This window comes from Aureicoccus marinus (assembly GCF_002954325.1).
Lineage (GTDB): Bacteria > Bacteroidota > Bacteroidia > Flavobacteriales > Flavobacteriaceae > Aureicoccus > Aureicoccus marinus.
Map to the genome: position 1 here is coordinate 2,884,977 of NZ_MQVX01000001.1, position 115,343 is coordinate 3,000,319.

The following is a 115,343-nucleotide window of genomic DNA, read 5'->3' on the forward strand; positions in this document are numbered from 1 at the left end:
CAGGTGATTGTAGGTCATATTGGTGTTTATGGCCTTATTGTAATCACGAGTCATATTCCCGTTGGAATCATAGGTGTAATCTGTGGTTTGATTGATGTTGTCTTTAAACCCAAAGTTGATGTTGCTGTTGTCTTGCACTTTGAGTAATTGATTACCGATACCACTACTGGAATAGGTGTAGTCCAGATTATCCATGGTTCCAAAGCTAGTAGCAGCGGAATTGGTCCATCCTTTTCTTTCCAGTTTGGTGATGTTTCCGTTTTTATCGTACTCGACCTTTTTAAGGCTGTAACGATCCCACCAGCCACCACCAGCAAACTGTGCTTTGGTTATGCGGTTTAAGTGATCGTAGTGGTAGAAATAATAGAATTTGGAGCTATTGGTATTCTTTGTAGACCACATGACCTGCGAGATGTTTCCGTTATAGAGGGGAGTAGCATTGGTCGAGTGAGTATCTCTGTCGTAGTAAAGGCGCATGGCAAATAGATCACCGCCTTTATTATCGGGGTTATTGATATCGGTAAGCCACCCTCTTACATTGTAGGTGTAGTCGATGTCTTGCACTCTATTTTGGTTTGTTTTTCCTCCAATGGACTTTTGAGTAAGCTGACCAATACCGTCATAGGTGTTTTCGGCAATAACTTCTGTAGCCCCACCATTGATCTGGTTGGTCGCCTGGCTTAGCGCTCCCACCTGGTTATAGGTAAATTTATCTACACTGGTAATGGTAGATTGACCTGTTTTACTATGCGTACTGGTGGTTTCTTCCACAAGACCTGCAAAATCAAATTTGGGTTTAACCTTATCGGTATAGTTAAGGAAAACTTGAACAATTCCTGCTTTAAAGTGAAAAGCGAGCTTTGGTCTCCAGGACTGATTGCTGGGGCAATCTTCCTTTGGTCCCTCTCCTGAAAATACGTCAAAAGCCCAATCCCGCTTTCACGGTCTTGTTTTTTCGTTTCTATCCGCTCCCTAAAGCAAGCTTTGGTTTCCAGGACTGATTGCTGGCGCAATCTTCCTTTGGTGCCACTCCTGAAAATACGTCAAAAGCCCAATCCCGCTTTCGCGGTCTTGTTTTTTTCGTTCAAACCTGCTCATCGAAGCAAGCTTCAATCGCAGATTTAAACGAAAAAGCCCATTCAAGGGAATGAGCTTTTTCGTGCTTTAAGTGGTACCTCCAGGAATCGAACCAGGGACACACGGATTTTCAGTCCGTTGCTCTACCAACTGAGCTAAGGTACCTAACCACGCTGTCAGGCAGCGTACCTTTTTCAAGGCGGGTGCAAATATAATTTTTATTACAGGATTATAAAACAAAAAAGGAAAAAAGGGGAAGAAATGCGCGAAGTCCAGTATTTTTAAGGAACGCTAGCCGCACATTAGGAGTGAATTTAGTTGTCGATATAGGGAATACCCGCGTGAAGCTCGGGGTTTTTGAGAAGGATCGACTGGTTTTTGACCAGGTGGTGGATCACGATCTCTTGGCTACCGCAGTCAAGGCTCTTTTTGAGCGCTATCCGCAAATTGAGCACGGCTTTTTGGCCCGGGTGGGTCAGTGCAACGAGCGGCACGAAAAGCTGCTCAGTCTTTTCTGCTCCTTCAAACTGCTCAATACCGAAACCCGACTCCCCTTTGTAAACGATTACGATACGCCCGAAACCTTGGGAGTCGATCGTATTGCTCTGGTCGCAGGTGCACACCACCATTACCCGCACCAAAATACCCTGGTCATTGATGCCGGAACCGCGATTACCTATGATTTGATCACCGACAGAGGCCATTATTTAGGAGGAACAATCGCCCCGGGATTGCAGATGAGGTACCGCGCCTTGAACGAGTTTACTGCTTCCTTGCCACTCCTAGATCCCCAGCCCTACAAAGGTCTCTTGGGACAGAACACCGAAGACAGTATTCACAGCGGGGTTTCTTACGCTGCTGTCTGTGAGATGGATGGTATGATCAATGCCTACAAAGAGCGCTTCCCACATTTAACAGTTATTTTAACAGGCGGAGACGCTCATTTTTTTGGTAAACGACTAAAAAATTCCATATTTGCCCATTCTAAAATTCTCTTGGAGGGCTTGAATTTCCTACTGGAATACAATAAATAGTCAATGTTGAAAAGGTTTTTGTCGGCACTCTTCTGTGTGCTCTCGTTTGCCCTTTATGCGCAAAATGGAAGTATATCGCCTTATTCCTCTTTCGGGATAGGGGAAGTCAGAGGACAAGCTACTGTAGAAAACCAGTCCATGGGTGGGCTGGCGATGTTTACCGACAGTATCCACGTCAACTTTCAAAATCCCGCTGCTTATGGGAACCTTCGAGTGACCAACTACGCTATCGGGATTTCTAGTCGAAACTTTACTTTAAAAGCTAATGGAGCAGACAACCAACGAGTTGCTGTTACTTCCCTGGATTACTTATCAGTAGGCTTCCCGGTCAGCCGCAAGGTGGCCGTTGGTTTTGGTTTACAACCCCTTTCTTCTGTGGGGTATAACCTGCAGCAAGAGACGGTGAACATGGACAACGACACCGTAGTCAACGCTTTTGACGGCGCAGGAGGTATTAGCCGGGTCTTTCTTTCTGCCGGATATCAGCCCATTCCTAATTTAAATGTTGGAGCTTCGGTGCGCTACAATTTTGGGGAAATCACCAACGACCGTATTCAGAGTGTACAGGACGTTCAATTTGGAACCTTGGATGAGCGAACGTCCAATGTGAATGGCTTCGACTTCAACTACGCGGTTACCTATACTCCCATGATTTTGAAGAACCGTTACCGACTTCACTCTTATATGGGGGTCGATACACAGGTCAACCTGAATTCAGAAAATACACAACGTATCGGTTCGTTCTCTCTAGTAAACGGTTCAGAAATCGAGGTCATTGATGTGGATTTAGCCGCTCAGGGACTCGCGAGAACAACCGTTACCCTTCCAACCACCTTGAGTGTGGGTCTTGGACTTGGGGTAGATAAGCAGTGGTTTGGAGGTCTGGAGATCCGTTCTCAGGACTACAGTGATTTCCAAAATACCTTTTTGCGAGTAGAGAATGTGGAGTATGGTCAGGCCAGTACGGTCATCTTGGGAGGTTACTATATTCCAGACTACAATGCCCTATCGGGGATTTACAACCGTATTGTTTACCGTGCAGGAGTTCGTTTCGATAAAACAGGACTTTCGGTAAACGGAGAAGAAATTAATAATTTTAGCATCTCCTTGGGTATGGGTATCCCTATGGGAGGTTCAATTACCGACCGATTTTCCAATTTAAACCTCGGGATAGAATTCGGAAATCGCGGTACAACGGCAGCTCAATTAGTGAAAGAAAACTATTTTGGCATCAAAATTGGGTTATCCTTAAATGATCGCTGGTTTATTAAGCGAGTGATCAATTAAACATTGAAAATATTGTACATTAACCACTTAATTGCACAATCATGAAGCGGAAAATTTACTCATCGATTATTTTGGGCCTTTTGGCGATCGGAATGGTCTCTGCACAGGCGCAAAACCAGGAGTGTATGACCAACCTCTCCATTTATTTTGAACATTACAAAGTAAAGAACTACGACGCGGCTTATGAACCATGGAAAATGGTTTACGAAACCTGCCCAAGCATCAATAAGGCTAACTTTACAGCCGGACGCAAAATTCTAACCCACAAAATCAAGAACAGCAGTGGTGCTGAAAAAACCAGTTATGTCCAAGACTACGTCAAGTTATTGGACGATGGCACTAAGTTTTTTCCTAAGAGTAACCCTCATGCTAAAAATATTGTAGACAAGGTTCTTATGCTTAGAGATAATGGTATGATCTCTGAGGATGAAATCTACAATCAATTGGACGCCGCCTTTAAGGCAGATCGCAAGAACTTTAAAAATCCAAGGGGACTCTATCTTTACTTTTCAACACTCGTCGATTTAAACATGGCGGGGAAGAAAGACCTGCAGGAGGTCTTTGATGTTTACGATGCTGTTCAGGGGAAAATCGAAGAAGAGAACCAAAAAATGATTGGATTGGTTCAAAAACTTCTTCCAAAAGAAGAGGCCAAGACCCTTTCTGCCAAAGAAAAGCGTCAGCTAAAGGCAGCCCGAGTAAACTCGGAATCCTATGGTAAGATTGCCGACAGTATCGATGCTAAATTGGGTCAGTTGGCGGACTGTGACAACTTGATACCTCTGTACCAAAAGAACTTTGATGCCAAGAAAGGCGACATCAAATGGGTGAAGTCTGCGGTTAGTCGCTTGTACACCAAAGAGTGCACAGACGATCCTATGTTCGAGAAGCTCTTCACCGAGCAGTTGAAGTTGGATCCTTCTGCGGATGCTTACTTCTACAGTGGAGTATTGAAAGATAAGAGCGGAAACACCAACGGTGCGATTGCCGATTACAACAAGGCCATAGAGTTGGAGGCAGATCCCAAGAGAAAGGCCGAGATCCTTTACAAGATTGCGACCAAGATGAACCGTTTGGGTCGTAAAGGACAGGCTAGAAGTTATGCCAGAAAGGCTTTACAAGCTGACCCGTCTATGGGGAAAGCTCACTTGATTATTGCTGCTCAGTACGCCAAGAGCGCCAATCAGTGTGGTAAGACGACTTTCGAGAAAAGAGCGATCTACTGGAAGGCTGCGGAAGAAGCCAGAAAGGCTGCCCGTGTAAATCCTGCATTGAAATCTCGTGTGGCGAGAACTGTAGCTAACTATATGGCAAAGGCTCCGACGAAGACCATGATCTTCAATGAAGGAATGGCCGGTAAGTCAGTAACCTTTGACTGTTGGGTCGGTGGAAGCGTTAAGGTGCCTAACCTGTAGAATTGAAGACAAAACATACATACATAAAGGACATTGCCATGGTTTTTGCCATGGCTTTGTCTTTTTGGTCCTGTGAAGACCAGTACGAGCGGGTGGGGGAAGAAGCGGGTACCTTTGTTTTTCCGCAGAGTGTTTCCGAAGGTTTTACCCTGACCTATACCGAGGCGGGTAAAGAGATGACCAACCAGGACACGACCCTGACCCGAGCCGTGGTTAAACTCTCTGCAGCTCGAAACGAGAACTACGAGAACATGCGTTTTCGCTACCAGGTTTTTCCGGAAGGGATGCGTCTGGAGTTCTATGATGATGAGGGGCAGATGAACATCATCGAGGCGGATTTTGCCATGGTGTATACCGATACCAACCTAATCGAACTCAAAGGCAATGTGGTGTTGACCAGTCACGACGGTAAGAAGTTGGAGGCGCCTCAAATGTATTACGACCGAGCGAACAACTGGATCTTTACAGAATCTTCTTTTCGCTACACCAATCCGGAAGACGGAACCATTATGATGGGGAAGGGTATGGATTTTGATCGTAATTTTACGAAAGTGCAGGCCCAGCGAACCGATGGGGTAATTGTCATTAAAGAGGAAGAATCATGATCAATATCTTACGTTATACCGAATACATCTACTTGGTGGTAGCCTTCTTTTCACTCTACCGATTGATCGGTATTTGGGGAACCGAAAGCGACGAGATCTACTTGTTCTTGTTCTTTTTTGTAGTCTCTTTGGGGATGTTCTTTTTCCGCCGGAACTTCCGTCGGAAATTCGAAAAACGAAACAAGGAAAAATAGGCCCTAAGCGGTGGATATCTACTTTTTGGTCATTGGCATTTCTCTGCTGTTCTCGGCCTTCTTTTCGGGAATGGAGATCGCCTTTGTTTCGGCCAATCGCATCCATATTGAGTTAGAGAAAAAGCAGGATGGTGTACTGGCCTATATCCTGACGCGGATCACCGAAAAACCGTCCAAATTTATTGCCACCATGCTTATTGGGAACAACCTCTCCCTGGTGGTCTATTCCTATTTTATGGGGAAGGTACTCATGAAGTGGTTCCCGACTCCTATAGGGGAGGCAACAGCCTGGTACAGTTTTTTCTTTGAGGACTTTGGGCTGTTTACTCATACGGTGATTTCGACCCTGATCATCTTTATTACTGCTGAGTTTTTACCTAAAGTTTTCTTCCAGATTTATTCCAATACCTTGCTGAAGTTGATGGCGATACCCGCTATATTTTTTACATCCTCTTCTCAGGCTTTTCCTGGTTGGTGATGCAGGTATCGGATTTTATCCTGAAAACCTTTTTCAAGACCGCCGGTGACGAGGTGCAGCTTTCTTTCAGTAAGATGGAGTTAGGGGATTATATCTCGGAGCAGGTGGAAGGCATGGAGACTGATGAAGAAATCGACAGCGAAATCCAAATCTTTCAGAATGCCCTGGAATTTGCCGAGGTCAAGGCCCGGGAGGTGATGGTACCTCGAACTGAGATTTGTGCCATAGAAATGCACGAAAGCCCTTCGGAACTCCGAAAACTCTTTACCGAAACGGGCTATTCCAAGATTTTTATATTCAAACAGAACATAGACGAAATCATCGGCTATACCCACTCTTTCGAGCTTTTCCGCAAGCCGAATTCCATCAAGAGTATTCTGCGTTCGGTGGAGTATGTGCCCGAAACCATGCTGATACAAGACATCCTCAACGTGCTGACCCGCAAACGCAAAAGCGTTGCGGTGGTGATCGATGAGTACGGTGGAACCTCCGGAATACTTACCGTGGAAGACATCATTGAAGAACTCTTTGGCGAGATAGAGGACGAGCACGATTCGACTGATTTGCAGGAGGATCAGCTCGGAGATGGCCGCTACTGCTTCTCTGCCCGTTTGGAAGTGGATTACCTCAATGAGCAGTACAAACTCGCTTTGCCGGAAGGGGAAGAGTACGAAACCCTGGGTGGGCTCATCGTACATCTGACCGAAGAAATCCCCGAGCAACAAACCCGTGTCGAAACCGAGGATTATCACTTTATCATCCGGGAAGTATCCAACAACAAAATTGATCTCGTCGAAGTCCAGAAGATCCAAGAGAATTAGTGACTTTCAGGCGCTTTTTTTCCTTTCCAAATTGAAAAAAAAGAGGTATTTTCGCCCCCTAAAATTTGTAGAAAAACCAGACTGCTATGGCAATCTTAGAGAATATTCGCAAGCGTACAACCATTCTTATCCTGATTATTGGGTTGGCGTTATTTGCTTTTGTAATTCAAGGAATCATCTCCAGTGACGGGACATTTGGCGGAGGAGCCAAGGTAGGCTCCGCTATTGCTGAAGTCAACGGAGAAGCCTTGAGTATCGATGATTTTCGAGTAACCCTGGACCGCAGAAAGCAGCAGTTCGGACGCGGAATGTCGCAAACCCAATTGGTTAAAACCGTGTACGATCAAGAAGTACGCGCCGAAATTCTAAGACAGCAATTCGACGATTTGGGATTGAATATTGGAAGTGACCAGATCGTGGATTACGTTCGCAAAAACAACTGGCAGTATCAGGTGCGTGAGTTTGGAGATGCCGACGGAAACTTTAACGAAGATTTGTTCCGCAGCACGATCCAGGAATGGAAAGAGACCAATCCCGTTCGTTACCAAGCGTGGTTGGATGATGAGGCCAACATCGCACAACAAGCCAAAGAGCAGTTGTTCTTCAATATGGTGAAGGCCGGTATCGGATCAACTTTATCAGAAGGAGAATTTGACTATGGTTTCAGCAACGATAAGATCAACATGGAGTTTGTGCGCATCCCTTACACTTCAGTGGCCGATTCTACTATTCCGGTTTCTAAGCAAGCCATCCAAGATTATATCAACAAGCACGAGGATGATTTCCAACAAGAGAATGCCCGTGATATTCGTTTCGTTTTCTTCCAGGAAAAACCTTCTGTAGAAGACGAGAATGCTGCGCAGAAAAGAGTGGAAGACCTCAAAGCAGACTTCACCACTACGGAAGACATGTTCGCCTTCTTGGAGTTTGATTCAGACACCAACTACGATTCAATTTACAAGCCACAAGGGCAATTGCCTTCTGCTTCTTTAGACAGCCTTTTGGCTTTGGAAGTTGGAGAAGTTTACGGCCCTTACCGCGATGCACAGAGCTTTAAAATAACTCGTATGATGGGCAAGAAGCCGAACGGGAATGTTCGCGCCAGCCACATCTTGTTCGCTTACGAAGGAGCTACCCGTGCTAATCCTGAAATCAAAAGAACAAAGGAAGAGGCGAAAGCGGAAGCCGATAAGATTTTGGTAGAGGCTCTTAAAGAAGGAGCTGACTTTGCCGCCTTGGCAAGAGAGAATTCAGATGGACCCTCTGCACCACGAGGAGGAAATCTTGGATTCTTCCAGGATAATGGAACTATGGTCGAGGAGTTCAGTGATTTCTGTTTCTCCAATGAAGTAGGTGCTATTGATTTGGTAGAGACTGAATTTGGTTTCCACATTATCAAGGTAGAAGAAAAGCAGGATCTTTTCCAGGTTGCTCACTTGACCGCCAATATTGAGCCGAGTGAAGAAACCACCAACGCTTTGTACCAAGAGGCTTCTTCTTTCCAGAAAGCAGTAATGGAAGCGGATGCCAATGAATTTGACGACATCACCAAAGAGAAGAATTACATCCTACGCCCGGTAAACAAGGTGAAGGAGTTGGACGAAAACCTGCCGGGATTGGGTGAGCAGCGCGCGATTGTTCAGTGGGCTTTTAACGAAGAGCGAGCGGTAGGTGATATTGATCGTTTTTCGACCTCTGAAGGCTATGCGGTTGTTCAGGTGACTAAGCGATACAATAAAGGCTTGATGAGTCCTGAAGACGCCTCAGCGACGGTATTGCCCATCTTGAGAAAAGACATCAAAGCTGATCAAATCATGGCGGCCAACAAAGGCAAGTCTATGGAGCAAATCATTCAGGAAAGCGGAGCGAGTAAAAATACCGTTTCTGCTATTACGATGAAGGCACCGACCCTAGCTGGTGCTGGATCAGAACCTGCGGTTGTCGGGACTGCTTTTGCTTTGGAAGTAGGACAGACTTCTGGCCTGATCAAAGGAGAAACTGGGGTGTTTTTGGTTAAAGTATTGTCCAAAGAAGACGCAGTGAAGTTGCCAAATTTCAGCACTTTCGCGAATACTTTGACAACAACAACTCGTTCAAAAGCGAACACTACGGCCTACGAAGCGCTTAAAAAAGGAGCAGAAATTGACGATTTCCGGGGGGATTTCTATTAAATGCACTTTTAGTCTGACTGTTCTGTCTTAGACAGAAGGACTGGTTAAAGAGAAGGATACAGCAATTGTTCCGTAGTGAGCAGGGTGTTGTATCCTTTTTCTTTGAAATAAAGGGAAGCTTTTGCAGGATCCTGTGCTGTGGCAAGAATAAAATCTCCTCCCCAGGCTCCCAGACTTTTTATCACCCCTTGGGTGTAATCCGAGAAGTGACTGTCTTGCACCGGTGGCATCCCAAGAATTGCTCCGAGTAGTTCTTCGTGTTTCGATAAGAGCTGTTCAAAAGAAGAGAGTTCGGTGGCCTGACTACAAGCCAAACTCAGGGCGCTGATTTGCTCCAAAAAATCCTCGAGTTCCTGCTTAGAAAAGTTGGCCGTGCGTTTGCGATACTGCTCAATAGCCGAGCGGCTGTCTTGTTTGACTTCCCGGTAGACCCAAAGCAGTTGCTGACTAAACGTCCATGGCAAATCCACGTCTTCCTGCTTAGGCCCATTTTCCAGTCCATACAGCAAGGCCTTCTCCGCCCCTGCGCAGGCAAGATCGTAGCCGCTACCGCTTTTTCCAAAGCTCTTGTACATCAGTTCATAAGGATCGACTCCTGCCCATTGGGCCAGAAGGTGCAAAAGGGTAGAGGAACTACCCAGTCCCCATTGGCGTGGAAATTCCAGAAGGGCTTCTATTTGTAGCGGTTGCTTTTCTTCCAGAAATACAGGATTGAGCTCTCTGGCCGCCCCTAAGAGCTGCTCTAGGCGTTCACCGACTACGATGTCGTTGGATTCGAGAAGATGCCCCTCTAGGTCGAATTGAGCCTCAAACCAAGGCGAAGCTTCTCCTTTGACCTGGCTCTTCCAAACAATATGATCTGAAGTCCCGCTTTGAAGGTGCAGGGATTGCCCTTGTATGGTGGGGATGGCCAGCGCTAGGGCACCGTCCAGTACGGCGTATTCCCCGGTGATCAACAGTTTGCCTCTACCGTAATAGCGCTTTTCTTGCATCCTTATTTATTGCGGTGTTCGGTCAATGCTTTTTCGACCGCGGCATTGCTCACGGTATGGTCTTTAAAGTAATCCACCAGGGCTTCTTTTTCATCTGAACTTGCACCGAGTTGATTCAAGATATTCAAGAGGTGCATTTTCATGTGCCCTTTTTGAATTCCAGTAGTAGTCAAAGAACGCAAAGCAGCGAAGTTCTGTGCGAGTCCCGCTACGGCCGTGATGCCCATAAGTTCCTGTGCGTTGGGTTTTCCTAAGACATCCAGGGCGAGCTTAACCATAGGATGAAGACGCGTTAAGCCTCCCACTGTTCCCAAAGCCAAAGGCAGGTCCATCCAGAACCGGAAACAGAGTTCTCCGTCGATCTCTTTGATTTCGGCCTCGGAAAGGCTGCGGTACTGTCCGTCGCGCGCAGCATAGGCGTGAACCCCGGCTTCGATAGCTCTAAAGTCATTTCCGGTAGCGAGTACGACCGCATCGATACCGTTCATAATCCCCTTGTTGTGGGTGACAGCCCGGTAAGGCTCTTCTTTGGCTATTTCAACCGCCTGCACGAACTTTCTTGCAAAACCTTCTCCGTCCATACCTGCTTCAGCCATTTGAGACACTGGGCAACTCACTTCAGCTCGAACCAGGCAATCCGGCACGTAGTTGCTTAAAATACTCATGACCACTTCGACCGGGTAGGCCTGCATTGAAGGGTGTTCTGCGGCCAGTATTTCGAGGCTTTTGGCCATTTGTTCTAAACAGGTGTTGATGAAGTTTGCCCCCATCGCATCCTTGGTTTCGAAGGCGGCGTGCAACTGGTAGTAGTGCTCAATACTTGCGGTCTTGTCTCGCAGCTGCAAGTCCAAGATGCCCCCTCCTCGGGAGCGCATTTTTTCGGTGAGTTCATCAGTATCAGCCAAAATCTGGGACTTGACCTCTTCAAAAAACTGCTGAACAACACCCTCTGGTGCAGCACACACAAAGTGAACCTGTCCTACTTTTTCTGTCTTGAGGACGGTCGCCTTAAAACCACCTCTTTCGCCCCAGTACTTGGCCGCTTTACTGGCAGCCGCAACCACAGAACTCTCTTCAATGGCCATGGGCACCGCATAAAGCTGCCCATTGATCTCAAAGTTGGGCGCGATGGCGAAGGGCAAGAAGTAATTCGAGAGGGTGTTCTCGATAAATTCTTCGTGCAACTGCTGGGTGGCGGGGTCTGGATGCCAATAGGATTGGAGTAGCTCAATGGTCCCTTGTGGGTCCTCGGTATACTCTTGACTGAGCCAGGCCATTTTTTCGGCCTTACTGAGTTTGGAAAAACCGCTGATTGGTTTTTTCATGTGCTTGGAATAAGAAGTGCAAAGATAAAGATTCACAAGGGGAAGACCCTTTGGCCTTGTTTTTGTACCTCCCAAAAACGAAAGTTTACTATTCCCTAAATAATTAGTAAACTTGATGTCAGACTATAACTCAAAAAACCGTATGAAAACTAACTTTTTCGGGTTGGTAATCGCTTTGGTGTTTAGCCTTAGCCTTACTGCCCAGCAAAAGGCCATTACCCTCGAAGAAATATGGGGTGGCGCCTTTAGGACCGAAGGCATCAATTCACTTCGTTCCATGAACAACGGGCGTCAATACACTGTCCTCAATTTCGAAAACGGCCAAAGCCAAATCGACAAGTACGAGTACAAGGGCTTGGCCAAAGTGGGAACCATCCTCAGTTCTTCTCAAGAGGGCGTTCCACGTTTCAGCAGCTACACCTTTAGCGCAAACGAAAGTCAAATCCTTCTGGGATCCGAATTTGAACGTATTTTCCGCTGGTCTACCATAGGACGTTACTTTGTGTACGATGTCGAAAGCAAGAAGACCATCTCTGTCGCCGACGACAAAATCATGGCCCCGGCGCTTTCTCCTGACGGAAAGCATGTGGCTTACGTGAAAGACAACAACATCTATGTTTTTGAGATCGCTTCTCAGAGCACCCGTCAATTGACTACCGACGGTCAAAAAGGAAGCATTATCAACGGGGTAACCGATTGGGTGTACGAAGAGGAGTTCGGATTTGTGCGGGCTTACCAATGGAACAGCGACGGCACCCGCATCGCCTTTATTCGCTTTGACGAAAGTGAAGTGCCTCAGTTCTCTATGGACGTGTACGGGACCAACCTGTATCCATATCAATACGAATTCAAGTACCCCAAAGCGGGAGAAACCAATGCAACTGTTAGCTTGCACCTGCTTGAAGTGGCCTCCGGCGATACCAAGGAAGTGGATTTAGGAGATGCCTATTACATCCCCCGCATCAAGTGGAGAAACCACGCAGACAAGCTGAGTGTGCAAACCCTCAACCGCCACCAGAATCACCTGAAGCTCCACAATGTGGATGCGACGACAGCGACAGCGTCTGTTTTACTGGAAGAAAAAGACGAGGCCTATGTCGATATCACCGACGACCTGACCTTCCTGGAAGACGATAGCTTTATCTGGACCAGTGAGCGCGACGGTTGGAACCACATCTACCACTACGACGTCAATGGAAAGTTGAAGAATCAAGTGACCAAAGGGCCTTGGGAAGTGACCTCTTACTACGGTTACGACGCTTACAACAAGCGTATTTTCTATCAATCAACCGAGATGGGATCCATCAACCGCGATGTGTACAGTATCCGCAGCAATGGAAAGCGTAAAAACCGCTTGACCACCAAGACCGGAACCAATTCAGCGCAGTTCAGCAAGAAGTTCCTCTACTTTGTCAATACCTTCTCGAGTGCCGATACTCCTTACGAGTTCAGCCTGCATTTGGCCCGCGACGGGATGTTTATGCAGAAAATGAAAGACAACAAGGCGCTGATGACCAAGTTGGAAGGCTACGAAATCAGCCCGAAAGAGTACTCGACGATTTCGGTCAACGGGAACGACTTGAACATGTATATGATCAAGCCGAAAGACTTTGATCCCAACAAAAAGTACCCTCTTTTTATGTTCCAATACAGTGGGCCTGGCTCTCAGCAAGTAGCCAACCGCTGGTTAGGAGCCAATGACTACTGGCACCAAATGCTGGCTTCCGAAGGCTATATTATTGCCTGTGTGGACGGACGAGGTACAGGTCTAAAGGGCCGTGATTTCAAGAAGGTGACCTATATGAACCTGGTGAAGTACGAAACAGAAGACCAAATTGCAGCCGCAAAGGAATTGAGCAAGTTGCCTTATATCGACGAGAACCGCACCGGAATTTGGGGCTGGAGTTACGGAGGGCATATGTCCACCAACTGCCTCCTCAAAGGAAACGATACCTTCGAAATGGCTATCGCCGTTGCTCCGGTAACCAGCTGGAGGTTTTACGACACCATCTATACCGAGCGCTTTATGCGTACTCCACAGGAGAATCCTGATGGCTACGACAACGAATCGCCTTTCAACTATCCTGAGCTCCTCAAAGGGAAGTACCTTTTGGTCCACGGCTCCGGAGACGATAACGTACACGTGCAGAATTCCATGAGAATGATCGAAGCCCTGGTGCAAGCCAACAAGAGCTTTGACTGGGCGATTTACCCAGACCGAAACCACGGAATCTATGGCGGAAACACCCGTCTGCACCTCTATACCAAGATGACACAATTCGTAAAAGACAACCTGTAAAGCCATATTATGAGTGAAGTACAAACTCCCCAAGCGGCACCTTCTAACAAAGGGCCAAAAGATATTTTAGGGCATCCACAAGGGTTATTTTACCTCTTCTTTGCTGAGCTCTGGGAACGATTCAGTTTCTATGGGATGCGGGCGCTTCTTACCCTGTACATGGTGCAGGTTATTTTTGAGGCTTTAACCGAGCGTGATTTTGCTACGGCCGCAGTCTACGCGTCCTACGGTTCATTGGTTTACGCTTCGACTGTCATCGGCGGACGTATTTCGGATAAGATTCTTGGAATGCGCCGTTCCATCTTTCTGGGAGGTATCTTGATGGCCATAGGTCATTTTGTTTTGGCCATTGAAAATGACATCGCTTTCTTTTTAGCGCTCTCCTTTATCATTGCAGGGAATGGGTTTTTTAAACCCAATATTTCCACTTTCGTAGGAACCTTATACGAAGATGGAGACACCCGAAAAGACTCTGGTTTTACCATTTTCTATATGGGAATCAATATTGGGGGCTGGGTTGCTCCCCTCTTGTGTGGATGGTTAGCCGCGGAATATGGCTGGCATTATGGTTTCGGCTTGGCTGGTATAGGGATGTTAGCCGGACTGCTTTTCTTTTGGAGCGGAATTCGCAAAGGTGTCTTTGGTGACCGAGGTCTACCACCGAGTGAGGAAGTCATCAACAAGAAGGTTCTCGGGATAAAGCAATCCGTTCTCATACCCATTTTAGCATTCGCTTCTGCGCCAGGAATCGCCTTTCTTTTATCTTCTTATAAATCTATAGGAACGGAGGGCAGCTTCTTCGAGGAAATGAATTTGGTCAATGTGATCTTCTATGCCTTGGGTGTTTTTATCCTTCTCTATTTGGCTTTCATTCTCTTTAAGGCTTCGGTAGATGAGCGTAAAAAATTGTTTGTTGCTATTTTGATTACGGTATTCATGACCATTTTCTGGGGCTTCCATGAATTGTCCGGAAGTGTGATTACCCTATTTGCAGCCCGAAATGTAGAATTGAGTTTAATGACGGCGGCTCAGACAAATTCGCTGAATTCGATGTTCATTATCATCCTCGCGATTCCGATCTCCTTGATGTGGACATCTCTGGCCAAGAAAAAGCGCAATCCACGTACACCTTATAAGTTCGGTATGGGATTACTCTTTGCTGGTATTAGTTTTTATGTACTGGCCATTAGTGGAACAAGTGCCAACGAAGATGGGTTAGTACCCTTTGCCTATTTACTGTTGATGTATTTCTTGCTTTCTGTCGGGGAACTGTTTATGTCGCCTGTTGGATTGTCCAAGATCACGGACCTTTCGCCAAAACGTATTGTAGCCTTTATGATGGGGGTATGGTTCCTCTCTTCAGCTTTCGCCTTCCAAGTTGTAGGTTTTATTGGGAAACAGTTGGCCATCGAAAGTACAGATGCAGATGTGGGTGGATTTGATACCCTAACGGTTTATACAGACGGCTTTATGCTGATCGCTCAATACTCCATTGGTGCAGGTTTGATCGTCCTAATCGCTTCGCCACTAATTAAACGCTTAATGGGCAACGTTCACTAGGAATGTGTCCTTAATTCATTCAAAGGGAGCTTTCAGCACGAAGGCTCCCTTTTTTGTGTCGAGTAAAAGCCAATACCCCGCTTCTTACAGCTAGCTTCCCATAATGGCAGTAAATAGCTAGCATTGCTTCCATCGGCCACCACCAGATCCGGTCTGAAGTGGTCGAGAGCCTCATCGAGGTGAATTTTAGGAGAATCCTGCAGCCATAGAATAACCCGATCGACTTCCTCATGCACAGGGGGATCGGTCAGCCGGACCAAAGCCGTTGTGCAGCCTTCCTCAGAATGAAAGAGTAACCCTCCTGCAGGGAAGACCGCCGGGGGCAACTCATGAAGTCCTTTTTGGTTGATCAGGTCGCGGTATACCCAAGACCAATTCACAGCCTTTTGGTCCTCTGAAGGGATTGGGTAGATGCGCAGACCCAAGCCTTCTTTCGCAACCAAGGCGCTGTGTCTCCATTGGTGGGGGATGTAGTAGTAGTCTTCTGAACTTTCTTGGTACACCAAGTAGAAATGGGTCAGTTGAAGGCAAATCACGAGCCCCAGAGAAGACTGTAGAAACAGCGCACGACCTCTTTCCAAAAAGAAGCCCAGGCAAAGAAGGGCCCCATAGCACAGTAATACTTCTTCTAGTCGAAAAGGGATTCCTTCCTTAAACCAGGCCCAGTCCGCAAGCCAACCCAGCAGCTGTTGAATGCCCTGTAAAGTAGAGTCCCCGAGCTGAGCCATGCCCGAGGTAGGCCATAACTCGACTAAGGGCCATTGCAACCAAAGAATAGCCAGAACAGGTCCTAGAAGCGGCAATACAAGAGCGTTGGAAAGGAGAAAACTGAACGAAAATTGATGGAACCTAAAAAGACAAAGGGGCAATACGCCCAGTTGAGCAGCCAGAGAGGTGCGCAAAAACTCAATCACTTGATGGGCTGGTCTTTCGAGAAAGATCTGGTTGGCCCACAGAATAAAGAAGACGGCTCCATAACTCATCAAAAAACCCAACTGCAGTAAGGAAGCAGGATCCACCAACAAAGTCAAGAAGGCAGCAGAGGCTAGTGCTTGAAGGGCGGGGGTGTGTTGTTGACGACTCTGAGCGATTTCGAGTATGCCAAATAGCACCACGGCTCTGACCACCGAGGGCGAAAGCCCGGTGATCAAGGCGTAGCTGAGCAGAAGTATGAAATACAGAACCCGTAAGCCTCCCCGTCGATGGCGCAACAAGGGGATCAAACGCATCCCTCTCTGAACAAAGAGTAGGAGCAGGCCCACATGAAGGCCAGAAACAGCCAACAGATGCATCAACCCGGTCCGTTTAAAGTTTGCCTTGAGCTCTTGATCTAAATCTGTTTTGTCGCCCAGTATGAGGGCCATAAACAGTTGTTGAGAACCCGGGTTCCATTCGGCCAGGGCGAGCCTTGCACGCGTATGCCGCTTTAACTGCTCCACCTTTCTCCTAAGTATAAGGACAAGGGAATACTCCTTGCCCAAAAGCTCAATGGAATCCGTTCTAAGTTGAGCCTTGAATCCCTGCAAATGCAGGTAATGACCGTAGTCAAACTGTCCCGGATTTTGAGGTTGGGATAAGGCTTGGAGTTTGCCCCTCACCCAAAGTTGATCACCGGGTAAGTAAGATGTGACTTGGCGAGGGATGAGGAGGAGGTAGTCAGCTGCCCTGTAGCGTTGGTAGTAGGGACTCGGTTTGAGGACCTCAGAAATGGTCAGTTGGCCCTGTCTATACTCCGAAAGTACCGCTGTCCGAGGGTGGTAAGGACCTTGACATTCCGCCCGAAATAGGCCGAGGCTGATCAGGGTAGAGACCAGTAGGAGCTCCCGGAGCACTCTTTTGTCTCCCGGACAAAACAGCGAGAGTAGACCACTCAGTAAAAGAGCAGCAAGCAGGATCCCGTTTGGGATTTCACAATAATAGGCCACCAGGAGCCCTGCGATGTAGTAACACGTACACCGCCCCAGAGCTGAATAAAGCACTACCTATAAAAATCGGGAGGCCTGAACAAAGGCGCGACTCCAGTATTTTTCGGTAAGGGAAGAAACCATAACGCCTCGAGAAGAAGAGGCGTGAATAAACCGGATATCATCGACACTGACCTTGACGACAAGGCCCACATGGTTGATCCGTCGACCTCTGGAGGACGTTTTGAAGAAAAGCAGATCACCTTTGCGTACCTGCCCCAACCCAATACGACGCCCCTCCTGCGCCATTTCATGGGAGATTCTGGGGAAGGAAATTCCGTGTGTTTTCAAACTGACGTAGATCAGACCGGAACAGTCCATACCTGAGCCGGTCGTTCCGCCAAAGAGATAGGGAGTCCCTTGGTATTCCTGGGCGGTTTCAATGATGAGATCCGCTTTGGAAGCGGGTACTCTTACTTCTTTGTGATCCGATTTTTGGGGAAGTTTAACCTCGGCTTCTTCTACCTCGGCCTTTTCTTGTTTGGCGCGGGAAGATACCGTTCGCTTAGAGCTGCAACTTTGCATACTCAGAGTCACGACCAAAAGAGAACTAATAAAGGCGATTTTGGGGTGTTTCATAGGCACGGTTTTAATCGAGAGCGACTAGTTTCTTTCTAACAAAAGCCGGGCCACTTTCTCACTTGCTCCAGGCCCTCCCAGCTTCTGGGCCAATTGCTCATAGTCTTTGAGCATCTTTTCGCGTTGTGGTCCTTCCAAAATTAAGGAGAGTTCCTGCACCAAATGAGCAGTGGTCAAATCATTTTGGATAAGTTCCTTGACTACAGGCCGATCCATGATCAGGTTGACCAAAGAAATATAGTCCAGCGTAATAATGCGCTTCGCAATTTGGTAGGAGATCCAGTTGCCTTTATAACAGACCACCTGGGGCACCTTAAACAGGGCGGTCTCCAGGGTGGCTGTACCGCTGGTGACCAAGGCGGCATACGCATGGGTAAGCAGGGCATAGGTCTGCTTGTCGACCAGGCGAATGCTGTGGTTCATCAAATAAGGATCGTACACTTCCCGATCCAAGCCCGGCGCTTTGGCGATAACAAATTCATAGCCCTGAACGGAAGAAACTACAGAGAGCATGATTTCTAGCATGGACCGCACCTCTTGCTTTCGACTCCCCGGTAACAAAGCAATGATGGGCTTGCCTGCAGGCAAGGCATTCTGGGTACGGAATTCATCCTCCGAAGGCAATTGGGCCCCGGCGATTTCGTCCAAAAGCGGATGCCCGACAAAGTCGACCGGAAATTGATGTTTGTCCTCGTAAAAAGATTTTTCGAAAGGCAAGATCACAAACATGCGATCAATGCTGGCCTTGATTTTTTCGATGCGGCCTTCTCTCGAAGCCCAGATTTGGGGAGAGATGTAGTAGTTGGTTTTGTAACCCGCCTCTTTGGCCCATTTAGCAATCCGAAGGTTAAAACCGGAGAAGTCAATAAAGATGATTTGATCCGGAGCAAACTCGGCAATGTCTTCTTTGCAGTAACTGATGTTGCGAAAGATCTTGCGGATGTTTAACAGCACTTCCAAAAAGCCCATAAAGGCCATTTTCTTGTAGTGCATGGCCAAGGAGCCTCCGGCCGCCTCCATGCGATCACCACCCCAGCAGCGGATTTCGGCATCCGGGCGTTGAGTAAGCAGGGCCTTGATCAGGTTGGATCCGTGCAGATCTCCTGAGGCTTCTCCCGCAATGATATAGATTTTCACGGCTCGAGGAATTTAAAGACCAGAATAATCATGGCCGTTAAGATGGTTGCCATCATGACACCACGGGCTCTGTAGTCTCTTTTGATGCGCAAAAAGCCAAAGAAGGCCACCAAATTTAGGATGGCGCCCAAGGCCAATAAGGTCCCGGTATGCCCTTCCTCGTAAGCGGCTTCAAAGGTGGCCTGAATCCCCATAGTGGAGAAGAGAACGATATAGGCGAGGTTCCTATGGTGTTGGCGATCACGCCTACGGCAAATCCAATTGCTATTTCTTTCTTAATCATTGAGTTTCCATCGGTTCAGTTGAGACATAGCGTGGTGTGCGGTCATGTCGAATTGGGTAGGTACCACGCTGACATAGCCCTGTTCCAGTGCGTGTACATCGGTATCGGTACCTGTATCCAGTAATTCAAATTCACCAGAAAGCCAGTAGTACTGTTTTCCGGTGGGGCTGGTGCGTTTGTCAAACTGTTCTCTCCAATTGGCTCGGGCCTGACGGCACACGCGAATGCCCTTTAGGGGTTTTTCGGTCTTGGGAATATTGACGTTGAGCACAGTTCCTTCAGGAATCCCGTTTTCCAAGGCTTGGCGAACGATGCGCTTGATCCAGGGTTCACAGGGATTGAAATCAGCCTTCCAGGAATAGTCGCAGAGCGAAAATCCAATGGCTGGAATCCCTTCGATACCCGCTTCAATGGCCGCACTCATGGTGCCGGAATAAATCACGTTGATCGAGTGATTAGCCCCGTGGTTGATCCCGCTCACACAGAGGTCCGGGCGGCGGTCTAGGATCTCTTGAAGGCCTAATTTCACGCAATCCGCCGGTGTGCCGCTGCAGCTGTATTCCAGAGGCGCTCCATCGGCTTTATCAATGATGACCTGTTTAGAATACAGGGTGCTATCGATAGTAATGGCGTGCCCCATTCCGGATTGGGGGCTGTCGGGAGCGACCACAACCACATCGCCTATTTCTTTCATATACCGAATCAGGTGCCGAAGACCGGGTGCGGTAATTCCATCGTCGTTCGTTACAAGAATCAGGGGTCTCTTCAAACTCACAAGCGTTTTTGTATACTTTCTACCTCAAAAATACGTTTTCCCTAAGAATGCAAAGGACAGGGGTTTAACAATTAATTACCAGGCAGAGCCCCATTTCTGGCATGATTATTTCCTATCTTAGTTAATCGATTAACGTGATACCTATGAAGAAGAATTTTGTGCTGGCAACTCTGGCCCTGCTTGTTGCGGTCGCCTCCTGCAGTTTTACGAACAACAATTTTGAAAATAACGACAAGGACAAACTCTTAATTGACTTGATCACCTATGTTCTGGAACGAGGACACTACGAGCCAAAATCCATCAACGATAAATTCTCTGCTGGAGTCTACGATGGCTTCATCGATATACTCGACCCGACCAAACGCTATTTCCTGGCCAGTGATCTTCGCGAGTTTGAGAAGTACAAATACCAGATCGACGACGAGATCAAGAACACCGATATCACCTTTTTTAATTTGGTGCACGAACGTTTAGAAACCCGGATGAATGAGGTGAAAGAACTCTATCCGGAACTCCTTTCGGAGCCTTTTAATTACGGATTAAAAGAAGAAATCAACATCGACTACCGCAGTCTTGAATTTGCCCGCAACAAAAAGGAGTTGCGCGAGCGTTGGAGACAACAGTTGAAGTTTAACTCTATTGGAGATTACAACGACAAATTGACCAATTTCGAAAACGAGTCCGACGATGCCCTTAGTAAGGCCAAAGAGGCAGAACTCGAAAGCGCTGCTCGTAAGGACGTTTTGGAGCGCCTAAACGAGTATTTTGATGTGGTCGATGACTTGGAGCGCAAGGACTGGTTTGTTCAATACATCAACACCATTGTGGAAGAGTTCGATCCGCATACTTTTTACTTCGCCCCGGAAGACAAGGAGCGTTTTGATATGAGCATGTCGGGTAAATTCGAAGGGATTGGTGCTCGCTTACAGAAAAAGCCGAACGGGGCTAAAATCGTTGAAATCATTTCAGGAGGTCCGGTCTGGAGAGACAAGTCCCTTGAAGTGGGTGACGAAATCACGAAAGTAGGTCAGGAAGGCGAAGAGCCGATCAATATTGTCGGAATGCCTCTAGACGACGCCATCAAATTGATCAAGGGTCCAAAGGGAACAGTTGTTTATTTGACGGTTCGCAAAGTAGACGGAACGACAGAAGAGATTAATATTACCCGTGATGTCGTGGAACTGGAAGAGTCGTATGCCAAGTCTGCGACCATCGATAAAGAGGGCCGTACTTTTGGTCTGATTGATCTCCCCAAGTTCTATGTAGACTTCAACGATTACAACAAGCGCAATGCCGCTTCTGATGTGGCCAAAGAAATTGAGCGACTAAAAGAAGAAGGGATGGAAGGTCTTGTGATTGATCTGCGTGATAACGGAGGGGGATCCCTGAAGACCGTAGTCGATATTGCGGGTCTCTTTATTGAGGACGGACCGATTGTACAGGTCCGCTCTTCAGGACAACGAAAAGAAATTCACGAAGACAAGGACGAAAGAATTCAGTGGGATGGACCTTTGGTGATCCTGGTGAACGAATTGTCTGCCTCTGCTTCTGAGATTTTGGCGGCTGCCATGCAGGATTACAAGCGCGCGATTGTGATCGGAAGTAAGCAAACCTTCGGAAAGGGAACCGTTCAAAATGTAATTCCGTTGACCAATTTGGTCAGCTCCAACCAACACGGCGACTTGGGAGCGCTGAAGATCACTACGCAGAAATTCTACCGTATCAATGGGGGGTCTACCCAGTTGGAAGGGGTCAAGAGTGATATCGTGGTTCCGGATCGTTACTCCTACATTGATTTGGGAGAACGTGATCAGGAAAACCCATTGGCTTGGGACCGAATTTCGCCAGCTGATTACGAAGAGTGGAGAGGGTACGAAGACTTTTCTACTGTTGTCAAGAACAGCCAGGAGCGCATGAGCAAGAACTCACAGATCAAACTGATCGAAGAGAATGCGCGCTGGGTTAAAGAACAACAGAACGAGAACGTAGTTTCTCTGAATATCAAGGAATACCGTCAGGAACTCGAAGCAGATAAGAAGAGAGCGAACTACTTCAAGAAGTTGCAGGAATACGATTCCCGTCTGAGTTTCTCGTCTTTGAAAGACGAAGAAAGCTTATTTACACAAGATCCAATTCTGCGTGAAAAAAGAGACCGCTGGCACCGTGAGTTGGCCAGAGATGTCTATGTAGAAGAAGCCATTAACGTATTGGAAGACCTCAAAATGAGTGCGATCCGAGCCAATCCGAACAGAAAGTTAGCTTCTTCCGTAAAAGGCTAGACCCTTTGAATCGACAACGAATTTATTACGCATTAAGTCTGGCGGCCATTTTGGCCGCCTTTTGGCTTTTTGACCTTTGGTGGGCCAAGGCAGAACAAGAGAGCAAACGGCCTCAATTCGAAATGGTTTCGGGTGGCGAATTGCGTCCCAGATCCACCGAAGGTATAGAAATTACCCACGAGTACTACGCCTTTTCATACCGTACTGAATACGAGCAAGCCGAATGGGTTGCCTACTGGCTCAAACCCGAACATTTGACCCAAGATGACCGAAAACGACCCTATTTCGAAGTCGACCCTTCCGTCCCAGGTGAATCTGCTCATTGGCGTAACTACAAGGGTAGTGGGTACGACAGAGGACACCTCTGCCCGGCCGGAGATCGGCGATTTAGTGAGGAGGCTTACAATGAAACCTTTCTTACCAGTAACGTCAGCCCTCAGGACCGGGAGTTCAATGCGGGGATTTGGAACCGTCTGGAACAGCAAGTACGCTCCTGGTGCAAGCGCTATGGAGACTTGTATATTGTAACGGGTGGAATCCTGGAGGAAGGCCTGGAAGAAATTGGCTCGGAAGGGGTTGAGGTACCGGACTATTTTTACAAAATCGTTTACCGTCCAGGAGATGATGAAGCCCTTATTGCTTACCTAATCCCCAACCAAGAACAAAAAAGCGATCTAAGCCGGTTTGAAGTCTCCGTGGATGAGATTGAAAGACGATCCGGTTTGGACTTTTTTACCCTACTGGATAAGGGCAAACAAGAGGAGTTGGAAGCGCCTACCCGATTAGGGGAGTGGAGGTATCACAACTTCAATTAAATACCGTCGCGCAATCGGTTGGCGTCCAGCTTGAGCATAATGAAGATGAGCAGGCTGAAGAAAAGTTGACTCGATCCCCCATAACTGAAGAAAGGAAGTGGGATTCCGATGGTGGGCAAAAGTCCCAAAACCATCCCGATATTGACGCCGTAGTGGATCAGTAAAATAGAGACGACCCCATAACCGTACATCCGATTAAATTCCCGCCTCTGCCTCTCCGCAATAAAGACGAGCCGCAACAGGAGTAAAGAAAAGAGCATGATGACTCCAGCTGTTCCTATAAAACCCCACTCTTCTCCTACAGAACTGAAGATGTAGTCGGTGTGCTGTTCGGGAACGAACTTTCCTTTGGTTCGGGTACCTTCCATAAAGCCCTTTCCGTTAAAGCCGCCGGATTCGATTGCTTTTTCGGCTTGGTAGGTATTGTACCCAATTGACTTTCGGATTTTTTCTAGTTTGGAGGGGTCTTTTTCGAGTCGTAACCACAGATCAAAACGATCACGGTGCCGCTGTTCAAAGACCTCTGTGTAGATAAAATCGACGGATAGCGAGATAGTCATCGCCACGACGATAAAACCCAGTAAAGGTCCCGTAGGAATCACCAGGGTAGGTTTTTTGAGCAGAAAGAAAAGAGAAATGAAGATTCCCAAGCCAATGGCTACCCAAATGGTTCCAAACATCAGGGTGGTTACGAAGAGAATAACTAAAATAAGAGCAAAGAAAAGGTAGTACAAGGGCAGCCCTTCCCGGAACAAAACGAAAAAGAGGGATAGGTAGACCAGGGCACTTCCCGGATCAGGCTGTGGCAAGACCAAAAGGGCCGGCAACAGGATAATGAGCGTGGCGTAGAGCTGGTATTTACGAACCCGTATATCGGTCTGTATATCACTGAGGTATTTGGCCAAAGCCAGGGCGGTGGCCATCTTGGCGAACTCCGAGGGTTGCAGGTTAAAAAAGCCAAGACCGTACCAGGAAGTGGCTCCCGAAATTTCTTTACCAAACACAAAGAGCCCAGCCAGCAAGACAATAGCGATGAGGTAGATGATGCTGGAAAAGCGTTCAAAAAAGCTGCTTTCGATGATTAAGACCGGAAAGACCACCAGGAGCGAAATAATGATAAAAACCAGCTGTTTCCCGTAATACGTTTGGTAGTCAAAGACGCTGGTAAAGTCCTCGGTTACCGTGGTGCTGTAGATGTTGATCCAGCCAAAAAGCATGAGGGAACACATCAACAGAATAGTCAGCCAATCAATGCGGCGCAGTAGGGTACTACCACTCATATTCGTTAATCTCAAATGGTTGACACAGGTATGGCTTGGCGTATTCGTGCTCCAAGGTCTTCTCGAGCATACGCTTCTCCATATCGGTACGGGTAATCTCACCTTTCAGGTACTTTTCGATCATCAGAGAAGCGATGTGTCCGGCATAACGCCCTCCGTAGTATCCGTGTTCAATGAAGACCGCGATCGCAATTTTGGGGTCTTCCACGGGTGCGAAGGCCACAAACAATGAGTGGTCCGTCAACTGGAAGCGGATCCCATCGATCAGGGTAAAGTTCTCTACCGTTCCTGTTTTTCCTGCGATGGTAACCCCAGGAATCTTCAGGTGCCGAGCCGTTCCGTACTCGTATACGTTGGTCATACTCTCGATAACCGTCTCAAAATGCTTGGCGTCGATGGTGGTCCTTTTTGGCTCTGTAAAGCGAGTGTCGATTCGACTACTTCCTGCAATTCGCTTAATCACGTGCGGGGTGTAGTAGTGCCCCCTGTTGGCAATGGCAGCGGTCATATTGGCCAACTGTATGGGTGTAGCTGCAACTTCTCCCTGCCCAATGGCATTGGAGATGATATAACTCGAAGCCCAGCGCCCTTCTCCATAAGCCCGGTCGTAGTATTCGGTATCTGGAATACGCCCGGGTCTTCCGGTCGGTAAATCGGTTCCCAGGTATTCGCCCAGACCAAAGCTCTTCATGTGCTCGGTCCAACGGGCATGCCCTTCGGCTGTCGTTTCGAATTTATTGTAAAAATTGCGGAAGGTTCCGGCAAAATAGGCATTACAGGAATTGAAAATACCCTTGTTCAGGTCGCGAACCCCTCCACCGCAGTGGCAACCGCGAAGTGTATTCCCTACATAAAATCCGTTAACACACTTGAACTTGGTTTCTTTGGTAATCACCCCTTCTTGTAAGGCGACCATGGCGTTCAGAGTTTTGAAAGGAGATCCCGGAGAGGTTCAGCCAAAATAGACCGGTCCCAAGTGGGCTTGGCAATGCTGTCGTAATAGAGTTCGGTGTAGTTTTTGGAACGCTCCCGACCGACCAAAAGAGCCGGGTTGTAGGTGGGGCCTGAAATCATGGAGAGAATTTCACCACTCGAAGGTTCAATGGCCACAATTCCCCCGTGTTTCCCATTCATCAGGCGCTCTCCGTATTCTTGGAGGGCCTTGTCGATGGTGATGTGGATTTCTTTCCCCATTTTGGAACTGATATCCTTGCTTCCGCCTTTGTAGGGACCAATATCCCGGTTGAAGTTGTCTTTTTGGATGTAGCTGATTCCTTTTTCGCCCCGTAAAATTTCTTCGTATTGTTTTTCAATCCCGGTACGGCCTCGAACGTCTCCGGAAATATAGTAGTCGCTGCTGGTGATGTCCCGGTTGTTGACCTCACTGATATAGCCTAAGACATTGGCTGCTGCCGGGGTGTTGTAGTAGCGTAAGGACTTCTTCTGGATGTAAAAGCCAGAGTAATGCCTCATCTTTTCCTGTAGTCGGGCATAATCCTCTTTGGATAATTGAGAAACCAGAGGGGAAGGCAAACGTGGAGAATAGATTTTGGCTTTACGTAGTTTTTCTTCGTATTCCTCCGGAGTGATTTGCAGTAGCTCGCAAAACTCTTCCAGATCGAATTCTTCCACCTCATTCGGAACCACCATTACATCGTAACTAGCTTGATTCCCTACCAGAAGTTGACCGTTACGGTCGTAGATGTACCCGCGCTCCGGATAGTTGAACACCCTTTTGATCGAAGGATCTTCCGCCAAAACATTGTCACTATCCCGAAAAAGTTGCAGATAGGACAGGCGCCCGATAAAGGTCAGGGCGACGACCACAATGAGGGAGGACATTAAGAGACGAACCATGAATCGATTAGAGGTTTAATTCAATTTGTAAACAGGCCTTGATACTACAACGCCATTTTGGGTCAATTATTCGGAATTTCTGGTTTAACTCGGTTTGGCAAAAAGTGAGCTGATCAACAGACAAAGGAATAAACTTATTCCACTGGTAAACAGCACCTTCTTCAAAATTATAACGAAATGGGAGAAACTTAAAATTTCGAGACTGAAGAAGATCAAATGGTGAATCACCACCAGTAATATAATGAAGGTGATTCTCTGTAATCGCGTGGTATTGGTGTAGCTAAATCCTTGAAATTCGTAGTTGTTTCCGTAGCAAAAACGCAGAAGTAAGGGCCGAATATAGGCCAGGGTCATACAGGAGATGGCGTGGATGGCCATCGTATCCGAAAAAATATCGATCACAAAGCCCAAGGCGAAGCTCGTTAAGATGAAGACGGAACGGTTCTGGCGCATGGGGTACCAGTACAAGAAAAGTACGTAGATCATGGGGTTGATGTACCCCAACAGATTCACATTATTCAAAATCCAGACCTGGGCCAAGACCAAGAGCATAAAGCGGGTGATATTTATGCTGATCATGCTATTCAACATCTTCGGTCTGGGCTTGGAGGTTGAGGATTTCTTCTCTTTGGTTGTTGCGGATCACGTAGACATTCCGGACGTTGGACATGTCGTTGAAGAGCTGCACTTCAATTTCGTAAAAACTGGTTTCTTTGGGGAGCTTATAATCTACTACCACTCCAATCGGAATATTCGGCGGAAAGATGCTTGACATTCCACCCGTCATAATGGTATCCGATTTTTTGATTGGCACCAGTTTGGGGATGTCGTACAACTGCACTCGGGTAAAATCTTCACCATCCCACCGCAAGGAACCAAATTGATCAGTGCCTTTGATGATGGCATTGATGCTGGAGCGGTCGTTCAGGACGCTCTGAACCGTTGCGAAATTTTGGCTGGTGTTTTCGATGATCCCCAGTACGCCTAAGGGAGTGATGACCGCCATGTCTTCCTCAATCCCATGAGCTGCACCCCGGTTGATGGTCAGGTAATTGCGGTACGAGGTGATGCTGTTCTTGTTGACTCGGGCCGAAATATACTCGTACACCCGCAAGTCTTCAGCCAGTTGGAGGCTGTCTACCTCTTCCAGGGTACCGAGGAGTTCCCGAAGACGGCGGTTTTCTTCCTGCAGTTTTTCGTTTTCGCCTTTCAAGTCAAAGTAGGCGCCAATCCCTCCTGAAATGGAATAGAACTGACCACTGACCCAATTGGCCGAATTGAAGTACTTGGATTGGTGGTAGGAGTGCGATTGCACCGTGAGCATCATCCCGATAAAGAGCAAAAGAAGGTACAGAAACGTATTTCTTCTACTGAGTATAAAGTTGATGATGCGTTGCATACCGAGGTCTACTTAAAAAGCCATTTCCCTAAATAAAGTGTTGATCCTATTTGATCAATACGTTCTTGTAGCGGGATAAATTCTTTAGGGCAATTCCTGTACCTCGCACAACCGCTCTAAGCGGATCTTCTGCGATATAGACAGGAAGATCGGTTTTTTGTGAAAGACGTCTGTCAAGACCTCTTAGCATGGATCCTCCTCCGGCCAGGTAGATACCGGTATTGTAAATATCGGCAGCCAGCTCCGGGGGCGTTTGAGAAAGGGTTTCCATGACCGCATCCTCGATGCGTACTATACTTTTATCCAGGGCTTTTGCAATCTCGCGGTAGGTAATCATCACCTGCTTCGGTTTACCCGTTAGCAAATCCCGACCCTGAATGGATTTGTCCTCTGGTGGACTGTGTAAATCGTCAATGGCAGAACCAATTTCGATTTTGATGTTTTCTGCAGTGCTCTCCCCTATGTAGAGGTTGTGCTGGGTTCGCATGTAGTAAATGATGTCGTTGGTGAAGACATCCCCTGCAATTTTCACCGACTTGTCACAGACAATACCTCCCAGGGCAATGACGGCAATCTCAGTAGTACCCCCGCCGATATCGACAATCATATTTCCTTTGGGCTGCATAATGTCTAGGCCGATACCAATCGCAGCCGCCATCGGCTCGTGGATCAGGTAGACTTCTTTTCCGTTCACACGTTCGGCTGATTCTCGAACAGCACGCATTTCCACTTCGGTAATTCCAGAAGGAATACAGATCACCATGCGCAGAGCAGGTGGGAACCACATTTTTTTCAGAGCAGGGATTCCCTTGATGAACATATTGATCATCTTCTCTGAAGCGTCGAAGTCAGCGATCACTCCGTCTTTTAGCGGTCGAATGGTTTTGATGTTTTCGTGGGTTTTCCCCTGCATCATGTTTGCCTCCCGACCGACGGCAATAATTTTTCCTGAGATTCTATCTCGTGCCACAATTGAGGGGCTGTCAACGACGACCTTATCCGAATGAATTATAAGGGTGTTGGCAGTACCGAGGTCAATGGCGATTTCCTCAGTCATAAAATCAAAAAACCCATATGTCTTTTTCGCTAGTGTTCTGTGGTGAAAAGATAGGACAGTTTGTCCGAATATAGGGGCAAAAGTAGTAAAATTAATGCTTAAAATGACGTAGTCCTGTCATTACCATGGCCATACGATTTTCATTACAAAAATCGATACTCAATTGGTCGTTGCGCGAACCTCCTGGTTGAATAACCGACTCAATTCCAGCGTTGTGTGCGATTTCAACACAGTCCGGGAAGGGGAAAAAGGCATCACTCGCCATGACCGCTCCCTGTAGGTCAAACTTAAAATGACCTGCTTTATGGATAGCTTGTTGTAGGGCGTCTACCCGTGAAGTTTGTCCTGTTCCGCTGGCCAAAAGTTGCTTGTTTTTAGCCAAAACAATGGTGTTGCTTTTGGTGTGTTTGCAAATCTTCGAAGCAAACAACAAGTCTTCCATTTCTTCTGCTGTTGCTGCTCTTTCTGTAGCCACTTCCAGATCGCTGGCCATATCGGTACGGTTGTCTCGATCTTGAACCAGGTAGCCGTTCAAACAGCTGCGAACCTGAGTTGTTGGAAGAGCGGTTGGTTTTTGTTTGAGCAGAATGCGGTTCTTTTTTCCTTTGAGGATCTCGAGAGCATCGCTGTCAAAATCAGGGGCGATAACCACTTCGCAGAACAGTTGGTGAATTTCTTCGGCTGTTGCGGCATCAATCGTTTTGTTGCTGATCAAAATACCTCCGAAGGCAGAAACCGGATCGCCTGCAAGAGCATCCACATAGGCTTGCTTGAGGTTATCTCTGGTCGCCAATCCACAGGCATTGTTGTGCTTTAAAATGGCAAAGGTGGGTGCATCGTTCTGAAATTCCTGCATCAGACATACGGCCGCGTCCACATCCAAAAGGTTGTTGTACGAAAGGGCCTTTCCGTGCAATTGATCAAAAAGGGCTTCAAAGTCTCCCGCAAAGACCCCTTGTTGATGCGGGTTCTCTCCATAGCGAAGCGGCATAACCTGCTCGACGCTGAGCTTGAGGCTTTCCATACCGGTGCTGCTTTCATCTAATCCCTGGAAGTAAGCGTGGATCGCAGTGTCGTAATGAGAAGATACGGCAAAGGCTTTGCGTGCAAAAGAAGCGCGCTGTGCTTCAGTAGTCCCGCCTTCTTGTCCCTGAATGAGTTCCAGAAGTTCCGGGTATTCGTTACGGGAAGCAATACAAACCACATCGCGGTAATTTTTCGCTGCTGCTCGAATCAATGAGATTCCCCCGATATCGATCTTCTCGATAATATCTTGGGCGCTGGCCCCGCTCGCTACAGTTTGCTCAAAAGGGTAGAGGTCTACCACGACCAAATCGATTTGAGGAATGGCGTACTCTTCCAATTCTGCCACATCGCTTGCTTCGTTCTGTCTGTTCAGAATTCCACCAAAGACCTTGGGGTGAAGGGTTTTTACCCGCCCCCCCAAAATGGAAGGGTAGCTTGTCAATTCTTCAACGGGCACTACATCTAATTCCAGATCCCGAATAAAACGTTCGGTTCCCCCTGTGCTGTAAAGGGTTACGCCTTGTGCGGCCAATTCTTTAACTAAGGGATCTAGCCCTTCTTTGTGAAAAACAGAAATGAGAGCCGATTGGATCTTCTTGGATGTGCTCATGTCAGAAAAACGTATGATTGGTAAAAATGCAAAAGTAGGGCATTTGCCCTCTGAGCCCCAGTTAGTTTATCAACAATAGGGGCTGAGTTGTTAAGGTGTTTTGTGTTTAAAACAAGCGGGCCAATTCGCTATTGATGAATTCCAAAAAGTCTTCGTCTTCCGGACTAAATGGATCGAGTACATGGGAATCGATATCGATTTGACCGATGTTCTCTCCTTCGACAAAAAGAGGAACCACTATCTCTGATTTGACGTCAATGCTGCAGGCGATGTAGTTGTCTTGGCCTTGTACATCGGGTACCACAAAATTTTCGTTGCTTTCGGCTACCTGTCCGCAAATTCCTTTCCCGAATGGGATCAAGGTGTGTTCAGTGGGCTCGCCAGCGAATACGCGTAATTTGAGTTCTGGCTTGTCGCCATTTTTAAAGTAAAAGCCCACCCAGCTGTAGTAGGAAATACGGCTTTGTAACAGGTCACAAATGCCTTGCATAGCGGCATCCGGGTTGGAGGTGTTGCTCTCGAGAAGTTGGAGGACTTCTTTTTTGAGTTCGGTAAAAACGGGGGATTTTTCAGTCGATGTCATGGATCAAAAAATGAGGAGGCAAAGTTAAGAAATCCCACTCTTTTGTTAAGGTTCTAGGTCCAAAACACAAATGAATTATCTTTGTAGTATGGCAATTGGCAAATCCATGCTGGCAGTTTGTTATTCCCTGCTGGTGCTTCTCTCGGGTATTTCCTGGCATGTGGAAGAGCACCACTGTATGGGTCGTGTGATGGATCGCGCTATTTTGGGTGATGCGGAATCCTGCGGAATGGAGGAGGCCAAAGCCCTTTGGGACCAAACACTCCCAGAAGGTTGTGATAAGCTGAGCAGCGATTTTCACTGTTGCGATGACATTGCCTACGGAGTGGAAAAGCAAGATGAAATCCACGACCAGGCAGTTTCCTTTGTCGCTATGCTATCCACAAGCGGCTATGCATTGCCGAGCTCGCCACTTGTTTATTCACCCCTTTCGGATTATCCGAATTCTTACCGACCACCACCACTCCTGGCTGGTCGAGATCGACTGACCTGGATTCAGGTGTACTTGATTTGATGTAGAGGTGTTTTCCGGTTTTCCGGACCGCAACCTTATGGCCCTCTCCGGGCTAAATTCAAATCAATTTTTAGCAAATGAAAAAACATGTTTTAGCAGCCCTTTTTCTCTTGGTAGGATGGAGTTGTTTACAGGCGCAAGGCCCGCCCATAACGGCCGACAAACCCATCATGCTTGGAGGTAATAGTTTTACGACCAAGACCTTGATGGAATTCCGAAATACTCAGCGTGGGGATTTCGCCTACATCCCTTTGATGTTGCATTACTTACCGAGTTCCAACAGCCTGTTAGCCGTGCACATTCCTCTTATTGATTACCGTATCGATGGGGGGACTTCCGGTACAGAGCTATCCGACATCAAAATCCTGGGAAAGTATCAGTTTTACCGCAAGGACGCTACTGGGAAGACTTTTCGAATGGTCCTCAAGACGATTCAGCAGTTGCCCACGGGACCTTCCTTGGATATGATGGATATTGCCACGGGCGAATACCAGAGTTATTTTGGTTGGATTGCGGGGTACGAGACCTTGCAATACGGTATCTCCAGTGAGATTGGCTACAACTGGATGCCCAATGGCAACCTGAGTGCCTTTCAACAGAAATTGGGATTTGGTTTACCGCTCTTGAAACCCCAATACCCCAACAAACAGCTGAACCTCTATTTTGAGTATGCCAATGTATGGGTGTTTGAACGCAGCTGGTACCAGCTGCTCTATGCGCAGGGCATACAGTACGCGCGGAAGAACATCACTTTTGACCTGGCCGTACAGGTTCCCTTAGTGAATGATGTGGCCGAAGGCCGAAAACTTAATCAGAGCGTCTTTTTAGGGGCTCGCTACACTTTTTAATACGATTACTATGAAACGTTTTATACAAACCAGTTTACTATTGTTGTTCTGTACCACCTTGTGGCCCAGAGCAGCCGAGATGTTTTTGAAGTTCAGGTCGACGGATTGGGTTGCCCCTTCTGTGCCTATGGCCTGGAGAAGAAGTTTAAGGAGTTTAAAGGAATCAAGAAAATCACCATTGATATTGAGACCGGAGATTTTCGTTTTGAGTATCCTGCAGACCAGGCGTTGACAGCGGAGCAAGTTGTTAAGCAAGTGGAGAAGGCCGGTTATACCCCGAAAACCTGGACGATCACCCGTGCCGATGGGCAAGTAGAAACTTCCGAGGCAATGCTTGCAAGTGCTTCTTCCAAAGGCTCTGAAAAAGGAGAACTCACTGTACGAGGAGTTTGTGGTATGTGCAAGGCCCGTATCGAGAAGGCCACCTTATCGATTACAGGAGTGAGTGAGGCCAATTGGGATGTCGAAAGCAACCAATTGACTTTTGGCTATGACCCTTCCAAGGCTTCTTCCGATGCCGTCCGTGATGCTATTTTGGCTGCTGGACATGATGTAGAAAACAAAAAAGCAACGGATGAAGCCTATGACGCTTTGCCTCCTTGTTGCTTGTACAGAACCAAAAGCAAGCACTAATGAAGAAGTTCAGCAGTATACTCCTACTCGGTTTGGTCGCTTTGATTTCTTCTTGTGGAACAGAAGAAAAGGAGTGGTCCTATCAGGAAACAGTTCATCTCGGAGAGGTCAGGCCTATCGGTCTGGCCTTGACCGATGAGGGCTTTTGGATTTCGGACGGCGATAACAACCGATTGGTTCAAACCGACCGAAACGGAAAGGTGGCTCGGTATATCGACTCTTTAGAGCGCCCTATGCACTTGGATGTTGCGGAGGGTGTTGTGTATGTTCCGCAGTACGGCAATGACCGTATTGGTGTTTTTGCTGCCGATATTCTCCAGCAAACCCAGGGGCCCGGTAATTTGGATGCACCGGCAGGTGTTTCCGTTGCAGGAAATACTATGGCCGTTGCGGATTTTTACAACAATCAGGTGCATTATAAGAACGAGCAAGGCCAGTGGAGTACTTTCGGAAAGAAAGGCAGCGAGCCCGGGGAGTTCTTGTACCCAACAGATGTACAGATTACCGAAGAGGGTATCTGGGTTGCCGATGCCTACAACCACCGCGCCCAGTTGATCGATTTTGAGGGCCAATCGTTGGCCGTTATCGGAGAAGAACAAGACCTCAATGCAGCGACGGGCATCTGGGTGACCGAGACCGAAGTCTTCCTGACCGATTTTGAGAATGATCGTGTTTGGATATTTAACAAGCAGGGAGAAGTGCTTCAGCTGCTCGATGACGAGGTCGAAAAACCAACCGATATGATCAGTGAAGGGGAGTCTCTTTGGGTAGCGAACTTTAGAAAAGGAGAGCTCCTCAAATACGCCTTGACACCGGTTCAAAAAAAGTAGATGATGAAACAGGAGGCACGAATTCAAGGAATGACCTGTTCGGGCTGCGTCGCTTCGGTAAAGCAGACCTTGGAAGCTCATCCGTCGATTCGCCAGGCCGAAATTGAACTGACATCCGGCAAGGTAAGCCTCGAGGTCGAAGAAACCGTTTCGTCAGACAGCTTACAAGCACTGTTTCCGGAAAAGTACACTGTAGTTGACCTGGATCGAGCAGTTTCGGAAGTAAAGGAAAAACCGGTCCAAAGCAAATGGAGGCAATTGCGCCCGCTTTGGTTGGTGTTCTCCGGAATCCTGATCACGAGTTTGCTCCTGAATTCCGGAAGCTGGCAAAGAGGATCCATCATGTTGGATTCCATGGGCCTCTTTTACCTCGTATTTGGCTTCTTCAAACTCTTGGACTACAAGAACTTTCCCGCGAGTTTTCGGATGTACGATCCTTTGGCCAAAGCGGTTCCCGCTTATGCTTGGGCGTACCCCTTTATTGAGCTCGTTCTGGCGGCGCTCTTTTTGAGTCGTTTTGCCGTGCCACTGGCGCTGGGGTTGACCTTGGTTATTCTTGGAATCACCACCTATGGGGTGCTGAAGGTATTGCGAAGTAACACCACCATCCAATGTGCCTGTCTGGGAACGGCGCTCAAGCTGCCGATGACCGAAGCGACCCTCATTGAAAATCTTCTGATGATCGCCATGGCCCTTTGGATGCTCCCGGCCTATGGGTATTTGCTGTAAGCAGAAATAAAAAAACCGGCCCTTTTGAGGCCGGTTTTTTATTGTATCGAGGACAGATTACATCATGCCTGGCATTCCGCCACCTCCCATTGGAGGACCAGCAGGAGCATCTTCTTTGATGTCTGTCAAGGCGCATTCTGTTGTCAGGATCATTCCAGATACAGAAGCAGCGTTTTCTAGTGCTACACGCGTCACTTTCGTCGGGTCAATTATTCCCGCCTTCATCATTTCGGTGTATTTGTCAGACTTGGCATCGTAACCAAAATCGCCTTTGCCATCTTTTACTTTGGCAACCACTACAGAACCTTCACCACCAGCATTGGCAACGATTGTTCGCAATGGAGCTTCGATAGCGCGTTCAACGATTTGAATTCCGGTCGCCTCATCATCGTTTCCGGCTTTTACTTTGCTCAAGACGGATTGACTGCGGACAAGGGCAACCCCTCCACCAGCAACAATGCCTTCTTCTACAGCCGCACGAGTGGCGTGAAGGGCATCATCAACACGGTCTTTCTTCTCTTTCATTTCAACCTCAGAAGCAGCTCCGACGTAAAGAACAGCAACACCTCCAGCCAATTTGGCCAAACGCTCTTGCAACTTCTCTTTATCGTAATCTGAAGTGGTTGTTTCGATCTGCGCTTTGATTTGGTTTACGCGGGCTTTGATGTTTTTAGCCGCACCAGAACCGTTGACTACTGTTGTGTTGTCTTTGTCGATGGTTACTTTTTCGCAAGTACCCAACATGTCAACCGTAGCGGTCTCCAAAGAGAATCCACGCTCTTCAGAAATAACCGTAGCGTTGGTCAAGATGGCGATGTCTTCCAACATGGCCTTGCGACGATCTCCAAATCCAGGGGCTTTTACCGCAGCGATTTTAAGGGATCCGCGAAGTTTGTTTACAACCAAAGTAGCCAAGGCTTCTCCGTCAACATCTTCTGCGATGATCAGTAGAGGCTTCCCGGATTGAGCCACAGGCTCCAGTACAGGAAGAAGATCCTTCATGGCCGAGATCTTTTTGTCGAACAACAAGATGTACGGGTTGTCCAGATCAGCGATCATTTTTTCGGAATTGGTTACGAAGTAAGGAGAAAGGTATCCGCGATCGAATTGCATTCCTTCTACGACATCAACGTAGGTATCGGTTCCTTTTGCTTCTTCTACGGTGATGACTCCTTCTTTCCCAACTTTTTCAAAAGCCTCAGAGATCAATTCTCCGATGGTCTCGTCGTTGTTGGCAGAGATGGCGGCAACCTGCTTGATTTTTTCAGAAGAGTCTCCGACTTTCTTGGATTGAGATCCTAGGTTTTTGACGATGGCTTCAACGGCCTTGTCAATTCCGCGCTTTAGGTCCATTGGGTTGGCGCCAGCGGCGACATTTTTCAAACCTTCTTTAACGATGGCTTGGGCGAGTACGGTTGCCGTAGTGGTACCGTCACCAGCTAAATCGTTGGTTTTGGAAGCCACTTCCTTCACCATTTGCGCTCCCATATTTTCTAGGGCGTCCTCCAGCTCGATTTCTTTAGCGACACTAACACCGTCTTTAGTGACTTGAGGTGCGCCAAAAGATTTGCTGATAATCACGTTACGACCTTTTGGTCCTAGGGTAACTTTTACGGCATTGGCCAGAGCATCAACTCCTCTTTTCAGGCCGTCTCTAGCGTCTACATCAAATTGAATGTCTTTTGCCATGGGTATTGTATTTATTTTTCCTTTTCGGGTTAATGATTAATTCAGGGTGTCTGCAGTGACTTAGACGATGGCCAAGATGTCGCTTTCGCGCATCATCAGGTAATCGTTCCCTTCCAATTTCAATTCTGTACCAGAGTACTTTCCGTAGAGTACCGTATCACCGACGGAAACTGTCATGCTTTCGTCTTTGGTTCCGGGTCCTACAGCAACCACTTTCCCTTTTTGGGGTTTTTCTTTTGCCGTGTCAGGAATGATAATCCCAGAAGCCGTTTTTGTTTCAGCGGCCATGGGTTCAACCAGGACGCGGTCTGCAAGAGGTTTGATTTTCAGTTTAGCCATGCTAACTAGTATTTAGAATGAATTGTATGATATGTTGCCTTTGCAAGGCATAAAGTGTGCCATCGCCCCAAACTGACAGTTTGGAATAAAAATGCCAGCTTGTCACAAGCTGGCATATCTTTTCTGTTCGTTCAGACCTAGTTTTCTGGTTCTTCTTCAGTCGGGTCACCAGGTAGGGGAGGCAATTCATCCGTTGCTTCTCCAGGTCCTACTTCCTGAACTCCTCCTTCAGATTGCTCTGAGTTTGGAAGCACCTTGGAACTCACGTTGCCAAACTGCGTTTTCAGTGTGATATTTGATAACAAAATGAGCGTGATCAAAAAGGCAGCCAAAATCCAAGTACTGCGGTCCAGAAAATCTCCTGTCTTCTTGACACCACCAACGACTTGGTTGCCTCCTCCACCGAATGAAGAGGAAAGTCCTCCACCTTTTGGATTTTGTACCATGATCACCAACATCAACAACAGGCAGATGACGATGATTAAGAGGATAAATATTTGAAACGTGCTCATTGTTTATTTTTTTTCTCCTTGATAAGAGACTTCAGCTCTTGAATTTGGGCTGCAAAGAAACTACTTTTTTCCGGATATTTCAAACGCAATACCTCGTAGCCTTTTAGGGCCTTCTTGTACTTCTTTTGCTCCCGATAGAGTTGGGCCAGGGTCTCAGTCATAATTTCTGACCGATTGACTTGTACGGACTCTTCGATATCCACCGTGATTTCTTCGCTCACCACCGGAATGATCTTCGGATTGCTCTCGAGAAAACGGTCGAGTATTTCGAACTTACGGCCTCTTTCCGAATCGCTTCTTGGATGGGGTGCAGGAGGGGTATCGTCTTTCTTGGACTTGGTTTTGTGGAGCCAGTCCGAAAAGGATCTCTTTTCCGCTGGCGGGCCTGCCGGTTCTTTTTCTTCCTCATCCAGCTCAAAATCAGTCTGGAACATGGGGTTTCGGTTCAGGTCGGAATCTTCATTGGCCAAAGAGAGTGTCGCATCTGCGATCAAATCCATTTCGGTTTCCTCCTCCGTAATAGGCTCTAAATCTGCCAAAGGTTCACTGTCGCCACTCAGGGTAAAGGAAGGTTGGTCCTCCTCGGTCAGGGCCTGGTCGTACCAGGGCGAAGCATCTCCGGAATCTTGGGTTGGTTCTGCCTCCGCTTCGGCTTCCGGAGTTTGATCTCCAACGGGTTCTTCTGGGCTTTCAAGCGCGGCAAGAGGTTCGGGTTTCTCTTTGAGAGCGCTTTCTTCCGTAGGGGTCGAAAGGGAAGTCTCCATGACTTCATCCTCTTCAGAGAGAGGCTCAGTTTCGTCCACTTCCTCTAGAGATTCAGAAAGGGCCAGCTCTTCCAGCATTTCATCGCTTACCTCTTCGGTGAATTCTTCCAAAAGAGCTTCCTCTTCAATACCCAGGTTTTCTGGCTCAGCCTCCTCGCTCATCTCGCTTGATGGCTCTTCTCGAGCTTCTTCCAGTTCTTCCTCTTCGGATTCTTCTATTTCGGCTTCCTCTGAAACCAAAGTATGGTCATCTAAAAGACCAAGACTGCGCATTTCGGCCTCGGTGAGCGGAGTCCACTCTTCTTCGCTTTCTTGGGTTGTTGTTTCTTCTACTTCTTCGGAGGCTTCTACTTCGTTCAGTTCCTCCTCCACTTCTTCGGAAACCTCTTCGGTGCGAGAATCTTCTTCCGAGGTCGCTTCTAACTCTTCGTCCAGTGTGAAACTTTCTTCTGTGGTCTCTTCGGCGATTTCTTCTTCTGTATCAGGGGCCGGAGAAGCGTAAGCATCCCAATCCGGTTCTTCGACCAGATCTTCAGAAGTGGCTACAGTTTTTTCTTCTTCCTCCGCAGGGGCAAACTCCAAATCTGCCGATTCCATGGCAACCAGGCCTTCGGAATCTTCCTTGCGATTTTTACGGTGAGCCGGATGTCCAGCAGCCAAATGATTGGGGCTAAAATCCTCTGCCGTTATGAATTCAAAAAGAACTTCCCGGTCACTGGTATGGGCCGCGGTACGCTTGAGGACCCGATCGTAGGCCACCTCATCAAAGGGCTTAAGGGCTTTCAGGTGAAGGGCCCAGGCAGTCTGAAAATACGGGTGCTGACCAAGTAGGGCTTCCAGCTGATTCAATTGGTCAATGCTGTACTCTTCCGGGGGGCTTTTTAGCAAAGCCAAAAATGCGTCTTTCTCCATAATCAGCGGGTTTACCAATCGGCCAGAGAGGCCTGAAAAATATCGTTGGTCAAGCGTTCAAAAATCTCGGTATGGGCTTCTGATTTGACGCTTTCTAGCAAATCATTAGCCGAAAAATCGTAGAAGAAAGAGAAGCGTCTTTCAAAGTCGCTGTCTTCCTTTTTGTTGTTGTAAAAGCGAACCATGACCGTCATACTCAAGCGGTTTTGGGCCGCGCTCTGATTGGCGGTTGCGTCATCGGTGCCACGCGGTATTCGGTGATTTCGCCTTCGTACACCAGATCGGCATTGGAGTTGGTCAAATCCAGACTTGTCTGGTCGCGGATACGGTCTTGCAAGGCTAGGGTGAAGTCCCGGTCAAGCCCGGGTTCAATGGTTGAACCGGGGCTCTGGTCGGCAAAATTCTGGAAGAAATTCACCTGAAAAGTCTTGGCGTCGCCCACACTGGCTCCGGACAAGCTGTACCCCACGGATTTTAATCCACAGGAACTCGCGAGCACGAAAATCACAAGCAGGCTGAGGTAGGAGGAATATCTCGAAGGCATCACAAATCGTATTGTTTAATTTTTCGGTAGAGTGTTCTTTCGGAGATCCCCAATTCTTCGGCAGCTGCTTTGCGTTTTCCGCGATTGCGCTCCAAAGATTTCTTGATGAGCTCGACCTCCTTCTCCTGTAAAGATAGGGTTTCTTCTTCTTCGATTTCTTCGGCGTAGTGGAAGCGATCTTTGGGCTGCTCTCTCTCTATGTAAGCTGGTGTTGTTTCTGTGGCTGGTGGCTGAGGCAGGTGCAGGATCTCGGCCTCATTCGATTCCTGGTAAACCTCGGTCTGGGGATGCTCGCCATAGATCTTTTGAATCAGGCCTTCGTTCTCGGCTTTGACCTGATCGGTATTGCCACTTTGCATCAGTTCCAGGGTCAATTTTTTCAGGTCGTTCAGATCGGCCTTCATCTCGAATAAGAACTTGAAGAGGATCTCGCGCTCGTTCGAAAAATCCCCACTGTTGCTTCCTTTGGGCTCCACTAGGGCGGGCAGGCGGGTGCTGTCGGCAGGACTGAGATAGCCCGAAAGCGTGGCCGCGTCCACCTCTCTTTTTTCTTCCAAAACAGAAACCTGTTCGGCGACATTTCTCAGCTGACGGATATTCCCGGGCCAGCGGTATTTTTCGAGTACGCTGACGGCTCCAGCATCCAGACGAATGGTGGGCATCTTGTACTTTTTGCCGAAATCCGAGGCGAATTTACGGAAGAGCAAATGAATGTCTTCGGAGCGATCGCGCAAGGGTGGAATTGTAATCTCCACAGTGCTCAGGCGGTAGTAGAGGTCTTCTCTGAACTTCCCGTTCTTGATTCCCTCATACATATTCAGGTTAGTGGCCGCCACTATACGGACATTTGTTTTTTGTACCTGGGAAGAACCGACTTTAAGGAATTCTCCATTCTCCAACACGCGGAGCAAACGCACTTGAGTCGTCAGGGGCAGTTCGCCTACTTCATCCAAGAAGATGGTTCCTCCATCAGCCACTTCAAAGTAACCCCGTCGGGTTTGGGTGGCCCCGGTAAAGGCCCCTTTTTCGTGACCGAAAAGTTCACTGTCGATGGTCCCTTCCGGAATAGCTCCACAGTTGACAGCGATGTACTTGGCGTGTTTACGGTGCGAAAGGGAGTGGATAATTTTGGGAATGGATTCCTTACCGACCCCGCTTTCTCCAGTGACCAGAACAGAAATATCGGTTGGAGCGACCTGAATGGCCTTCTCCAATGCCCGGTTGAGCTTCACATCGTTACCGATGAGCTCAAACCGCTGTTTTATGCCCTGTACACTTTCCATAGTCGTTTCTTAATCGTTCATATCGCTGCGGCCTTCAGCAGTTCCTATTAAAGTAGCCGAGGTGCAGTCTTCAATTTTAACCCACACAAATTCACCGACCTTGTAATCTTCTTTGGGGAAGACCACCACCGTATTTTGGGAGTTGCGACCCATCCAGTGATCCTCGGATTTTCGAGAGGTTCCTTCGATCAGAACTTCTTCGGTTTTACCGACGTGCTGCTGGGTACGGAGGAGCCCGTGAGCTCTTTGTATATCAATGATTTCGGTCAGGCGTCTCTTCTTGACTTCTTCCGGAATGTCGTCTTCCAATTTCCGAGCCGCCAGCGTTCCAGGTCTTTCGGAATAGGCGAACATAAAGCCGAAGTCGTACTTGACGTACTCCATTAAAGAAAGGGTGTCCTGGTGGTCTTCCTCGGTTTCGCCAGGGAAGCCGGCAATCATGTCTTGACTAATACCGCAATCCGGAATCAGTTCGCGAATATTGTCAATGAGTTCAAAGTATTCTTCCCGGGTATGCAGGCGGTTCATCGCCTTTAAAATCCGGTTGCTTCCACTCTGTATAGGCAGGTGGATGTAGTTGCAAATATTGTTGTGCTTGGCCATACTTCGAATCACATCCAAGGTCATGTCTTGGGGATTCGAAGTCGAAAAGCGAAAGCGCATTTTGGGTTGAGCGGTGGCCACCATATCCAGCAGTTGGGCGAAATCCACGGCAGTCGCTTTCTGCATATCGCTCGCCTTGTCAAAGTCCTTTTTCAGACCGCCACCGTACCACAGGTAACTGTCGACATTTTGCCCGAGCAGGGTTACTTCTTTAAAGCCCTGATCAGCCAGCTGGGCAATCTCTTCCAGTATGGATTGAGGGTCTCGGCTGCGTTCCCGGCCCCGCGTAAAGGGCACTACACAGAAGGTGCACATATTGTCGCAGCCTCGGGTGATCGAAACAAAGGCCGTTACGCCATTGGAATTTAACCGCACAGGTGCGACGTCTCCATAGGTTTCTTCTTTAGAAAGAATGACGTTGACCGCCTCACGTCCCGCATCCACCTCTTCAATGAGATTGGGTAAGTCTTTATAGGCATCCGGACCAACGACCAGATCCACAATCTGTTCTTCTTCGAGGAATTTCGCTTTGAGGCGTTCGGCCATACAGCCCAAGACTCCCACCTTCATTCCGGGGTTTTGCTTTTTAACCGCCTGGAATTTCTCGAGGCGCTTGCGAACAGTCAGTTCGGCCTTTTCTCGGATGGAACAGGTGTTGACCAAAACCAAATCGGCCGATTCCAGCTGATCGGTGGTGCGAAATCCTTCCTTGGCTAGAATGGAAGCGACGATCTCACTGTCCGAAAAATTCATCTGGCAGCCGTAGCTTTCTATGTAGAGTTGCCGGGTACCGCCTTCGCCTGTAGAAGGGGCCAGGGCCTCCCCCTGACGGGAATCGTCCAACTGTTTGTGTTCTGTTAAGCGTGCTTTACTCATCGTTGCATTGCTAGGAGGGCAAAGATAATGCGAATTCCAGATTTCATGTCATTTTGGCAGAATCTTTCCGAGGGATTCCACGCAACTTTGTTTAAGCTTTTTCGTCTAGTCGATGTATTTAAACCAAAAAAAATGAACAGCTATGAAAATTTTTAAACCCTTGATGGCGGTCCTGGTGATTGCACTGCTTTCTTCCTGCGAGAAGAAAACCGAGTTTGCGGAATACTTGGTTGCCCGTCCTTTGATTATGACCAAGGCCGACTTTATTACTAGTGTCGACATCTTGCCGCCTCAACCCATCGAAGAGTCCGGGAAGATCTACACCTATCAAGACATGATCTTTATCAATGATAAATACGAAGGGATTCATGTGATTGACAACAGTAATCCGGCTTCCCCTCAAAAAATCGCCTACATCTCTTTGGCCGGTACGGTGGATATCTCGATCAAAGACGATGTTTTGTACGCTGACAGTATCCGGGACCTGGTATTATTTGATATTTCGGATATCAGCAACATCCAGGAGATCTCGCGAATGGAAAATGTCTTGCAGGACAATGTCATCTGGCCCTTTGATGCCGATATCATCGAATGGGTAGAATACGATTACGAAAATGAACTCATCGTGGGTTGGGAAACCACCACCGAAATTCGCAGAGTCGAGCAGACCAGAAACTTTGGAGGCCTGGATGATATAGCCATTGCGGAAAATGCCGATTCCGGTGGTACAGGGCAAGGAGGATCTCTTGCTCGATTTAAGATTGTTGGGGATCACCTGTATGCGGTTGATCAAACCAGCATCAACCTCTTCGATATTTCGGATGTGAGCAATCCTGTTGAAGGCCAGGATGTCTTTGTGAGTTTTGATATCGAAACCATCTTTAACCGTGGCGACCACCTTTTCTTGGGAGGACAACGCGGGATGTACATTTATGATATTACGGATCCGGCCTTTCCAGCCTATGTTTCCGAATTCCAGCACGGAACCGCTTGCGATCCAGTCGTCGTGGATGGCGACTATGCCTATGTGACGCTACGAGGTGGGAATACCTGTGGAGCAGTCGAAAGCGGACTCTATATTGTCGATATCAGTACCATCGAGAATCCTACCCTGGCCGTGCAGTATCCCATGGATGAACCCCATGGCTTGGGGATCAAAGACGAAAAGTTGTTTATCTGTGATGGAGCATCCGGATTGAAAGTCTTTGATAAAACAGACATCATGGGTTTAACAACCCTGGACGTTTTTAGCGACATTGTCACCTTTGATGTTATCCCGCAGGAGGATCGTCTCTTGCTTGTTGGAGATGACGTGCTAACCCAATTTACCTATACCGAATCGGGCTTGAATTTGTTGAGTAGTTTTGCACTCGATTAAGAAGAGAAAGCAGCGTTTCGACAATATAAAAGAAAGGTATCCCGTTGTTGAACGGGATATTTTTTTGTTTCTCTAAGTGGGTGAGTCCTCGGACTCACGGCACAAATCGTATGAAAAAATTGCTCTACTTTTGTCGAGCGAAAACCTCTGTGCATGGCAAAGAATCTTGTAATTGTTGAGTCACCGGCTAAGGCCAAAACCATCGAACGCTTCCTCGGAAAGGACTTCCGGTAGAGTCCAGTTTTGGTCATATTGCGGATCTGCCCTCCAAGGAATTGGGGGTAGACGTCGACAATGATTTCAAGCCCAAATACATCGTCGATAAAGACAAGCAATCCCTGGTGAAGAAGTTGCGGGATCTGGCGGCCAAGGCCGAATTGATCTGGCTCGCAAGTGATGAGGACCGGGAGGGAGAAGCGATTTCTTGGCACTTGGCGGAAGAGCTCAAGCTCGACAAATCCAAGACCAAGCGCATCGTCTTTAACTCGATTACCAAGCGCGCCATTGAGCAGGCGATTGCCAATCCACGCGAGATCAATTACAATTTGGTCAATGCCCAGCAGGCCCGACGCGTATTGGACCGACTCGTGGGTTACCAATTGTCTCCTGTCCTTTGGAAAAAAATTAAACCGGGTCTTTCGGCTGGGCGTGTACAGTCGGTGGCTGTCCGTTTGATTGTCGAAAGAGAACGCGAGATTGAAGGCTTTGAGCCCGAAGCATCCTACCGTGTCAAGGCCCAGTTCGTCAGCGATAAAGGCGCTCCCTTTGAAGCCAAGCTGCCCAAAGCTTTTGCCACAGAAGCAGAAGCGCGGGAATTCCTGGAAAAGAATAAGCTGGCCCAATTTGAGGTGGCCAAGCTCGATAAAAAACCGGCCAAGAAATCTCCGGCCGCACCCTTTACCACCTCGACCTTACAGCAAGAGGCGGCCCGTAAACTGTATTTCTCGGTTTCAAGAACCATGCAGGTTGCCCAACGTCTTTACGAAGCCGGTTTGATTACCTATATGCGTACCGATAGTGTGAATCTTTCTCCTGAGGCCCTGCAAGCAGCGCAACAGGCCATCGAAAGCCAATATGGAGCAAACTACAGTCAGCCGCGTAACTATAAAGGTAAAAGCAAGGGGGCTCAAGAGGCGCACGAAGCCATTCGTCCGACCGACATGAGCAGGACAACCCCATCCTTGGAACGGGATCAGGCTCGTCTTTACGATCTGATCTACAAAAGAACCTTGGCCTCTCAGATGAGTGATGCCCAACTGGAACGCACCAATGTGCGTATCTCCGGAAGCACCTTTGAAGAGCAGTACAGTGCCAACGGAGAAGTTATCAAATTCGATGGGTTCTTGAAAGTGTACTTGGAGGGCCAAGACGAAGGAGAAGGAGCCGAAGAGCAGGAAGGCATGTTGCCCGCCCTGGCGGTCGGTGAATCCCTGACCCAGAAATACGCTTCAGCAACCGAGCGATTTACACGCCCGGCTTACCGCTATACAGAAGCTTCCTTGGTAAAAAAGTTGGAAGAGTTGGGTATTGGACGTCCGTCTACTTATGCACCGACGATTTCGACCATTCAATCCCGCGGCTACGTCGTCAAGGGCACCATTGAAGGAAAAGAAAGAAAATACACCCAGCTTGTGCTGGAAGGAGGACAGCTCAAATCCGAAGAATTAACCGAGATGGTTGGATCGGACAAGGGTAAATTGGTTCCTACCGATATAGGAATGGTGGTGAACGACTTCTTGGTCAATCACTTCAGTTCCATTTTGGATTACCACTTTACGGCCAGAGTAGAGGAGGAGTTCGATGACATTGCCACCGGTGAAGAGGATTGGCAAAAGGTCATGCGCGAATTCTACAAGGACTTTAGTCCTGTAGTAAAAGACGTAGAAGAAAATGCGGAACGCGCCAGTGGAGAACGTCTGTTAGGGACGGATCCCAAATCGGGTCGCCAGGTCTCTGCTCGTTTGGGTCGATTTGGACCCATGGTGCAGATTGGTACGGTAGACGAGGAAGAGAAGCCCCAATTCGCCAGTTTGTTGCCGGAACAATCCATCAGCAGCATCACCTTTGAAGAGGCGATGGCCCTATTCGAACTTCCACGTAAACTGGGCGTCTTTGAAGGCGAAGAGGTGGAGGCCAATGTAGGCCGTTACGGACCCTATGTACGTTGGGGTAAAAAATTCATTTCGCTGGACAAAGGCGAAAGCGCTTTTGATGTCGACTTTGGCAGAGCCCAGGAATTGATCGAAGCCAAGAAAAAAGCCGATGCGCCAATTGCTCACTACGATGGGCATGAGGTGACCAAAGGTGTCGGTCGTTTTGGTCCGTTCATCAAATGGAACGGTCTCTTTGTCAACGTCAACAAGAAATACGACTTCGACAACCTTAGTCAGGCCGATATTGAGGAGCTGATTGAGGCCAAAAAGAAAAAAGAGGCTGAAAAGCTAGTTCAGGAATGGTCCGAAGAAGGAATCCGAATCGAAAAAGCCCGCTGGGGTCGCCACAATATTATTAAAGGGAAAACTAAAATCGAGTTGTCGAAGGATGTCGACGCAGCTTCCCTATCTTTGGATGAAGTTAAAGCCCTTATCGAAGAGAAAGCACCCAAGAAAAAGAAGTCTTCGGCCAAGGGAAAAACCAAAACCAAGGCTAAAAAATAGTATGGCGTACGATTTTCTGGTACCGGTTAGTGAAAAGGTACTGGCATTTACAGAACTCCTTCCCCCCCAATCTCTTGGGAAAAACATTTTCAAACACACCGAGCAAAAAGGCATGCCGGTTTTTGCCAACGCCACCGTGGCTATTCTCGGGGTATTGGAACACCGCACCCCTTACGATCGCAGAACCGAGAAACTTGATTTGGATACCCAGCGTCTGCAGTTGTACCGACTGATGATGGGGAACTGGAACACCACCATCATCGATATCGGGGATGTGCATGAGGGAGAACGCATTGAAGACACCTACTTCGTCGTTCGCGAAATCGTGGCCGGCCTCTTGGAAGAGCGCATCATTCCTCTGGTGCTCGGAGCAACACAAGACATCACCTTCCCGACCTATCGGGGATTCGATAATATTCGGGATCTGATCAGCATCGTTCAAATCGACAGTCGTTTTGATTTTGGCGAAGAAGATGAACTGATTGGAACCCAGTCCTATATGAGTAAGATCATTACGGACAAACCCAACAACCTGTACCATTTGACCAATATCGGTTACCAGAGCTACTTCAATGCTCAGGAAGAAATCGATTTGATGGAGCGTCTCTTTTTTGAGACCTACCGACTGGGAGATATCGCAAAGGATATCCGATTGGCCGAACCCTTGCTGCGCAATGCAGACTTGATCAGTCTGGACATGCATGCTGTGCGGGCACAGGAGGTTGGGAAAGATCAAGACTTCTCACCTAATGGCTTTACCGGTCGCGAGATTTGTGCGCTAGCGCGCTACGCTGGAATCAGTGACAAGGTATTCCTCTTTGGTATCTATGAAATGGAGAACACCTCCCTTTGTCAGCAATTGGTGGCGCAGATGATCTGGTACTTCTTAGAAGGGCTGAGTCTGCGTATCGAAGAAGAGCCGACCGAGGAAAATGAGGACTTTGTCAAGTTCACGGTGCCTACTGAAACCGAGGATTTGATTTTCTACAAGAGTCACCTGACCAGTCGCTGGTGGTTGGAGGCTCCTGCTTTGGTCCCCATGGATACTAAAAAACCTTCTGTCACGTTATTACCCTGCACCGAAGAAGACTACTTGGCCGCATGTAACCAAGATATTCCGGAGCGGTGGTACAAGGCCTATAAAAAGGGCTTTAACTAAACAAATAAAAATTTCATGGATTCGCCCTTGTGGCGCACAATAATTTACTCGAAAGCAAGTTTAGAGTATATGTTTGTGTGCACTATGTGTAAATCCTAAATGAAAAATTTAACCTAAAGTATGAAAAAGCTATTTCTACCTACACTAGCACTTGGCTTCCTGCTCGCAAGCTGCGGGGGCAGTTCAGGGTCTAAAGGAGAATTGGTGGGTGTAAAAGGGAAAAAGTGGTACCCAGAAAAACCCTACGGAATGGAATTGATTCCGCGTGGGTCTTTTGTCATGGGTAAAGCCGAAGAGGATCAGGCCAAAGTCCTGAATGCTCCAACCCGAACAGTAACCGTTCGTTCCTTCTACATGGACGACACGGAAATCACCAACAGTGAGTACCGCCAATTCGTGGAATGGGTTAAGGATTCAGTTGTACGTTTTGAACTGGCCAAGCTCTCCGACCAATTGGGACTTACGCCTGCCGACGGCGGGATTGGTGAGTACGCCTTCGCCAGTGCAGATACCACAAAAATTTCAGTCTACGAGCGCTATATGCTCGACAACTATTCCGGTCTGGGACCAACAGGATACGAGGGACGTGCTTTGAACAAGGACGTGGACTTGATCTGGGATACCAGTGACTATCCGGATGAATACTATGTTGAGGTGATGGACTCTCTTTACCTAAGTGAAGAGGAGACTTACAACGGTCAGCGTACCATCGACGTAGAAAAGTTGAAGTACAAGTACACCTGGATGGATATCGAGTCTGCTGCTCGCTCAAAGCAAAGCCGCAGAAAAGACTACATCCGCCAAGAGGAACTGAAGATTTATCCGGATACGACGGTTTGGATCCGCGACTTCCAGTACTCCTACAATGAGCCCATGCACAACGATTACTTCTGGCACGATGCCTACAGTGAGTACCCTGTTGTTGGGGTGAACTGGAGACAGGCACAAGCGTTCTGCCACTGGAGAACAAAATTCAAGAACGACGATCAAAAAAGCCGCGGTAAGCAGTTTGTCAACCAATTCCGTTTGCCAACGGAGGCGGAGTGGGAATACGCTGCCCGAGGTGGGATCGAAGGAGGTACATACCCTTGGGGTGGACCTTATGTAATCAGTGATACCGGTTGCTTTATGGCCAACTTTAAGCCACAGCGCGGGGATTACGCGGCCGACAACGCTTTGTATACCGTTGAAGCGAAGTCTTACGAGCCGAACGATTACAACCTGTATAATATGGCTGGTAACGTAGCCGAGTGGACCAACTCAAGCTACGATCCTGGAGCGTATGAATACGTATCGACCATGAACCCGAACGCTGGTTCTTCACAGAACAGAAGAAAAGTGATTCGCGGTGGATCGTGGAAGGACGTTGCTTACTTCCTACAAGTGAGTACTCGTGACTACGAATACCAGGACTCAGCTCGTAGCTACGTCGGGTTCAGAACGGTACAGGATTACATGGGCGAGGAGGACTCAACTCAGTAATTCTTGGCTATTTAGAACACTATCTTATCTTTAACCAAATACTTATACATAATAACTTAAATCATTTTTGAATCATGGCACAGTCTAAATCAACAAAAAAGCTATTTAACATGGCCTACGGTCTTGGAGCTTCAGTCGTTATTATTGGAGCACTTTTCAAGATCCTTCACTGGGAGATCCCAGGTGTAATTAACGGCAGTCAACTTTTGGCTCTCGGTCTTATTACAGAGGCCTCATCTTTGCAATTAGTGCATTCGAACCAGTCGATGAAGATCTTGATTGGTCCCTAGTCTACCCAGAATTGAAGGGTGATGGAAAAGGAGGAAAAAACGAAGCTGCTTTAGCTCGTGAATCTGAAAGCCTACTTTCCGGGAAACTGGACGAACTTCTTAAGGAAGCCCAAATCGATGCCAATTTGATGAACAGTTTAGGAGAGAGTATCCGCAGTTTCGAAGGAGCTGCTAAGAACATTTCTCCAACCACAGACGCCATTCAGTCTACCAAGAAATACTCTGAAGAATTGTCTCACGCTGCCGCGCAGATGGAGTCTTTGAACAGCTTGTACAAAGTACAGCTCGAAAGTGCTTCTCGTCAGGCTTCTATCAACGAAGAAGTGGTACAAAACGCAGGGGCGTTGAAAGACCAAATGGAGTCTTTGGCTTCTAACCTTTCTTCATTGAATGGTGTTTACGGTGGTATGCTAACCGCAATGAACAAGAAGTAATTCCTGTTGCTATTAGTCCCCAAATCAAGTAGAATCAACAAAAAATAATAGACAAAATGGCTGGAGGAAAACAGACGCCACGTCAAAAGATGATCAACCTGATGTATCTGGTGTTCATCGCGATGTTGGCCTTAAATATGAGTAAAGAGGTCTTGGCCGCTTTCGGAACCATGAATGAGCGTTTCGAAGATGATAACGCCAAAAAAATCGCCTCTAATGACGCTTTCTTGGAAAGCTTAGAAATTAAGAAAGGTGAAGACCCGACCAAATACGAAGCTCTTTACAACAAGGCAGAGCAAGTCAAAACCCTTTCTAAAGAGTACTTTGACTACTTGCAAGAGTTGAAAACTGCAATGACTGCTGACGTAGATGATCCTAAGGATTATCAAGTTATGGATAAGGCGGATTACCTGGACAATGAATTCTTCGAAGGCGAAGGTTACAAGCCTGCAGGACAAGAGTTTATCGACCGAGTAAATAATTATCGCGAAGCGATTCTTAAAGTAATTGACGGAGAAAAAATGACTGCGGCTGAAGAGTCGATCAAAGGTCGTTTTAATACCGATGAGGTTGAGAATCGTGAGAAGATTATGGTTAAGTGGTTGGAATACAACTACAAAGGGTACCCACTAATCGCATCTTTGACCAAGATCACCCAATTGCAAAACGATATTCAGGCAACTGAGCAGGATATCCTTTCGGGGATGTTGCAGGGGAACTACCAGCAAGCGCTGGCCTTGAATACCTATAGCACTTTGCTTCAGCCTTCTAAAACGGCCTTTTATGCCGGTGAGAAGTTCTCAGGAAGGTTGGCGATCGGGAAAACCGATGCTTCGGCAACACCTAAGCGTGCTGAGTTGAAGTTGGACGGCCGTTCCCTGAGTGAAGGGAGAGATTACAAACTCGTTTCTGGTGGTGTTGAGCTGTTGTTCGGTGCCGGTAATGCGGGAGATCACGAGTTGAGCGGAAAATTGTTTTACGACCAGGACGGTGAAGAAACCGAAGTGGAAGTGACCAACAGCCGTTTCTCTACCATCAACAAGCCGAATGCTGCAAACATCGCTGCGGACAAGATGAACGTGGTTTACCGTGGTGTTGCTAACCCAATGACGATTTCTATTCCTGGAATCGCTGAGGATAAAGTAACCGCTAGTGCTCCTGGACTAAGAAGAGTTCGTGGTAGCAAGTACATCATGAACCCAGGAAGTGGTCGTGAAGTAACGATCAATGCTTCAGGTGTTTTGCCTGACGGTACAACGATCCGAACTCCTGCGAAATTCCGTATTAAAGATATCCCTCGCCCTTCTGGAACCCTTCGTGGAGAAGCTGGAAGTGTGAAGATGCCTAAACGTAACCTGGAAATTGCTACGGTTGGAGCCATGCTGGAAGACTTTGATTTTGATTTGAACATTGCGGTGAGCGAGTTCAAGTTCAAAGTGCCAGGGCAGCCTACGGTAGTCGTGAAAGGTAACCGTATGAACGCTCAGGCGAAGAGTACCATCCGTCGCGCTAAGCGAGGCGATAACGTACAGATTTTTGACATTAAAGCATACATCACCAACAACAGAAACTACAAGTTGAAGAAAGTTTCTCCGGTGGTCGTAGAGCTTACGAATTAATAACTATATGACTATGAATTGGAAATCAGTTTTAATCGTTGCTGCAGTGGGATGCCTTCCGCTCTCATTGTCTGCACAGGCCAACATCCTGAACGCAAGGAGTCCAGAAGAGGTAGGTCGTAAGACTTCAGCGCAGATTGCGGCTGATGACGACAAGCCCCTGGCCTACGGTTATGTAGACGACAGAGATATTCTCTGGTCGAAGACCGTATGGGAAGTGATCGACTTGGATGAGCGAGTGAATTTTCCGCTCTACTACCCAACCGATACCATAGGGACGGACAGACAGTCTTTGTACTACACTTTGCTGAAAGGTGTTAAAAGTGGAAAACTCGACGCGTATACCGACTCTTACTTTACCGAAAAGAGAAAGTTTACCGAGTTGACGGCAACCTTAGCAAAAGTGGATACAACAGACTTGGGTTACGAGCAAATCAATGCTGGTGAGCAATTGTCTGAGGAGTTTGTTAACCGCCGAGATATTTCCGGTGCGGACATTGAAGAGTTCCGTGTAAAGGGTATCTGGTACTTTGATAAGCGCCAAGGAGAATTGAAATACCGCATTCTCGGAATCGCTCCTGTTGCTCCGGACGTAAACTTTATCGATGACGAATCGGTAAACCCTGGAGAAAACAAAGTCGAGTTGTTCTGGGTTTGGTATCCGAGTGCACGCCAATTGCTGCACGATGCCAAGGTGTTTAACTCCCGAAATTCGGCCCAGCCGATCTCTTTCGACATGCTCTTAAATGCGAGGAGATTCAATGGTGTCATCTACAGGGAAGACAATGTACAAGGCGATCGAAACATCAACGAGTACATTTTCGACAACGCTCTCTTCCAGCTGCTGGAAGCCAATCGGATCAAAGAGTCTATCCGCGACCGCGAACAAGACATGTGGGCCTACTAGGCTTATCCTATAAAACACTCCAATTCACAAGTATTAACCGCACCTGAAAAGGTGCGGTTTTTTTGTTTGGGCTCCCGTACTTTTGTGCCATGCTGGATTACTTGATTGTCGGTGGGGGACTAACAGGGCTTTCTTTGGCTCACATTCTGGAAGAAAGAGGGCTTTCGTTTCGGATGATCGCCGATGGGGCCCAAGGAGCAACCGGAGTGGCTGGGGGGCTGTACAACCCCGTTATTCTCAAGCGTTTTACCCTGGCCTACCGAGCCGAAGAGCAGATGGATGGGATTGACACTTTCTACCAGGCCATCGAAGCGAAACTTCAGCAAAGCGTGGATTACAAAGTACCGGTCTACCGAATCTTTCATTCCGTAGAAGAACAAAACAATTGGTTTGCTGCAGCCGATAAGCCGGGCTTAGAGCGCTTTGTCGAACCCAAAGTGCACCCCAACACCAATTCTGCCTTAAAAGCCCCTCAGGGTCTGGGTCAAGTCTTGGAAACCGGGCGGGTCGATACGGCAGCCCTGCAGACCGCTTATCTGGAGTATTTGCGCAACAAGGGGTGGCTTCTGGAAGAACGTGCGGATTACGAACAACTGCAGTCCAAGCAGGGCGGAGTGATCTATAAGGAACTTCAGGCCAAAGGGGTTGTTTTTGCTGAGGGCTACGGACTAAAGCAGAATCCATTCTTTGACTATTTGCCCTTGACCGGGACCAAGGGCGAACTGCTCACCATTCACTGTCCAGGACTGCAAGAAAATAAAGTGGTCAAAGCAAGGGTGTTTCTTATTCCTTTAGGCGATGACCTCTACCGGGTGGGCGCTACCTATAAATGGAAAGACAAAACCAATACACCCACGGCGGAATCCCGGGCCGAGTTATTAGAAAAACTCGCCTTGATCCTCGATGCTGATTTTGAAGTGGTGGATCACCGGGCTGGCGTGCGCCCCACAGTGACCGATCGACGTCCCTTGGTTGGAAGACACCCGCAATACCCGGCCTTTTGGGTCTTGAATGGAATGGGGTCCAGGGGAGTGATGACCGCTCCTTTTGCAGCCGAATTTTTGGTCAATCACATAGAAAATGGGAGTCCTTTGCCACCAGAAATGGACATTGCACGTTTTGCAAGTAAGTGGCCTTCTAGTTAGCTTTCTTGGCTAAATCATCTTCGTAACTGTAGAAGAAATTGATCCAGATATTTCGCGATACACGAATCAATACGGGCATCAAAGCGACCAGGGCGCCAATGATGACCAAGAAACTCTGAATAAGATCCAGGTCGAAAAAGAGGTGAGCAATTACAAAACTCGCTACAGCGGTTGCCACTCCTAAGCCATAGCTTACGTACATGGCTCCATAAAAGAAAGAAGGCTCCATCTTGTATTTCACCCCGCAATTTCCACAGCGCTCATGCATTTTGAATAGTTTGGCCGGGTTGTAGGGATTTCGATGCACATACATGCGTTCTTGTTGGCAGCGGGGACAAGTTCCTGTTAAAATGCTGTAGAGTTTACTTCCTTTTTTTAACATTTGCAGGGTTTTGCTACAAAGGTAGGCCTTGGTCCTGCGCTGACCAGTATTTTTCGCATGTTGAACGTACATAATTTAGGGGTTTCTTTTGGTGGAGTTCCACTGTTTGAAGGCATCAGTTTTAGACTCGGTCCCGGGGATCGCGTGGGCCTGATCGGAAAGAACGGTGCGGGTAAATCCACCATGCTTAAAGTACTGGCCAAAGACATCGATCCCGACCAGGGAAGTCTGGCCTCCGATAAAGAAATGAGCCTTGGCTTTTTGCGTCAAGACATCGACTTCGAACAGGGGCGTACCGTAGTGGAGGAAGCCCAGCAGGCCTTTGTCGAAATCAAGGCCCTCGAGAAAAAGCTGGAAACGGTCAACCAGGAACTGGCCGAACGCACCGATTACGAGAGCGAGAGTTACAACCAACTCATGATCGATCTCAACGATTTGCAACACCGCTACGAGATCATCGGCGGGTACAACTACCAGGGAGATACCGAGCGCATCTTGCAAGGACTCGGCTTTAAACGAGAGGAATTCGGAAAACTCACCGAAACCTTTTCCGGAGGTTGGCGAATGCGGATTGAGCTGGCCAAACTCCTATTACAGCAGAACGACGTCTTGCTTCTCGATGAGCCCACCAACCACCTCGATATTGAATCCATCATTTGGTTGGAGCACTTTCTGAGTTCCTATCCGGGAGCGGTGGTGATCGTTTCGCACGATAAGATGTTCCTCGACAATGTGACCAACCGCACCATCGAGATTGTCTTGGGGAGGATTTACGATTACAATAAGCCTTATTCCAAATACCTGCTCTTAAGAGACGAAATCCGCGAGCAGCAGCTTGCGGCTCAAAAGAACCAGGAAAAGCACATACAGCACACCGAGAAGCTCATCGAAAAATTCAGGGCCAAGGCTTCAAAAGCATCGATGGCCCAGTCACTGATCAAAAAGCTGGACCGGATCGACCGCATCGAGGTGGATCAGGACGACAATGCCGTGATGAGCATCCGCTTTCCGGTATCGGTCACCCCGGGCAAGGTGGTGGTGGAAGCAGAATCCATCGGAAAGAACTATGGCCAAAAGGAAGTACTGCGCGAAATTGATCTGATGATCGAGCGCGGGACAAAACCGCTTTTGTAGGGCAGAATGGGCAAGGCAAGACGACCCTGGCCAAAGTCCTTGTAGGCGAGGTAGAATACAGTGGTGATCTCAAACTGGGGCACAATGTGCAGATCGGTTATTTTGCCCAGAACCAGGCGGAGTACCTGGATGGCGACAAAACCGTCCTGGACACCATGATTGATGCGGCCAACGAAAAGAACCGCCCGCAGGTTCGTGATATACTCGGATCCTTCCTATTCCGTGGAGAAGAGGTCGATAAGTATGTGAGGGTCCTTTCCGGAGGAGAGCGCAACCGCCTGGCCCTGGCAAAGCTCTTGTTGCAGCCTTTTAATGTCTTGGTCATGGATGAGCCGACCAACCACCTGGACATCAAATCCAAGAACGTACTCAAGGACGCCCTGAAGAACTTTGAAGGGACCCTTATCCTGGTTTCGCACGACCGGGACTTTTTACAAGGCCTGACCGATCGGGTCTACGAATTCCGCGATCGCCGTATCAAAGAGTATTTGGGTGATATTGACTTTTACCTGGACCAGCGCAAAGTGGACGACTTTCGATCGGTGGAGAAGAGCAGTGACAAACCCAAAGAGCAGCCTGTCGAAAAGCCCAAGGCTGAGATGGATTACAAGCGACAGAAGGAAGTGAAGTCCCTCAAGAATAAACTCGGGAAGACCGAGAGAGAAATTGAGGAACTCGAAAAGATCCTGGCCGAAATGGACCACCAATTGTTGATGGATTACGACAAAACGGCGAGTGATCCAGCCTTTTTTGACGGCTACCACAAGAAGAAAGCCCGATTAGAAGAGCTCATGGAGCTTTGGGAGACCTTATCGGCCCAATTAGAGGGCTAATTCTCTGTCAGAAAAGCATCCTTTTTTGCTTTACCACAGCATTTCATGCTTTCACAACATTTATAAGCCTATTCCCTGCATTTATTTGTGCAAACTGTGGACTTGGGTGTTATTTGTAAGATAATTCCTAAAAAGGAACCCATGCGTCGAACCGTACGTTCTACTTTTTTAACCCTCTTTGCTGCACTGATGACCTTGCCTATGCAGGCACAAGATCTGTTGGCAAAAGAGCGGGAAGCATTGGTAGAACTCTACAAGGCGACCGGTGGTGACCAATGGAAGAATTCTTGGGATTTAAATACTCCCGCCAGTCAGTGGTATGGTGTTAAGGTTCGCAACGGCCATGTAGTTCGTCTGGACCTCTTCAACAACCAATTGACGGGTACTCTGCCTTCCAGTATCGGAAAGTTCAGAAGTTTGGAATATTTGAATTTGAGCTTTAATCAACTGACAGGGACTTTGCCCAAGCAATTGACGGAGCTTCGTTCTTTGCGCATCCTCAAATTAGAAATGAACCGTATAAAGGGGGAATTGCCGGCGAAAATCGGGAAGATGACCGCTCTGAGAGAGGTGACCCTTTTCAACAACTTTATCGGGGGAGAACTTCCGGAAAGTCTGGGGAATCTAAAAAATTTGGAGGTGTTGAATTTGTCCAGTAATAATTTAAGGGGAGAGATCCCGCTGGAATTGGGTTCTATAGAAAAATTGGAAGTGCTGGGCCTCTTTGAAAACCAGTTGGTGGGTAATCTGCCTTCTAGTTTGGGGAATCTAGCAAAGCTAAAAGAACTGGTCTTGGCCAACAATATGCTCGGGGGTGCCATCCCGCTGGAATTTGGAAACCTGGCCAGTATCGAAATACTTCAGATTCAAAACAACCGCTTTCAGTCTTTTGACGGGCTTTACAAAATGCCCACCAAAAACCTGTTGGCCTTTGATTCTGATGACAAGAAATTTCGTCCACAGTTCAAGTCTTTCAGTATTGACCGTACCCGTATGGCCGATACCAAGTTCGAAGACGACGACAACGAAGACGAAGATGATCACAAGTAGTTAGTTTGTACTTTTAGTTTGTTTGGTTCGGGGAAGCAGAGGTGCTTCCCCTTTTTTGTTCATCGATCAAGCGCCCTATTTTTTCGACGTATGACGTTATGCATTCAGGGTTGAGCGGTTAGATTTAGTATAGATTTAACAACTCAGGGCCTGTTTCAACCTAGCTTTGCAATACTTAAACAAAAATGCATGCGTCAAGTCATTTCATTCATCTTGGGAGCCCTCCTAATAGCCGGGTCTATTTATGGAGCTAAGCTGATTGCTGACAGTAAAGAAAACAAGCGTCCACCTGCCAAAAGGGTCGTTAAGACCGTCTTTGTTGACACCATCGCCAATGGGGTAGTGCCTATTGAGGTTGAGGCCAGCGGAAGTCTGGTTGCCCGCCAAAGAGTAGAACTCTTTGCTGAGGTGCAAGGCGTTTTTAAACCAGGGGTCAAATTGTTTAAGTCCGGGCAGCCGTACACCAAGGGCCAGACCCTGATTCAAATCGATGATTCTGAATTCAGGGCGGGAGTTCTTTCGGCCAAGAGTAACCTTTATAATCAGATCACGGGAATCATGCCCGATCTGCGTTTGGACTATCCAAATCAATACGCCAAATGGGAGGCTTACCTGCGTCGATTTGACTTGAATAAATCCACTCCTCGTCTTCCAAAAATGGATAACGAAAAAGAAAAATACTTTATCTCCGGCCGCGGAATCCTGGCCACTTACTACAACGTCAAAAACCAAGAGAACCGTTTGAGTAAATACCGTATTCAGGCGCCCTTTCAAGGGATTTTGACCGAGGCGCTGGTGACGGAAGGAACCTTGATCCGTGCGGGGCAAAAACTCGGAGAATACATCGATCCTACCAATTATGAACTGCAGGTAGCCATTCCAAAGACCTACAGTGATCTTCTGCGCGTTGGGAAAACGGTAGAGTTGGAAGAACTCAGTAGAAATAAAACCTACAGAGGAAGAGTGAGCCGCATCAACGGTCGAGTTGATCAGGCCTCTCAAACCATAACTGCTTTTATCGATGTCCGCAATGCGGCCTTAAAAGAAGGACAGTACCTGCAGGCGCGATTAAATGCCAAGGATGAAGCGGATGCCATCGAGATCGATCGATCCCTGCTGTTAGAAAACAACCGGGTCTTTGTGGTAAGGGACTCCATTTTGGATATGATTCCAGTAGAACCTGTTCACTTTTCGGACCGCAAAGTGGTGCTGAAAGGCGTGCAAAACGGAACCGTATTGGTTTCTAAGCCTGTGGTTGGGGCCTATGCCGGCATGCTGGTCAAGGTATATGGTGCTCCAGAACCGACAGGGGCTGCTAGCACTTCTGGAACGTCAACACCAGAGACCGAGACGGGGGCATGAGAAAAATCATCAGCTATTTTATTCGCTATGAAGTTGCGGTGAATGTTATCATCATCGCTTTCTTCATTTTTGGCCTGGTGGGAATGACCTCCTTGAAGTCGTCCTTCTTCCCGCTGGTGGAGTCCAAGATCATCAATGTTGCGATTACCTACCCTGGGGCTTCTCCACAAGAGATTGAAGAAGGGATCGTCCTCAAGATCGAAGACAACCTCAAGGGTCTGCGGGGTGTTGATCGGGTAACCTCCGTATCAAGAGAGAACAGTGGTACCATTACTATAGAAATTGAAAAAGGCCAGGACATCGACTTCATGCTTTTGGAAGTCAAAAATGCAGTGGACCGGGTGCCTTCCTTCCCAACCGGTATGGAACCCTTGGTGGTTTCTAAGCAGGAAGCCATTCGGCAAACCATCAGTTTTGCCATCAGTGGCGATAATATACCCTTGGCCACGCTCAAGCAGATCGGCCGCCAGGTCGAAAACGATTTACGTGCTCTGGATGGCATCTCTCAGATTACCGTGAGTGGTTACCCTGCGGAAGAAATAGAGATTGCCGTCAAAGAAGAACAGCTTTTGGCCTACCAGGTCAGCTTTGCAGAAGTATCTCAGGCGGTCGCCAATGCCAATATTTTGGTGACTGGAGGGAATATTAAAACAGACACCGAGGAATACCTGATACGGGCCAATAACCGCTCTTACTACGCCGATGAGCTTTCGTCCGTTGTGGTCAAGGCTGATGCCAGTGGTCGTTCTGTTCTCTTAAGTGATGTTGCTGAGGTCAGAGATCGTTTTTCAGAGAGTCCGAACGCCTCTTTTTTTAATGGTCTTCTTTCGGTTAATGTAACCATCACCAGCACCAACACAGAAGACCTCATTGGAGCCGCGGACACCGCCAAATTATACATCGAAGAATTCAACCAGAAGTACACCAACGTCAAGCTTGATGTGATCAATGACCTTTCGGTAGTACTGAATCAGCGGACGGAACTCCTGACCGAAAACGCCCTGATGGGAATGATTTTGGTCTTGATCTTTTTGTCCCTCTTTTTGAATGCCCGCTTGGCTTTTTGGGTAGCATTTGGATTGCCTGTGGCCTTCTTTGGGATGTTCATTTTTGCCCCCATGTTGAACGTGACCATCAACGTTTTGTCCCTTTTCGGGATGATTATTGTCATCGGAATTTTGGTGGATGATGGTATTGTGATCGCGGAGAATATTTACCAGCACTACGAGAGGGGTAAAAACCCTACTCAGGCAGCTATCGACGGAACCATCGAGGTATTGCCTCCTATTATTTCGGCTATTATCACCACCATCCTGGCTTTTTCCATCTTTCTGTTTTTAGACGGCCGAATAGGGGAGTTCTTTTCGGAAGTATCCGTCATTGTGATTTTGACCCTTACGGTCTCTTTGGTAGAGGCTTGATTATTCTGCCTTCTCACTTGGCCCACTCCAAAGCCCTGCGCAAGCAGGAGCATACCACCAAGGGGATTGCGGGTGTTTTCTCCCGAATTCGGGTGATCAATAAACTGGGTGAAACCATCATGAACTGGATGCGAGATTACCTCTACAGCCCGGTATTGCGTTTTGCTCTGCGCTTTAAATTTTTGGCTTTCTCACTCTTTATCGTCGCCTTGGTGTTGACCATGGGCTCCTTTAACGGTGGAATTATCCGCGGATCTTTCTTCCCGCGAATTGCCAGTGATCGTGTAGCAGTAGAACTGCTGATGCCTAACGGAACCAACGAACGAGTAACGGATTCCATCATCAGTTTAATTGAAGAGAAATCACGGATAGTCAACCAGGAATTGACCGAAAAGTACCTGAAAGGAAGCGACAAGCAGATGTTCGAGAACACCATAAAGAATCTGGGCCCTGGTTCTTCCGCAGCTACTTTGGTCATTAACCTCTTGCCTGGGGAAGAGCGCCCCGATGAGGTGCGTTCTGATGTGGTCACCAGTCGCCTTCGTGAATTGGTAGGGCCGGTTATTGGGGTAGAAAGCCTCATCTATGGATCAGGAGGAAACTTTGGGGGAGACCCAGTTTCCATCTCCTTACTGGGGAGTAATATTGAACAACTCAAAGCGGCCAAGGCAGAGCTGAAACAGGCGATGCTGGACAATGCTCTTTTGAAAGATATAGCCGATAACGACCCTGATGGAATTAAAGAAATTCGTCTGGAGCTCAAGGACAACGCACGTCCTTTAGGACTGGACCTCCGAGGGATTATGAATCAGGTGCGTTCTGGATTCTTCGGAGTGCAAGCCCAACGTTTTCAAAGAGGGCAGGACGAGATCCGTGTGTGGGTGCGTTATGCCCGTTCCAACCGCTCTTCCATTAGTGATCTGGACCGTATGCGAATCAACACCCCGACGGGTGCCCAGGTTCCCTTAAACGAAATTGCAGATTATTCCATTGAACGCGGAGATGTCGCCATCAACCACTTGGATGGACTACGAGAAATCCAAATCAGTTCGGATTTAAGCAATCCGGACGAAACCACGGCCACCGAAATTTTGGAATGGATTAGAGGAGAAGTGATGCCCGATATTTTGGCGCGCTACCCCACGGTAACGCCTTCCTATGAAGGTCAGAACCGAGAGGCGGGTAAACTGGTCAGCTCCCTGCGTTTTGTAGGACTAACGGTCTTGTTCCTCATTTACATGACCATTGCCTTCACCTTTAGAAGCTTCAGCCAACCCTTACTGCTTATACTGATGGTTCCCTTCAGCTTGACTGCAGTGGCTTGGGGGCATTACCTGCACGGTTTCCCGGTGAATATCCTTTCTCTTTTGGGAATCATTGCACTTATAGGGATTATGGTCAACGATGGCTTGGTGCTGATCGGAAAATTCAATTCCAACTTACGAGAAGGCCTTCAATTTGACGAAGCGCTTTACGAAGCCGGTCGTTCGCGATTTAGAGCGATCTTTTTGACTTCGGTGACGACCATTGCCGGATTGGCTCCCTTACTTATTGAAAAAAGCCGTCAGGCTCAGTTCTTGAAGCCTATGGCGATCTCTATTGCCTATGGGATAGGGTATGCTACGCTCTTAACTCTTATCTTATTACCCTTGTTCCTCTCTTTTGGAAATTCCCTTAAAGTAGGAGTGAAGTGGTTGAGAACCGGGGGTGATGTGAGTAAGGAGGAAGTAGAACGCGCGATTAAAGAACAAAACAGCGGCTATGATGCACACTAGACTTTTTTCTTTTCTGCTGTTGTGTCTATTGCTATGTACCGTTGCTACACAAGCACAGGAGGTCATAACGGATCAGAACATTCCTTCTAAGACAACAAAAGATGTCGAGCTTTTGACCAAGGACCAAGCGGTTCAACGCGCCTTGGAAGAAAACCTCGGGGTACAGGTGGCCCTGAACAATGTCGATATCGCTAAAAATAACCGCAGTCTTCTCAATTCTCGATTTTTGCCTACGGTAAGCGGATCAGCAGGGGCCAGTCAAGACATCAACGATCAGACGGCTACCTTTCAGGACGGATCTACCCGGACCGTAGAAGATGCGGAAACAACCCGCTACAACGCATCGGTTAATGTAAACTACACCCTCTTTGATGGGTTCGGACGTTGGTATAATTACAAACGTTTAAAGGAGGAGTATAACCTCAGTGAGCTGCAGGCTCGGGAAACCATCGAAACCACCTTGCTGCAACTCTTTACGGTCTATTTTGAAGTTGCTCGACTTACCGAAAATATTACGGTGTTGGAAGATACCTATGCCAACACTTCGAGTCGCTTGCAGAGAGCCGAGTACAGTTTTGAATTCGGGCAGGTCAACAAGCTGGATGTGCTCAACGCTCAAGTAGATCTGGTCAACGACAGCATCAACCTGATTTCAGAAAAGCAGGCCTTGCGCAATGCTAAGCGTGATTTGAACATCATTTTGAATAAGTCACTAACGGATCGCTTTGTAGTAGATACCTCGGTCTATTTTACCAATCCACTCAAAATCCAAGAGTTCGTCGGCAGTGCCTCCGAGAACAACGTAACCCTTCTACAACTCGAAAAGAACATCCGCATCAACGACTTCTTGCTTAAAGGGAGTAAGTCGGTTTTTTTACCGACCATTGGTCTAACCGGTTCTTACGGATGGAATCAAGGGCAGTTCCCGGCTACCAACTTTTTGGCGTCGAATACTTCCCAGGGATTTTCAGCCGGGCTTAATCTAACCTGGAACCTCTTTGACGGAGGCTCCGGAGTGACCGCCGTGCGTAACGCTCGCATACAATTGGATTCACAAGAACTGCTCAGGGAACAGACCCGACAGCAGATTCTCCGCGATATCGCCAATGCCCTGGGAGACTATGAAAACCGCCTGCAGGTATACAACTTGCAGAAACAAAATGTCTTGACGGCGACGGACAACTATAACCGTTCCAATGAGCAGTACAAGGTGGGCCGAATTACCTCCATTGAATTGCGTCAAGCTCAGATCAACCTGCTCAATGCCAAAACCAACCGTAACTTTGCAAAGTACACTGCAAAGCTAGCCGAGTTGCAATTACTTCAATTGACTGGTCAGCTGCTCAATCTGGGTTGGTAAAATGAACGAAGTCTTTTTTCAATGTCCGTACTGCTGGGAGCAAATATCAGTTCTGGTGGACCCTTCTGTACCGCAACAGTCCTATATCGAAGATTGTGAAGTCTGTTGCAGCCCCATTCAGTTTGATATTCATGTAGACGAAGGAGGAGAAGACATCAGTCTGCAGGCTGACAGTATCGAGCAGTAGGGGCAGAACTTCCTAGGCTTCCCTATTTTTGTCCTATGACAAGTATTCAAATCATCAAAAACCGCTCTGATATTGGGGCCGGTACCCGGGGATCCGATATGGGTATTGACGCCATCGAGATTGCGGCCATCAATGCCGGAAACGACTACTTTAACCGCTACTTCTACCTGGATGTTCCTACCCACAACGAGTCGGTGTACAACAAAGTAAAAGTCGAGTCAGCCAAGCGGGTTCAATTTGTTTTAAGCCAGTGCCAGCGGGTCTCTAAAAGTGTTCGACAGGTCCTGGGAGGAAAGCATTTCCCCATTGTCCTGTCAGGGGATCACAGTTCGGCTTTAGGAACGCTGAGTGGCCTTAAAGGACACTTCCCTCAGAAGAATATAGGCGTGATCTGGATCGATGCGCACGCCGACTTGCATTCACCTTATTCTACTCCTTCCGGAAATGTGCACGGAATGCCCTTGGCGGCTGCTCTGGGCGCCGATAATTTGAAGTATCAAGTCAATGATTTGGATGAGCAGGCCCGGAGCATTTGGGAAGAGATGAAAGACATCGAAGTGGAAGGGCCTAAAGTCAAACCTGAACACCTCATTTATTTTGGACTACGCGATACGGAAGAGGCTGAAGACGCTCTCCGAGAGGAATTGGGTATCCGGAACTACACCGTAGCCGAAACACGCTTTAGAGGCCTTGAAAATTGCCTTTCTGAAGCGTTAGGTGCGCTTTCTTCTTGCGACTATATCTATGTGTCCTTTGACGTGGATAGCATGGATTGTGACTTGATCTCTCGCGGGACTGGAACTCCGGTTTCTAAAGGCTTTGATCCTGAGGAAGTCAAAACCATCATTAAAGCGGTGATCGACACCAATAAGTTGATATGTCTGGAGGTATGTGAGGTGAATCCCTTGCTCGATACCAAAGGAAATGTGATGGCCGAAACCGCTTTTAAAGTACTGGATTCAGTTACAGCACATTTTCTAGAACATCACGGCTAAGAAAATTTTGGAGTTCAGGTTCTTAAAATTTTACTAAAACTCCAAAATTGGTTCCACTGCATTGCTTCAGCTATTATATTTGTTTAAGAGTATTTTAAAATAGTTAAACAATGACGGAGTTGTTAGAAAGGGCAGAAGCCTATGAGCGGCTCAAGATGAGCCACATGAGCACTAGTGACCGTGTGAAAGCATCCCGAGAAGGAAAGGAGATTGTTTTGGGGATCAATGAGATCTATAAAAAAACAAAGGACGGCTCTTTGATGGACTGGATGAAGCGCGTCACTGTCAAAAAGAAAAAGATCGAAAAACGTTTAAACTACGTACCAGAAGTTTAAAACAACTTATAGCTTCCTGACGGGGACTGGCAAGTGACGGGAAGAGAATTGCTATGAATCCCTTATTCAATATAAAGTGTTTATGATGGGGCCGTTGGATAACACAGGCATTGCTCCTCAGGAAGTTTCTTCAAGTACCCTATAGTTCGTGTCACAACAAAAATGACCATTCACGATGAGTACAACAACTCCCAAAGTGGCCATAGTTGGTGCAGGGATCAGCGGCCTTACCGCTGCAAAGCGATTTGAGAAGGAAGGATATTATCCCATCTTATTTGATAGGGAAAAACGTATTGGTGGCCGTGTGGTTACAGACGTTCAAGGAGATTTTTATCTTGATCAAGGCTTTCAAATACTACTTACTTCTTATCCTGAAGCCAAAAATCAACTCGATTACGCAGAACTTGATCTGGTTCATTTTGATCAAGGAGCGAGAATTTACAAATCAGGCAAATCTTATTTGCTCGGAGATCCACTGAAAAATAGAAAGTTCTTCTTTCCAACACTCTCTTACCCATTCGGAAGCATACGGGATAAAATGAATGTCTTTCGGCTCAAACATGAATTGAAGAGCAAGAGCGTAGAAGAGATCTTTACTTTGCCCGAAAAGACCACCCTGGAATACCTGCAGGATAAAGGTTTTTCAAAAAGTATTATCGACCATTTTTTCAAGCCCTTCTTCGCCGGAATCTTCTTGGAACCTGATTTAGCCACATCCAGCCGGATGTTTGAATTCGTTTATAAAATGTTTGGAGATGGGCATGCTGCTTTACCCCGAAGAGGGATACACCAAATCCCAAGACAATTACACGGTCAGTTAAGTACAACAGAATTGCGCTTGGAGTGTACCATCACAGGGCAGGAAGGTAGTGAATTACACTGGATCGATGCAAAAGGCGAATCTCACCAAGAATCGTTTGACAAGGTGGTTTATGCCGGTACCTGCATGGTCGATCCGGCTGCACTGAATTTAAACCATGATAAGGGGGAATGGAACAGTTGCAACAACTTCTACCTGGAATATCTCGAGGGGAGCCTCGAAGAAAACCTGATTGGTTTGATCGCTGAACCTAATGCCTTGATCAACAATATGCATCGGGTACCGACAGTAGACGGAACACCGTCTAAGCTTTTGTCCGTCACCTTACTCAAGTCTTCCGAAGTCGATAGCAACACCCAAGCGGAAGCGATTCGTTCAGAATTACGTCGAATATGCGGAATTGAGGCTGGAAAACTGATTGCACATTATCTCATTAAAAAGGCCTTACCTGTGGTAGGGAGCTTGCGGTATCAACTAAAACCGGAAGACTATAGCCGAGAGAATAAGCAGTATGTGGCCGGGGATTATTTACTCTACCCATCACTCAATGCGGCCATGCATTCGGGCAATGCAGCTGCGGAGGCTTGCATCGCTTCAATGAAGCCTGCCATACACTTACCCTAGGCGGATTTGGATAAAGTGTCTTTTTTCCTGTAAATATTCTGGATTATTCCCTTCAGGTATCTTAATTTTGCCTAACCAAACGGAATCACTCACTTGCAAGTGTTTATCAAAATCCAAAAAGCGGCCACTTCCAGGGCCGCTTTTCTTTTTCTAAGTGCGGAGATTTTTGATGGTATGAATGGATCTGGTCGGTTGATATCGCCCTTTCCATTCTCTTTCCGGTCTAAATAGCCCATCGTTTCGTTGAAGTTCTGAAGAGGGAAATTCCTCTGTTTGAATAAAACTACCTTCTCCTAAAGGTCCGTTGAGTCGGTCGATGGCTAGTTTTCGATCCATTCCAAAGTCATAATCGGGATCCATGGATTGCATCTGATCAATAACCGCTGAAATGTCGATAAAGATGGACTCCGTCGCTCTTTGCTTGCGGTTCTTGTGGACGAATTGAGTCTCTAATTTGATCTCATCAATATAGCGGCCCTTGTGCATCTTTAAGCTCTGCTCTACAATGCGCCATTCTTTTTTCTGGGCTTGCATAAGGCCTTTGATGATGCCGAGCTCCATATACAGGTAGCCCTTACCGACATAGTCATCGATGATATAGGGGTTGTTGATGTGCTTTCCGAATTCGCCGGAGCCACCAAAGCTTGTTCCATTGATATTAGGGAAAAGTTCTTTCAATTTCATCACAGTTTTTTTTGAGGTTCTATACCTTAATGACACCAGAAACAAAAGGTTACCCTTCTAAGGCGTTAAATTGAATTATAAACCTCTAGGATTCCCAAAAAAGACGGCCTTTGGGGTTGAAAAAATGCCCCAGGTATTCCAGAATTTCAGTTTCGTACACCCCGTATGCTCTCCAGGCAATCAAACCCAAAAGACCCAATACCAAAAGCCACAGGACACGCTGAGCCGTTCGGTTGGGTTGAGGTGGTGCTGGAGCTTGCATTTCTGAGAAATGAGGGCTAGCGTGCTGCTGACGCGCTAATTCAACTTTAGCAGCGCAACGGGCAATAGCGGTCACACATTCGGCATACAGAGGGCTTTTCACCGCTTCCTCCTTGTTGAGTTCTTTTCGGCAGTAGAAATACTGGTTCATGGCCAACTGAGGTTGTCCTGATTTTTCCAGTTTTTTCGCTTCCTCAAAGATGGATTTGGCCCGTCGGTGAGCTGCTGGTTGCAGACTGTCGTTGACTTCAGGTGCGGCTTTCCATTCCATATCGAGCTGCACACTTTCCTGGAAGCTTGATACTAAAGCATGCACGCCTTTTTCTTCTCCTATTTCGAGGGTGTCGTGCATGTCCAGATCCAGAATTTCTGCATTTTCTTGGGTGAGCAGGGTGGAGTCGTGGCGGGTTTCGGCTTCCCAAATATCCATTAAGTCCTGTAGTTCTTCGCGCTTCTGACGGCGGATCAGGTGTTCGATGAGTTGGTCTTTGAAGTTGACTTCCGCCAAGGGGTCCTTGATCAGTTTGTCAATGAGGTCTTCCCGACCTCTTAGGCGAGTCACCTTCTTTAGGGATTGAATGAATTCAAGCAATTCGATAAAACGGGGATGCTCGATCATTTTTCCTTCGACACTCAGGTTCTTGGTACGGTGACAGTATTCCGCCAATTCCATAAAGAAATAGGTCTGCCACAATTCAAATTCGTTGGAACGCATGGGCCAGTTTCCGGAAGCAGAAATGGCCTGTATGGCTTTGTAGAAGTTGGTCTGTTCCATCAGAACAGTCACCAGCTCTTCCCAATTTTGGTCTGCCGATACGGTAAAGCGCTCGTCGACCAACTTGAGTGTGGACTGGGCGATATGTTTCAGACTAATCATAGGAAATGTTCAAAAATTGTTGCGCCAGGTCCTTCAACCGCTTCTGGCATTTGGCTTTTTGCTGTTTTGCGGTATTGGTATTGGCGTAATTGTATTTTTCAGTCAATTGCTGGATACTCAGGTTGTGGTACCAGAAATCGTGTAATAGATTGTAGCAGTGCCCCCCGGCTTGCTTCAGGCTGTCAAATGCCTTTTCTAAGGCATTTTCAAGGGCCGACATCTTCTCTTCTTTTTCGAGACTATCCTCGATGCCGACATCGACATTGAAATCCGCGAGTTGTTCGTCGCTGATCTTGGAATTAAAGTTTCTCAGCTTACCTTTTTCGCGCAACTTCTCATAGCCCATATTGCGGCATACGGAGTTGATATACGTTTGAATGGAAGCCTTGAGTTCGAAATCAGGATGGATGATTTTTTCGTAGAAGACCAGCAGGGCGTCGTGGTAAATACTGAGCCGATCCGCATCGTCGAGGTTGTCCCCAAAGTAGGTAAGCAAAAACGCCATAGCCCGGGATCTGCACTCCTGGTAAACAGCGCGCAGGGCTTCTTTGTTTTCGCGAATAGCCGCGATGCGTTCTTTGTCGTTCATTGGGTCGTTCTACTTTATGGCGGCCTGTTAGGGCCAAAAAAAGGTTAGGGAAAATAAAGAAAAAAACGCGATGCTTCCTTAACTCAGCATGAAATCTGCACCCTTTTCTAGTTTATGTCATTTTTTCCCACAAGTAACCTCAGGGAGCCGAAATCCATGCCCGAATTTCCTCCATTTCTGGAAGGGATTTCGCCTTTTCCTGTAGCAGAGGCTCTACCTTTCTAAAGAGCCTCTTTTTGGTCAGGTTTCTGGTTTTATCCGCAAAGTGAAATTGCACCGCCTGGTCGCTTTTGCGGTAGCCGTCAAATTCACTCTGGGTGATGGGCTGCTCGAGTACTTCTTCCAAAATACTCTTACTCGAAAGCAGGATGTGGTCGAGCGAAGGTTCAAAAGTGACCAGCTTGACCGGAACCGTTGAAGGCACTTGCTCGATGAGTTCCACAGACTTGCGAAGCTGTTCTTCGATGTCTTCTCCTTCCTTTCCGGCGATATCCACCAGAAGAAGCACCTGAAAACCACCTTTAACACGTAATGAGCGGACAACGGAAATGGCCGATTGGTGTCCTCCACCAACCAAGGTCTTTACCGTAAGGGGAAGGGATCTGCCCAAGGAGAGTTCAAGAAGTTGTTTTTGCTGTGCTGATTCGTATACAATTACTTTTTTCATAGATCGAGGCTTTAGAGGTAATCAACGCGGTGATCGTAATCGGGGATTAACTGTTCGAAAAATCGTCGATTCTTGATTTTAAAAGCTTTTGTAAAGGTTTGCCGGTAAAGGCATTCCTTGATTTCTTCTTCCGACCACAACAGTATAGTCTGAGGTAGCGAAAGTTGGGCTTGCATCAGGGCAGACGGACTAAATCCCGTGGCCGAGAATACAGAACCTACGGCATAGCCGGGTCGGTTCATTAATTTGCTTCTAAAGCGCGAAATGTGCCCCGATGATACATTGGCTCGGCGGGAAGTCACCCCTCCCTTCGAAAGGCAATGCGATTCCACAATACAACTGTGGCCATTGAGGTAGATGACCCCGTCTAGGTTTTCCAGGGCATCTCGTTCTTGATCTTCTTTGACTTGGTAGGGGAAGCGAACTTCGGCTCCTTCCAACTCAAAAGCCCGAATGATCAACTGGCGGAAGGCGAGTTGAGGACTGAGGCCCTCCTGCGCCTTTCTGGGATCGATAATGGTCTCCCAGGCCCGGATCAATTCTTGGTGGTTGGCGTTTTTTAGGTTTATCTCCATGAATAGAGTGTTTGCTACATCCCTTAAGGAGTGTCTTTAAAAGGTTTTAGGTCTTCAAAAAATCGACGGTTCTTCTCTTTTAGTACCTGCACGAGTTTTTGGTTCTTGAAGGCCTCTTTAATTTCTTCTCCGTCCCAGAGCAAAATGCATTGGGGGCTGGCCATTTGTGCTTGTTTATAGGCACTTTCTTTATAACTGGTGCGGGCAAAGAAGCAACCGATGCCGTAGGAGGGACGGTTGATGAGTTTATTTCGGAGCTGCCCGATTTGATCCGAGGTCACCTTGCGCTGATCAAAGCATTTGGATTCAACAATAGCGCTGATACCGGGAAGGTAGATGGCACCATCAATTTCTTCCAGTATGCGGCTGTCCGAAAAAGGCTGGGCCATAAAGGGGTACGATACTTCCGCTCCCTCCAGCTCAAAAGCGCGAATAATCAGGTATTCAAAGGCGACTGGAGCGCTGAGGTCGTGGAGGCCTTTTGCCGGATAGACCCACGGTTCGATGACTTCATCCCAAATGCGAAGCAGGTGTTCGTGGCTGAACCCTTGAAAAAGTTGGGTGTTGGCGTTGATTTCGTTCTGCCAGTTCTGCAGGTTGCCCATGGTTGGTAAAAATTAAGTGGGAAAAGATAGTGATTCCTAAATAGCACACATCGAGCACATTGCTGAATATTCATGCCGTCTAAAAAGAAGTCCTCCGAAGTAGTCTTCCCACAAATCTGACTACAAGGCGGTCTGACAATATCGTGAAAAAAAGTCTTTTAGCACGGAATTCTGAGCAGAGATCCTGACAGGAAAGAGAATGCGTGCAGTACTTGCCAGATGATTCTGGCAGAAGGAGGGTGGTTAGGCCTCTTTTTTGTCCCAGTAAGCCAAGAGAATGGCCAACAGAAGGACGGAGCCAGCGAGTAGAAGTTGGATGTAGAGGAAGTGGGCTTCCTCGTCTAATAACTGAATGAGCAGAATAACCCCAACGGCAGAAAGGCCATAGATCTGCTTGAAATTTTTGGATTGCAGTGTTTTTTTCATTTGAAAGCTTGGTTCTTGTTCAATTCTGGGGGAAAGGGGGCAATATGGGGGATTTTATTCCATAGATTCTTTGACGTAATGGTAATGAAGTTCGTTGATTTCGACCAGAGAAGCAGAGCCGTACCAAGGAAGGAGTTCCATTACCAAGCTCCCGGATTGAATGGCGGGATCTGTATTGGTTAAGGCTTTGGCCTCTTCCACTGTTTCTACCTTAAAGATATAAATTCCTCGGAGTTCTCCCTCGCCCATAAAAGGGCCAGCCAGGACGAGCTTCCCTTCTTCTGCCATTCGGCCAATGTTCTCCATATGAGCCGCTTGCAGTTTTTGACCTTCCTCTTCCGGAAGATCTCTGTTCGGTCCTTTCTTGAGAAAAGCCATGACATAGGGCCTCATTCCGTAGTCATCCGCTCCGGCCTTCGCGGCTTTGATGGAGTCGTAAACAGAGGTTTGTTCAACAAGGGTGTTTTCGTCTTCAGCGGGTTTTTCTTCTTGGGTGGAGCTACATGCAGCCAAGGTTAGAGCACCCATTAACAGGGTGAAAAAGAAATACTTATTCATGATTGAGGTCTTGGTTGGGTTTTGTCTGGAACAATCTTTGATAGAGAATGATCAGATAAACCGGTAACATCAAATATCATGAAAAAAAATCATTACCTCTCTATCGTCCTGACCGTGATCGCTGTAAACCTCAGTCTGCAGACCCTCAGTCAAATGGATCTTATTCCTCGTGCCTATGCGGCGAAGTCCGATAAATCGAAGACTGATGTCCTGCTCAAGGACTGGTCAGAAGAACGGCTTAGTCTGCCTTTGAATCCTGACGGCTCGCTCAATGTTCGTTTGCTCAGCGCGGAAGAAATCGATGTCAATATTCGCAATATCGATACCTACGATGAGATGAGGGTCAGCATAGAGGGGGTCAACACCAGCGAAGAGCTGAATGTCAATATTGATGAAGTCGGAGGCAGCAGTGTTTACTCCGGAGGACCCATCAAGGTCAAGATCGCCCAATAGGATCAGAAGGTATAACTCATTCCCACTGCCAAGAATTGGCGCAATTGTGTTCGTGCACCTCCTGGAGTGATCACATTACCGTCCATATCGACCTCCCGGTCAAATTTGATGTCGTCATCGTAGATCAGCTGAAAACCGACATCGGTCTTGATGTGTTCGTTGACCACCAGATTAAAGGTGAGTTCCCAGTTCACATCGACGTTACCAAACTTGCGGAGGTAGTCGGTGTAGAGGTTGAGACGGTGATCCATAAAGACATTCTTGGCGATCTTGGTTTCCCAGTCGTGGGTGATGAGTATCCCCAATTCCATAAAGAGATTTTCGCCAGGGACTAGGATGTTGCCATCGGCATCCAACTCTGCTTTTTGTACCCCGAAAGCCCCTTGATTCGCCAGGGTTTGATCCAGTACCAGGGTTGATTTCATGGTGACCGGAGACATGTAGAGGTTGAATTTGTTGTTTCCGATGATGTAGGAAGTTCCCATACCAAAGAAGACATAGCCAGGAGCCATAAAGCGCGAGATGGGGGTTTCTCGGTTTGGATATTTAAAACCGTCATCCATTTGGGTGTTGAAGTCGAGTTTTACCGAGTAGAACCAGTTGGTCAGGGTATCACGGCGGTAACTGAAGGTGCTGGTAAAGCGCACATAATCTTCCGCTTTGCGCAGACGGGTATTTTCTTGGGCGTTGATACCATAGCCCACCCGGAGCTCATTTTTCCAACTGAGGTATTTGTAGGTCAGGTAACGAAACAAACGCAGATTCCCGCTGACCGATACGGCACTGTTTCCCCCTGCATTCCAATTGACAAAAGCCGTTTCGTTCAGGTTGACGTTAAAGACGTTTCCGTTTTCCCAAGCCCAGCGCGGGATTTTAGGAACCCGTCGCGGTGTAAATTCTTTGGCTTTTTGAACCCCCAATTGGTACTTGGCAAAGTTGAAGGTGAGGGGAACCCTTGGCTTGGCCACCTTGATGACGGGCCATTTCGCCTTCAGGGTGTCGATCGGCATGATGTCAGGCAGGTGTCCGCGGTCCTGTGCACACAGCGAGTGGCTCAAAAGACAACAGAATAAAGTGACCCCTACGATGAGTTGGCGGAATACAGGCATTGGTTAAGGTTTGTGCCGGTTCGGGTTCAAAGGGGCTTTGGGGTTGCCCTCATTGAAATCGGGGGTAAATATACAGCACTAAATCCTGTGTAAAAAGCAGAAAGCGCTCGAAATTGAGGTGATCTTGACCGCTGTCTTCTGAAGAATAGGGAAATCTATTTTTCTTTCCACGGGTGGACCCAGAGCAAGGGTTTCCAGAAATGTCGGTCTTTGAGAACCAAGAGAATGTTTCCGACAAATAAGGCTCCTGTGGTTGCTAAGGGGCGAAGGCCCTCAGGCTCCAGAAATACATGGTAAAAAAAGATGTGAAAGGTGATCGGTAAGAGCAGGATGGCCCCGATAAAGCTGGTTCCTTGAAGGAGGAGTAAAAGACCAAAGACGATTTCGCAGACTCCGAGTACCTCCCAAAAATAGCCGGTCTGCTGCATTCCGCTGATGTAAAGTGTTTTCTTGAGTTCGTTCGTGTTGTTCGACTCTTGGAGCTCTTCTACCGTCTGCACGACTTCCGTTAAGGAAGGCCGGGGTTCTGAGAACTTATAAATACCTCCGTTAATCATCACCACTCCAATAAATAGGCGCAAAACGATATAGAAAATCTTGGTGTACTTCTTCATGCTGATTTCTTTGGTGGGCTTAAAGGTACAATCTACCCCTTTTTGGAGCAGGAGAACCTGATTTCGTACCTTATGAGAAAAGTAAACGAATATGAAATCATTGAAACGAAAGAGCCTGCTGAGCTGTCTGGTTCTGGTCCTGGGAATGATCTTGAGCACCAATGCCCAAGACCTCAAAGGGGCCTGGGAAGCCCAGTATATCTCAGATAAAGGCGTGGCGGTAAGGTCTGTGGTCATCTTTGCCGATGGTTTCCAAGTCAATACCATCTATGCGCAGAGTGATGGGGCCTTTATTTCGACCAACGGAGGGCTTTGGAGCCTGGAAGGCAACACCCTGACCGAAACTGTCGAGTTTGATACCGATTACCCGGAACGGGTTGGAACCTCCATCTCTTTCGCGATTGATCTTCAAGAAGAAAGCCTGAAAATTGTCGGTCGGGATCAGGTTTGGAAACGGCTTGACAAGGGAGGACCAGGTGACCTCGCCGGAGCCTGGTTGATATCGGGCAGGGTCCGCAATGGCGTTATGCAAAAACGCGACACCAATCGTCCGCGAAAAACCATGAAAATCCTTTCTGGAACTCGTTTTCAATGGATTGCCTACAATACCGAAACCAAGCAATTCATGGGGACTGGTGGAGGTACCTATACCACCCTTGATGGCAAGTACACCGAGAATATCGAGTTCTTTTCTCGGGACAACACCCGGGTCGGAGCGAGCTTAGGATTCAATTACGCCCTCGAAAATGGCGATTGGCGGCACAGCGGCAAGAGCAGCAAAGGATCTCCCATTGATGAAATTTGGAGTCTACGGAAGAAATAAGCGTTTGGTCTAATTTGGGAAAGCTTTAGCAAAACCCCTGAAAATGAGGCCCTATTTTTGCAAAAAGGCATTAGTAGGGTAAGGTTTGTCCTCATTTTTCAATTGAATTAGCTATCAAAAAAAAGAGATACTCTACAATCAACCCTCTCCGTCCCGAGAGGGTTTTTTATTTACTATTCTGAAAACCAAACTATTTGACGTGAGCCGCTCGTTTTCTGGGCCTGCTGATTTTAACCGTACTTCGGAAATCAGGCGAAAGTTTCAATAAACTATTGATTTTGATCTTATTAGGGGAAACGATCAGACCGAGACAACTCAAGGCTCCACCAATCAGAATCAGGTTCCAGGGGTTCGTCAGGGAACTTCCGCTATTGAGTACGCCAAGAATGAGTACCGTGGACATCGGAAAAGACAAAGCCAAAAGGTTAATCGCGTAAGCCGGGTTAAAGGTCTGTTCTTCCGTACGTCTCTTTTCTTCCAAACGGCTTACGGTTGTGATATGCGCAAAAGGCCAAAAGCTGCAAGCACTGAGAGAAAAACACAAGAGCAATAAGACTTCAACTCGTGCCGACAAGCCAGTCGCGAAAAGTATGGAGGCCACCAGAAGAAAGACAGAGGCCGCTCGTAAACTCAGCAGGGCAAAAAGAGCTCTGAATTGCTCTCTTTTGATCTTCACCGATAAGCCGATAAAAAGCAAGACCAAGGGCGTCATGATTCCCCCGAGACGACCCAGTGTGTCTTGAAGGACCAGCGGAAGGCTGGAGAAGTCAATCCCAAGGGCCAAAAGTAAAAGTGCAGCTGAAATAAAGAGGTTGACCGGTTCCGAGATAAAACGCTTTAGGAGAGCGCCTGGTTTAGTTGTACCAGATGGGGTAACCTCCTCGGAGGTTTTGCGGTGCCAGAGCATGGCGACCCAAAAGAGCACAAAAAGGACAAACATTTTATTGCCCAGGTCTGCCATCGCCACTTTGGCCAGTCCTTCTTCTCCTAAATACTCCAACACGAACGGAAAACACGATAATCCCGGAGCAAGGGAGGGTATCAAGAGGCGAAGGGTGCGCATTTCGGCACTTCCCTTTTTTATCCCCGCAAGACGACCCATCCAGGGACTACTCAAGAATAGCAAGAGATTCAATCCTAAACTCAGTACAGGAAGTAAGAGCAGTTGTTGGTTGATCTCAATACTGAGCAAGGCCATAAATATGGTTGCCGGCAGAGCTAAATTGAGGATGATTTTTTTTATTCCCAGGGTTTCTTCCTTGGACTGAAACTTGGTCTTTAGGAGATAGCCTGTGAAAATAAAAAGAAAAAAGACCAGGGTTTTCTCCATCGTTTAAACCAGTACTTTCTTCAGTGCACCTGCAAATGTTTGCATCTCTTCTAAGGTTCCCATACTGACACGACACCAGTTCTTATTCATAAACGAGAAGGCCCTTACACCGACTAGTTCTGCCTGCATTTTATTGAGAAAGGCTTTGCCCTCCATTTCGATAGGGAAGATGATAAAACTGGTCGATGAGGGTACGTAATCAATCCCCATTTCCTTTAAGGTTGCGTACACAAATTCCCGGCTCTCTGCATTCAACTTGCGGGAACGGTCAATAAAGGCTTTATCGTCCATCGCTTGAATAGCCGCATAAACCGATGGTAATGAGATGCCCATTCCACCGCGGGTGATTTTTTGAACCCCTTCAATGGTTTTTTTCGGAGCGACCGCATAGCCAACACGAAGCCGGCCATTCCGTATATTTTTGAGAAAGTTCTGGCGACAATGACATTCTTACCCTGGGCTACTAAATCCACCATACTTTGTTCATGACCATCTTCCAAGAAATCGAGATAAGCTTCATCGACAAATACAGGAACCTTTTCTGAGACTCTTGCACAGAAATCTTTCAGTTTTGCAGCTTCTGTCAAGCTGCCGGTGGGGTTGTTGGGGTTGCAGATGTAGACCAGACGGGTTTCTGAATCTATAGCAGCTTCCATCGCCTCTAAATCGTGTGACCAATCTTTTTTGAGGGGAATACCTTTCCATTGAGCACCCATGGCTTCGGCCACCCGGACCAGGGACATATAAGCAGGGTCAGCCGAAATGACATTTCCTCCTTTAAGAAAAGAGAGCATTCCAAATTTTTCGAGTAGATCGGAAGATCCAGGACCCATAATGACCTGATGGGACTCGACCCCTTCGTAAGTGGCGATTTTATCAATAAGGGCAAACAACTCTCCCCAGGCATAGCGGTTACCGCCAGCTGCGTGCTGCTTTACCGCGTCCAGGGCCATTGGAGAAGGCCCATAAGGATTTTCATTGGCGTTCAGCTTGGCCTTCAGGGCAGGAAGTTCCCAGGGGCTATCCGGAAGGAATTCCTTGAAGAAAGGACTGTAAATGGCGTTGTGGTCTTGGTCGAGAGTGACTTCGAACTGCGCGGAGGAGGCAAAGGTCAAGTGGGGCATGGCCAAGGCACCACCCGCCGATAATAAACTTGTTCTCAACCAATCTCTTCTGTTGAATGCGTGCTTATTCATAGAACTACTACTTTGATTTACAATGATTTAAAAATAGAGTCCTCTTTTGGTAATTCCTATGGGATATCCCCAAAAATCAGCCCGCATAAATGGAGACATCAAAATGCAGAGGGGGCAGAATTAACAGATTGACAGCGGTAGATGTTAAATATTGGCTAAAACTGTGACAAACAGCCAACTTCTGCGTCTATTATAACTGTAGATAGGTGTTGTCCTCGTTAAATGAATTAGCTGTCAAAGATGGAGACTAACTCAACTTGCAGCTGCCCCCTTTATGGGGGCTTTTTATTTCTTCTTATTTAGCTTGACCCCAGCCTTGATCGCCACTTCCAAGTGGTTGACCTCAGGGGGGATAGGGCAGGAATAGACCGGATTGTAGACGCAGTAAGGGTGGTAGGTCTTGTTAAAATCCAGTACCACCGTATCTCCTTCCGGAATTTTGATGTTCATATAGCGACCTCCGCCATAACTTCCGTCTCCATTGGTCAAATCGGTAAAGGGTAAAAAGAGGATATCCCGGTACTTGAGTCGACCCTGAAAACTGAGGTCTTTGTAGAGTTCCAATTCGAAGGTCTTGCCTTGCAGTGTAAAACGGGCCTTTCCGTAGAGCTGGTAGGTGGGTAAGCGATCGGTTGTGGTTTTCATCAAAAAAGGAGCTGCATTCTCAATACGGATGAATTCAGCGACTACCCGGTATTCCTCATCAATCGGGTAGTAGGGATGTCCTTCAAAGGTTTTCAGGTCTTCCTCCGTCAGGGGTGAAGTCTTGGGATTCGAATAGAAATCATTCTGTTCCTTGTGGTACGCCCGCACGGTATCTTCATAGGTCTGGGCGTTGAGCCCGAGTACAGATAAAAAGAAAAGCAAGAACCCGTATTTCATTTCAGTTTTTTTACGTTACCAGATCGTCGCCAATGAAGACCCGGTGATGTTCATGATTGGGCCAAAAACGGCTGTTGCCAGCCCCATGATCTCCAGGCGACCCATTGCAAATGCAATCCCAGAAGCCAATCCTGCATTTTGCATACCCACTTCAAAGGCCACTGTTCTGGCTGATTTTTCGTCCAAACCAAACAGCTTGCTACCGAAGTAGCGCAGCGCATAGCCCGAAAGGTTATGGGAAAGAACCAAGCCAATTAACACCCGGCCAATAGAAAGCTTAGTGCAAAACTTATTTATTTAAAAGACATCATCACTTCAAAAAGATGAAAATAATGAAATCTCCATTCAAGGGATACATGTCTGGGTGATTGTTATTTTTCCAGAACTTTAAACGACAACCTCGATAAATGAATTATGAGAGTAACACTAATCAGTATTCCAGTCAGGGATCAGCGAAAGGCTTTGGAGTTTTATACCACCAAGCTGGGCTTTATCGTCAATAAAAATGTAGACATGGGGGGAGGAAATCGCTGGATTACCCTTTTGTCAAAAGACCTGCCGGATGGTCCAGAAATTCTTCTTGAACCGGGCCCTCTTCATTTTGAGCCCTGTAAAGTCTATCAGGACGCCTTGTTGGAGGCGAACTATCCCTATACCCAGTTCGATGTGGATGATGTGCAATCCGAATACAACAGGCTCCAAGCCTTGGGTGTAGAATTTCTGCAAGAACCCAAAGAAATGGGAGAAGTGAAAACGGCCGTCTTAAATGATACCGTGGGCAACAACATCATGTTGATTGAATACCTGAAGACTTAATCCACCAACTTCTTTTTACCGGATTTAAAATTCTTCTTGATGACAATGCGGTCGTGTTCTTCCCCGAGGGCATTATAGGCGACATAAGTCAGCTTGTTGTCTTCCACGGTGATCACTTGATAGAATTGGGTTTGTTCACCGGTTTGATCGAGTTGGTAGCCCTGGTTGCTAAAGCCTTCCAATTGATCCTTATCGAGGTCGTACTGTTTTGGACCGCTGACCGAAGTTATATAGACAGTGCCTAAATCTTCGTTCGGGCCTTTCTCTGCAAATCGGAAAGGTACATGGCCTCGAGCATAGGTGTGATCGTGGCCGTTGAGAACCAAATCCACATTATATTGATCCAAAAGGGGTTTCCAGTTTTCTCGTGCGAACTGAAAATCCCGCCCAACAGCCGGTGCAAAAATAGAGTGGTGGCAAGTCAAAATAGTCCACTTGGCGGTGGAGCTTTCCAGCTGCTTGCGCACATACTCGGTTTGTTCTTCCAACAGATCATTGGAGTTGAGTACGATGATGCGGACATCCTGGTAATCCACAGTATATACCGTCTCGTGCAGTTTGGGATCAAGCTCTTCTTCGACAGGGAGGGTGAATTGAGGTCTCCACTGAATCGAAAGCATGCGTCCCTCTCTGTTTTTCAGGTGCCAAAATTCATGATTCCCAACCACAGGGATGGCTGTCCACTGGCTGTGGATAAACCCTCCGGCTTTGTACCACTCGGCCCATTCCTGGTCTTTGTGCGCATCGTTAATGAGGTCACCCGCATGAATGACGAAGCTGGCGTCTGGAGCCGTCTGATAGGCCTTTCGGATCACCCGGGACCAATGCTCCAATACGTCGTTCTGCGCATCTCCAAAGTAGACAAATTGGGTGCGGGAATAGCCTTTTTTAGCGGTCCTAAATTGAATCCACTCCGACCAGTACTGGTCCCCATCGCCCACCCGATAAACGTATTGGGTGTCGGGTTTCAAGCCTTCAAATACGGTGCTGTGGTAATGCACCTTGTAGGATTGATTGCGTTTGTACAGACCCAAATCAAAGGTTTCTGTCGTGGCATCTTGGCTTGAAGCGGTTTCTTTAAAAGAGGAGTTTACTTTGGCTACCGCGATTTGGGCGACCGCTTTGGTAACGGTGGTATCGGTTCTCCAGGTAACCGCACGGCTGGTGGCCGGGTCCCCGTGAAAGGTCAAGATAATGCGGTCTGGATCCTTACTCGGGAGTTCCCAATGGTGTAAGCCATTTTGGTCGTGTGAGTGCTGCCCATAGACAGAGAATGCACCTGAACACAGGGGGAGTAAAAGAACCGCGATGTATATTTTACAGAATTTCATAGGCTGCTATTGAGATGAGTAATCCCGGAATAAGGTACAGCTAAGTAGCCAAATAAAGAAAAAGGCCTCCTGAATCAGGAGACCTCTCTAAAAATTACTTTCCAAACTTTTCCTGCCACTGCTGAACAATTTCGGGCAAGGGTTCTCCGTCCGCGACGAAGATCATGGAGGCAGAGTTCATGCAGTACCGCAGACCGGTAGGTGCGGGACCATCAGGAAAAACGTGCCCCAGGTGGGAACCACTTCCGCTGTCGACCACTTCTGTACGGACCATGCCGTGACTGCGGTCGACGATTTCAACAACCGCATCTTCAGAAATTGGCTTGTAAAAACTCGGCCAACCCGTTCCGGATTTGAATTTGGTTTCGGACCGAAATAGCGGCTGCCCGGTGGCACGGGAGTAGTAAGTACCTTTCTTTTTGTTGTCCCAATAATCCCCGGAGAAGGCGTATTCTGTTCCCTGACGGCGCAGGATGTAATACTGTTCTTCCGTCAACATTTTCTTCCACTCCTGATCCGATTTTTGGATGGGATAAGAAGCAACGACCTCCTGCTTCTCCGTCTTGGTTTGGGCAGGGGTGGGTTTGGTTTGGCAAGAGACGGTTAAGGTTGCCAACCCCACTAATAATACAAGCGTTAATCTCATGTTTTCTTCTTTTTCATTTCAATAGACGGAATAACCCATTCCATCCTTACCAAAATTAGGGATAAACGGAGTTCGGGTCTTATAATGTCTTCCTAAATCTGAGCAAGTATGGTGTCGATTAAACGCTCTGTGCCAAAACGAATCACATCAGTCGTCGGAAGGCCCGTAAGTGATTCAATTTCCTCGATCTGCGCCCGGGCAGCCTCTTCGTCCATCGTTTTGCTGTTTAAGCAAACACCCAAGGTCTTGGCGGGGGTTAAACTACCACAGACTCCGGCGACGGCTTCGTTAAGGGCGATGAATTCGTTTAAGGGCGGAAAGGGAACTCCATCCTGCGGAAATTGCAGGTGGGTTTGACCTCCTCGGTGACAAAGAATAAGGTGGGTGGCCTGCGAACCTCTGAGCAAGGGCAAAGTGGCTGTGCTGCCAGGATTGGCCAGGGATCCCTGCCCTTCGATGATCACTACCTCTTTGTCTGCTTGTTCTAAAACCGCCTCTTCCACTGCGCCCGAAGCTTGATCCACTTTGATCGCATCCAGAGGAATACCATTCCCCATGATGGCTATTCCCGTTTGCCCAGTAGGGACGAAGCCCGCCTTAATGCCTTTCTTTAAAAGGGCGTCATAGAGCTCCAATCCGGCCGTCATTTTGCCAACCGCCATATCGGTTCCGATCATGAGGATCCGCATATTGTTTGTCTTGGCGGCCTGAGCCCGCGCGATGGGGTAAGCCGGTTTGGGTTTACGCACATCCCATATGCGGTTCTTTTGCAGCAGGTGACCGTAGCGTTGGTTCAGATCGTCGTGCAGGCCGTTGATCAGTGATAGGCCGAGTTCCAGTGCCTTGGATATGGGTGCATCCCAATCGTCCGGGAATTTTCCGCCACTGGGAGCAATCCCCAGAGCCAAGATATCGGCTTGCTTTTCGAGTGCTTCTTCCACGCTGCCGACCACCGGGATGGGGTAGGGCAGGTTAATCACCTCCTGAACCGTTTTGCCGGCGTATTTGGAATCGATCACACAGACAATGGGGTGTTGAGAAAAGCGCATCAGGCCAAAGCCCATTTTACCGGAATGATGATCCAGGGCGCCTTCCATAAAAATGGCCAGTTTTTGATCTGAGCTGAACATAGACTGAAAGATATTTAGTTGGGCTTAGAAATCGAGCTGTCCTCCGTGGCCTGGGATTTCTTGAGGAACAATACATTCGTCAATCAAAGGCGCACCGGTGGCCGGGTCCGGGGCCAGATTCAGATGAGAATCCAGGTCGATATAATCCAGCATACCCGAGAGCGCTGCGCCTGCGGCAATAGAAATGGAGGATTCCCCCATACAACCGATCATGGTCTGGAGCTTGTGCGCCTGCGCTGTGGCTAGTATGCGCAGGGCCCCGGTTATACCGCCGCATTTCATGAGTTTCATATTGACTCCATCGACCGCTGTGGCCCAGTTCGGGATATCGGTGGCAAAACGGCAGCTCTCGTCCACAAAGATGGGAAGAGGGCGGTTTTTAAAGAGTTGGGGCAAGTCACCTTCCTCCCCTTCTTTGAGAGGCTGTTCGACGTACTCGCAGTGTCTTTCAGATAACCACTGCATCATGTGTTGAGCGTCCTTCAAGTTCCACCCGCCGTTGGCGTCGATTCGGATCAAAATCGGAAAGGTTTTTCGGTACTCCAGCACCTTTTGGTACATGGCCTTATCGGCTTCAATACCCTCTGGATTCCCCAGCTTGACCTTGAGCGTTTTCATGCCGTCTTGCTCCAGAATGATGGGGAGTCTTTCTTCCGCTTCTTCCGGAGTCATGATTCCCAAGGTGATTGAGGTGGGTTTTAGGTGCTTAGGAAAGCCCAGTAAACGGTACAGGGGCATTCCTGCTTTTTTTGCTTTAAGGTCCCATAAGGCAATGTCTAATCCGGCCAGGGCACAAGGCGCTAGCTTGGCTTCTAAGGCCTGGTCGTAGACCTCGTGGGGGTTGTCGATGGCCTTCAGGTCTTTGATGAAATCCTGAAGTTGGCTTTCGGCCTCTTCTGCCGTTTCGGCCCCTTCGGATTTGCCCGGGCATACTTCCCCGATTCCGGTGTGCGGGCCGTCCGTAATGGATACAAAGAGGTTGTTGCCGCCATAACGCGTTCCCCGACTGATGCGCAAAGGGAAACGTTTTTTGAGGTAGAGGATGTTGAGGTTGATTTCCAAAAGCGAAGTTTTTAGATAGCCCTGTATTGGGTTACCTAAAATTAGACTTTGTTCTTTTTCGATGAACTTTAGGAGAAAGAAAATTTAAGGAGTAATTGGATTTTTACCTGAGATATTCCAGTGGTATTAATGCCGGAAAGCCTGACTATTTAGGCGTTGCAGAGCTTTATTTTTTACTTTTTTCGAGATGCTTCGCTCCAGAATCTCGGCCAGATGCTCTTTTGTAATATCTGTATGATCAATTAAAAGACTTTGAATTTTAGCGTTTCCGTCATGGAGAATCCTTGCAAGGAGCTCATTAGATGGGCCCTTGTTTTCCAACTCAATACGATACGATTCAGAAGGTTGATCAATCACTCCTCTTTTTGAACAAATCCTGGGATCTTCATAGATAGGGAGCGTTTTCATCAGGCTTTCCAGTTGATCGACCAGTTCCAGACGGGATCGGGTGGAGTAGACCAAAACAGGATGCTCCCAATCCGGAGCGATGTCGTAGGTGTCGGATTTGGCAGTGTAGTTTTCTAAGTAGTTCAAAACATGGACCCGGTATTCTCCGGACAGTTCGCCTTCCGAAGACCATTCCACATCTATGGATTTTAACCGAGCTTGATTTTTCAGAATTAACAAACTGGAGCCAGTAAAGTAGCTCTCCTTGCCTGGAAGGGGATCAACTTCATAAAATTGGTTGTAGTCAACTTGCCATCCAGCCTCTATTCGTAGTGGTTGAAGATTCATAGCATTGGTCCAAAAGGGTGTATTTGAAAAAAATAAGGTTTCATTTGCTTTTGAATTCTTATTCTTTATCAATCTCGTTTTCAATTATCTCAATCATCTTTTTTATTCTTTCTCTTAAGGACTGAGACTGCATATTGGTCATTTGATTAAATGTTATAACCATACTAACGATACCTTCTAATTCAACGTCATTTATTACCTTGTCTAAGTCCAATTTCTTTTGAGTTGGCTCAATGCTGAACTTATAATTGTACTTTTTGTCTAACGCTTCGGTTGGTGTGTAGCCATCCTTCCATAGTGCATGATTTACGTTCCTTAGCACACCTAATCGGGTGATACAAGGAACAATTGTTTCTGTTCTATATTTTTGATATTGTAACTCAAGTTCTTGTACTTGAAATACTTCTGAAGACCAATTTGATAAAAGTTCAACTAGCTTTTGATTTTGAATAAGTCTTAATTTTTCGGAGCCAATAATATCGTTTTCAATGGGGTCAAATGTGGGGTCCCTCATAATTTGCCACACAGATTTATAAAACTCGTTGACATTGAAGGATTGTGGATTGTCAATTTGATCCAATAAAATATTGCAAGCAACTAACCCTTGATTTCTCATGAGAATCTTTTCATTTAATTGCCTGAGATTTCTTGTGTATTCGCTTCTTAATTGCTTTAAAATGAGTTGCTCCTTTGCTTGATTTTTTTGTCTTTCATTATAGTTATTAATGGATAATGCGATTAATATCCCAATAACCACAAGAACAATTTCACCTATTGCATAAATCAGGTACTTAATAAACCTGTTCTCTGAGAGCAGCTTTTTTCGAATTTGTCTAAAGAATTTAATCATTAGTGGGTGGTTTATAATAATGATTCACAGCGGTCTCGGTTATCGCTCTTTAGAGCAGTGCCCAAGGTTTTTGGTTTGAAGGAAGTTAGTGAAAATGGGGAAGCCTTAGCCATTGACTGTAGTTATTGTTGTGTACAGTTTTATGATCACTCTTTGATGGGCCTTATTCCAAAAATCAGCAAATAACCGATCATCCAAAATTCTCCAATAGTGGCGGGCAGCGTAAGAAATTTATTGAAGCTAAAATCAAGTCCTGCGTAGCCGATAAAAGCGCTAGATACATAGCCAATACCACCTAAAATAACTACTCTTCCGAGCCATACAGGCATTCTTTTTGATTTGACTACGATGTATCCCATAGGAAATAGCCAAAGTCCAAAGAAAAGACCACCAATACTCCAGGCGTATTTTATCATGTTTTGAAAAACCTGAATGAGTAAAACTTTGTCTTCCAAAGCATTTGTATCAGAATTGGCAATACCTATTGCAGAGGCCATCGAAATTGCACTTATCATAATGACTATCGCATTTACCGTTCCCCATAAACCTAAAGTCCAAGCTTCCCATTCATAATTGTCTTTAAATAATTTGTAAAACCAAACTGCGGTAAGTGCCTGAGATATTACGATGCCAAATTCTAAGAGTAATCTTACTCTTGCTGTAGATTCTAACTCTACCAAATTGGTTAGTGTTTGTTCAGCATTGCCTGACACAAAAACTTGGGAATGAAAGACCATAAACCCCAGAATTCCAGTAACTGCCATCATTAAATACCATAAGCCAGTTAGTCTTGCTGTCTTACTTAAATTCTTGTGTTCTGTCTTTACATTCATGATTATTACATATTGATAGAAAAACCTAATTGTGCTTTTTAAACGCACAAATGTTGTTTGGTCATAATAGAATTGATTTTAAGTGATCTCTTCCTAACTCTTGGAAGGTAGATAAGAGTTACTTCACTTTCAATCAATTCAGTCCACTTTTAGCTGACGGTTTACAGATGCATCAAAGAAGAGTCAATACTTAATCATTATTTAACAGGGGGTTACTAACTCTATTTTTTGTTGTTTTCCTCTAAGCGTAATATTACCAACAGACTTAAATTCTTTATCTAGAAATTTTAGATCAATTTGTTTTAATAAATTATTAGATAGTAATATATCCGTGTTCATTTCGTTACAAAGTGATTGTATCCTAGAAGCCGTATTTAAAACATCTCCAGAATACACAATTTCTCTTTTTACAATTCCCATTTCACCAGTAATGACATGACCAAAATGTAATCCAGCTTTAAATAGAGGTTGTGTTCCGTAGGTTTCCTCAAAATAAACCGATTTATCCTCTAGCAGTTCGATTATTTCATAATAGCAGCGGATACAATTTGCTCTATTAACCCATTGTTTATCAGCCAGCTAATTACTATTTCATCACCAACGTACTGGTAAATTTCTCCCTGTGTAACTAATATACCAGGAGTTGCTATACTAAAGGTGTCATTTAAGAAATTGAAATAGCGTTCTTCTCCAAGCCGTTCAGCGATTGCAGTGGACGATTTTAAATCCATAAACATAAAGATGCGCTCTTCGCGTTTTGGTCTTAGGTATTTTCCTTTTAAAAAATTAACAAACGGAATTGGGCCGAATTTATCCCTGATGAATAAAAATAAAATGGTCAAAAACGTAATAACAAGCCAATAGATATAGTTCGTCAAAAAAACCAGATTAAATCCTTCTTTAAATTTAAGCGCAAGGACCTCTACATCCATGGTTTGATTTGTGTTACTCGGCTTATTCATTAACTGTTCTAAACTGAATAAAACAGAAAACATCAAGGAGTAAAACAGCATAATGAAAAACATGGCTTTGAAGTAAGCCATTCTTCTCAGCCAACGCTCCCAAAGAAATACCATACTGGTCCCAACAAATAAACCTGCAACAATAGTAATAAGAATACTCGATGCTAACTCTTCATTAAATTCTGTAGAATCCTTATTGCTGGCATAGGTTTCAAAAAACCTAAATAATCTTATTAAGGTCCAAATTAAGGTTATCCATAAAACGGTTATTATTTTTCCTTTAATGCTGTAATGAGAAATTTTGTGTCTTAGGCTTGCGAATATATTCATGGATGATTTTTATTGATTTGTTATGTCCATTTATTGCATAAATGGAACTCAATGGTTTTTAATTATTAGTTTTCTGAAAACAACTACCTGAAACAAATAACAAGATGATTAAATACCTGTAAATTAATTCACATTACCTACAACGGTCTAGGCTAGGACTCTTTAGAGCAGAGCCGAACGTTTTTGATTGATTAGGAAGTTAGTGAAAAAGGTGGGGAGTTAAATGGGATTTAGCTAGGGTTATGTGCAGTTTTATAAGCCATTTCTTTTCTTCCAATTGCTCATTGTCACCGGATGTTCATCGTCAATGGGATAATTCCGGTTTACAAAGTCCAACTGTTTTAAGGTTAGCAAAACAAACATTCCGTCATTGCCACAATTTATTGAATAAAATTGCTCGTCCGAATTTTGTCTTCGCAATTCTGCGTTCAACATTTCTATAAAATTCACATAGGCAATTCCCCAATCCAAGTGAGAAAATTGTCCGTCGAATGCTGTGTACTCTATTCCATTGAGTTCAATTGTGTGTTTCCAACTATTTTGATCTTGTACGCTTTGTTCGTTCTCGAATATTAATTCCAGTCCAAGTTTTTCAAAAGTTGGTTTTACCTGTTTTAGATATTCAGTCAATCCGCCAATCTCGAATAGTTCCTCACAATCAACCCACTGATAGCGATTGTCCATGAAATTCAGAGTATTGGCACGCATTGGTCCTTGAAAGAAATTTAAATCCGTGTATGTTTTTTGAAAATCAGCTTTAACCGAATCTAATTCGGATTCATTGGTAAGATTGAAATACCCCAATTTTTCTAACTCTTCTACGACTTCTTTTCCGCTTAGTTTCTTTTGAATTACTTTTTCTGGATTTGGGTTTTTGATTTTAGAAACCGCACTGTCCTTTTTGGAATTACAGCTCAAAAAAGTGAGAAGAAATATGATAAGAAAAAGATGTTTCATTGGTTTGGTGAAATTGCACCTAACTTAATTATACAGATGTAAAACACATCCATAGACTTCTAAAATAGGAATTTAACCCAAGGAAGGTCTGGCCGATTAGCCTTGCCTGGAATTAATGCTTCACCGGTAATCCAGGTGGCGGGGGAGGAGGAGGTGGGACCGAGAGTTTATCACCAACTCGTTTCATGTAAGCAAATTCTTCTTCCAGCTTCTCAATCTTATCACCCTCTCTGAATTCGATATTCAAGACTTTAGGGACTTCGTTTTCTATAAGAAGGATGATGCGAATTTGTAGGAGGTATTTGATTTCGCCATTCTCCTTTGTGAAATAGGTTCTTTCGTAAAAATTAGAACCATCATCCTTGTCGAAAAATACGGGTAGTGAATTATCGAACGGAAATTTTTCAGAAGAATTCCTGCAGTTGTCTACCAATTTCGCATAGTCTACTTCAGTTTGCGAAGACAGGTATTCTTTGATGCGTTCGGGCTTGTTCATTTCGATCCAGGCCAGATTAGAACGCCCAGTAGATAAAACTAAATTTTCACCCGAACCTCTATCGATCATCCCGTATTGGGCGAATGATAAGTTGGTGATTAAGGCGAAGAGAATGATGATCTTAAGTCTCATTATTAAGTTTGGGGTTAGTTGATTAGTAGTTGAATTTATTGCTTTTTCTAGAATTCATTCACTACACTCTAAAAAGAAACACAGGTAGATAGGAATTAATAGTAACTCTTTTCTAAACAAGGTAATGCTAAGGATCAAGGATCAACTCGGTAATGGATTTTAGCTTGTGGTGATTAACGTACTTTAATCAGTTTTATATTTTCCTCAGTAGTCGTTAAGAAGCTAAACTTTTTGTTTTCCTTTTCTATAGTTCTGTCGATAATCAATATGCTATCGGTTAGCTTTTTGATTTTCCATTGCTTCTCAACTATATCCTTGTTACTATTTAACTCCAGGGTTAAGAATTCTACTGAATTATTTATCTCGATTTGAGATTTAGAAACTTGATAAAAATAGAATGCAGAAATAGTATCGCCATTTATTTCATAGAAGGGTGGGTATTGAAAATTCTTATCCGTTAATCCTGGTGGCGCAGGTGGGACGGGAGGTTTGGCCACACTATCATTCAGGAACAAATCATAATTTTTTTCTTCAATCCAAATACCATTAAGTAGCTCCTGGTCCCATCGAGCTAGTCGTTTTTCAAGAAGGACCTCATAATCCTTTTCGAGTATTAAGAGGCCTTTAAATGTGTTTTTATCAACTTGCTTTATAGCAATTACTTGACCTTCAAAAACCAATAATTCATTATTCTCAAAAGATGTGGTTCGCCAGGGTAAGTTCATGTCGCCAAACTCAAAAACAGTGAAAGTCGAGTCTTTGAATTCAATTGTCATGGTATCCTTTTCTCCATTCGAAGTCAAGGTAAAGGTGTTCCCTCTTAACTCCTGTGCTAAGTCAATCTGGTTATTAGATTTTTGACACCCAAATAGGTCCATAGCTAGAAGTAAAACTGCTATTGGTTTCTTCTTTTTTCTTGTTGTGGTTTTAGGATTTGTCTCTGCCATCGTCCAATTAGTTGCCTGGGTTCGAATTAAAACGATCCCTGGCCAGTGAATTTATCCAAGGATCTCTTTCGCCGTTTCGGTCAAGATCAGCTCTATTTTTGTACTGCCGAATAGTGCTTTGATTTTGCCTAAAAATGATTTTGGTTTTACTTCCTTCGGAACCCATAGTTCCTTCCCATTGAATTGTTCAGGATAGAGGATATTCGATTTCCAATCAGCGGAATTGATCAGTTTTATAGACAACTCAATGCCAAGACTTTCGCCTAAGTGAGTCATCATTCAGTATGCCCTTCTGCATACATTGAAATTTCGAAAAACTGGGATTGGCGGTTGTAAATGACCAAATACCAGTCGTTCGACCAGGGCCCCCAATCATTCGTGTACTCGGCTATCAGCTTTATTTGGTCAATAGGAACTTCTACAATTCGCTTTGTATTGTATTCCCAAACAACCTTCCCATTCTCAACAAAGGTCTTCCCTGATTGGTTTTTTGCTGTAGAACTCATTTTACTACTTCAATCCTTATTTACCCTGTTGCAATTCGATAATCTGATTATAGACTTTGTTACCCATTTTGTATCTCTACCCTCTTCTCAAACGAAATAAGTATTTCTGCGCCATTTTCGAAGGTGAAGTCCATCGGTTCATCATTGCTGTCAAGCTGATAATCAACAATAGCAAACTGCACTGTTTTGTTGTTTTCGAATTCCAGTACAATTTCCATGGGGCTTTCGGCCGAAATAAAATCGTCAGCAGTATCATCCCAGACCTCATAAGTGAACCACTTGATATCTGAGCGCACTACTTTTTTACCCGCAAGGCTGTGAAGCCTGTAAATATTTCCTTTTGATAGGGTTTTAAAGGGCAAGTCAGAGAGTTGCTCCTTGAGGTCTTCAAAACCGCCGAGAACCATTTGGCGATCTGCGTTCCAGCCAATTTGAATAATCCAGCAGGGAATGATAATTGTATGCCACCGTCTATTAGCCAGAGATTCTTATTCTCTACTTCGATGTAGGTGTTATTTACATTGAAAACCTCCAGGCTCATTAAAGCACCAGATTCGAGTATGGATAGGTATCTGCTTTTGTCTTCCATATTATTTAATTAAAACCCCCTTAACTGCGCTCCTATCGATGGGCCCAATAGATCTAGAGTCTTCAGATACATCCCGATTGTCAGCCAGACAAAATAACTTTCCTTTCGGGATCTTAAAAGGACCAAAGTGATCCCTGTTCCAATCCTGCTTATAGTATGCTTGAATTAGATCGTCGTACTCCTTCCGCGATTTGATAACTCTTCTTTGTTTTAGGTTAAATTTTTCGACTATTCTGTCATCAATAAATCGGGTTAGCGTGTCTTCTGGCTTCATCCAGAAGAAGTGCTCATAGCTGTAATTATTATCGAGATCCAACTTATTTAACTCCTCAATGGAAAACCTGTATTCGTGAGCTAAAGAAAGGTCCTTGTCAAAATTCTCCCCGTTGACGAAAAGAGTTCCATCTCTCATTTCAACTATATCTCCTTCGCTCGCCACCATACGGAAGATCCTGTGTTGACTAAAGAGACTATCTGGGTATTTGAATGTATAGGCTACAAAATCACCAGGTTCCGGGTTTATGAGAGTTGTGGTGACAATGAATTGTCCTTCTTTCAGGCTTGGCTCATTTGCCCAGGTACTATTTCTATAAACAACGAAGACTCCCGAGAACCAGAGAATTGTATACAAGCCTACTATGGAGCTTGCTATGATCAAGTACAGTCTTAATTTGCTGTTCATCAAGTGTTACGGAGGTTTCGATTATATTTTGTGCGAGTGTGGCTGTGGTTTGAATGGAAGTTAGGAAAAATGGGGAGGGGTGATGAATTTGCACCCCGATTCAAGATGGTTACTCTAATTTGAACAATTCCATCTGGTAGGTACTGCCCTTCCATTTTAAATTAAGGAAGAATGATTCGACTCCATTAGTAAGTATTTCATACTCATATACGTCTCCTGGTTTGCTAAATTCTTTTTTAAATGGGTCGTTACTTTCTTTGAAAATCAATTCAAATTCGCAATTTTCTTTCCATTTTATATCAAGCATGGAATAGGTCCGTCCGCGGTTCATTCTTTCCAAAAACATAGTATTGGAAATGGTAACGAAGGTGGTGTCGATAATACTCGTGTCCGGTCTTTTGGTTAGGTAATAAAAGTCTCCATTTTTTAAGTCGTTACAGCTTAAATCGGTTTGTTTTGCAACCTCTTTATCGCTACCAACAGTTTCAGAGTTATAGTTTTCTAAAATGAAAGTGCAGTCTTTGACCAACTTAGATCCAATAAGGATTCCAATATTCTCTACATCAAGATCTTCTATAGTATTTGCCTCATAGTGCTCCTTTAACTCTTTCATGTTGCTGATGAGTATATCTTCAAAACAAGATCGTATAATATCCGAATTTTTGACCTCCTGTTTTTGAATACAGCTACACACATCTTTCGCTAACTTGTCTATTATTTCCTGTGCTTTCAGGCTGTTATTGAATCCAATTAATAGGAGGGTAAGTGTGAGGAGAAATCGATTCTTCATTGTGGTGATGCCGGATTTTTAGTTAGTTTTTCATTAATGATCATCAATCCAAGTATGATCAGAAGAGAGAATAGGGATGAAAATGAAACTGCTCCGTCAATATTTTCTTCGAAGGGTTTTTCAAAGGAATCCAGAAACGCCATTAGGTCGGAACCTCCAAACAACCATAGGGTCAGTTCGTAGATGAGAAACCCTACGAATAGCGAAATCAGCTTTTTTCCCAGTCCGATGATCCGCTTTCTAAACACCAAAACCAGCGTTATTTCAATCGCGAAGACAATCAGTAGAATTATGCCAAGAAGGATAGGTGCCATGCCAATTCCAGGTAAGGTTGTTTGGTTAAACCAAGTCATAAAAAATGTCATTGTCAGAATGGGATGAATCAGAAAATAAAAAATCATTTCGTATTTACTCAGATTGTTCATTGCAAACTAGCCTTCGTTTTTCCTTTCCTCTATGAATTCAGCGATATCGGAAATATGCCGAAAATCATATTCGCCAATGTTTTCTGGCGTTTTAATAACATTCATATAATCAATGTCCAGGGCGTTCGATTTTTCCCCAATAATAGTATCCAAAATCAGATAAGTGCCGTTCATAAATACTTCCCTTTCTGATTCCTCATAGTCCGGATAGCAAACATTAAAACCTATTGCGGTCGGGTCTTTCTTTGATACTAAAGGGATGAAAATTATTTCTTCCGGATTGAACACCCTTCCTCCGTAGTCCAGACTGAAACCAGTGCCCATCGGAGGTTTAAAGGCAATTATATCCCAGTTTTTGAATTCTGGTGCCAGGCTTGTCAATTTTTCCACCGAGGCAAAATACTCGACGTTGCCTTCGGCCGAAATGATCAATTCCACTTTCTCGTCCTCTGGATGACCTCCAATTTCAAAGTAGATATTCTTATTGAACTTATGCAGTTCATCAAGAAATTCATCCATCAACTGATCTTTATTCGACTCCGTTATATCGGAAAGGAAAAGATATCTGTCTGATGTTTATCAAACCAATTCCAAAACCGCTCTGCCTTTTGGTCTTCGATCATAATTACTCTATTTGGAAGGATCAATGTAACTGTCCACCGATTGAGAAAACAGATTTAAGCTAAGGGCTAGAAATAAAATCGACGTGATGGTTTTCATTGAGAAATGGGATTTAGTTTGTTGCTGTACCGGTATCTATTGGTTTGAGGCCAAGAAGTCAATCAATTCAACTAAAATCGGGTTTTTGAACATATTATTCCAATTGATAATAATACGTTCACTCTCCACAAACCGTATTGCATGGCTGGTTCCCATTCCGGCTCCCCCATGAGCAACAGCCTTTGCAGAAGTATTTTTTGCAAAAGGTAATTCCATAATGGTAAATCCATAGCCATACGGATCCTGATGGGGTGGTGGCCAGGCATCTTCAGGTACTTCCGATGGAAAAGAATGGGGTGTGAAGGCTAGGGTCCACATCCTTTTTGAAAGTAACTTTTCTGAACCCAAGGCAGCCATGAATTTATGCATGTCTTCTAATGTGGAAATCTCACCTCCATCTCCGCCAAAATCATCTCCGACTAGAAGTTCAACACTGCCATTACTATTGAAATAATTTGGCATTTTATTGGGCTCCATTTTAGATCTGGGAAAGGTGTTCTTCATTGCTAGCACGTCAAAAATCCTTTCGGCCATCACGTCATAAAACGGCTTCTGTCGATACTTCTCTACAATAAGACTAAGGAGAATGTAGCCGGTATTACTGTAGTTGAATTTTGTACCTGGTTCAAACTTTAAGTCCATTTTTGAAACTTCGGTAAGCATGTCTGCCTTGCTTATTTCAAAAGACATTTTACCACTTAGTTGTAACAAGAAATAGTCCCTTAAACCAGAACGGTGAGCCAACAAGTCGTGTAAGCTTATCTCTGCTGCTCTGGGGTGTTTGAAATCTTGGAGTAAATCATTTAAACTATCATCCAGGGTAATGATCCCTTCATCCACCAACTGAAGTGTAAGTATGGAAGTAAACATTTTACCCATGCTGTTTATGGAAAACAACTCATCGCCATTAAGGGCAGTATTTGTTGCCTTATTGGCAATTCCCCAGGCATCCTTGTAAACCAATTCATTGCCATTAGCAACCAATACACCGCCATGGATTTTTCCTTCTACATAAAGCATTCCGATAAAGTTAGAGATAGATGAATTATCTACTTGCTGAGCAAAAGTGAACTGAACTGTAATTATGGTCAGGATAAGTCCTAAATGTTTTTTCATGATGATTGGGTTGATAGGTAGTTGGTGAATATGGGGAAGCTAAGCCCTAGTAGTCAGGTCCTCTCAAAAAATATTATTTTATGATTAGTTCGATTCTATTAATGCTGTCCTTTATAAAGGTTACTACTGGGGCATTCTCATTCAAAGTAATTTTTTTCCAATTGGCTTCGAATTTATCTGAAGATTCCGAATAAATTCGAATAGTATCGATTCTTTTATCCGTTAAGTCCTGAATAGAATCAGCCGTTCTCTTGTGAAAGTCATAATCATCGTAATGAGTGACATATACACCGTTACTTCGATCCTCCATAATTTTTAAGTCAGCAATTGAAACAACCGACCAAAACCATCCTTCCATTTTGAACGGTTCATTGGGTTGTAACCCGGCGGTTTTCAATTTTTGGAAGGTAATTGAGTCAGGTAAATTCGAATCGAGAACTAATTCCATGGGGGACGCCTCTACCACGGAATTATCATAGTAGGTTTTTATATCAAGAAATCCGTTAGATAGAGCTAATCCACCAGAGGCATAACCATTTCCTTCTTCATAATCCCAGTAAACAGGCAGCCCATGAAGCTTTTGGATGGAATCGAAAGTAGCTTTAGGATTAGGGCTGACAATATTTATCTTATAAAATTCAAGATAATTGGGGCTTCTTTTTTCTTGGCAACTAATCAATGAAAATAGTATCAGTAGGTTCAATAATGCCAAACCAATGAATTGATTGCGTCTAACCATCATTTTAAAATTACTTCCATGGGCCCCCGGTTATAACTTGTTCGGGTGCGTTTGTGGTTTGAAAGGAAGTTAGTGTAAACAGGTTTCCGAACAGAAATGATTTGTATCCCTTGCCATAAAACGTGTGTTACTTAATCCCAAATGGTTTCGAATCTAGTTCCTCTTGCCATTCAGTTCCGTACTTCTTATTCAAAATAGATTTTCAAGTCCCTTTTAATTCGATTGATATTCCATTTAGCGAGTAATACAGGAACTTGTACAAATAAGAATCCAATAAAGATTAGAATGAATAACTCTGGGAAGGGATTTACTTCTCCAATAGGCGGAAGTAGAGCTTCGAGAATAACAAGTCCGGCAATTAGACAGAGAAAAGTCAGTAGACCTAAAATAACAAGCAGCGAAGATTTGCTCATTCCAGTTATTTTCATGGATATTTCGATTCCTTTTTCTGTTTTATGAAAACTACCAGTGGCCTTGGCCCAGTTAGGAGAAAAGTCAAGAAATCCTACCCTTTTTCTCACTAAGAATCCTTCATCATCAACTTGACCAACTAGTTTTTGGTGACTGGGCTGAAAAATGTCTATTAATGCAAAAAGGAAAGAGTAGTATTCTCCGTTTGATTCGGCGTGCATTTTTTGAACAATTCCATCTAATCCACTTTTGGAGGTTAGATTAATATGTTCTTGAAGCCCGTATTTTTCCAGAATTCTATCCATTCAATTGTAACATTTTCTTTACCAAAAAAGTTGATCAATTCTTCATATTTGATATCTAAGTCCATCTCCATATTTTTCTATTCGAATGATGTACAACTATACAGATAATTACACCTTCAGGTGAATTTTTGGTTGGAAAGGAAGTTAGTGAAAATGGGGGAAGGGAGAGAATGAGTTATGGCAGAAGTTAGCGACTGATTTTTAGTCTTTCGTATCGCTTTATTTTGGTGAAAGCTTTGTGTCTAAAATTTTGACTGTGTTTTTTATTTTCTATTAAATAGTTCAGTTGGCTTTCTAAATCAGAGTCTATTTCGGATTCTTTGAGCCATTCAATTCCGAGTTCAGCCCAATAAGAGGACCCCCCTATACTCAGCCGTATTATTTTATGTACTAATTCAGGTAGTCTAACATCAGTTTTCAAATCTGCCGACTTGATTTTTTTGCTCAAATAGAATTCAAACTCCGTTCTTTTCATTTCGAGTATTGGTAGGAGTCCGACCCCACCTTCCTCAAGCGATTTTAATCCTTCTGCTGTGTCGGTATACCAATTTCCTTCCTTATCAACTCCAGCAAAATATCCGGTATTCTTGATGTCGAAAATAGGCGTCCATTCAATATAGTTTCCACCTTTGGTTTTTTTCATTTCGGTTTTTTGACTTGTGCCTCTTGGTCTTGGCTACGACTTGTTCTGGTGCCCTTGGTTTGAAAGGAAGTTAGTAAAAATGGGGAAGGGGAGCGAAATGGGATATAGCTCTTGTTGTAAGACGTTATTTTTCGAAGTCCGCTTTGTTTTTTAAGACAAACTCAACTAAAAGCTGCGTTAAGTTGTCTTCGTATCTATAAAAATCCGTAGTGCAATTATTCCAATTCTCCTCCGCTTTTTCTTCGATTAACTCCATCTGATTTTGTCGTTCCACTCTGTCCTTCGGAACCATCCCATTTTTAAATTCGGAGTTCGCTCTCTTGACAATTTTCGCAGTTTTATTTGCTCCAATTTTAATTAAGGCATCAACTGTTTCGTTTCCATAATTTCCGCTTGAGTTCCAATAGAATTGATGAAATCCTCCATTATTTATCTCCCTTTCCAGATTTTCAATTATTAGAAATGTTTTTTGCGCCTCATTTAAAGTCGCCATTATTTCACCATATTCACTTTTTCGATTTAAGTATGAATCGATTTCCATGACAATCAAGTCATGTCTTTCGTTTTGCAATAGTTTATCCAAATCAAACTCCATTTGAGCATTTGCGTTACTTAAGATTAAAGATGCAAGAAATAATAGGAGATTTTTCAAGGTGATTTATAATGTGTTTCAACGGTTTTATAATCCATTTCTTTTCTTCCAATTGCTCATTGTCACCGGATGTTCATCGTCAATGGGATAATTCCGGTTTATAAAGTCCAACTGTTTTAATGTTAGCAAAACAAACATTCCGTCATTGCCACAATTTATTGGATAAAATTGCTCGTCCGAATTTTGTCTTCGCAATTCTGCGTTCAACATTTCTATAAAATTCACGTAGGCAATTCCCCAATCCAAGTCAGAAAATTGTCCGTCGAATGCTGTGTATTCTATTCCGTTGAGTTCAATCGTGTGTTTCCAACTATTTTGATCTTGTTCGCTTTGTTCGTTCTCGAATTTTAATTCCAGTCCAAGTTTGTCAAAAGTTGGTTTTACCTGTTTTAGATATTCAGTCAATCCACCAATCTCGAATAGTTCCTCACAATCAACCCACTGATAGCGATTGTCCATGAAATTCAGAGTATTACCACGCATTGGTCCTTGAAAGAAATTTAAATTGGTGTATGTTTTTTGAAAATCAGCTTTAACCGAATCTAATTCGGATTCATTGGTAAGATTGAAATACCCCAATTTTTCTAACTCTTCTACGACTTCTTTCCCGCTTAGTTTCTTTTGAATTACTCTTTCTGGATTTGGGTTTTTGATTTTAGAAACCGCACTGTCCTTCTTGGAATTACAGCTCAAAAAAGTGAGAAGAAATATGATTAGAAAAAGATGTTTCATTGGTTTTTTCAAATTGAAAACAACTTATTTATCTGTCAGTTGATGAATAAGAATGGATTTCTCATGAGTTTCTATAAACATATTTAAATCAGGATAATACGTGCCAGGATTCCTTTTTTTATTTTGCAGCAAAAGTTCACCATTCAACGATAATAAGACGACACCTTCTTCTTCGGACAAGAGAACAATTACATTGACATCTTTATTAAAGTAGATTTCTGAGTTAACCATATTTAGACCCTCTATTTGAACTTTTCTATCAAGTAGAGATTTGTTGCTTTCAACTTTATAGAATTGAATTTCCTCGTGAGAATTTTCAATATCATCCTCCATAGGGTTATAAGCAATGGCAACTGTGGTATTGTCTATCCAACAAGCAGCTCGATTGCAGTGTTCCCAGTTACCAATATGGATATCTCTTATTCTGTTATCCTTCATGAAATGTTCAACTTCATACATATTGTAGGCATCTCTTGAGCCCCATACCCATCCTGAACTCAAAAAGTAGTTGCTGTCAGGAGACATTTTTAATTGCCCATAGAAGTAGTCATAGGGTCCTGGCCAAGGGAGTTTATTGTCTTCTTGGTGTTTTTTGAAGAATTCCAAATGTCTTTCTTCTGCATTTTCTTCAATCAAAGACTTGGATGCTGTGAGCACTTGTCTTGAATCCAAGTTCATGATTTGAAGATGGTTCCAATCTTCGCTATAGATCAAATGAGGAATACCTTGCTTGTCTTTATACAAGGCTATCGGGTATTTGGAAATGTTAGCGTGGTAATCCTTCCTCCATAAGTGCAGCTTGTTATATCGGTTAGGATAATGAATAAACCCATGTCTTTTGTAGTCATTCACAATGACCACGATGGAATCCAAAGTGTAGATTGTTGATTTCGCACTAATATCAAAACCCCCATCTTCATAGGTAAAGCTGCTTTTGACTGAAAATAGATGTTCCTGTTTTTGGTCGTCAATGCTATAGCGAATCACATTACCCGAACTCATTAACATAACCAACTCATTGATTGAGGCAGGGGCTGCCGTTATTATACTGTCTTCAGTATTGAGTTGTATGTCATGAGTTTTTTTGATTTTCATAGCTGTCTGATCACGGTTAAGGTTCGGATTCAGGGTGTATTTCTAGATTTTCGAGCGGGGAATTCACTCTTAATTGAAATTGTATTCGGATAGTAGGATTCGACATTCATCAGGTTATTCATTTCTAATCGCAGGGCAATCTTTTTCCACTGATCATAAACCCAGTATTTTGCTTTGGTCCATATTCAATTCGTACTATTTTACAACAGTTAACTTCAATGACATATTGAAAATCATCTAACTGGGCTCCTTGTCTTCCATAACATCCCTCAAACTCAAATTCTCCTGGAAGAGCATCTTGCAATGCGGATAGTTCGTCTCCAACCTTGAACTTTGGGATAGTCTGTTTATATATATCGTGTCTCACATGTTTAGGAACAATATTAAATGCGAAAGCTGGAAAGAATCTTGGAAGAGCATGTAAGTAAATAAACAGAAATAGAACCGGTAAAGTCATAATAGGAAGAAGGTGTATTTGCCTTAGTTCATTACGCTTTTTATTCCAAAGAAGATGAAAGGTTAGACCGAAAATTAGTCCGCAAATAAACGCGTCTAAAAAAACCTCGAACCAAATCCATGACACTAAAAATAACCAGCCAATCAAAATTGTAAATCCGATGACAGCATAAATGGCTGATAATAATGTGAAGCCCAGAATGCCGATGTTTTCGGAAAGCCCTGCAATCCTTTTACTCGGGATTAGGATAAATAGACCATAGTAGATTAAAATAAAGAATGATGACCAATAAATAACCATTCCGGTTTCTCCTCCAGCAGCATTATTGGCTACCAAATTGGACAAAATTATATGGGTGATAATTTGTCCTATCCATCCTAAGACGAGTGCAAAAAATGATATTTTCTTAAAGTTTTTCATTCACCTTGCGACTAACGGTCACGTAGTATACACTGCGGTTTTATGGTTTGAAAGGAAGTTAGTGAAAATGGTGGGGAGTGAAGTACGTTGATTTTGAGCCCCGCTTGGTAGTTATTTATTCTTCTCCAAAAGTTTTTAATCTAAATTTCTTTTCGGGTATCAACTCGTCGACATATTTGATCATACTATCAAGAACTGACAAATTCATGTTTTTAATAATTACTTTACTCTTTTTCGTCTCAATTAATTTTCCAAAATATATTTCAGTGTTATGACCATCTAATACATGTTTATTAATGTATTCGTTATTCAAGGTGTCAGGTTTCAGTGATTCAATTTTTGAAATAAACTTCCCCGATTCTAATTCTGATAATTTCCTTTCATAAACATTTTTTTCACTACAATTTTCAAAATCACAGTTGTATTTTACTGAAAGGGAGTTTTTATTAATTGTATAGATTAACTGAACTCCAATACCACCGAAGTAGTGCTTCATTTGAATAATGTCCGCTTTATTGGAAGTGCAGCCATGTAAGACCAATAGTAGTAGATATAGTAGAATTGTTAGTTTCTTATTCATAGTTGCCGCCCTCTTTTTTATTTCGATTTGAAGCACAATGATGTTCTTCTAAACTAGGAATATAACCGGTAGAATGGATTGCTTTTTCGCAGCGTTCCAGTACGTTTTTTGATTCTACAGGAAGTTAATGAATATGGAAGAGCGAGAGTTATAAGTCAAAGGTCTTATTGTAGTGTCGCTATTTATTTTGGATTGTATTCGGTATATTCTAGTTGCATTTTATTGGCAATTCTTTTTGCCTCAGAAGTTGCACTTTCAAAAAGTTTGAAATCCATTATTCTCAGTCTTTTTCGATGAGATTCGTTCATGAAATAGATACGATACACCTTTCTTCTTTCGGTAAATTCTAATCCGGTCGCGCTGAATCCAGTGCTTTTGAGGTTCTCAACTAGGACTGAAACATATGGATATTCATTTAGATTATTCCATTTGCCCAATTTGATAAAGAAGAGGCCAATGTATTCTTTGATTTTCTTGTTTTCAAAATCTAGAATAACACCTCTTCTCAAAAAGACCAAGCTAAACCAATGAGTATCAAAGTAACTCCGCCGATAAGCAGAAATGGAGGAGAGACAAGTAATACCACACCTGAAAGAGTGAGAGTCATTCCGATAATACGAAACATTAAAGGAATAAGATATTCTAGCTTGTAATCAGATTTCAAATTGGATGGATGATATTGATGCCTAGTTAAATTCAGCTTTTAGGGCTTTATTCTTCTGATTCAAAATGACAATTTCAAAGTCGGATTCATCCAAAACTAGGGTAACCTTCTTATCATCCGTTTCTTGTACGTCATAAGGAACGGCTTTGCCGACTTTCTCCCCTTTTTTGTAGGCAAGTACCAAACAGGGGCATTGGATATTTTCTTCAACAAATGATAGTTCCACTTCTTTACGATCACCATACACCATCCATTGCGGACGATCGTACTTTTTACTTCTTGGATGGAAGACGGCTATGTCATACCTGAATGTGCCCATAGGAGGTAAATCACGAGAGGATTTCTTACGTTGCTGACCAAATAGCTCGCCAGATTGATTGGCAAAAACACTAGGTATCTCTACATCTGTAATCTGATAATACGAGTTTTCGTGATCCCTGTCACCCTTTTCGGAATAAATAGTCTGACTTATGGTTAATGGGTCAATTCCTGTAAATTCCGTCAATCTCCCAGCCATCGCCTTTCCCCAACCCATGGAATCGTTTGGCATAGCTCCTTCGTACACATGATCAAAACCACAATGGATTAGTATCTTTTCGTTGGGGTATCGCTTGAGATAGGATTCAATATTGCGGGCTTGATTAATTTCTCTTTCCTTCCCATTAGCATGTCCACTGCTTTCGTACCCGAATATATTGAACCCCATATCATAGGCAGTTCTTATTAAATTCCCAAATTGAGGTTCTTGCGTGAAATACCCAGAATCAAGAATAGGATAACCGTTGGCTTGCATAATAGAATCTGCTTGAGGCGTATTGTAATATCCTTCCATTCCTAAGTGCTTAAAGCCTCTTCTTTTGAGTCCTTCGAGTAGTCGAGTGGTAAAAATTCGGTGTTGGGGCATTTGATGAGCTTCATTGATGATGACTATTTGATGCTCTTCAGCTTCATTCAAAATGTAATCGATTGCATCCATGGCCTTGTAGAGGTCAAAACTCTCTCGTTGCTCCTGCGTAAGTTCAATTTCAATTGATTCTTTGGTATCCCAAACCTCATGCATCCTTTCTATGTTTCCGATTTTGGCAAACTCCCAGGCTCTCCTATCGACGGTTGTAGAAATGGTGTCCAAGTGTGAAGAAAAATTGTATGGCATCTCATTTGATCCTGTTTCAAAATGAAAGTCATATTCCACAAAATCTAACTTTTTCTGGTCATCATTTTTGGTGTTACAGGCAATAACTAAGAAGGAGATAGCAATAATATAGAAGCGCTTCATTAAGTAGTCTTTTATGACCGAAATTCTATCGAGGTCAGTTGTCTATACAATGGAAATGGGGGGAGAGAATAGAGTTAGAACTCGTCTTAGCAGTAAATTTTAGAAACTCATGATGTAGAATTTCTGAACCCTCCAAAACGCCAAATATAACCCCAGCCTGGTTCACTGTGGCCAACCGCAAAAAATTCAAATTTATCCCTGACTAAACCTTTATTTATTCTTGTAATATCAATTTCATAAGCTAATTATGAGGGTTTGCCTCCTTCTTCCTCATACCAAAAAATATCTGGTGCATTTAGTTCCTGTCCCCAAACTATACCATCTTTAGTCTTATACACCAATACAGAGGGTTTTTTAATATCCTTATTCTCGTGGGTTACTAAATACCCAGCTTTGTAAGCTATGCTATCTTTCGGAGTAAGGGTTATATAATTTTCATTAAAATCCTGAGGATAGAATGGTCCCATTGCAAAAAAATTTGCGTCGTAAAAGAACCAAGCAATGCTGCAAGCAATTGCAGTAATAAGAAAAATTCCAGTTGCTTTTCTTTTAGAATACGCTTGTTTGTTGGTCAAGTTTCTATTCTTAAATAGCATGTGCTGGCCTCCCCAAAATAAGAACAATACCAGTAATGGTAGAAAAGAGTGGATTGCAGTTAAAATTAAAAATACGGGTACGATTAGGAGTATCGAAATAACAAAGTACCAGGCTGTTTTTTTAACGCTCATTTTTAATTATTGATAACGGTCTCGGCTATGAGTAGTTGCGTGGGTTAGTACTTAACTTTGCAAGTACACACCAAACTGAAAATCCGCGAGGATTTTCAGAAGTAGGCGAGAACAAGCAATTACTTATAGCCATTGTTAGCTACTGTGCTTTTTTTCTTTTTGATTCAATAAATATTCGTCCGTTTAGCGGTGTCCAAATTCCAATCGCAAAATCATCTTCCGTTCGGATTCTTTGTAATTCAAACACTTTGTCACTTGTCAGGTCTCCCCAATATTTTAGAGGGATTTCCTTAATTATTCCAAATAGTAATTTATCTCCACCTTCGCAAGTTGTATCAATGTGTAATTCGATTGGTTCAAAAGTCAGTTCGTATTTCAGTTTTCCATTATCATCATAGATTTTCCAGAGTCCAGTCCGATAATAATGGAATTGTCGACAGGCTCCACCAGTACAACAACTAATGTAAGAACCTAACTTATAATTCCCTTCCATTTTAAGAGTTCCGTTTTCAGAGTATTCTTTCCAATACCCAACTTTTAAGTCGCTTACTCCATATTTGCTAACCGCAAGTGCTCCTTTTCCCGAAACAATTCCGTCTTTTTTCAATTCAACGATTGTGTCATTTTTGGGAAGTCCATCTTTTAATTCTCCATAAAGTTTATTGTCCGAAATATAGATAGCGTCCTCTTGCCCAATTGCTAATTGACATTGGAAAATTAATAGTGCTATGATAATTGCGATTCTCATTTTCGGCATTGTAGCTAACTTGTTTATATAGATGTAATATACATCGATATACCTCCAAATAGGAATATAACCGCTGGAAAGAGCTGTTGTTTATACTTCTCAATAAACTTTAACTGGATTGTTTTTTCGCTGCGTTCGAAAATGGCTGTAGGGGGAAGCTTTACAAGCAAGCCATCACCTTGCTAGCGCAAGGCGTTAATCAATTTCTTTGGCGTAAAACTTGTAAGTCAAATCAATAGGAATCCCAAATCGCGTTTTTGCTTCATTGAAGTCATTTTCATTTTCATAACGATGCACAATGTAACTGTCGTTTCTTGTATCTATGATTATATAAATAGTAATGTCTTTGTCAGGCTTTAAATCGTCAAAGTGGGTGGTGTGAGGTTTTTTGTTTCTACAAGGATGCTGTTTTGCGATAATAAAGTCATCATAGTCCCCAATTGCAAAGACTTGATGATGAACTATGATGTTTTCCGGATCCCAAATACCCTCGCCACTTTTGCTGTAAGAAATCCAGGATTCATTATCCCATCTAGCGCTGTAAACATTGTTTACTATTTCTCCTCCTGATTCATTAGCGCCAAAGTAACAGCTTGTTAAAAAGAAACATGAGAGTAGGGCAATAAGTACTTTCATAAAAACATTTCTAATCAGAGTTTGTGTGCTTGCAGGTAACGGTTTTGTGTATGAGTAGTAGCAGAAATCTATTCACAAACCTTTCGGTTTTACACTGACCTCTCTTTTATGTTTATGCTTTCGTTTTATCACCTAAACCGCTATTACTTATACACCGTGTTAGCAATAGTACATTTATATTTTCTCAAAGCATTGAGGTCCGACAGCTCCTCCACCATATTCTAAAACAATATTATCCTTGTAAAAAATATATTCACAGCCATTGTTATACGTCTCAATTTTGTCTGAATTTAGATTTTCATCAAATATTTTATATGAATATTTTCCCATTCCACTTCTTGCAAAACCTATCGTAGTTATATTTCCATTCTTTATTGAAATACAGTTAGCTTTTGTCAATAAGTTTTTTACTTCTTTTAGAGTTTCGTCAGTCCAATTAATTGATTCAATTACTTTTTTCAATTCGTCAGAGTTAGGTTTTAAGTTCCAATTTTGAGAAACTACTTCTACTGATTTTTCTTTAGTTTCATTGTTTATCGAAGTCTTATAGATTTTGATTTTTATTTGTTCGGGAACATTGAGAATTTTACTCTCTGGTTTAAACTCAATATCTATTATGTGATTTTCAGGAACATATTTTAGATATTCAATTTTTAAATTTGAGATTTCTGCCTGTTTGTCTTCATAGTTTTTAATCAACTCTTCTTTACTACTTCGTGGCATTGATATCATAAAAAGTATAAATTCCCTTTCTTGATCATTACCATCTTTATACATTTTCCTAAACTCTTTTTGTTTTTGTTCAGGAATGAATTTTATGGAAGCATGAAATAATGAATCTTTGTCAATATTTTTTCTGAAAGTATAGTCCTGTGCCTTTATTTTGGCTGTAGTCAGAATTAAACAAATTATTATTGCGATATGTTTCATAGTATTATTGCCAACTTGTTTATATGGATGTAAAATACATCTATACACTTCTAAAATAGGCATATAAGTGATGTTGGACTGGATTGTTTTCTCACTTCGTTCAAAAAACGCCCTTAGGGGGTAGCTTTACAAGCAAGCCATCACCTTCCTGGCGCAAGGCGCTGTCTTTTTTCATTTCCTCCCGCCTTAATTTAAGACTGGATTGCTTTTTCGCTTTGCTCAAAAGCGGCCTTTGGGGGAAGCTTTACAAGCAAGCCACCACCTTGCTGGCGCAAGGAGCTGTCTTTTTTATTCCCAAAAGCCAAAGCGAGCTTCGCTTTTGGGAATAAAAAAGCCACCAACTTTCGTTGATGGCTTGCTAGTAGCGGGGACTGGACTCGAACCAGCGACCTTCGGGTTATGAGCCCGACGAGCTACCTACTGCTCTACCCCGCGATATATTTTGATGCTTAAAAAAGCGTAGAGTCAAAAGATGTGAGAAGATTTCTTCTCTCGCGTCACTTTTTTCGACAGTTTCCTGTTTCAAAAGGGAAGGCAAATATACGACGGTTTTTGATTATTCCAAATCAAAATTCCTAACTTCACCCGCTATGGAAGCCCTCAATAAATTCATCTCCTCCTTACTCCCTCTAACTGACGCACCTATGTTCGTTTTGTTGATCTGCGGGGGTCTGTTTTTAGTTTTCTTTTCCAAGTTTTTGCCTTACCGCTATTTCGGTCATGCGATCGCGATTACGGCCGGGAAGTACGACGGAGACAAAGCCAAAGGAGATGTGAGTTCTTTCCAGGCGCTTTCGGCAGCTGTCGCGGCTACGGTAGGTCTGGGGAATATATCTGGGGTAGCCATTGCCATCCATGACGGAGGCCCGGGTGTGGTCTTCTGGATTTGGATGACCGCCCTGATCGGGATGTGCATTAAATTTTATTCGGGCAGTTTAGCCGTGATGTTCCGCGGAGAGGATTCCGAAGGCAAGATGCAGGGAGGTCCCATGTACTACATTATACACGGATTGGGCCCCAAGTTCAAGCCCTTGGCCGTCTTCTTCAGTATTTTCGGTCTCTTTGGTTTTTTAGGCGTCTTTACGGCCAACCAATTCACCGAGACCTTTATGAGTGTGGTGGATCCGGCCGAAACTATTTTTGAAACCTCCACCTTCAACTGGCAACTGATCATCGGAATTGTCCTGGCCCTTGTTTCGGCGGTGGTCATCTTTGGGGGACTGACCAAGATTGCCAAGGTCGCCTCGGCCATCGTCCCCTTTATGGTACTGCTGTACCTTTTGGCGGTGATCGTGGTGGTGGTGATGAACTTTTCTGCCGCGGGGAATGCCTTAAAACTCATCCTTGTGGAAGCCTGGAATTTCGAAACAGCCTTTACCGGAAGTTTTTGGGCGCTGATTATTATCGGGGTTCGCCGGGCCATGTTTTCGAACGAAGCGGGTCTGGGTAGTGCGCCCATGTACCACGGCCAATCCAAAACGGATAATCCGATCAAAGAAGGGCTGGTTGCCATGCTCGGCCCCTTTATCGATACCATCGTGGTCTGTACCCTAACCGCCATTGTGATCCTGGTGAGCGACGCATACCTGGAGGATCAAAGCGGAATTTTGATGACCCTGACCGCCTTTAAGCGCACCCTTTTTGGTTTTGGTGACGAACTGCTGATGCTGATTGTTTCGGCTTTCGCCCTTTCCACCTTATTTACCTACTCCTACTACGGGGTAAAGTCGCTTTCGTTCCTGACTAACGCCAAGATCGGAAAGCTCTATAACGTCTACTTTGTGATCATGATCGTCTTTGCGGCAGTGGCCTCCTTGGAGCTGGTTAAAAACCTGATCGACTTGTCCTATGCCCTGATGGTGATCCCGAACATGATCGCGGTGCTCTTGCTTTCTCCTAAGGTGAACAAGGCCGCGAAAGAATACTTTTCAAACCTGAAGAAATGACGCATAAAGCCGGATTTGTTAATATCATCGGGAACCCCAATGTGGGGAAGTCCACCTTGATGAATGCTTTGATGGGGGAGCGTCTTTCGATCATCACCTCCAAGGCCCAGACCACCCGTCACCGCATACTGGGACTGCTCAACGGAGAGGATTTTCAGATCGTAATTTCTGATACTCCGGGGATCATTAAGCCCGCCTATGCCCTGCAGGAATCCATGATGGATTTTGTCAAGACCGCTATGGAAGATGCCGATATCCTGCTCTACATGGTGGAGATTGGTGAAAAGGCCCTGAAGGACGAAAAGCTTTACGCCAAGTTGCAGAAGACCAAAACTCCCCTTCTGTTGCTTTTAAATAAAATTGACACTTCGGATCAGGAGACCTTGGAGTCGGCGGTCCAGTATTGGCAGGAGCAGCTGCCTACGGCCGAAATTCATCCGATTTCTGCCCTCGAAAATTTCGGGATTGAAGGCCTGATGTCGCGTCTGATCGAATTGATCCCAGAAGCGCCAGCCTATTTCCCAAAAGACCAGCTGACCGATAAGCCGGAGCGCTTCTTTGTCAACGAATGTATTCGCGAGAAGATCCTCTTGCACTACAAAAAAGAAATCCCGTATTCTGTGGAGGTCGAAACCGAGGAATTCAAGGAGGAGGAAAAGATCATTCGCATTCGCTCCCTCATCCTCGTGGAACGCTCCACCCAGAAGGGAATCATCATCGGTCACCAGGGCAAGGCGCTCAAACGCGTGGGGGTCGAGGCGAGAGCCGATCTTGAGAAATTCTTCGGCAAGCAAATTCACCTGGAACTCTATGTGAAGGTGAATAAAAACTGGCGATCCGATAGCCAGCAACTCAAGCGTTTCGGTTACCAATCCTAGGAGCCCTTCCTTCCTGCAGGAAAGTCACTACCTTTACGCCCAATTTCAAAGCGGTATGGGGGCAATTGTAGCCATCGTAGGTCGTCCTAATGTAGGCAAGTCCACTTTTTTTAATCGTCTGATCCAGCGCAGAGAAGCCATTGTTGATGAGATTAGCGGGGTGACCCGTGACCGTCACTACGGCCGAACCGACTGGAACGGAAAGGAATTCAGTATCATCGATACCGGTGGATACGTGGTCGGAAGCGAGGATGTCTTTGAAAAAGAGATCGATAAGCAGGTCGAACTGGCCATTGACGAAGCCGATGCCATCCTCTTTTTGGTCGACGTTGAATCAGGCGTCACCGGAATGGACGAAGAGGTGGCCAAATTGCTCAGACGTATTGATAAGCCCGTGTTTTTGGTGGTTAACAAGGTCGACAACGCCATGCGCGCTGCTGACGCCGTCGAGTTCTATGCTTTGGGATTAGGAGAGTACTTCACCATTTCCAGTATCAACGGAAGTGGAACCGGGGATCTTCTGGATGAGGTGGTCAAGGTACTGCCTGAAGAAGAGGAGCCCGAAGAAGACCTGCCCCGTTTTGCGGTCGTAGGCCGACCCAATGCCGGAAAATCCTCTTTCATCAATGCCCTGATCGGGGAGGAGCGCTATATCGTGACCGATATTGCAGGAACCACCCGCGACAGTATTGACACCCGATACAACCGTTTTGGTTTTGATTTTAACCTGGTCGATACGGCTGGAATTCGCCGAAAAGCCAAGGTCAAGGAAGACCTGGAATTCTATTCCGTTATGCGATCCGTTCGGGCGATTGAACACAGCGATGTGTGCATCCTGCTCTTTGATGCCACCCGCGGATTCGACGGACAAGTCCAGAACATCTTCTGGTTGGCGCATCGCAACAACAAGGGGATTGTGGTACTGGTCAACAAATGGGATTTGGTCGAAAAAGAAACCCAGAGTGTCAAGCAATACACCGACAAGATTCGCAAGGCCATGGAGCCCTTTACGGACGTGCCGATCATCTTTATTTCGGTAAAAGAAAAGCAGCGGATCTACAAGGCCATTGAAACCGCTGTGGAGGTGTACAAGAACCGTTCTAAGCGCATTCCGACCCGCAAGCTCAATGACATCATGCTCCCCATCATCGATGCCAAGCCGCCACCGGCCTACAAAGGGAAGTTTGTCAAGATCAAGTTTTGCACCCAGTTGCCAACGCCTTATCCGCAGTTTGCGTTCTTCTGTAACCTGCCTCAATACGTGCGTGATCCCTACAAGCGCTTCCTCGAGAATAAGTTGCGGGAGCAGTTTGATTTTACGGGGGTTCCCATGACCGTTTTTTTAAGAAAGAAATAACGTTTCAAATCCCTCTTCAGGGGCCTATTTTAGCGACTTTAGCGGGCATGAGAAAAACGCTCCTCGCCCTGTTGTTGGTCCTGCCTTTGGGTCTTTTGGCTCAGTCCTTCGAAGTCACCGGAAAAGTACTTACCGCTGAGGGTAAAAAGCCCCTCGATGCCGCCACGGTTTACATCGAATCTCTCAAAGACAGCAGCCTGGTTACCTACGCGATCACCAATGCTTCCGGGGAGTTTATTTTGGAAGGAGAAACCCGCCTGAAGAAGTTTCGCTTGCTGGTCTCTTACACCGGTTACAAGGGGCAGCAACGCCTTCTCGACTTTAAGCGCAGCCAGCGAGTTCCCGATATTTTCTTGGAAGAACAAGCCGTGTCTCTTCGCGAGGTCAGTGTGACCGGAGATCGGGTGCCCATCCGCATCAAGCAGGACACCTTGGAATTCAATGCAGATTCCTTTAAAACCCGACCTGATGCTACCGTGGAAGATGTGCTCAAACAGTTACCTGGTGTAGAAATAGACAGTGAAGGCACCATAACCGTCAATGGAAAAGAGGTGAATCAGGTTCTGGTCAATGGACAGGTCTTTTTTAGCACCGATCCCAAAGTGGCGACCAAAAGTCTGCCCAAAGAAATCATCAGCAAGATCCAAATTACCAATACCAAAACCCGAGAGCAGGAATTCTCTGGGGATGAAGGGGATGGCGAAACCAAGACCATCAACCTCACCATCAAAGAAGACAAGAACAAGGGGTATTTGGGTCGATTATCCGGGGGGTATGGAACAGACGAGCGCTACCAAAGCAATGGCTTGTTGAACTACTTCAATGACAAGACCCGGGTCAGTGTGCTGGGATCGAGCAACAACATCAACAATTCGGGCTTTTCCTTTGACGAAGTCTTTGATTTGGTCGGTGGCTTCGGCGGTGGAAACCTCAATGTAGGTAACGGAGGAACCGTAGTGTTTGGCTTTGGTCAGGGGATTACAACTTCATCCACCCTGGGTGGAAGCTTTGCCGATGAGAAAAAGGACCAGTACGAGATCTCTTCGAACTACTTCTGGAGCAATAGTGAGAATATTAATGAAGAAAGAACTTCTCGCGAGAATATTTTGCCAGATCGCCGCTTCTTTACGGATTCCGAGAGCGATTTTGAGGGCTCAACCGAATCCCACCGCGCATCCGCTGAGTTGGAATTCGAATTGGCTGATGGCTTTGAAATTAGCTTGGAGCCCACTCTGGTACTCAGTTCTTCAGAGTCTTTGTCGGCCAGCAATACCACTTCTTCAGACGAATTAGGAGAGCTGATCAACCGCAATACAACCAATACCCGGTCAACGGCGCTGCAGCGTCGTTTTGACAACGAGATTGAACTGCTCAAGCGAACCGATACCCTGGGGAGCTATTTAAGACTATCCTTTAATGGAGGTTTTAACGAGAGTGGGGCAGAGGACTTTCAGGAATCCCTTCAAGAGACTTTTGGAGATGATCCATTGGAGGAACGTTTTGATCAGCTTCGTGATCAAGACAACCTCACCACCAATTTGGGCTGGGAATTCCGATACCGACGAGCCTTGTCGAAAGGGGTATTTGTGGACGCGGGCTATGAGTTCGGAAACAACACCCAGGACAACCGCTTATCCGTTTTTGAGCGCGACGAGTTAACCGATGAGTTCACTGCTTTTAATGAGCGATTGAGTACGGATTTTGAGTTCAGTAACCGCTTTCATCAACCCAATATTTCGTTTCGCAAAAGAGGAGAAAAATTGCGCTTTAATGCGACGGTTAATTACCGCATGACGGATCTCGAGAACCAGGATGCTTTGCAGGGAGCTTCCTTTACCAAGAGCTATAAAAACTTCCTGTTCAATGCCCGGGCCAGTTACCGCTTTAGCCGAAATGCGCGCATGAGTTTCAATTACAATTCAGGATTCCAGGCGCCCAGTGCCAACCAACTTCAGCCGATTGAAAACCTGAGTAACCCGCTCAATATCGTCGTGGGTAATCCGGACCTGAACCCGGTGATTACACACCGAGTGAGTTTTAATGTGAGCAATTACAATTGGCGGGAACAGACGGGGTTCTTTCTTTACTCCGGGGTGACCGCGCAGAACGATCAAATCACTTCGGTGACCTTGACGGACGAAAATCTTTTGAGAACCACCACCTTTACGAACATTGATGGTAATTCAACTGCATATCTCGGGGGGCGTTACTCCAAACAGATCAAGAAAGACAGCACCTTCACCCTTGGGTTTGCTCTTTCTCCTCGCCTAAACCGTGTTCGACGAGTCGGATTTACCAATGGGGAACGACTGATCAGCAGTAATTTGAATTTCCGGCATACGGCCTCCTTGAATTTTAATTTCAAAGAAAAGCTCACCATTGAGCCCGAATACACCTTCATTACCAACCGTACCCGTTTTAACCTGGAAGGTTTTGACGACATCGATTTTGATGTGCACCAGGTGATCCTAAAAACCACCACCTACTGGCCGAAGAATGTGATATGGGGGAATGACATCAATTACCAGTACAACGGCAATGTAGGGGAAGGCTTCGATCCCGATGCGATCTTCTGGAATATGAGTCTGGGCTACCAGTTTATGCAGAAAAAAATGACGGCCAAGGTGCTGGCGTACGATCTTTTGAATCAGAACATCAATACCCGCCGCACCAGTGGGGCTGACTTTATTCAGGATTTCCAGGGAACCGTCCTTCGCCGTTACTTCATGTTCAGCTTTAGCTACAAATTCGATCAGTTTGGTGGAAAGGCGCCTAACGGGGGAGGAAGACGATGGTTCAGGGCTTAAGGGTGCTGAACCCGGGCTTTTTTGACCGTGATCTTCTGTTCCAGTCGTCGCCCGTCCTGATCGACAACGGTGAGTAGATACTCTCCGGGCTCTGGAGACACTGCGATTTCATGGATATTACTCGTTGAAGACAAGTACCGGTTGTCCAGGTACCAGTGGACCTCGGATTCGGCATTTCGGTGGGCCAGGGTAAACACCACTTCCCCTACTTCCTGATCAAAATCCAGGGGCAAGAGGATTTCTTCTTTCGGATAGGGATAGATGAATTCCATGGCTGCTTTTTGCCCACTTTCACAGGCCGCTAAAAAGGGCGGTGTGGCTCTGTATTCCGGATGAAATTTTCGGTAGTAGTATTCCATCAAAGGGGGCAAGCTGAACCAATTCGTTGGACGCAAGTCGGCCAGCGGATAGCAATCCGAATTGGCCTGGTAGCGACCACTCTGATCGAGCATCAGGGGTTTGTGGTATCGGCATTCCGGACTGTTCAATCCCTTTGGGGTAATCCATTGGCTTTCGGTATGATCGCAATGAGGACCGGCCAAATAGCCACTTTCGGTACAGATTTCGGCTCGGGCCAAATCATCCAACGGAGGGGCGAACCAGGGGCTCCGAGGCAACAATTCCAGAATATCAAACAGCAGGGGTGCAGCGGCCTTAATACCGGTCAATCCGGGACGGCCTTCTCCGTCGGCATTGCCCGCCCAAACCCCGATAGCGTAACGCGAGCTCACCCCAATGGCCCAGGCATCCTTAAAGCCGTAACTGGTTCCGGTCTTCCAGGCCAGTCGTTGAGAATCATCAAAGAACTGCCAGTTTTCGTCTCCGTCGGGACGGTTCACCTTTTGCATGGATTCGAGTGCCAGGTAAATGCCTCCCGCTGACCAGCCTTCCGGCCTTAGACTTTCGGCCTCCCACTGCGGTTCTTTTCCGAGTTCGTAAATCACCTGCCCAAACTCGTTGGGGCGGTAGGTGCTGGAATTCGTACTGAAGTAATTGACCCGGGAAGCCATGGCTGCATAGCATTGGGTGAGTTCCCAAAGGGAGCTTTCTGCACCACCGAGTACCAGAGAGAGTCCGTAATGCCCCGGTCCTTTGTTCAGCGGGATCTGGGCTTCCTGAAGGCGGTTGTAAAATTTTTCGAGTCCGTAAGAACGCATGGTGCGTACGGCCGGTACATTGAGGGAGCGAGCCAGGGCCAAGCTGGCCGAGACTGCACCTCGGTACTGCTTGTCAAAATTTTGTGGGTTGTAGCCGTTGATCAGGGTAGGGATATCGGCAATCAGGGTGTTGGGCAACAGTTCTCCTTCATTCATCGCGGAGGCGAAGAGCAGGGGCTTTAAGAGGCTTCCGGTACTGCGTTCCCTTCGTACGATATCGACGGCTTCGCTGTGGTCTTTTCCGGAAGGGGTATTCCCCACATAGGCGAGCACCTCTCGGGTTTCGATATCCATGACCAAGGCGGCCATATTGTGGATTTCGTTTTGTCGCAGCTGCCCGTGGTGCATTTTGACCAACTCCACCACCCGCTGCTGCAGGTCGGCTTGCAAAGTGCTTCTAAAGGGTTGTCCGGAATACTGCCCACGAATCCATTCGGTAAAGTGGGGTGCCCATTGGGGTAGCGCCAGGGGTTTTTGGGGAAGGGGCTCTTCCAGGGCCAGTTGCAGGCCCAGGCTGTCGAGTACACCCTTCTCGCCCAGCTTAGTTAAGAGTCGGTTCCGTTTGGCTTTGAGGAGTTCCGCATTCCGTCCCGGAAAGATCAGAGACGGGGCATTGGGCAGTACGGCCAAAGTGGCCGATTGTCCCCAGCTGAGCTGTTCCGGCGCCATACCAAAATAGCGCCAGGAGGCAGTTTCGAGCCCTACCACATTCCCGCCATAGGGGGTGTGGGAAGCGTACATCTCCAGGATTTCTTTCTTGCTGTAGCGCATCTCGACCCGGGTAGCCAGCCAGAGCTCTATCAGTTTTTCTTTGTAGGTGCGGGCCTTGTTCTTTCGGCTCAGGCGAACCAGCTGTTGGGTAATGGTACTCCCGCCTCTGCGGCTTTCTTGGGTGAGGTTGTGCCAGAGGGCCTTGCCGATTGAGAAGGGATTGAAACCATCGTGTCTATAAAAGTGTTCGTCTTCAAAAAGAATAACACAGGTTTTGTAGCGGGAGGGCAGGCTGTCCAGGGCCGGAAATCTCCACTGCCCATCGTCCGCGATTCGGGCTCCCAGAAGGGTGCCTTCCCTGCTTTTGACCACGGTGGCGTAGGGGTCATTAAAGAGGGTAGCCGGCAAAGAAAACCACCAAAAACCGAAGAGGAGCAGGTAAATACTGCCACTGATGATAAAAGCAATGCGGTGCCTTCTCCAAAAAGAACGCCCCCGCGCCTGAAGACGCTTAATTTTCGCCTTTACTGTACGATTTTCACCCATTGACCTTTGTTCCGCGCGAGATAGTCATCATTATACATGGCTTCGGCCTGCGCTCCAGGGAGGTAGTACTCACCCAAATAGGAGGCGTTCAGCTGTATGCGGAAAGTCTTGCTTTTGCGTCGTCCCAGATTGAAGTAGTAACGAATACGGTCGTCCCGGATATCGGTATAATTTGCCGATTGCGTACCCTGTTGACCAAGGCCCGTAAAACTGGTGTTTACCACTTCCCAACCACTGGGGAAAATTTGCGTTAGCGCCAATTGATTGACGTAATCGTTGGACAGATTAGTCACCTGAATTTGAGCGGTGATTTCACTTCCCTGTCGCAATTCTTTGACGTCAATTTCATTTCCGCTACCGTCAAAATAGCGAACACGCACGCGTAAATTGCGTTCGCTGCTGATTTCTCGACCAAGTGCCAATTTTCCAGACTGAGTGAGGGTTGCATACACCACATTGTCTTGCTGATTGGTCAATTTAAAGTCGACGGCATCGGCTTGCGCAAACAGCGGTCTGCTGGCCAGGGCTTGCGGTGTTTTGATGTCTTCGCTCTTGCCTCTTTGGGTCAATTGAACCGCGATGGATTTTCCACCATTCTTCTCGACCATCTTGGTCAAGGCCAAAAGGGCATAGGCTGTTTCTTGTGTGCTGTACCATCCTTGACTGGCCAGTGATCGGGCCAGGGCTAAGGATACTTCACGCTGACGATCGTCTTCCAGAATGACAAGCGTCTCCAAAGCCATTGCTCGGTTGCGGAAGGCAGAACCGTAGGTGTAATAATCATATCGACTAGGCACAAAGTCCAGGTTAGCCGAATCCATCAGGGTCTGGGCAGCTCCTTTTTTACCAATAAGGGCATAAGCCGCAGCCAAACGCCATTTGGCGTTGTTCGAAAGCTTGGGCAACTCACGCAGTCGGTTCATGGCCGAAAGGTCTGCCTGACCTGCCAGAGCCAAGGTATACAGTCGATAGGCCTGCGCCAGGGTAGTCCCCCGGTTGTCACTAGCCGACCAGGAACGCGCCGCCTTCTTTTGGTAAGCGAGCCAGTTCGAGTAAAAAGAAAGTGGTAAAGAGTACCCCTTGCTTTTGGCTTCTAGCATGAAGTGACCGGCATACGATGTTCCCCAGTCATCTGCCGTGGAGCCTCCAGGCCAGTAACTCAGCCCACCGGTTGGCGCCTGATAAGAGCCTAAGCGCTTGATGGCTTTTTTGACATTGGTTTCAGTATCGCGCTTGCGATCGTAATTCAGGTCCATAATATCCGCCAGGAAGAGCTGAGGGAAGGCCGCCGAGGTCGTTTGTTCAACGCAGCCGTGCGGATAGCGGATGAGGTAATCCAATCGCCCGTTAAGATCCATGGCCGGCAGGGTAGAAAGCTCAATGGAGGCACTTCTTGTACCCGGAGTCCCGAAAGGTTCAAAGTTGAGGTCACGACTCTCGTTGGCCGCAAGACGGTAGGTCTTTTGGGTGCGGACAACCGGATTCGGATTGAAGATACCGACCTCGGTTTGATCTGTTGCTTTTTCACCCGCGCCGGAGACCTCTACATCGATCACAGTGCGGTCGGTATTCGGCAGCACCTCAAAATCAAAGTTGACGATTTGGTCTCCTATTTGGGTGAACTGAATACTTTTCGTAGTCGCTCCAAGAGGCTTTAGGCCTTGGCCACCTTTTACCTTTACTTGTACGGTTTTGACTTTTTTGTCCAAGGCAAAGACGGTCACCGGAACAGTGACTTTTTCACCAGGCGAAAGTTTACGCGGCACCGAACTCAGTACCATGAGCGGCTTGCGCACCGGGGTCGTTTCTTCGGCCTTACCATAGGCCTTTTTGTCGTTTCCGGCAATCACCATGGTGCGAACAGACCCGATGTAGTTCGGCATCTTCAGGCTGT

The 115,343-nt window shown here is 45.8% G+C and carries 105 protein-coding genes, 2 tRNA genes and 8 pseudogenes (1 of these 115 only partly in view); 40 read left to right on the forward strand and 75 right to left on the reverse strand.

The window, feature by feature from the left end; genetic code table 11:
• Together BST99_RS13395 and BST99_RS13400 are read right to left on the reverse strand one after the other, a co-directional pair.
• A pseudogene (locus BST99_RS13395) lies at positions 1–771 on the reverse strand (RHS repeat domain-containing protein); the annotation flags it as partial.
• A gap of 398 nt (positions 772–1,169) precedes the next feature.
• Positions 1,170–1,242: transfer RNA gene (locus tag BST99_RS13400), tRNA-Phe, on the reverse strand.
• A 143-nt stretch (positions 1,243–1,385) separates the two neighbouring features.
• Here BST99_RS13400 and BST99_RS13405 point away from each other — a divergent pair.
• From BST99_RS13405 to BST99_RS13435, 7 genes and pseudogenes are all read left to right on the forward strand, one after another.
• Entirely contained in the window at positions 1,386–2,111 is a 726-nt protein-coding gene (locus BST99_RS13405) for a type III pantothenate kinase (protein WP_105002248.1), read from the forward strand.
• 3 nt (positions 2,112–2,114) lie between these two features.
• Positions 2,115–3,398, forward strand: coding sequence for a hypothetical protein (locus BST99_RS13410; RefSeq protein WP_105002249.1), 1,284 nt, complete (start codon positions 2,115–2,117; stop codon positions 3,396–3,398).
• Between the two features lie 41 nt (positions 3,399–3,439).
• Positions 3,440–4,813 carry a tetratricopeptide repeat protein gene (locus tag BST99_RS13415; protein ID WP_105002250.1) on the forward strand — a complete coding sequence of 458 codons (1,374 nt, stop codon included), beginning with the start codon at positions 3,440–3,442 and terminating at the stop codon, positions 4,811–4,813.
• A 2-nt stretch (positions 4,814–4,815) separates the two neighbouring features.
• Positions 4,816–5,418, forward strand: a complete 603-nt coding sequence (gene lptC, locus BST99_RS13420) for an LPS export ABC transporter periplasmic protein LptC (RefSeq protein ID WP_245916275.1) — start codon at positions 4,816–4,818, stop codon at positions 5,416–5,418.
• The gene (locus BST99_RS13425) at positions 5,415–5,612 is read left to right on the forward strand and encodes a hypothetical protein (protein WP_105002252.1); all 198 of its coding nucleotides are present in this window, start codon (positions 5,415–5,417) and stop codon (positions 5,610–5,612) included. Before lptC ends, BST99_RS13425 begins: the two co-directional genes overlap by 4 nt.
• Positions 5,613–5,682: 70 nt before the next feature.
• Positions 5,683–6,911, forward strand: a pseudogene (locus tag BST99_RS13430) (hemolysin family protein).
• 86 nt (positions 6,912–6,997) lie between these two features.
• On the forward strand, positions 6,998–9,082 hold the full coding sequence (locus BST99_RS13435) for a peptidylprolyl isomerase (RefSeq protein WP_105002253.1): 2,085 nt from the start codon (positions 6,998–7,000) through the stop codon (positions 9,080–9,082).
• 44 nt (positions 9,083–9,126) lie between these two features.
• Here BST99_RS13435 and BST99_RS13440 read toward each other — a convergent pair whose 3' ends face one another.
• The gene (locus tag BST99_RS13440; protein ID WP_105002254.1) at positions 9,127–10,074 is read right to left on the reverse strand and encodes a GYDIA family GHMP kinase; all 948 of its coding nucleotides are present in this window, start codon (positions 10,072–10,074) and stop codon (positions 9,127–9,129) included.
• Positions 10,075–10,076: 2 nt separating this feature from the next.
• The gene (locus tag BST99_RS13445; protein WP_105002255.1) at positions 10,077–11,399 is read right to left on the reverse strand and encodes a hydroxymethylglutaryl-CoA reductase, degradative; all 1,323 of its coding nucleotides are present in this window, start codon (positions 11,397–11,399) and stop codon (positions 10,077–10,079) included.
• Positions 11,400–11,541: 142 nt separating this feature from the next.
• Between BST99_RS13445 and BST99_RS13450 the strand changes: the two genes are divergently transcribed.
• Together BST99_RS13450 and BST99_RS13455 are read left to right on the forward strand one after the other, a co-directional pair.
• Complete coding sequence (locus BST99_RS13450) at positions 11,542–13,698, forward strand: S9 family peptidase (RefSeq protein ID WP_105002256.1); 2,157 nt, start codon at positions 11,542–11,544, stop codon at positions 13,696–13,698.
• Positions 13,699–13,707: 9 nt separating this feature from the next.
• On the forward strand, positions 13,708–15,258 hold the full coding sequence (locus BST99_RS13455) for a peptide MFS transporter (protein ID WP_105002257.1): 1,551 nt from the start codon (positions 13,708–13,710) through the stop codon (positions 15,256–15,258).
• Positions 15,259–15,290: 32 nt separating this feature from the next.
• Here the strand turns inward: BST99_RS13455 and BST99_RS13460 are convergent, their stop codons facing one another.
• From BST99_RS13460 to surE, 5 genes are all read right to left on the reverse strand, one after another.
• On the reverse strand, positions 15,291–17,237 hold the full coding sequence (locus BST99_RS13460; RefSeq protein WP_105002258.1) for a ComEC/Rec2 family competence protein: 1,947 nt from the start codon (positions 17,235–17,237) through the stop codon (positions 15,291–15,293).
• Between the two features lie 3 nt (positions 17,238–17,240).
• Positions 17,241–17,801 (reverse strand): C40 family peptidase, encoded by a 561-nt coding sequence (locus tag BST99_RS13465; protein ID WP_181044239.1) that lies wholly within the window; start codon positions 17,799–17,801, stop codon positions 17,241–17,243.
• A 24-nt stretch (positions 17,802–17,825) separates the two neighbouring features.
• Complete coding sequence (lpxB, locus tag BST99_RS13470; protein ID WP_105002259.1) at positions 17,826–18,938, reverse strand: lipid-A-disaccharide synthase; 1,113 nt, start codon at positions 18,936–18,938, stop codon at positions 17,826–17,828.
• Entirely contained in the window at positions 18,935–19,132 is a 198-nt protein-coding gene (locus BST99_RS13475; RefSeq protein ID WP_317046180.1) for a hypothetical protein, read from the reverse strand. The genes lpxB and BST99_RS13475 overlap by 4 nt, the downstream gene beginning before the upstream one ends.
• Before the next feature lie 81 nt (positions 19,133–19,213).
• A complete protein-coding gene (gene surE, locus BST99_RS13480) occupies positions 19,214–19,990 on the reverse strand; it encodes a 5'/3'-nucleotidase SurE (protein WP_105002536.1) in 777 nt (258 codons plus the stop codon).
• Positions 19,991–20,139: 149 nt separating this feature from the next.
• On the opposite strand from surE, the gene BST99_RS13485 reads away from it, so the two are divergent.
• Positions 20,140–22,275 (forward strand): carboxy terminal-processing peptidase, encoded by a 2,136-nt coding sequence (locus BST99_RS13485; protein WP_105002260.1) that lies wholly within the window; start codon positions 20,140–20,142, stop codon positions 22,273–22,275.
• 5 nt (positions 22,276–22,280) lie between these two features.
• Entirely contained in the window at positions 22,281–23,090 is an 810-nt protein-coding gene (locus tag BST99_RS13490; RefSeq protein WP_245916276.1) for a DNA/RNA non-specific endonuclease, read from the forward strand.
• Here BST99_RS13490 and rodA read toward each other — a convergent pair.
• From rodA to BST99_RS13525, 7 genes and pseudogenes are all read right to left on the reverse strand, one after another.
• Positions 23,087–24,370 carry a rod shape-determining protein RodA gene (gene rodA / locus BST99_RS13495; protein ID WP_105002261.1) on the reverse strand — a complete coding sequence of 428 codons (1,284 nt, stop codon included), beginning with the start codon at positions 24,368–24,370 and terminating at the stop codon, positions 23,087–23,089. The genes BST99_RS13490 and rodA overlap by 4 nt on opposite strands.
• A pseudogene (gene mrdA / locus BST99_RS13500) lies at positions 24,360–26,227 on the reverse strand (penicillin-binding protein 2). The gene rodA and the pseudogene mrdA overlap by 11 nt, the downstream one beginning before the upstream one ends.
• Before the next feature lie 84 nt (positions 26,228–26,311).
• Positions 26,312–26,806, reverse strand: a complete 495-nt coding sequence (locus tag BST99_RS13505) for a rod shape-determining protein MreD (RefSeq protein WP_245916277.1) — start codon at positions 26,804–26,806, stop codon at positions 26,312–26,314.
• A 1-nt stretch (position 26,807) separates the two neighbouring features.
• Positions 26,808–27,626 carry a rod shape-determining protein MreC gene (gene mreC, locus BST99_RS13510; protein WP_105002263.1) on the reverse strand — a complete coding sequence of 273 codons (819 nt, stop codon included), beginning with the start codon at positions 27,624–27,626 and terminating at the stop codon, positions 26,808–26,810.
• Between the two features lie 46 nt (positions 27,627–27,672).
• The gene (locus tag BST99_RS13515) at positions 27,673–28,683 is read right to left on the reverse strand and encodes a rod shape-determining protein (protein WP_105002264.1); all 1,011 of its coding nucleotides are present in this window, start codon (positions 28,681–28,683) and stop codon (positions 27,673–27,675) included.
• A 91-nt stretch (positions 28,684–28,774) separates the two neighbouring features.
• Positions 28,775–30,319 (reverse strand): bifunctional phosphoribosylaminoimidazolecarboxamide formyltransferase/IMP cyclohydrolase, encoded by a 1,545-nt coding sequence (gene purH, locus BST99_RS13520; RefSeq protein ID WP_105002265.1) that lies wholly within the window; start codon positions 30,317–30,319, stop codon positions 28,775–28,777.
• Between the two features lie 106 nt (positions 30,320–30,425).
• A complete protein-coding gene (locus tag BST99_RS13525; RefSeq protein WP_105002266.1) occupies positions 30,426–30,902 on the reverse strand; it encodes a GAF domain-containing protein in 477 nt (158 codons plus the stop codon).
• 106 nt (positions 30,903–31,008) lie between these two features.
• Between BST99_RS13525 and BST99_RS13530 the strand changes: the two genes are divergently transcribed.
• The 5 genes from BST99_RS13530 to BST99_RS13550 all read left to right on the forward strand — a co-directional run bounded on the left by BST99_RS13530 (position 31,009) and on the right by BST99_RS13550 (position 34,456).
• Positions 31,009–31,416: an HYC_CC_PP family protein gene (locus BST99_RS13530; protein ID WP_146106306.1), complete on the forward strand. Its 408-nt coding sequence runs from the start codon at positions 31,009–31,011 to the stop codon at positions 31,414–31,416.
• A 77-nt stretch (positions 31,417–31,493) separates the two neighbouring features.
• The gene (locus BST99_RS13535) at positions 31,494–32,264 is read left to right on the forward strand and encodes a hypothetical protein (RefSeq protein ID WP_105002268.1); all 771 of its coding nucleotides are present in this window, start codon (positions 31,494–31,496) and stop codon (positions 32,262–32,264) included.
• Between the two features lie 60 nt (positions 32,265–32,324).
• Entirely contained in the window at positions 32,325–32,897 is a 573-nt protein-coding gene (locus BST99_RS13540; protein WP_245916278.1) for a heavy-metal-associated domain-containing protein, read from the forward strand.
• The gene (locus tag BST99_RS13545) at positions 32,897–33,727 is read left to right on the forward strand and encodes an NHL repeat-containing protein (RefSeq protein WP_105002270.1); all 831 of its coding nucleotides are present in this window, start codon (positions 32,897–32,899) and stop codon (positions 33,725–33,727) included. Before BST99_RS13540 ends, BST99_RS13545 begins: the two co-directional genes overlap by 1 nt.
• Positions 33,728–34,456: a heavy metal translocating P-type ATPase gene (locus BST99_RS13550; protein ID WP_245916279.1), complete on the forward strand. Its 729-nt coding sequence runs from the start codon at positions 33,728–33,730 to the stop codon at positions 34,454–34,456.
• Between the two features lie 57 nt (positions 34,457–34,513).
• Here BST99_RS13550 and groL read toward each other — a convergent pair whose 3' ends face one another.
• The 7 genes and pseudogenes from groL to miaB all read right to left on the reverse strand — a co-directional run bounded on the left by groL (position 34,514) and on the right by miaB (position 41,978).
• Entirely contained in the window at positions 34,514–36,145 is a 1,632-nt protein-coding gene (gene groL / locus BST99_RS13555; RefSeq protein WP_105002271.1) for a chaperonin GroEL, read from the reverse strand.
• Between the two features lie 60 nt (positions 36,146–36,205).
• Positions 36,206–36,484 carry a co-chaperone GroES gene (locus BST99_RS13560; RefSeq protein WP_105002272.1) on the reverse strand — a complete coding sequence of 93 codons (279 nt, stop codon included), beginning with the start codon at positions 36,482–36,484 and terminating at the stop codon, positions 36,206–36,208.
• A gap of 137 nt (positions 36,485–36,621) precedes the next feature.
• Positions 36,622–36,996 carry a preprotein translocase subunit SecG gene (gene secG, locus BST99_RS13565; RefSeq protein ID WP_105002273.1) on the reverse strand — a complete coding sequence of 125 codons (375 nt, stop codon included), beginning with the start codon at positions 36,994–36,996 and terminating at the stop codon, positions 36,622–36,624.
• On the reverse strand, positions 36,993–38,672 hold the full coding sequence (locus BST99_RS13570) for a hypothetical protein (protein WP_146106307.1): 1,680 nt from the start codon (positions 38,670–38,672) through the stop codon (positions 36,993–36,995). The genes secG and BST99_RS13570 overlap by 4 nt, the downstream gene beginning before the upstream one ends.
• 11 nt (positions 38,673–38,683) lie before the next feature.
• Positions 38,684–39,216: pseudogene (gene lptE / locus BST99_RS13575) on the reverse strand (LPS assembly lipoprotein LptE).
• Positions 39,216–40,499: a sigma 54-interacting transcriptional regulator gene (locus BST99_RS13580; RefSeq protein WP_105002275.1), complete on the reverse strand. Its 1,284-nt coding sequence runs from the start codon at positions 40,497–40,499 to the stop codon at positions 39,216–39,218. The pseudogene lptE and the gene BST99_RS13580 overlap by 1 nt, the downstream one beginning before the upstream one ends.
• 9 nt (positions 40,500–40,508) lie before the next feature.
• Positions 40,509–41,978: a tRNA (N6-isopentenyl adenosine(37)-C2)-methylthiotransferase MiaB gene (gene miaB / locus BST99_RS13585; protein WP_105002276.1), complete on the reverse strand. Its 1,470-nt coding sequence runs from the start codon at positions 41,976–41,978 to the stop codon at positions 40,509–40,511.
• A gap of 142 nt (positions 41,979–42,120) precedes the next feature.
• Here miaB and BST99_RS13590 point away from each other — a divergent pair, with 142 nt between their 5' ends.
• From BST99_RS13590 to BST99_RS13625, 8 genes and pseudogenes are all read left to right on the forward strand, one after another.
• Entirely contained in the window at positions 42,121–43,356 is a 1,236-nt protein-coding gene (locus BST99_RS13590) for an LVIVD repeat-containing protein (protein WP_105002277.1), read from the forward strand.
• 153 nt (positions 43,357–43,509) lie between these two features.
• Positions 43,510–46,013: pseudogene (topA, locus tag BST99_RS13595) on the forward strand (type I DNA topoisomerase).
• A gap of 1 nt (position 46,014) precedes the next feature.
• A complete protein-coding gene (locus BST99_RS13600) occupies positions 46,015–47,172 on the forward strand; it encodes a formimidoylglutamase (RefSeq protein WP_105002278.1) in 1,158 nt (385 codons plus the stop codon).
• A 120-nt stretch (positions 47,173–47,292) separates the two neighbouring features.
• Complete coding sequence (porK, locus tag BST99_RS13605; protein WP_105002279.1) at positions 47,293–48,654, forward strand: T9SS ring complex lipoprotein PorK/GldK; 1,362 nt, start codon at positions 47,293–47,295, stop codon at positions 48,652–48,654.
• A gap of 74 nt (positions 48,655–48,728) precedes the next feature.
• Positions 48,729–49,378: pseudogene (gene porL, locus BST99_RS13610) on the forward strand (type IX secretion system motor protein PorL/GldL).
• Between the two features lie 56 nt (positions 49,379–49,434).
• Positions 49,435–50,997 carry a type IX secretion system motor protein PorM/GldM gene (gene porM / locus BST99_RS13615; protein WP_105002280.1) on the forward strand — a complete coding sequence of 521 codons (1,563 nt, stop codon included), beginning with the start codon at positions 49,435–49,437 and terminating at the stop codon, positions 50,995–50,997.
• Positions 50,998–51,010: 13 nt separating this feature from the next.
• Positions 51,011–51,904, forward strand: a complete 894-nt coding sequence (porN, locus tag BST99_RS13620; RefSeq protein WP_105002539.1) for a type IX secretion system ring subunit PorN/GldN — start codon at positions 51,011–51,013, stop codon at positions 51,902–51,904.
• An 89-nt stretch (positions 51,905–51,993) separates the two neighbouring features.
• Positions 51,994–53,049 (forward strand): NAD(P)/FAD-dependent oxidoreductase, encoded by a 1,056-nt coding sequence (locus BST99_RS13625; RefSeq protein ID WP_105002281.1) that lies wholly within the window; start codon positions 51,994–51,996, stop codon positions 53,047–53,049.
• Here the strand turns inward: BST99_RS13625 and BST99_RS13630 are convergent.
• Positions 53,042–53,431: a DUF983 domain-containing protein gene (locus tag BST99_RS13630; protein ID WP_105002282.1), complete on the reverse strand. Its 390-nt coding sequence runs from the start codon at positions 53,429–53,431 to the stop codon at positions 53,042–53,044. The two genes, BST99_RS13625 and BST99_RS13630, sit on opposite strands and share 8 nt — an antisense overlap.
• Before the next feature lie 57 nt (positions 53,432–53,488).
• Here BST99_RS13630 and BST99_RS13635 point away from each other — a divergent pair.
• From BST99_RS13635 to BST99_RS13675, 9 genes and pseudogenes are all read left to right on the forward strand, one after another.
• Positions 53,489–55,398 (forward strand): annotated as a pseudogene (locus tag BST99_RS13635) (ABC-F family ATP-binding cassette domain-containing protein).
• A 141-nt stretch (positions 55,399–55,539) separates the two neighbouring features.
• Complete coding sequence (locus BST99_RS13640; RefSeq protein WP_105002283.1) at positions 55,540–56,448, forward strand: leucine-rich repeat domain-containing protein; 909 nt, start codon at positions 55,540–55,542, stop codon at positions 56,446–56,448.
• A 189-nt stretch (positions 56,449–56,637) separates the two neighbouring features.
• Positions 56,638–57,810: an efflux RND transporter periplasmic adaptor subunit gene (locus tag BST99_RS13645; protein WP_105002284.1), complete on the forward strand. Its 1,173-nt coding sequence runs from the start codon at positions 56,638–56,640 to the stop codon at positions 57,808–57,810.
• Positions 57,807–61,006 (forward strand): annotated as a pseudogene (locus BST99_RS13650) (efflux RND transporter permease subunit). The gene BST99_RS13645 and the pseudogene BST99_RS13650 overlap by 4 nt, the downstream one beginning before the upstream one ends.
• Complete coding sequence (locus tag BST99_RS13655; protein ID WP_245916280.1) at positions 60,993–62,366, forward strand: TolC family protein; 1,374 nt, start codon at positions 60,993–60,995, stop codon at positions 62,364–62,366. The pseudogene BST99_RS13650 and the gene BST99_RS13655 overlap by 14 nt, the downstream one beginning before the upstream one ends.
• A gap of 1 nt (position 62,367) precedes the next feature.
• On the forward strand, positions 62,368–62,553 hold the full coding sequence (locus BST99_RS13660; RefSeq protein ID WP_105002286.1) for a CPXCG motif-containing cysteine-rich protein: 186 nt from the start codon (positions 62,368–62,370) through the stop codon (positions 62,551–62,553).
• A 35-nt stretch (positions 62,554–62,588) separates the two neighbouring features.
• Positions 62,589–63,548 carry an arginase gene (locus BST99_RS13665; protein WP_105002287.1) on the forward strand — a complete coding sequence of 320 codons (960 nt, stop codon included), beginning with the start codon at positions 62,589–62,591 and terminating at the stop codon, positions 63,546–63,548.
• Between the two features lie 110 nt (positions 63,549–63,658).
• Positions 63,659–63,883, forward strand: a complete 225-nt coding sequence (locus tag BST99_RS13670) for a hypothetical protein (protein WP_105002288.1) — start codon at positions 63,659–63,661, stop codon at positions 63,881–63,883.
• 175 nt (positions 63,884–64,058) lie between these two features.
• The gene (locus BST99_RS13675) at positions 64,059–65,327 is read left to right on the forward strand and encodes an FAD-dependent oxidoreductase (protein WP_105002289.1); all 1,269 of its coding nucleotides are present in this window, start codon (positions 64,059–64,061) and stop codon (positions 65,325–65,327) included.
• A gap of 150 nt (positions 65,328–65,477) precedes the next feature.
• Here BST99_RS13675 and BST99_RS13680 read toward each other — a convergent pair whose 3' ends face one another.
• The 8 genes from BST99_RS13680 to BST99_RS13715 all read right to left on the reverse strand — a co-directional run bounded on the left by BST99_RS13680 (position 65,478) and on the right by BST99_RS13715 (position 70,569).
• Positions 65,478–66,011, reverse strand: coding sequence for a hypothetical protein (locus BST99_RS13680; protein ID WP_105002290.1), 534 nt, complete (start codon positions 66,009–66,011; stop codon positions 65,478–65,480).
• A gap of 85 nt (positions 66,012–66,096) precedes the next feature.
• Entirely contained in the window at positions 66,097–67,149 is a 1,053-nt protein-coding gene (locus BST99_RS13685) for a hypothetical protein (protein ID WP_105002291.1), read from the reverse strand.
• A complete protein-coding gene (locus tag BST99_RS13690; RefSeq protein ID WP_105002292.1) occupies positions 67,142–67,738 on the reverse strand; it encodes a sigma-70 family RNA polymerase sigma factor in 597 nt (198 codons plus the stop codon). The genes BST99_RS13685 and BST99_RS13690 overlap by 8 nt, the downstream gene beginning before the upstream one ends.
• Positions 67,739–67,877: 139 nt before the next feature.
• Positions 67,878–68,405 carry a hypothetical protein gene (locus BST99_RS13695; protein WP_105002293.1) on the reverse strand — a complete coding sequence of 176 codons (528 nt, stop codon included), beginning with the start codon at positions 68,403–68,405 and terminating at the stop codon, positions 67,878–67,880.
• A gap of 11 nt (positions 68,406–68,416) precedes the next feature.
• Positions 68,417–68,980 (reverse strand): hypothetical protein, encoded by a 564-nt coding sequence (locus tag BST99_RS13700; protein ID WP_105002294.1) that lies wholly within the window; start codon positions 68,978–68,980, stop codon positions 68,417–68,419.
• A gap of 23 nt (positions 68,981–69,003) precedes the next feature.
• Positions 69,004–69,585 carry a restriction endonuclease gene (locus tag BST99_RS13705; RefSeq protein ID WP_105002295.1) on the reverse strand — a complete coding sequence of 194 codons (582 nt, stop codon included), beginning with the start codon at positions 69,583–69,585 and terminating at the stop codon, positions 69,004–69,006.
• Positions 69,586–69,828: 243 nt separating this feature from the next.
• Positions 69,829–70,011: a hypothetical protein gene (locus BST99_RS13710; protein WP_105002296.1), complete on the reverse strand. Its 183-nt coding sequence runs from the start codon at positions 70,009–70,011 to the stop codon at positions 69,829–69,831.
• Positions 70,012–70,065: 54 nt separating this feature from the next.
• Positions 70,066–70,569, reverse strand: coding sequence for a YciI family protein (locus BST99_RS13715; RefSeq protein ID WP_105002297.1), 504 nt, complete (start codon positions 70,567–70,569; stop codon positions 70,066–70,068).
• 78 nt (positions 70,570–70,647) lie between these two features.
• Here BST99_RS13715 and BST99_RS13720 point away from each other — a divergent pair, with 78 nt between their 5' ends.
• A complete protein-coding gene (locus BST99_RS13720) occupies positions 70,648–71,022 on the forward strand; it encodes a hypothetical protein (protein ID WP_105002298.1) in 375 nt (124 codons plus the stop codon).
• Positions 71,023–71,024: 2 nt separating this feature from the next.
• Here BST99_RS13720 and BST99_RS13725 read toward each other — a convergent pair whose 3' ends face one another.
• Positions 71,025–72,131, reverse strand: a complete 1,107-nt coding sequence (locus BST99_RS13725; RefSeq protein ID WP_105002299.1) for a DUF3078 domain-containing protein — start codon at positions 72,129–72,131, stop codon at positions 71,025–71,027.
• 155 nt (positions 72,132–72,286) lie between these two features.
• The gene (locus BST99_RS13730) at positions 72,287–72,745 is read right to left on the reverse strand and encodes a DoxX family membrane protein (protein WP_105002300.1); all 459 of its coding nucleotides are present in this window, start codon (positions 72,743–72,745) and stop codon (positions 72,287–72,289) included.
• 91 nt (positions 72,746–72,836) lie between these two features.
• Between BST99_RS13730 and BST99_RS13735 the strand changes: the two genes are divergently transcribed.
• Entirely contained in the window at positions 72,837–73,568 is a 732-nt protein-coding gene (locus BST99_RS13735) for a membrane or secreted protein (RefSeq protein WP_245916281.1), read from the forward strand.
• Between the two features lie 190 nt (positions 73,569–73,758).
• Here the strand turns inward: BST99_RS13735 and BST99_RS13740 are convergent, their stop codons facing one another.
• The 5 genes from BST99_RS13740 to BST99_RS13755 all read right to left on the reverse strand — a co-directional run bounded on the left by BST99_RS13740 (position 73,759) and on the right by BST99_RS13755 (position 77,225).
• Positions 73,759–74,898 carry an AEC family transporter gene (locus tag BST99_RS13740; protein WP_105002301.1) on the reverse strand — a complete coding sequence of 380 codons (1,140 nt, stop codon included), beginning with the start codon at positions 74,896–74,898 and terminating at the stop codon, positions 73,759–73,761.
• Between the two features lie 3 nt (positions 74,899–74,901).
• Positions 74,902–75,231, reverse strand: a complete 330-nt coding sequence (locus BST99_RS14725; protein WP_394335622.1) for an aminotransferase class I/II-fold pyridoxal phosphate-dependent enzyme — start codon at positions 75,229–75,231, stop codon at positions 74,902–74,904.
• The gene (locus BST99_RS13745; RefSeq protein WP_245916282.1) at positions 75,150–76,094 is read right to left on the reverse strand and encodes a pyridoxal phosphate-dependent aminotransferase; all 945 of its coding nucleotides are present in this window, start codon (positions 76,092–76,094) and stop codon (positions 75,150–75,152) included. Before BST99_RS13745 ends, BST99_RS14725 begins: the two co-directional genes overlap by 82 nt.
• Before the next feature lie 285 nt (positions 76,095–76,379).
• On the reverse strand, positions 76,380–76,976 hold the full coding sequence (locus BST99_RS13750; RefSeq protein WP_105002302.1) for a DUF1684 domain-containing protein: 597 nt from the start codon (positions 76,974–76,976) through the stop codon (positions 76,380–76,382).
• A gap of 15 nt (positions 76,977–76,991) precedes the next feature.
• Positions 76,992–77,225 carry a hypothetical protein gene (locus BST99_RS13755; protein ID WP_181044240.1) on the reverse strand — a complete coding sequence of 78 codons (234 nt, stop codon included), beginning with the start codon at positions 77,223–77,225 and terminating at the stop codon, positions 76,992–76,994.
• Between the two features lie 165 nt (positions 77,226–77,390).
• Here BST99_RS13755 and BST99_RS13760 point away from each other — a divergent pair, with 165 nt between their 5' ends.
• On the forward strand, positions 77,391–77,792 hold the full coding sequence (locus BST99_RS13760; RefSeq protein ID WP_105002303.1) for a VOC family protein: 402 nt from the start codon (positions 77,391–77,393) through the stop codon (positions 77,790–77,792).
• On the opposite strand, the gene BST99_RS13765 is transcribed toward BST99_RS13760, so the two are convergent.
• The 34 genes from BST99_RS13765 to BST99_RS13940 all read right to left on the reverse strand — a co-directional run bounded on the left by BST99_RS13765 (position 77,789) and on the right by BST99_RS13940 (position 104,482).
• Complete coding sequence (locus BST99_RS13765) at positions 77,789–79,123, reverse strand: FN3 domain-containing metallophosphoesterase family protein (RefSeq protein ID WP_105002304.1); 1,335 nt, start codon at positions 79,121–79,123, stop codon at positions 77,789–77,791. The two genes, BST99_RS13760 and BST99_RS13765, sit on opposite strands and share 4 nt — an antisense overlap.
• Positions 79,124–79,217: 94 nt before the next feature.
• Complete coding sequence (msrB, locus tag BST99_RS13770) at positions 79,218–79,769, reverse strand: peptide-methionine (R)-S-oxide reductase MsrB (protein ID WP_105002305.1); 552 nt, start codon at positions 79,767–79,769, stop codon at positions 79,218–79,220.
• 92 nt (positions 79,770–79,861) lie between these two features.
• Positions 79,862–80,899 (reverse strand): DUF1611 domain-containing protein, encoded by a 1,038-nt coding sequence (locus BST99_RS13775; protein WP_181044241.1) that lies wholly within the window; start codon positions 80,897–80,899, stop codon positions 79,862–79,864.
• Between the two features lie 24 nt (positions 80,900–80,923).
• Positions 80,924–81,961 carry a dipeptide epimerase gene (locus BST99_RS13780; RefSeq protein ID WP_105002306.1) on the reverse strand — a complete coding sequence of 346 codons (1,038 nt, stop codon included), beginning with the start codon at positions 81,959–81,961 and terminating at the stop codon, positions 80,924–80,926.
• A 126-nt stretch (positions 81,962–82,087) separates the two neighbouring features.
• Complete coding sequence (locus BST99_RS13785) at positions 82,088–82,696, reverse strand: hypothetical protein (RefSeq protein ID WP_105002307.1); 609 nt, start codon at positions 82,694–82,696, stop codon at positions 82,088–82,090.
• Between the two features lie 58 nt (positions 82,697–82,754).
• The gene (locus BST99_RS13790) at positions 82,755–83,546 is read right to left on the reverse strand and encodes a DUF6090 family protein (RefSeq protein WP_105002308.1); all 792 of its coding nucleotides are present in this window, start codon (positions 83,544–83,546) and stop codon (positions 82,755–82,757) included.
• Between the two features lie 146 nt (positions 83,547–83,692).
• Positions 83,693–84,379 carry a DUF4386 domain-containing protein gene (locus tag BST99_RS13795; RefSeq protein WP_105002309.1) on the reverse strand — a complete coding sequence of 229 codons (687 nt, stop codon included), beginning with the start codon at positions 84,377–84,379 and terminating at the stop codon, positions 83,693–83,695.
• Positions 84,380–84,580: 201 nt separating this feature from the next.
• A complete protein-coding gene (locus BST99_RS13800) occupies positions 84,581–84,958 on the reverse strand; it encodes an adenylate/guanylate cyclase domain-containing protein (protein ID WP_317046194.1) in 378 nt (125 codons plus the stop codon).
• Positions 84,901–85,671, reverse strand: coding sequence for a hypothetical protein (locus tag BST99_RS13805; RefSeq protein ID WP_146106308.1), 771 nt, complete (start codon positions 85,669–85,671; stop codon positions 84,901–84,903). Before BST99_RS13805 ends, BST99_RS13800 begins: the two co-directional genes overlap by 58 nt.
• Positions 85,672–85,923: 252 nt before the next feature.
• Positions 85,924–86,628 carry a hypothetical protein gene (locus BST99_RS13810; protein WP_105002312.1) on the reverse strand — a complete coding sequence of 235 codons (705 nt, stop codon included), beginning with the start codon at positions 86,626–86,628 and terminating at the stop codon, positions 85,924–85,926.
• 112 nt (positions 86,629–86,740) lie between these two features.
• A complete protein-coding gene (locus BST99_RS13815; RefSeq protein WP_105002313.1) occupies positions 86,741–87,256 on the reverse strand; it encodes a hypothetical protein in 516 nt (171 codons plus the stop codon).
• Between the two features lie 173 nt (positions 87,257–87,429).
• Positions 87,430–88,203, reverse strand: coding sequence for a hypothetical protein (locus tag BST99_RS13820; protein WP_105002314.1), 774 nt, complete (start codon positions 88,201–88,203; stop codon positions 87,430–87,432).
• A gap of 51 nt (positions 88,204–88,254) precedes the next feature.
• Positions 88,255–88,482, reverse strand: coding sequence for a hypothetical protein (locus tag BST99_RS13825; RefSeq protein ID WP_105002315.1), 228 nt, complete (start codon positions 88,480–88,482; stop codon positions 88,255–88,257).
• Positions 88,479–88,709, reverse strand: a complete 231-nt coding sequence (locus tag BST99_RS13830; RefSeq protein ID WP_105002316.1) for a hypothetical protein — start codon at positions 88,707–88,709, stop codon at positions 88,479–88,481. The genes BST99_RS13825 and BST99_RS13830 overlap by 4 nt, the downstream gene beginning before the upstream one ends.
• A gap of 59 nt (positions 88,710–88,768) precedes the next feature.
• Positions 88,769–89,116, reverse strand: coding sequence for a hypothetical protein (locus BST99_RS13835; RefSeq protein ID WP_105002317.1), 348 nt, complete (start codon positions 89,114–89,116; stop codon positions 88,769–88,771).
• A 183-nt stretch (positions 89,117–89,299) separates the two neighbouring features.
• Positions 89,300–89,980 carry a signal peptidase I gene (gene lepB / locus BST99_RS13840; protein ID WP_105002318.1) on the reverse strand — a complete coding sequence of 227 codons (681 nt, stop codon included), beginning with the start codon at positions 89,978–89,980 and terminating at the stop codon, positions 89,300–89,302.
• 109 nt (positions 89,981–90,089) lie between these two features.
• A complete protein-coding gene (locus tag BST99_RS13845) occupies positions 90,090–90,770 on the reverse strand; it encodes a hypothetical protein (protein ID WP_105002319.1) in 681 nt (226 codons plus the stop codon).
• Entirely contained in the window at positions 90,767–91,195 is a 429-nt protein-coding gene (locus BST99_RS13850; RefSeq protein WP_105002320.1) for a hypothetical protein, read from the reverse strand. The genes BST99_RS13845 and BST99_RS13850 overlap by 4 nt, the downstream gene beginning before the upstream one ends.
• 6 nt (positions 91,196–91,201) lie before the next feature.
• Positions 91,202–91,714 carry a hypothetical protein gene (locus BST99_RS13855; RefSeq protein ID WP_146106309.1) on the reverse strand — a complete coding sequence of 171 codons (513 nt, stop codon included), beginning with the start codon at positions 91,712–91,714 and terminating at the stop codon, positions 91,202–91,204.
• 237 nt (positions 91,715–91,951) lie between these two features.
• Complete coding sequence (locus BST99_RS13860; RefSeq protein ID WP_105002322.1) at positions 91,952–93,031, reverse strand: serine hydrolase domain-containing protein; 1,080 nt, start codon at positions 93,029–93,031, stop codon at positions 91,952–91,954.
• A gap of 73 nt (positions 93,032–93,104) precedes the next feature.
• A complete protein-coding gene (locus BST99_RS13865) occupies positions 93,105–93,773 on the reverse strand; it encodes a hypothetical protein (RefSeq protein WP_105002323.1) in 669 nt (222 codons plus the stop codon).
• Positions 93,774–93,955: 182 nt separating this feature from the next.
• On the reverse strand, positions 93,956–94,486 hold the full coding sequence (locus tag BST99_RS13870; RefSeq protein ID WP_105002324.1) for a hypothetical protein: 531 nt from the start codon (positions 94,484–94,486) through the stop codon (positions 93,956–93,958).
• Between the two features lie 187 nt (positions 94,487–94,673).
• The gene (locus tag BST99_RS13875) at positions 94,674–95,129 is read right to left on the reverse strand and encodes a hypothetical protein (protein WP_105002325.1); all 456 of its coding nucleotides are present in this window, start codon (positions 95,127–95,129) and stop codon (positions 94,674–94,676) included.
• 124 nt (positions 95,130–95,253) lie between these two features.
• A complete protein-coding gene (locus tag BST99_RS13880) occupies positions 95,254–95,781 on the reverse strand; it encodes a DMP19 family protein (protein ID WP_146106310.1) in 528 nt (175 codons plus the stop codon).
• Between the two features lie 27 nt (positions 95,782–95,808).
• Entirely contained in the window at positions 95,809–96,513 is a 705-nt protein-coding gene (locus BST99_RS13885; RefSeq protein WP_105002327.1) for a hypothetical protein, read from the reverse strand.
• A gap of 24 nt (positions 96,514–96,537) precedes the next feature.
• Complete coding sequence (locus BST99_RS13890; RefSeq protein ID WP_105002328.1) at positions 96,538–97,608, reverse strand: hypothetical protein; 1,071 nt, start codon at positions 97,606–97,608, stop codon at positions 96,538–96,540.
• Positions 97,609–97,732: 124 nt separating this feature from the next.
• Positions 97,733–98,485 (reverse strand): hypothetical protein, encoded by a 753-nt coding sequence (locus tag BST99_RS13895; RefSeq protein WP_105002329.1) that lies wholly within the window; start codon positions 98,483–98,485, stop codon positions 97,733–97,735.
• 115 nt (positions 98,486–98,600) lie between these two features.
• Positions 98,601–98,981: a hypothetical protein gene (locus tag BST99_RS13900; protein WP_146106311.1), complete on the reverse strand. Its 381-nt coding sequence runs from the start codon at positions 98,979–98,981 to the stop codon at positions 98,601–98,603.
• A 770-nt stretch (positions 98,982–99,751) separates the two neighbouring features.
• Positions 99,752–101,005 (reverse strand): hypothetical protein, encoded by a 1,254-nt coding sequence (locus tag BST99_RS13910; protein WP_105002332.1) that lies wholly within the window; start codon positions 101,003–101,005, stop codon positions 99,752–99,754.
• Positions 101,006–101,250: 245 nt separating this feature from the next.
• Positions 101,251–101,733, reverse strand: a complete 483-nt coding sequence (locus BST99_RS13915) for a hypothetical protein (RefSeq protein ID WP_146106312.1) — start codon at positions 101,731–101,733, stop codon at positions 101,251–101,253.
• Positions 101,734–101,872: 139 nt separating this feature from the next.
• Positions 101,873–102,481, reverse strand: a complete 609-nt coding sequence (locus tag BST99_RS13920; RefSeq protein ID WP_181044242.1) for a toxin-antitoxin system YwqK family antitoxin — start codon at positions 102,479–102,481, stop codon at positions 101,873–101,875.
• 195 nt (positions 102,482–102,676) lie between these two features.
• Positions 102,677–103,117, reverse strand: a complete 441-nt coding sequence (locus BST99_RS13925; RefSeq protein WP_105002335.1) for a DUF3997 domain-containing protein — start codon at positions 103,115–103,117, stop codon at positions 102,677–102,679.
• A 174-nt stretch (positions 103,118–103,291) separates the two neighbouring features.
• Positions 103,292–104,110 carry a hypothetical protein gene (locus BST99_RS13930; RefSeq protein ID WP_146106313.1) on the reverse strand — a complete coding sequence of 273 codons (819 nt, stop codon included), beginning with the start codon at positions 104,108–104,110 and terminating at the stop codon, positions 103,292–103,294.
• A gap of 299 nt (positions 104,111–104,409) precedes the next feature.
• Positions 104,410–104,482, reverse strand: a tRNA-Met gene (locus BST99_RS13940).
• 155 nt (positions 104,483–104,637) lie between these two features.
• Between BST99_RS13940 and BST99_RS13945 the strand changes: the two genes are divergently transcribed.
• From BST99_RS13945 to BST99_RS13960, 4 genes are read left to right on the forward strand one after another with little or no spacing between them, the layout of a single operon-like run.
• The gene (locus BST99_RS13945) at positions 104,638–105,993 is read left to right on the forward strand and encodes an alanine/glycine:cation symporter family protein (RefSeq protein WP_105002338.1); all 1,356 of its coding nucleotides are present in this window, start codon (positions 104,638–104,640) and stop codon (positions 105,991–105,993) included.
• Positions 105,990–106,871: a GTPase Era gene (gene era / locus BST99_RS13950; protein ID WP_105002339.1), complete on the forward strand. Its 882-nt coding sequence runs from the start codon at positions 105,990–105,992 to the stop codon at positions 106,869–106,871. The genes BST99_RS13945 and era overlap by 4 nt, the downstream gene beginning before the upstream one ends.
• A 55-nt stretch (positions 106,872–106,926) precedes the next feature.
• Positions 106,927–108,228: a ribosome biogenesis GTPase Der gene (gene der, locus BST99_RS13955; RefSeq protein WP_105002340.1), complete on the forward strand. Its 1,302-nt coding sequence runs from the start codon at positions 106,927–106,929 to the stop codon at positions 108,226–108,228.
• A 47-nt stretch (positions 108,229–108,275) separates the two neighbouring features.
• Complete coding sequence (locus BST99_RS13960) at positions 108,276–111,035, forward strand: outer membrane beta-barrel protein (RefSeq protein ID WP_105002341.1); 2,760 nt, start codon at positions 108,276–108,278, stop codon at positions 111,033–111,035.
• On the opposite strand, the gene pbpC is transcribed toward BST99_RS13960, so the two are convergent.
• Positions 111,032–113,449 carry a penicillin-binding protein 1C gene (gene pbpC, locus BST99_RS13965; RefSeq protein WP_105002342.1) on the reverse strand — a complete coding sequence of 806 codons (2,418 nt, stop codon included), beginning with the start codon at positions 113,447–113,449 and terminating at the stop codon, positions 111,032–111,034. The two genes, BST99_RS13960 and pbpC, sit on opposite strands and share 4 nt — an antisense overlap.
• Positions 113,428–115,343, reverse strand: the end of a protein-coding gene (locus tag BST99_RS13970) for an alpha-2-macroglobulin family protein (protein WP_105002343.1). The gene runs 3,679 nt beyond the window's last position; 1,916 of the gene's 5,595 nt are visible here — the last part of the coding sequence; the start codon falls outside the window, past its right edge; its stop codon occupies positions 113,428–113,430. The genes pbpC and BST99_RS13970 overlap by 22 nt, the downstream gene beginning before the upstream one ends.

Excerpts from the sequence above, each read along its gene's own strand:
- porK (WP_105002279.1), top strand. The coding sequence starts at position 47,293 with ATGAAAAAGCTATTTCTACCTACACTAGCACTTGGCTTCCTGCTCGCA.
- BST99_RS13725 (WP_105002299.1), bottom strand. The coding sequence starts at position 72,131 with ATGCCTGTATTCCGCCAACTCATCGTAGGGGTCACTTTATTCTGTTGT.
- BST99_RS13960 (WP_105002341.1), top strand. The coding sequence starts at position 108,276 with ATGAGAAAAACGCTCCTCGCCCTGTTGTTGGTCCTGCCTTTGGGTCTT.
- miaB (WP_105002276.1), bottom strand. The coding sequence starts at position 41,978 with ATGAGTAAAGCACGCTTAACAGAACACAAACAGTTGGACGATTCCCGT.
- BST99_RS13855 (WP_146106309.1), bottom strand. The coding sequence starts at position 91,714 with ATGGATGAATTTCTTGATGAACTGCATAAGTTCAATAAGAATATCTAC.
- BST99_RS13885 (WP_105002327.1), bottom strand. The coding sequence starts at position 96,513 with ATGAAACATCTTTTTCTAATCATATTTCTTCTCACTTTTTTGAGCTGT.
- BST99_RS13505 (WP_245916277.1), bottom strand. The coding sequence starts at position 26,806 with ATGATCAGCATAAATATCACCCGCTTTATGCTCTTGGTCTTGGCCCAG.
- BST99_RS13775 (WP_181044241.1), bottom strand. The coding sequence starts at position 80,899 with ATGTTCAGCTCAGATCAAAAACTGGCCATTTTTATGGAAGGCGCCCTG.
- BST99_RS13875 (WP_105002325.1), bottom strand. The coding sequence starts at position 95,129 with ATGAAAAAAACCAAAGGTGGAAACTATATTGAATGGACGCCTATTTTC.
- BST99_RS13630 (WP_105002282.1), bottom strand. The coding sequence starts at position 53,431 with ATGTTAAAAAAAGGAAGTAAACTCTACAGCATTTTAACAGGAACTTGT.
- BST99_RS13645 (WP_105002284.1), top strand. The coding sequence starts at position 56,638 with ATGCGTCAAGTCATTTCATTCATCTTGGGAGCCCTCCTAATAGCCGGG.
- BST99_RS13915 (WP_146106312.1), bottom strand. The coding sequence starts at position 101,733 with ATGAGCGTTAAAAAAACAGCCTGGTACTTTGTTATTTCGATACTCCTA.
- BST99_RS13845 (WP_105002319.1), bottom strand. The coding sequence starts at position 90,770 with ATGAAGAATCGATTTCTCCTCACACTTACCCTCCTATTAATTGGATTC.
- BST99_RS13525 (WP_105002266.1), bottom strand. The coding sequence starts at position 30,902 with ATGACATCGACTGAAAAATCCCCCGTTTTTACCGAACTCAAAAAAGAA.
- der (WP_105002340.1), top strand. The coding sequence starts at position 106,927 with ATGGGGGCAATTGTAGCCATCGTAGGTCGTCCTAATGTAGGCAAGTCC.
- BST99_RS13815 (WP_105002313.1), bottom strand. The coding sequence starts at position 87,256 with ATGAGACTTAAGATCATCATTCTCTTCGCCTTAATCACCAACTTATCA.
- BST99_RS13670 (WP_105002288.1), top strand. The coding sequence starts at position 63,659 with ATGACGGAGTTGTTAGAAAGGGCAGAAGCCTATGAGCGGCTCAAGATG.
- BST99_RS13450 (WP_105002256.1), top strand. The coding sequence starts at position 11,542 with ATGAAAACTAACTTTTTCGGGTTGGTAATCGCTTTGGTGTTTAGCCTT.
- BST99_RS13415 (WP_105002250.1), top strand. The coding sequence starts at position 3,440 with ATGAAGCGGAAAATTTACTCATCGATTATTTTGGGCCTTTTGGCGATC.
- BST99_RS13860 (WP_105002322.1), bottom strand. The coding sequence starts at position 93,031 with ATGAAAAAACATTTAGGACTTATCCTGACCATAATTACAGTTCAGTTC.
- BST99_RS13850 (WP_105002320.1), bottom strand. The coding sequence starts at position 91,195 with ATGAACAATCTGAGTAAATACGAAATGATTTTTTATTTTCTGATTCAT.
- BST99_RS13690 (WP_105002292.1), bottom strand. The coding sequence starts at position 67,738 with ATGAACGACAAAGAACGCATCGCGGCTATTCGCGAAAACAAAGAAGCC.
- BST99_RS13530 (WP_146106306.1), top strand. The coding sequence starts at position 31,009 with ATGCTGGCAGTTTGTTATTCCCTGCTGGTGCTTCTCTCGGGTATTTCC.
- BST99_RS13515 (WP_105002264.1), bottom strand. The coding sequence starts at position 28,683 with ATGACTGAGGAAATCGCCATTGACCTCGGTACTGCCAACACCCTTATA.
- BST99_RS13930 (WP_146106313.1), bottom strand. The coding sequence starts at position 104,110 with ATGCCTATTTTAGAAGTGTATAGATGTATTTTACATCCATATAAACAA.
- BST99_RS13865 (WP_105002323.1), bottom strand. The coding sequence starts at position 93,773 with ATGATGGTTAGACGCAATCAATTCATTGGTTTGGCATTATTGAACCTA.
- BST99_RS13625 (WP_105002281.1), top strand. The coding sequence starts at position 51,994 with ATGCTGGATTACTTGATTGTCGGTGGGGGACTAACAGGGCTTTCTTTG.
- BST99_RS14725 (WP_394335622.1), bottom strand. The coding sequence starts at position 75,231 with ATGGGCATCTCATTACCATCGGTTTATGCGGCTATTCAAGCGATGGAC.
- msrB (WP_105002305.1), bottom strand. The coding sequence starts at position 79,769 with ATGAGATTAACGCTTGTATTATTAGTGGGGTTGGCAACCTTAACCGTC.
- BST99_RS13760 (WP_105002303.1), top strand. The coding sequence starts at position 77,391 with ATGAGAGTAACACTAATCAGTATTCCAGTCAGGGATCAGCGAAAGGCT.
- BST99_RS13535 (WP_105002268.1), top strand. The coding sequence starts at position 31,494 with ATGAAAAAACATGTTTTAGCAGCCCTTTTTCTCTTGGTAGGATGGAGT.
- BST99_RS13570 (WP_146106307.1), bottom strand. The coding sequence starts at position 38,672 with ATGGAGAAAGACGCATTTTTGGCTTTGCTAAAAAGCCCCCCGGAAGAG.
- BST99_RS13435 (WP_105002253.1), top strand. The coding sequence starts at position 6,998 with ATGGCAATCTTAGAGAATATTCGCAAGCGTACAACCATTCTTATCCTG.
- BST99_RS13445 (WP_105002255.1), bottom strand. The coding sequence starts at position 11,399 with ATGAAAAAACCAATCAGCGGTTTTTCCAAACTCAGTAAGGCCGAAAAA.
- BST99_RS13410 (WP_105002249.1), top strand. The coding sequence starts at position 2,115 with ATGTTGAAAAGGTTTTTGTCGGCACTCTTCTGTGTGCTCTCGTTTGCC.
- BST99_RS13805 (WP_146106308.1), bottom strand. The coding sequence starts at position 85,671 with ATGAATATATTCGCAAGCCTAAGACACAAAATTTCTCATTACAGCATT.
- BST99_RS13745 (WP_245916282.1), bottom strand. The coding sequence starts at position 76,094 with ATGAATAAGCACGCATTCAACAGAAGAGATTGGTTGAGAACAAGTTTA.
- BST99_RS13695 (WP_105002293.1), bottom strand. The coding sequence starts at position 68,405 with ATGAAAAAAGTAATTGTATACGAATCAGCACAGCAAAAACAACTTCTT.
- BST99_RS13735 (WP_245916281.1), top strand. The coding sequence starts at position 72,837 with ATGAAATCATTGAAACGAAAGAGCCTGCTGAGCTGTCTGGTTCTGGTC.
- BST99_RS13890 (WP_105002328.1), bottom strand. The coding sequence starts at position 97,608 with ATGAAAATCAAAAAAACTCATGACATACAACTCAATACTGAAGACAGT.
- BST99_RS13820 (WP_105002314.1), bottom strand. The coding sequence starts at position 88,203 with ATGGCAGAGACAAATCCTAAAACCACAACAAGAAAAAAGAAGAAACCA.
- BST99_RS13685 (WP_105002291.1), bottom strand. The coding sequence starts at position 67,149 with ATGATTAGTCTGAAACATATCGCCCAGTCCACACTCAAGTTGGTCGAC.
- BST99_RS13475 (WP_317046180.1), bottom strand. The coding sequence starts at position 19,132 with ATGGGGATTCAGGCCACCTTTGAAGCCGCTTACGAGGAAGGGCATACC.
- BST99_RS13710 (WP_105002296.1), bottom strand. The coding sequence starts at position 70,011 with ATGAAAAAAACACTGCAATCCAAAAATTTCAAGCAGATCTATGGCCTT.
- BST99_RS13680 (WP_105002290.1), bottom strand. The coding sequence starts at position 66,011 with ATGAAATTGAAAGAACTTTTCCCTAATATCAATGGAACAAGCTTTGGT.
- BST99_RS13455 (WP_105002257.1), top strand. The coding sequence starts at position 13,708 with ATGAGTGAAGTACAAACTCCCCAAGCGGCACCTTCTAACAAAGGGCCA.
- BST99_RS13900 (WP_146106311.1), bottom strand. The coding sequence starts at position 98,981 with ATGAAGCACTACTTCGGTGGTATTGGAGTTCAGTTAATCTATACAATT.
- BST99_RS13580 (WP_105002275.1), bottom strand. The coding sequence starts at position 40,499 with ATGGAAAGTGTACAGGGCATAAAACAGCGGTTTGAGCTCATCGGTAAC.
- BST99_RS13550 (WP_245916279.1), top strand. The coding sequence starts at position 33,728 with ATGATGAAACAGGAGGCACGAATTCAAGGAATGACCTGTTCGGGCTGC.
- BST99_RS13750 (WP_105002302.1), bottom strand. The coding sequence starts at position 76,976 with ATGAAATACGGGTTCTTGCTTTTCTTTTTATCTGTACTCGGGCTCAAC.
- BST99_RS13675 (WP_105002289.1), top strand. The coding sequence starts at position 64,059 with ATGAGTACAACAACTCCCAAAGTGGCCATAGTTGGTGCAGGGATCAGC.
- BST99_RS13810 (WP_105002312.1), bottom strand. The coding sequence starts at position 86,628 with ATGAAACATCTTTTTCTTATCATATTTCTTCTCACTTTTTTGAGCTGT.
- BST99_RS13440 (WP_105002254.1), bottom strand. The coding sequence starts at position 10,074 with ATGCAAGAAAAGCGCTATTACGGTAGAGGCAAACTGTTGATCACCGGG.
- BST99_RS13545 (WP_105002270.1), top strand. The coding sequence starts at position 32,897 with ATGAAGAAGTTCAGCAGTATACTCCTACTCGGTTTGGTCGCTTTGATT.
- BST99_RS13825 (WP_105002315.1), bottom strand. The coding sequence starts at position 88,482 with ATGATGACTCACTTAGGCGAAAGTCTTGGCATTGAGTTGTCTATAAAA.
- BST99_RS13945 (WP_105002338.1), top strand. The coding sequence starts at position 104,638 with ATGGAAGCCCTCAATAAATTCATCTCCTCCTTACTCCCTCTAACTGAC.
- groL (WP_105002271.1), bottom strand. The coding sequence starts at position 36,145 with ATGGCAAAAGACATTCAATTTGATGTAGACGCTAGAGACGGCCTGAAA.
- BST99_RS13640 (WP_105002283.1), top strand. The coding sequence starts at position 55,540 with ATGCGTCGAACCGTACGTTCTACTTTTTTAACCCTCTTTGCTGCACTG.
- BST99_RS13795 (WP_105002309.1), bottom strand. The coding sequence starts at position 84,379 with ATGAATGTAAAGACAGAACACAAGAATTTAAGTAAGACAGCAAGACTA.
- BST99_RS13720 (WP_105002298.1), top strand. The coding sequence starts at position 70,648 with ATGAAAAAAAATCATTACCTCTCTATCGTCCTGACCGTGATCGCTGTA.
- BST99_RS13870 (WP_105002324.1), bottom strand. The coding sequence starts at position 94,486 with ATGGATAGAATTCTGGAAAAATACGGGCTTCAAGAACATATTAATCTA.
- secG (WP_105002273.1), bottom strand. The coding sequence starts at position 36,996 with ATGAGCACGTTTCAAATATTTATCCTCTTAATCATCGTCATCTGCCTG.
- BST99_RS13700 (WP_105002294.1), bottom strand. The coding sequence starts at position 68,980 with ATGGAGATAAACCTAAAAAACGCCAACCACCAAGAATTGATCCGGGCC.
- BST99_RS13465 (WP_181044239.1), bottom strand. The coding sequence starts at position 17,801 with ATGAAACACCCCAAAATCGCCTTTATTAGTTCTCTTTTGGTCGTGACT.
- pbpC (WP_105002342.1), bottom strand. The coding sequence starts at position 113,449 with ATGGGTGAAAATCGTACAGTAAAGGCGAAAATTAAGCGTCTTCAGGCG.
- rodA (WP_105002261.1), bottom strand. The coding sequence starts at position 24,370 with ATGAGTGGTAGTACCCTACTGCGCCGCATTGATTGGCTGACTATTCTG.
- BST99_RS13740 (WP_105002301.1), bottom strand. The coding sequence starts at position 74,898 with ATGGAGAAAACCCTGGTCTTTTTTCTTTTTATTTTCACAGGCTATCTC.
- purH (WP_105002265.1), bottom strand. The coding sequence starts at position 30,319 with ATGAGCACATCCAAGAAGATCCAATCGGCTCTCATTTCTGTTTTTCAC.
- BST99_RS13895 (WP_105002329.1), bottom strand. The coding sequence starts at position 98,485 with ATGAAAAACTTTAAGAAAATATCATTTTTTGCACTCGTCTTAGGATGG.
- BST99_RS13835 (WP_105002317.1), bottom strand. The coding sequence starts at position 89,116 with ATGGTTCTCGGCGGTTTTGAAGACCTCAAGGAGCAACTCTCTGACTTG.
- BST99_RS13925 (WP_105002335.1), bottom strand. The coding sequence starts at position 103,117 with ATGAAAGTACTTATTGCCCTACTCTCATGTTTCTTTTTAACAAGCTGT.
- BST99_RS13920 (WP_181044242.1), bottom strand. The coding sequence starts at position 102,481 with ATGAGAATCGCAATTATCATAGCACTATTAATTTTCCAATGTCAATTA.
- mreC (WP_105002263.1), bottom strand. The coding sequence starts at position 27,626 with ATGCAACGCATCATCAACTTTATACTCAGTAGAAGAAATACGTTTCTG.
- era (WP_105002339.1), top strand. The coding sequence starts at position 105,990 with ATGACGCATAAAGCCGGATTTGTTAATATCATCGGGAACCCCAATGTG.
- BST99_RS13665 (WP_105002287.1), top strand. The coding sequence starts at position 62,589 with ATGACAAGTATTCAAATCATCAAAAACCGCTCTGATATTGGGGCCGGT.
- BST99_RS13830 (WP_105002316.1), bottom strand. The coding sequence starts at position 88,709 with ATGAGTTCTACAGCAAAAAACCAATCAGGGAAGACCTTTGTTGAGAAT.
- porM (WP_105002280.1), top strand. The coding sequence starts at position 49,435 with ATGGCTGGAGGAAAACAGACGCCACGTCAAAAGATGATCAACCTGATG.
- porN (WP_105002539.1), top strand. The coding sequence starts at position 51,011 with ATGAATTGGAAATCAGTTTTAATCGTTGCTGCAGTGGGATGCCTTCCG.
- BST99_RS13655 (WP_245916280.1), top strand. The coding sequence starts at position 60,993 with ATGATGCACACTAGACTTTTTTCTTTTCTGCTGTTGTGTCTATTGCTA.
- BST99_RS13785 (WP_105002307.1), bottom strand. The coding sequence starts at position 82,696 with ATGAATCTTCAACCACTACGAATAGAGGCTGGATGGCAAGTTGACTAC.
- BST99_RS13705 (WP_105002295.1), bottom strand. The coding sequence starts at position 69,585 with ATGGGCAACCTGCAGAACTGGCAGAACGAAATCAACGCCAACACCCAA.
- BST99_RS13425 (WP_105002252.1), top strand. The coding sequence starts at position 5,415 with ATGATCAATATCTTACGTTATACCGAATACATCTACTTGGTGGTAGCC.
- BST99_RS13590 (WP_105002277.1), top strand. The coding sequence starts at position 42,121 with ATGAAAATTTTTAAACCCTTGATGGCGGTCCTGGTGATTGCACTGCTT.
- BST99_RS13660 (WP_105002286.1), top strand. The coding sequence starts at position 62,368 with ATGAACGAAGTCTTTTTTCAATGTCCGTACTGCTGGGAGCAAATATCA.
- BST99_RS13790 (WP_105002308.1), bottom strand. The coding sequence starts at position 83,546 with ATGATTAAATTCTTTAGACAAATTCGAAAAAAGCTGCTCTCAGAGAAC.
- BST99_RS13560 (WP_105002272.1), bottom strand. The coding sequence starts at position 36,484 with ATGGCTAAACTGAAAATCAAACCTCTTGCAGACCGCGTCCTGGTTGAA.
- BST99_RS13730 (WP_105002300.1), bottom strand. The coding sequence starts at position 72,745 with ATGAAGAAGTACACCAAGATTTTCTATATCGTTTTGCGCCTATTTATT.
- BST99_RS13910 (WP_105002332.1), bottom strand. The coding sequence starts at position 101,005 with ATGAAGCGCTTCTATATTATTGCTATCTCCTTCTTAGTTATTGCCTGT.
- BST99_RS13600 (WP_105002278.1), top strand. The coding sequence starts at position 46,015 with ATGGCGTACGATTTTCTGGTACCGGTTAGTGAAAAGGTACTGGCATTT.
- BST99_RS13765 (WP_105002304.1), bottom strand. The coding sequence starts at position 79,123 with ATGAAATTCTGTAAAATATACATCGCGGTTCTTTTACTCCCCCTGTGT.
- BST99_RS13715 (WP_105002297.1), bottom strand. The coding sequence starts at position 70,569 with ATGAATAAGTATTTCTTTTTCACCCTGTTAATGGGTGCTCTAACCTTG.
- lepB (WP_105002318.1), bottom strand. The coding sequence starts at position 89,980 with ATGAACAGCAAATTAAGACTGTACTTGATCATAGCAAGCTCCATAGTA.
- BST99_RS13485 (WP_105002260.1), top strand. The coding sequence starts at position 20,140 with ATGAAGAAGAATTTTGTGCTGGCAACTCTGGCCCTGCTTGTTGCGGTC.